The following is a 115343-nucleotide window of genomic DNA, read 5'->3' on the forward strand; positions in this document are numbered from 1 at the left end:
TCCGGGACGGCCTCATCAGGGCCCAGACGGTGCGTTATGAGCTGGCGTCGAACGCCCTGTGACGTGACGGACCCATGCTTCAGGCCGTAGATGCAGGGGGCTCTGCTGGCCGGAGGTGACGCTGGCGTGCCCCGCACGCGAGGGTCCGGACGGCCTCCCGCTATTGCGGTGCGATGGCTTTGAGCCAGTCCTCGACGGCGACGACATCTGCCCACTGCGGGAACAGCTTCTCGGTGAGGAACCGGTGCACCTCGGGGTCGGTGTCGAGGCAGCCATCCGCCAGGACCGTGAGGCCGAAGTCCAGGTCGATGGCGCTCCACAGAGTGGACAGCACTACCGCGCTGGTGGCGATGCCGGTGAGAACCAGGCTGTCGATATCGCGAGCCCTGAGCACCAGGTCGAGGTCGCTGCCCGAGAACGCGCTCCCCCGCCTCTTGGTGACCACCACGTCGTCCTGCTGAGGCGCAACGGCGTCATGAATCGCGGTGCCAGGGGCGCCCTCGGTGAACAGGCCTGACCGCACGGCGTTTGTCATCACCCTGTTGCGCGGGCTGACTTCCGGATCGCCCGGCCGTAACCCGATCACCACGTAGATCACGGGGATGCCGGCGGCCCGGGCACCGTCGATCGCTCTGCGCAAGCGCGGCAGGTATCCGGAACCGTCGTCGGCGATGGCCACGATGTCCCGTTGGACGTCCATCACCAGAAGTGCGCTGTTCGCCACGCTTGCCGTCCCTTCTCTGTTGGGAAAGGGGAAACAAGAGCAAGTCTGGTGGCTCAACCGAACCGCGGTGGGGGATTCGGAGATCCTCATCAGCGTCGACATTTTCCTGCCCTGCGATCACCAAGCGCTGTCCAAACTCGGTGATACGAAGCCAATGCCGGTGAGGTGTTCATCGTGATGCGCCGCCACGAGCCACCGCTTTCGCGGACTCCGCGTCCGGTGTCACGGTCAAGCCGGTGGTCGTCTTCTGACCTGGTGACCAAGGCGGTTCAGGAAGCCCTCGGTGCCGGCGCAGGGTTCATCTTGTCCCGGCGGCCGCCCGCGCACGTCATGGCCGCCGGGGCAGCCCGGACGCCGCCTCCCGGACGTGGTCCAGTGCGGTGTCCAGCGCGTCCAGGTCCTGCGGGGTGAAGCCGTCGAACACTTTTCGCAGGTTGCGGGCGTGTACGACGGCCGCTCGGTCGAGCATGTCGCGCCCGGTGGCGGTGATGCCCGCGTAGGAGACGCGCCGGTCCGTGGGGCACGGGCGCCGCTCGACGTATCCCGCCACCTGCATGCGGTCCACCAGTCGAGTCACGCCGCTGGTGGTGAGGGCGATCTGGTCGGCCAGGGAGCTCATGGTCAGCTGTTCCCCCTCCGAGCGGGCCAGCCGGATGAGCACCTCGAACCAGACGTGTGGCAGCCCGGCCTCGGACTCCATGGCGGACCCGAGCCACTGCTCCAGCCGGCTGTACGCCTCGGCCAGGCGGCCGAACGTGGTGATCAGAGGGTCGTCAATGGGGGTCGCGGAAGGCATGTTGACAATCCTACCCGCTAAAAGGTTGCTGAGTCAGATATTGCGCCATCAGGCATCGATAGTTACTGTGTCAATATCTGACTAGTCAAGGAACTGGAGGCTGTCATGCATGTCGCGATCATCGGAGCGGGCAACGTGGGCTCCGCTCTCAGCAAGGCCGCAGTCGCCGCCGGACATACCGTGTCCGTGTCGGCGACCAGCCCGGAGAAGGCCGCCGCGGCAGCGGTCGAAACGGGAGCGCGTCCCGCGGCGAACAACGTGGACGCCGTGACCGGCGCCGACCTCGTGGTGCTGGCCGTACCCGGCAGTGCGGTGACCTCCGTCGCGGACGAACTGGCGCCGGCGGTAAGCGGGAAGGTCGTCGTGGACGCCACCAACCCACTGAACGCGACCTTTACCGACCTCGACATCGAGGAGACCACAGCCGCGCAGACCCTCCAGCGGCACCTGCCGAACACACCCGTGGTCAAGGCCTTCAACACCGTCTTCGCCGGACGCCTCGGCAACCCCGTCGAGCAGGGCATCCCGTTGCACCTCTTCTACGCAGGCGACGATGCCGACGCGAAGAAGAACGTCGCGGAGTTCGCGTACTCGCTCGGCTTCGAGCCGATCGACGCGGGTGGGCTGCGCATGGCCCGCGCCCTGGAGGAGATGGCCTTTCTGAACATCTCCCTCAACGCGACCCAGGGCTGGGCATGGCAGTCCGGGTGGGCACTCCTCGGCCCGACAGGCTGAGGGGAACCCATCATGTCCATCGACGACGACATGGCGAACTCCCCGTTCGGGGCGCCGGTCGCGGTGACCCGAGGCGACGCGGTGGCTCCGCTCGTCGTCCTGCTGCACGGCCGCGGCTCGTACGAGACCGAGATCATGGCGCTCGCCGACGCGCTGCCACCGGAGCTCTCGTACGCCGCCGTACGCGCACCCCTCGCAGAGGGGCCCGGGTTCGCCTGGTTCGCCAACCGCGGTATCGGCCGCCCGGTCCCGGAGTCCCTGCGGGCGGCCATGCACTGGTTCAACGCCTGGCTCGACAAGATCGCCCCACCCGGTCGCCCCGTTCTGCTCGTCGGCTTCAGCGGCGGCGCCGCGTTCGCGGGCGGCCTCGTGCTGGACAACCCCGAACGCTTCGCCGGAGCCGCGATCCTCTACGGCACCCTGCCCTTCGACGCAGGCGTGCCCACGGTGACCGCGCGACTGGCCGGGGTGCCGGTGTTCGTCGCCCAGGGCGAGCACGACCAGGTCATACCGCGGGAACTCCTCGACCGCACCTGGCAATACCTGACCGAGGAGTCCGGGGCCCCGACGGTCGCCCGGCGGGATCCCGTGGGGCACGCCATAGCCCCCGGTGCGCTGGCCGGCCTCGCCGGCTGGCTCGCGGAGCGGGCCGACCACATTGCCCGTCATGGATTTCCCGGCAGGAAGGCGGCGCGCTGGGCGACTCTCTCCGAGGATCTTCCCGACCGCGCCGGACCGCGTCCGCGCGTCAGCGTGACGATTCCCCAGCAGCAGCTGACCGACAACTCACCACCTGAGCTGCAGGAGAAGTTGTTCACCCGGCTGAGCGCGCTCGTCGGCGTCGACACCGGCCAGTCGGTGATCTCCGTGCCGGGTGCGCGAGGCTTCATGCTCACGCAGGCCTCCACTACCGGTCCTGAGCAGGCATTCCTCGTGCCAAGGGCCAGGGAGTTCGCTCACCTGCACCCCGGACAGGACGGCTCGCTCCACGTGGCGTTGCCGGTCGGTCTGGCCGCCGACGCCATCCGGCACGGCTGGGCTGTGGCCCATCCCCTCGCCGGCATCAGGCTTGCTCCGGGCATGGTCCTGCTCTACGGACCTCGTGACGAGCATGAACTCGACATCGTCACAGCGATCGTGATCACCAGTCATGCCTGGGCCGCCGGTCTGTTCACCCCGGGCGTCGCGTAGCCCGATCGGCGCGGCTTCCCGTGCGCAGCCACTTTTCGACCGGGCCCGTACGGCCTGGGTTTCCAAGCCACGGATTCATCAGCAGCGCTCGCTGAGCGCCTTCACGAGAATCGAGTACGCACCATGGAGCGTCGTTCCCTGCTCAGAGGTGGAGCCGCCGCCGCGTTCGGCGCACTCGCCATCACCGCCGTCACGAGCGGAGACAGTCTGGCCGAGGCGGCCCAGCAATACCCGGGCCTGCTCCCGGACCCGGCCACCACGCCGGTGCCGAACCCTCCCTACCCGCAGAACCTGACCCGCACCGAGCGCAGGCACCTGGAGACCTTCGACGAACTGGACTTCGAGATCTTCACTCACGCCGACTGGGCGCGCCTGGGCGAGAGTCACGCGAAGAACGTGCGCGTGCACTGGCCCGACGGGCACTACACCGACGGCATCGAACAGCACGTCAAGGACCTCGCGGCCCTCTTCGTGTGGGCTCCCGACACGCGGATCCTGTCCCACCCGCTCCGGGTGGCGAAAGGCGAACTGACCGCGGTCACCGGCGTGATGCAGGGCACCTTCACCCGCCCCATGTCGGACGGGAACGGCGGCTTCATCCAGCCGACCGGCAAGAAGTACGCCATCAACATGGCCACGGTCGGCATCTGGAACCGCCGGGGCACCATGGACGAGGAGTTCCTGTTCTGGGACAACCAAACCTTCTACGGGCAGATCGGCCTCGGCTGAGCCGGTGAGCGTGAGTCGGCGCGGGCAACCACGGCAAGGGAGCAGATCATGACCACGGCCAGCATCTGAGCGGGCAACGTCGGAGCTCGGCCGGCGCGCCGGTCGTCATCCGATGCAGCAGCCTTGTCACCGGGTCTTTCGTCCTGTTGGCTTGCGGCGGAGTGTCGAGTGGCAGCTCAAAGGCGAGGCGTACGAGTGACAGTTCGGGGCGGCGCGCGCGTGGATGCGCAGTACGGTTTGCTGACGAGCATCGCCGGCGAGGCGGGAGTGTCGCTCAGCACCGTGTCGAAGGTCGTGCACCGGCGTGCCGATGTCGGAGCGGCGACGCGAGCCCGGGTCGAGGACCTGCTGGCACGCCACGGGTACGTCCGCCCGGGAGAACCCGATCCCGCGGCGTCGCGTCAGATCATCGCGGTGTTCCGTGACCTGTCGGGGCCGTACACGCTGGAAGTCGTCCGCGGGATCGTGGACGCGGCGGACGAACTGGGCCTGGACGTGGTGACCGGGACGACCGGTCACCGTTCGATCTCCCAGTGGCTTGAGGAGTGCGTGGCTCTCGACGCGGCGGGCCTGATCATCGTGATCTCCATGCTGGCCGAGGAAGACCAGCGCCGGATCGTCGAGCGGCGGCTTCCCGTGGTGCTGATCGACCCACTGAGCGCACCGACCCACGACATTCCGAGCATCGGGGTGACGAACTGGAGCGGGGCCAGGGAAGCGGTGCAACACCTGCTGGGCCTCGGGCACACCCGGATCGGCATGGTCGCGGGCCGTTCGCACTCGCTGGCCGGGGCGGCGCGGCTGCATGGCTACCGGGCCGCCCTGGAGGAGGCGGCGATCGCGTACGACCCGGCGATCGTGCGCTCGACCGACTTCGACTTCGAAGAAGGGCTGCTCGCCAGCCTGCAGATCCTGCGCTCAGGCAATCCACCCACCGCCGTCTTCGCGGCAAGCGACGCGCAGGCGCTCGGCGTCCTGGAAGCGGCCCGTCAGCACGGGCTCAGCGTTCCCGAGGACCTCGCGGTCATGTCCTTCGACGACACCCTCGTGGCGGCCATGGCCTGTCCGCCGCTGAGCGCGGTGCGCCAGCCGTTCGAGGAACTGGGCGCCGAGGCCACCAGGGTGCTCGTGCAACTCGCGGAGGGCCGCCCGCCCGCGTCGTCCCGGATCGAGCTGGCGACGGAACTCGTGCTGCGCACCTCGACGTCGGTGCGCAGTCGAGTCGACACACAGTGAGTGACCGCAGGGCGCACGCGTTGCACCGGTGCGGTTGCCCCGAGGGCGGGCGTCCCACGTCTGCCCGCCCCTGAGACCTCAGGCGAGCGGGACGGTCACCGTGGTGGGGACGTTCGGCAGCAGGTGTACGGTCTGCCGCCGGTCCGAGCCGGCACGGCACACGAGGACGATGTCCCGCTCAAGTGGCGAGGTGAGAACCACCTTCGCGAGGCCCTCGGACACATCCCACGTCAGCTCGTCGACGCCGACCCCGGCGCGCGTGGCGAGACCGCGCAGGCTGCCGGACCGCCACTCCGGGGGCCGGGCCGGCAGGAGCTCCACGATCCCGGGCCGGGAGTCGAGCAGCATCTCCACGACCACGGCCGGCAGACAGTGGGCGGCGTCCGCGTTGTAGATCTCCAGGTCGGGGTTGTGCGAGGTCATCAGCGACCGGAAGACCATGTTGTGGCCCACGATCTTGAGGACGTTCTCCTTCGCCGTCCCGCTGTCCTTCAGGCGTGCGGCGACCAGGGCGCGGTGCAGGCTGCCGTGCGCGGAGAGGTTCTCGTCACCCCGTCGCAGCAGGGCTTCGCGGGCGGCGGCGGCCAGGTCGGGGGTGTCGTCCGGGGTGATGTCGTGCAGCGGCCACACCGGGTAGAGGTGGCTGATGTGCCGGTGGTCGTCGGCGGTCTCCAGTCCCGGCCACGCCCACTCGGCGAGCGCTCCCTGCCCGTCGACGCGGTAGGGCGGCAGCCGCCCCGCCAGCGCGCGCCAGCGGCCGACCGCGGCCTGCTCGATGCCGAGGCGGGTGCAGACGTCGGCGGCGGTGGTGAGGGCGTGCCGGGCCGCGGCCAGGTCCATGGTGGCGTTCACCCCGGACATGCCACGCCCGTCGCGAGGGCCGACCTCGGGGGAGTAGGAGGGGACCAGGACGACGTGTCCTTCGTCGTCCTCGCGGGTGAGGAAGTCCTCGAAGAAGGTGGCGGCCTCGACGAGCCAGGGGGCGAGGGTGCGGGCGAGGAAGCCGTCGTCGCCGGTCGCCTGCCAGTACTCGTACAGCGGGAACAGCAGCCAGTCCGCGCCCGCCAGCCACATGGTCCAGGGCCAGTCGTCGTCCAGGTGGAAGAGCAGCCCGTGTTCGCCGTCCGTCCGGCTGGGAGCCAGGATCCCGCGGGTGCCGTAGATCGTGCGGGCGTTGGTGCGCCAGTCGTCGATCTGACCGTCGATCAAGTCGGCGTACGGCGCGATGAGTTCGGGCATGCCGGTGAGGACCGCCCCGGCCATCTGGAGGTTGATGTTGGCGTCGGTGGTGTAGTCGCCGGACCAGGCGGCACCCCATTCGCCCAGCCACAGGCCGGTCAGCCGGGGCGGCAGTACCCCGCTGGAGCTGAGCAGCAGGTAGCGGCCGGAGTGGAACAGCGCCTCGATCAGCGCGCCGTCCAGCGTCTTGGTGTCGGCACGGGCGATCAACTCGCCCACGGGGAGGCCGCGGTCGCTGTCGGGCACACCCAGGTCGAGTTCGGCGCGGCCGTAGAGTTCGCCGTGGACGGGCGCATGCCGGGAGAGCAACTCGTCGTATTCGGCGGGCAGTTCAGCCAGGGCCGCGCGGAGCGCGTCGATGCGGGGGAGGGGCGTCGACCGGTCCATCCGGGTCAGCAGAACGACGCGCGTCGCTCCTTCGACATTGACCGTGTCTCCTTCCGCCGCGACTCGGCCGCCCGTGACGACGACCCGGGTCACGCCGGTGAATCCGGCCGCGCCGGGACCGGGCGGATACTCGCCCACGACGGCGAGTGACGCCTCGCTGTCCCCGCTGACCTCGGCGGACGTCGTGAAAGTGACCTCGGCGGGGCGGCCCGACAGGTCTCCGGACAGTCGTAGGGCCAGGTCGAGCCGCGGACCGGTGATCTCGACGACCGCGACGGCGTCGGTGCGCGACACGAACGCACGCCGGACCCACTCCCGTTCCCCGTCGGACCAGGTGACCCGCACCTCGCCCGTGGCGAAGTCGGTGACCCGGCGGTAGTGCTCGACAGGGCCGTCCCCGGCGGTCGTGTCCACATGGAGCATGTGCCCCGGGTGGAAGGACTGTGTCCAGGTCATCCCCCTGCCGTCGGAGAACTCGCGCTGTGCTCGCTCCCGTTCCCCGGCGAGGGCCAGGTCGCGAACCAGTTCAAGACGGTCGGCGACGGCCGGCGGCCGCATCCCGAGGGACTCGTTGGGCAGCACGTAACGGTGGTGGTTGTGGACGATCCGCTCCCGGTGAGGATGCCCGAACACCATGATTCCGTACTCGCCGTTGCCGGAGAGGAAAGCGTCCTCCCAGCGGTCGGCGGGTTGCGTGTCGTGGATGCTGTGCACCGGCATTCCCGGCCTCCCGGAAGTAACGTGCCTGCGCGGCTCGAACAGGCTGCGGGGGAGCCTACAAGAGGCGGCCGATCGGGTCGCGAAAGACTTTCGCAGCCCTTGAGTTCCCACGTTTCCGCAGGTGTACGCGGCTTTCGGCACTCTTTCCCGGCCTGCCGTGATCGAACCGGCGTGTACGTTCACTCAGCGTGCGATCAGAACAGGCCAACGGACGGGGTACGGGAGGTCCACACCGCAGTGACGGGCCCAACCAGCTCCCGCCGGAACGCCCAGTACGGGCTTCTCGCCTCGATAGCCGACGAGGTCGGCGTCTCGCCGGCGACCGTGTCCAAGGTCGTCCACAGGCGGCGTGACGTGTCCGCGGCGACACGCGCCCGCATCGAGGCGCTGCTGGCCGAACGTGGGTTTGTCCGTACGTGGGAGGCCGAAGCCCGTCGGCGACGGCAGATCCTCGCGGTGTTCCGGGACCTGGCGGGACCGTACACCCTCGAAGTTGTCCGCGGCATCGTGGAGTCGGCGGCCGAAATCGGGGTCCACACGACCGTCGGCACGACGAGCCGGCGCTCCATCGCACAGTGGTTGGAGGAGTCTCAGAAGCTGGACGCCCTCGGGGTCGTGATCGTCATCTCCACTCTCGTCGAGCGGGACGAGCGCCGGATCCTGGAGCAGCGGATTCCGGTAGTGCTCGTCGATCCCCTGAACGCGCCGTCCGCGGACATCCCCAGTGTCGGGGTGGCGAACTGGCACGGCGCGACGACCGCTGTCCAGCACCTGATCGACCTCGGGCACCGCCGCATCGGCATGCTGGCCGGCCGGTCGCACTCCCTGGCCGGGTCCGCGCGCCTGCACGGCTACCGGGCCGCCCTGGCGGAGGCAGGGATCCCTTACGACGCCACGCTCGTGCGCTCGACGGACTTCGACTACGGCGAGGCACTGCGCGCCGCCCGCAGTGTGCTGGAGCGGGACGAGAGACCGACGGCTCTGTTCGCCGCCAGTGACGTCCAGGCGCTCGGCGCGATGGAGGCCGCCCGGCAACTGGGTATCGCTGTACCGCGCCGGCTGTCGGTGATGTCGTTCGACGACACCCTCGTGGCCGCCATGGCCTCGCCGCCGCTGAGTGCGGTGAGGCAGCCGTTCAGGGAGCTGGGCCAGGAGGCCACGCGTGTCCTGCTGAACCTCGCCGAGGGCCGGCTTCCCGCGACGACGCGCAGGGAGCTCGCGACGGAACTGATCGTGCGCATGTCCACGGCGCCGCCCGAAACCGGGAAATAGGGACGAACCCGAGCCGGTTTCGCAAGCCCTCGGACTGCGAAAGTCTTTCGGAAGTGATTTCGCTCCGATATTGCCGCGGCCGAATTCCGCCGCTTAACGTGACCGACGCCAGCTCAACCGCAGGAGCAACGGAACCGCAACACTTGCGCAACAGCGCCTGACGGTCATGGCCATCGACCCAGATCCCTCAGTGCGGGCAGGCCCGGGACGGCCTGCCGGGTGCAGTGCACCCGCGAAGGGGATCCTGCCGACTCGAAAGGTGTTCAACGATGAACAGTGTGTCCCGGAGATGGTTCCTCAGCGCTACGGCGGCGACCACGCTGAGCGTCACCGTGGCCGGCTGTGGTTCGTCCGGCAGCTCCACGTCCTCGCCCACGGGCAACGTCGACTTCTGGACGCTGCAGGACCCGACCAACTCGGTCCAGAAGACGGCGGTGGACACCTTCAACTCCGTCGGCAAGGGCAAGGTCAGCATGACCGTGATCGCCACCGACGGGTACAAGGACAAGCTGCGGACCGCGATGGGCTCGGCCAGGATGCCCGGGGTGTTCTTCAGCTGGGGCGGCGGCAGCCTGAACGACTACGTCACGGCCGGGAAGCTGGTCACGCTGGACACGGCCCTGGAGTCGCACTTCCTGCCGTCCGCCCTCGCCGCGGGCAAGGTCGGCGGCAAGCTGGTCGCCATCCCCTGCCGGGGCACCCAGCCGGTGTTCCTCTTCTACAACAAGAAGCTCTTCGCCGACGCGGGCGTTCAGCCGCCGACGACCTACGCCAAGCTGCAGAACCTGGTCAAGGTATTCAAGGGCAAGGGGATCACGCCCTTCGCGCTGGCCGGCAACGCCAGCTCCTCGTGGACCGAGCTGATGTGGGTCGAGTACCTCGTCGACCGCCTCGCGGGGCCGACGCTGTTCGACAAGATCCAGGGCGGCGACTGGTCGCAGTGGAAGGACCCCGCCGTCCTCAAGACCGCGCAGATGATCAAGGAGCTGGTGGACAGCGGCGCGTTCGGCAAGAAGTTCGGATCGGTCAACTACGGCCCCGGCGGCACCACCACCCTGCTCAACAAGGGCAAGGCGGCCATGGTGCTGATGGGCTCGTGGGAGTACGCCCAGCAACAGAGTGAGGCCCCCGACTTCGCGAAGAACGGCCTGGGATACGTGGCCTTCCCCTCCGTGGAGGGAGGCAAGGGCGATGCCGGCAACGTGGTCGGCAACCCCACGAACTACCTCTCGGTGACCACCTCCGCCGCCAAGGAGACCGCGACGGAGTTCCTGAAGACCACCTACAGCGACAGCTACGTGCAGGGACTGGTCGCCAAGGGCGAGGTGCCGATCACGTCAAACGCCGCGCAGTACCTCACCAAGGCAGCCGACCCGGCGTACGCCAAGTTCCAGTACGACCTGGTGCAGAAGGCACCCTCCTTCACCCAGTCCTGGGACCAGGCGCTCGGCCTCACCCTCGGCACGCCGCTGCTGACCGAGATCCAGAAGCTGTTCAACGGCCAGAGTTCGCCGGAGCAGTTCGTCAGCGCGGTTCTGGCGATCAAGAAGTAGGAAGGCGCGTCCACGTGGTCTCCGCAACGACTTCGCGGCCCGTGCACCAGCAACGGGTTCGTGACCGGGCCGCTCCGCCCACCCTGGAGCGGCCCGGCGTGGCCTGGGCGGTTCCCGGGCTGCTGTTCTTCCTCGTCTTCGCCGTCGCGCCGATGGTGGGCGTGCTCTACCTCTCCTTCACGCACTGGGACGGCCTGAACGCACCGCAGTTCACCGGCACGGAGAACTGGTCGCGGTTCTTCGGTGACAGCCAGGTCTGGCAGTCCACCCTGGTCACAGGGGCCCTGCTGATCGGGAACATCGTGGTACAGGCGCCGGTCAGCATCCTGCTGGGCGTCTGGGCGGCCGGTCCCCAGCGCAACCGGGCGATCCTGTCGGCGCTGTTCTTCCTGCCGCTGCTGCTGTCCACAGCGGCGACGGCCGTCATGTGGCGCCAGCTGCTGGACCCGAACTTCGGTCTGCCGTCCAAGGTCGAGTGGCTGTTCGGTGCCAATCCGATGGGCACCCAGCAGGGCGCGATCGCCTGCCTGGTCCTCGTGACCACCTGGCAGTTCGTCCCCTTCCACAGCCTGCTCTACCAGGGCGCCGCCCGGGCCATCCCGCACACGCTCTACCAGGCGGCGGCGATCGACGGCGCGGGTCGGGTCCGGCAGTTCGTCCACATCACGCTGCCACAGCTGCGCAACACGATGATCACTTCGACCATCTTCATGGTCGTCGGCGGTCTCACGGCCTTCGACATCGTCCTGCTGCTGACCAACGGCGGCCCCGGCACCGACACGGCGATCCTGCCGTTCTCCATGTACCAGACGGCCTTCCGGACATACGACTACGGCTACGCGAGCGCCATCGCCAGCTTCCTGCTGCTGCTCGCCACCGCCGCCTCCGTCATCCTCACGAAGCTCAGTGGATACGACAAAATGACGAGCACGATGGAGGGGCTGTGAGGACGCGCCCGAACTACCTCGCCGGCGCCGCCGCCCTCGTCTGGCTGCTGATCATCGGCGTTCCGCTGTACGCGCTGGTGAGCACGGCGGTACAGCCCCAGACGACGTACACCGACAAGGGTCCCGTCTCGATCCCCGACACCGTGACCCTGGACAACTTCCGCACGGTCCTGGACAGCGGCTTCCTGCAGTACATCTGGAACACCCTGGTCGTCGCCGTGGCCACGGTCGCCATCGTGCTGGCGCTCGCGGTCCCGATCAGCTACGCCGTGGTGCGCGGCCGGGGCTGGATGACCAAGGGTGTGTTCCGCCTGTTCCTTCTGGGCCTGGCGATTCCCTCGCAGGCGGTGATCATCCCGCTCTTCCTGATCATCAACGATCTCGGCTTCTACGACACCCTGTGGGGCATCATCCTGCCCACCGCCGCGTTCGCGCTGCCGGTGAGCGTGCTGGTCCTCAGCGGCGGGATGCGGGACATCTCCAACGAGCTGTACGAGGCCATGGCACTGGACGGCGCAAGTCCGGCGCGGACCCTGCTGACGCTGGTCGTCCCGATGTCGAAGTCGGCCATCGCGACCACGTGCGTCTTCACGGCCCTGCAGGCGTGGAACGGCTTCCTCTTCCCGCTGATCATGACCCAGTCGAACGACAACAAGCTGGTGACGCTGGGCCTGTACAACTTCGTCTCCGAGTACGGATCGAACGTGCCGGCCCTGCTGGCCGCGGTGCTGATGTCCGCGGTTCCCATCCTCGTCGTCTACCTCTTCGCCCGCCGCGCCCTCGTCGCGGGTCTGATGGGAGCCGGCGGCAAGTAACGGTGCCGCGTCCCGCCGGATTCCCCGAACCGGGACGCCACCCCGTTCGGGGCCCGGACGCCGAAAGGCGCCGACTTCCCCGTGCGACGCGGTCCGGCGTGTCTGCCTCCCCATGACCGCCGGACCGGCGTCCGGGCCCACTCCCTTACCGGTCGGCGGTGCCTCCTCGACGACCTCTTGGACCACTCGCGCGCTCTCGCGCACCCCCGCAACAGAACGGATGAGACCTTGACGATCAGCGACGAACGCCCGACGACCGGGCTGTGGAACGATCCCGCCCTGCCGGCGTCCGTTCGCGCGCGGGCCCTCCTCGACACCATGACCAGGGCCGAGAAGGTCGCACAGCTCGGCAGCACCTGGCCCGGCCACGACGAGTCCGGCGACGTGGCCCCGATGCAGGACACCTTCCGCGGCGCCGAGAGCTTCGAAGAAGCGATCGTCGACGGTCTCGGTCATCTGACCCGGGTGTTCGGTACGGCGCCGGTCGACCCGGAGGCGGGCCGCAAGCGCCTCGCGGAGTTCCAGGAGCGGGTGACGGCGGCGAACCGTTTCGGTATCCCGGCCATCGCCCACGAGGAGTGCCTCACCGGGTTGACCACCTGGCAGGCCACGGTCTACCCCACACCGCTCGCCTGGGCGGCCACCTTCAACCCCGCTCTCGTCCACCGTATGGCGGCGGCCATCGGCTCGGACATGGCGGCCGTCGGCATCCACCAGGGGCTGTCACCCGTCGTGGACGTCGTACGCGACTACCGCTGGGGCCGGGTGGAGGAGACCCTCGGCGAGGACCCCTACCTGGTTTCGGAACTCGGCCTGTCCTACGTGCAGGGGCTGCAGTCGGCCGGCGTCGTCGCCACGCTGAAGCACTTCGCCGGCTACTCCGCGTCGAGGGCCGCCCGCAACCACGCCCCCGCCGCCGTCGGTCCCCGCGAACTCGCCGACCTGATCCTCGTGCCGTTCGAGAAGGCCGTGGTGAAGGGCCGGGTCGGATCGGTCATGAACGCCTACAACGACATAGACGGCGTGCCCTGTGGCGCCAGCGAGGAACTCCTGACCCGGCTGCTGCGCGAGAGCTGGGGCTTCGAGGGCACGGTGGTGTCCGACTACTGGGCGATCGCGTTCCTCGCCTCCCTGCACCACGTGGCGGCCGACATCCCGGGCGCGGCACGCGCCGCGCTCCGGGCCGGGATCGACGTCGAACTGCCCCACACCACCGCGTACGGCGAGCCGCTCCTGGACGACGGCATATCGGCGGAGCTCGTCGACCGCGCCGTGCTGCGGGTCCTGACCCAGAAGGCGGAACTCGGCCTGCTCGATCCCGACTGGAAGCCCGGGCAGTACACCGCTCCCGCGGACTTCGACTCGGCCCGAAACCGCTCCGTCGCCCGCGAGTTGGCCGAGGAGTCCGTCGTCCTGCTCGACAACTCCTCGGACCTGCTGCCGCTCGCCGGGGCGCGCTCCGTCGCCGTCATCGGTCCCGCGGCCGACGACGTCCGGTGCCTGTTCGGCTGCTACTCGTTCCCCAACCACGTCCTGCCCCACCACCCCGACACCCCTCTGGGCGTCGAGGCGCCCACGGTGCTCGACGCCTTCCGGAGCGAGTTCCCCGACGCCGAGGTCCGCCACGAGGCCGGTTGCCAGGTCATCGGGGACGACCGCAGTGGTATCGCCGCCGCGGTGGCTGCCGCTGCCGCGGCCGACGTGACGGTCCTCGTAGTCGGTGACCGCTCCGGGATGTTTGGACAAGGTTCCTCCGGCGAGGGTTGCGACGTCAGCGTGCTGACACTCCCCGGAGTCCAGGACGAGCTGGTGGAGGCCGTCCTCGACGCCGCGAACCAAGTCGTCCTCGTCGTCCTCTCGGGCCGTCCGTACGCCATCGGCCGGCACGCCCGGCGGGCGGGCGCCACCGTCCAGGCGTTCTTCCCCGGCGAGGAAGGGGCGGCGGCGATCGCCGGTGTCCTCTCGGGCCGGATCAACCCCTCCGGTCGCCTTCCGGTCCAGATCCCGGGCGACGAGGCGGGCCAGCCGGGCACCTACCTGGCGCCTCCGCTCGCCCTCAAGAGCGACGGCGTGAGCAACATCGACCCCACACCCGCGTTCCCGTTCGGGCACGGTCTGTCGTACACGACCTTCGAGATCGAGAGCGCGTCCGTCGACGAAGCCGTGGTGTCCGTCGACGCGACGATCACGTTGCGGGCCAGGGTCGCCAACACCGGTGAACGCGCGGGCACTTGCGTCCCCCAGCTCTACCTCACCGACCCGGTCGCCTCGGTCACCCGTCCGGTCCGCCAGCTCATCGCGTTCACCCGCGTCGACCTCGCCGCCGGTGAGACCCGTGTCGTCGAGTTCGAGGTCCACACCGACATGGCCGGCTTCACCGGGACAGACCTTCGCCGACGCGTCGAACCCGGCGACCTCACGCTCACCGTCGCCCGGTCGGCGGGCGACCGCGGAATTCCCGTCCAGGTGACCCTGCAAGGAGACGAGCGCATTGTCGACAGCACCCGCACCATGACCACGCCCGTCAGGGTGCTCCCGGCCTGACCTCAGGTACTCCGCAGGCCAGGAGGCTCCCCGTGTCAGGTGCGGGGAGCCTCCTTTGCGTGCCATCTTCAGCTCCTGCCGTACTCGGTCGGCGCCCATGCCCGACTGAGTGGCCCGTTCCTCGTGCTGTCCTTCGCCGTGCCCGACGACAGCGGAGTGGTGTGGCTGGAGAACCTGTCAAGCCTTCATCTCCAGCCTCAAGGCAGGCGAGTTCCACCAGTAGCTTCATCATCACGAGAGCCCGACCGGCACGCAGGCTGGTCGGGCTCTCGTGATGTCGGGTCAGGAGTAGACAGCGGCCCTTTTCCGCCAGCGGGGGAGCAGGACGATTGATCGTGCTGTTCCAGAAGGATCTTCTCGGCCCGCACTTTCGCAGCCCTACGCGCAGAATGGCGTCTTGGGTGGCCGCCCGGGGGTCCTGCACGCTCCGGGGCGCAGCCCATGGTGGCGATTCTTGGAAAATGACCAGCGTTGCCCCTCGCCTCACCTGATCTGGTTATCAACGGCTGGGGATGACTCGCATGCGTGATGCTGACGGCGATCCGGTTTGCCTGGTCGGTCAGGTGCGGGGGTGCGTCCCGGCCCTGCTCAAGGCTGTTCGGTGCTCGTTCGGGGCAGTCTTACGCCTCCGCGGGGGTGGTCGGTCGTGTCGCGTATCGGTGGCGCATGGCGTCGCTGGCCGCAGGACCTGCGGTGAAGACGTAGTGGTCGCTGTCGTCGAGTCGGCGGCCGGTCTTGGCGTCGACGACGACGGGCTCGACTTCCTCGCCGCTGTGGGCGTCGATGAGGATCATGCTGCGCTCGGCCGGTGTGAGGCGGGAGTTGCCCCACGCGGCCAGGGCGACGACCACCGGTCGCAGGGAGCGCCCGAGTTCGGTGAGGACGTACTCGTGGCGTACGGGGTTGGTCTGGTAGGGCCGGCGCTCCAGCAGTCCGTCGGCGACGAGGGTCTTCAGCCGGGTGGTGAGCATGCTGGAGGAGATACCCAGACTCTCCTGGAACTGGTCGAAGCGCGTGTAGCCGTCGAAAGCGTCGTGGAGGATCAGCAGCGTCCACCACTCGCCCACGTGTTCCACCGTCGTGGACAGTGGGCACTCCCGGTCCTCCAGCCTGATCCGGCTTGCCACGGCGACCATCCCCTCAGTTACTGCTAAAGTCGAAGTTAGTAGCTTCTATTTTAGCAGTAATGACGGGGGTGGCGCCTTCCGCGTCCGCACCCGGGAACGGAGCACACCGTGACCACACCCCTCAGTGAATCCCTCGAAGGCCGACGTGCTCTGGTCACCGGCGGTACCAAGGGCACCGGAGCCGCCATCGCCCGACGTCTTGCCCAGGTCGGCGCAACCGTACTGGTCACCGCCCGCAGCCTCCCCGACGACGTCGAAGAGAAGACGTTCATCACCGCTGACCTGTCCACGGCCCAGGGCGCAGCCCACGTCGCCGCCGAGGTGGACGCCCGCGTGGGAGGCGTCGACATCCTGGTCAATACCCTCGGCGGGTCCGAGGCGCCGGCCGGAGGGTTCGCGGCGCTCGGCGAGGACGACTGGGCCAGGGAGCTGAACACCAACCTGCTGGCCGCCGTCCGCCTGGACCGCGCACTCCTGCCGCACATGATCGCCACGGGCAAGGGCGTGATCGTGCATGTCACCTCGATCCAGCGCCGCATGCCACTGTGGAACGGAACCCTGGCCTACGCAGCCGCCAAGGCCGCCCTGACCACCTACAGCAAGGGCCTGGCCAACGAGGTCGCCCCGCACGGCGTCCGTATCAACACCGTCTCGCCCGGTTTTGTGCAGACCTCGGCCGCCGACAAGCTTGTCGCCCGGATCGCCCACGACGCGGACATCACCCAGGAAGCGGCGCTGGGCCGGCTCATGGACTCCCTGGGCGGCATCCCGCTCGGCCGTCCCAACCGGCCCGAGGAAGTGGCCGAACTCGTCGCCTTCCTCGTCTCCGACCGCGCCTCGGCCATCGTCGGCGCCGAACACGTCATCGACGGCGGCACCACCCCCACCGTCTGAACCCGCCATCACCCAAGGAGCGTCATGCACGACAACCAGCCCCGAACCAGCACCCCGGACACCCTGCCCGAGGTGATCACCCGCTACCTGACAGCGCACCGCGCCCACGACACCGCCACCGCGATCACGGCGTTCACCCGCGAAGCCACCGTGATCGACGACGGCAACACCTACGAGGGCACCGAGGCGATCAGGGAGTGGCTCGACCGATCCAGCACCGAATTCACCTACACCATCCACCTCACCGGCGCCCAGCAGACCGACGCAACCCGCTACATCGCCACCCACCACCTTGAGGGCGACTTCCCCGGCGGGACCGTCGATCTGCGTTACCAGTTCACACTCCGCGACGGCCTCATCGAACGCCTCGTCATCGAACCCTGAGTCCCCGTCCACGCCACCCGTTGCAGCCTCATGCGAGAAGCCCCGCTCGCCCCGCGATCTGGGTGACTCACCTTCCTGCGTCGTCGCCGAGCGAGTGGCAGCCGTGCAAATAGAACAGGTCCGGGAAGCAGTCAAGGACCTCCTCGATCCGGTCCAGCTTCGCTTCGCGGTCCAGGTCGGGGGACGGCCTCCCGCCCGCTCAGGGTCCAGGCGGGCCAGGCCGATGTCGTCGAGCCGGTGGATCACATCCCGGACGGCGCCCTCGTCGGCCTGCGCCATCTGGGCAATCATCGGCACCCGGTTCCCGCCGGCCGAGGCCGGCGGCATCATCGCGCACCGGTAGCGCACCGCGTTGGTGCTGCCGCGCCGCACAATCTGCCGCAGCTCAGGAGATCACGCTGTGCCGTGCCTTCAGAAGGGCTGAGAAGGCGGCCCGTGCCAGGGGTGTGATGGTTCCCGAGGGGACTGCCTTCCGGCATCTGCGCGACTTCATGGGCGCCGTCTTGAGGAGTTGTTCGGCATGCAGGGGTCGCTCGGTCTGCCGGAAGCAGCCCTGGTGGGGGGAGCGGATCATGATCACCAAAACAAGGCCCAGCTGCTGTGCCTCGATCGGACCTGCCCGCGTGGACGTGCGCGCGATGCGCCCCGGCGCTGGTCAGGCGGAGCGTCCAGGCAGGTCAGGTGTATCGGCGCCATTTCCCGCTGCTTTACAGCGTGCAGGGCCGTCAGCCGCTTGGCTGAATTACAGGCCGCATACACGCCCGCCGCGCGGTAATTTGTCCATGTTTTCCTGGCTCTCGTCTCCAGTCCTACAGGCTGTAGGGTGCCGGTAACCCTACAAAGTGTAGGGGGGAGGGTGGGTCATGTCCGGCAGCGCGTACGCCACACTCGCCGGGACGAGACGGCTCGGACCGCCGACCGAGTCCGGCCGCTCGGAGTACCCCCTCGCGGTGGTGGCGGGAGTCTTCATCCTGGCCCAACTGGTCCTCGTACGGCCCGGGTTGGGCCTCGGCTGGGACGAGACCGTGTACGTCAGCCAGATCAGCGCGCACGCTCCCGCGGCCTTCTTCAGCGCACCCCGGTCCCGCGGCATCTCCCTCCTGGTCGCACCCGTCACCTCCTGGTCCTCGTCCACCACCCTGCTCCGCGTCTACCTCGCCGCCCTCTCCGGCCTCGCCCTCTTCCTCGCGCTCCGCACCTGGCGCGGCCTGTTCCCCACCCGCGTCCTGGCCCTGGCAGGCGCCCTGTTCGCCTCCCTCTGGGTGACCCTCCTCTACGGCCCGCAGGCCATGCCCAACTACTGGGTCGCCGTAGGTGCCCTGGCCGCGGCGGGCTGCTTCCTGCGCGCCCGGGCCGACCGTTCCGACCGGGTCGCACTGTGGGGCCTGGCGGCGAGCGCGTCCCTGATGGCGTGGATGCGGCCGACCGACGCGGTCTGGGCGACACTGCCGATGCTGGCCCTCATCGTGGCCGGCCGCCACTGGCGCCTGCTCGTCCCCCTCCTCGCCGGGCTCGCGTCCGGCGCCGCGGAATGGGTGATCGAGGCGTACGTGAGTTACGGCGGCCTGACGCAGCGGCTGCACGCCGCCTCGGCCATCGAGGGCGGACTGGGCTGGCACATCGCGATCGTCGACCAACTCCGCAGCCAGGGCGGACGTACGCTGTGCCGCCCGTGCACGGGGGCGATGCCCAACCCGGCGGTCGACGTCTGGTGGCTCGTGCTGCCCGTGCTCGCCGTCGTCGGACTGGTCGCCGCCGTCCGCGCACGGCGCACGGCGGCCACCCTCGTCCCGCTCGCCTGCGCCGCTACGGCCGCCTTCCCGTACCTGTTCATGATCGGATACGCGGCACCGCGCTTCCTGCTGCCCGCCTACGCACTCGTGGCGATTCCGGTCGCCGGCGGACTGGTCCACCTCGTCACCAAACCGAGCGGAGCCTGGCGGCGGGTCGCGGTGACCGTGCTCGCGGTGGGGCTCGCCGGACATCTGGCGGTCCAACTCACCGTCCTGGAACGCACGGTGAGCCGTACGAACGCCCAGCACCGCGACTGGTCCCGCACCGCCGCCGAACTCCACCGCCTCGGTGTCCGCAAGCCCTGCCTGCTCACCGGGCAGGACGCCATCCCGGTCGCCTTCTACACGGGCTGCGCCTCCGCCGCGACCCAGGGCCACAACGCCAACAGCACCCAGGCCGTCATCGCCCGGACCGCCCGCCACATGCCCGTCGCCGACGTCACACCGACCGGCAGCCGCCCACCCACCTACGCCCGCGACTGGCCCGTCCACCGCTACGGCACGCTGGACCTCCGCGTCGCCCCGAGCGGGGAGAGGGGCGGAGGCGCATGACAGCACCGCCCACCATCACCCCGACGACAACCACCACCCGCCGCCGACGTACCTACTGGCAGACCGCGTTGACGCTCGGTGTCCTGGTGGTCGTGGTCTTTCTGGTGCGGCGGCACTGGCCCGTTCTCGCGAGCGGGGCCGGGCAGTTGGCCGTCGCCGATCAGGGGTGGTTGCTGGTGGCCGGGACGGCCGCGCTCGGGACGTGGGTGTCCTCGGCGCTCGCCCAACAGGGCGCGGTGCCCCAACGGCTGCCCGGCGGACGGCTGGTGGCCGCGCAGCTCGCCGCGTCCGCCGCCAACCATGTACTGCCCGCCGGGCTCGGCGCCGGTGCCGTCAACCTGCGCTTCCTGATGCGCTGTGGGCTGCCGGTCGGCCGCTCGGCCAGCGCCCTCGCCGTGAAGGCCACCGCCGGTGTGGCCGTTCGGGTCGTGCTCATCGGCGTCCTCGCCGCGGTCTGCCCGGGTGTACTGCGCGTCCCGGACATCTCCCTGGGTGTGGTGGGTGTCGTCCTCGCGGTCGCCGTGCTCGTCGCCGTGTTGCTCAACTGCCCTTTGTGGCCCCGGTGTCGGCGGGCTCTCGGCGCGGTGCTGACCGACATCCGGGCCGTGCACGCCCGGCCGCAGCGGGCGGCTGCCCTGTGGGGTGGCTCGCTGGCCTTCGCTGCGCTGAACTGCCTGGTGCTGATCTGTGTCACCCAGGCCGTGGAACTGCCGCTGTCCCCGGCCCGGGTGGCGTTGCTGTACCTCGCCGCCAGCAGCGCCGCCGCCCTGTTGCCCACGCCCGGCGGTATCGGCTCCCTCGACGCCGCCCTGGTCTTCGCCCTCACCGCCTCGGGAACCACGGCGTCGGCCGCCGCTTCCGTCGTTCTCGGCTACCGACTGCTGACCGTGTGGCTGCCGCTGATCCCCGGCCTGTTGGTGCTCGGGGTACTGGTCCGGCGCAAGGCACTCTGACCCCAACTGTGTTTCCCGTCCGGCCGGTTCAGGTAGTAGTCCGATATCGGTCCGCGGACGAGGGGGAGTGGCATGGAACGGAACGAGACCGGTGGTGGCCGGTTGGCGGACGAGTTCTTCACTCCCGGGACCTCGTCCTTCAACGAGTTCCTGGCAGCGCACCGGCCCGCACTGCTGCCCACCCGCCGTCCCTTCCCGGAGGGCGTCCGCGCCGCCGACGAGCAATTCCCGCACGGCACCACGGTGTTGGCCCTCTCCTACCGCGACGGCGTGCTGATCGCCGGCGACCGCAGGGCCACGATGGGCAACGTCATCGCGCAACGGGACCTGGAGAAGGTGCATCCCGCGGACGACTACACCGCGGTCGCCTTCGCCGGTACGGTCGGGCTCGCCGTCGACATGGTGAAGCTGTACCAGGTCGAGCTGACGCACTTCGAGAAGATCGAGGGCGTCCCGATGACCCTCAACGCGAAGGCCACCCGCCTCGCCGGCCTGATCCGCCAGAACCTAGGCCAGGCCATGCAGGGACTGGCTGTCGTACCACTGCTCGTCGGCTACGACCCCGCAGCCCCCGAGGGCGCCAAGGGCCGTATCTTCACCTTCGACGTCGTCGGCGGCACCTACGAGAAGCAGGACTTCCACGCCGAGGGCTCCGGCTCCCCGTACGCCAGAGGTTCCCTCAAGAAGCTGTTCCAGAAGGGCATGTCCCGGCGCGACGCGGCCCTTGCGGCACTTCAGGCCCTGTACGACGCGGCCGACGACGACTCGGCCACCGGCGGCCCCGACATCAACCGCCGTATCTTCCCCATCGTTTCGGTCATCACCGAGGACGGCTTCGAGCGGCTGCCCGAGCCGGAGACCGAGGCCCTGACCCGCGAGATGGTCGAACAACGCCACAACCACCCGGACGGACCGACCGTCGCGCCCTGAGCGACCAGGGTGGCTGTGGCATCAGGTCAGACGGCGGGAGCGGGAGTGGGGTTGCCGTAGTAGGCGTCGAGCCCGTGTTTACGGGTGTAGTGGCGGGCCAGCAGGTGCGGGGGCGGTGGGGCCGTGGGGGACAGTGCCAGGGTGTTGATGGCCATTTCCGCTACGGCCTCGCAGATGATCGCGTGTTCCAGGGACTTGCGGGCGGTGGCACCCCAGGTGAAGGGACCGTGGTTGGCGACGAGGGCGGCCGGGACCTCGGCCGCCCGCTGGTCGTCGCTCTCCAGCAGGTCGACGATCACGCGGCCGGTGTTGTACTCGTAGTCCTTCGCGCACTGGTCGGCCGTGAGGTCGGGGGTGCAGGGGACGGGCCCGTTGAAGGTGTCGGCGTGGGTGGTGCCCAGCACCGGTATGTCGCGGCGGGCCTGCGCGAAGGCCACCGCGTGGGTGGAGTGGGTGTGGGTGACGCCGCCGATGGACGGGAACGCCAGGTAGAGGCAGCGGTGGGTCTCGGTGTCGGTGGAGGGGCGCAGGTCGCCGTCGACGACCTTGCCGTCGGACAGCCGGACGGTCACCAGGTGGTCGAGGGCGAGGTCGGCGTAGGGGATCCCTGAGGGCTTGATGACGAAGAGCCCCGCCTCGCGGTCGACACCGCTCACATTGCCCCAGGTCAGCGTGGCCAGGCCGACCTGGGGGATGGTCAGGTTGGCGTCCAGTACCTCGTGCCGCAGGCCGTCACGGACTCGCGCGGTCATCGGGCGTCTCCTTACGTATGGATCAGGAACATGGGCGTCAGAGGGCCTGGGCGAGCCGGTGGTAGGCGGCGTTCCAGCGGATCTCCTTGGTGAACTGGCCCGTGCTGGTGGTCTCGTCGATGGTCAGCAGTTCTACGCCGGCCATGGCGGCGTAGTCGGTCAGGGTCTCGGTGTCGACGGCCGAGCTGAGCACGGTGTGGTGCGGGGCGCCCGCGAGGAGCCAGCTCTCCGCGGACTCCGCGAGCGAGGGGCGCGGCTTCCATACGGCGCGGGCCACCGGCAGCCGGTGCAGGGGCTCGCTCGGGGTGACGACGTCGACCGTGTTGGCGGTCAGCCGGAAGCGGTCGCCGAGGTCGGACAGGCCGACGACCACGGCGGGGCCGGGGGCCGCGTTGAAGACCAGGCGGACCGGGTCCTCGCGGTCGCCGATGGACAGGGGGTGGATCTCGCAGCTGGGGCGGTCGGCCGCGATCGAGGGGCAGACCTCCAGCATGTGGGCGCCGAGGATGCGCGGGGTGCCCGGGCCGAGGTGGTAGGTGTAGTCCTCCATGAAGGAGGTGCCGCCGGGCCGTCCCGCACCCATGACCTTCATCGTGCGCAGCAGTGCCGAGGTCTTCCAGTCGCCCTCGCCGCCGAAGCCGTACCCGTCGGCCATCAGGCGCTGGACGGCGAGACCGGGCAACTGGCGCAGCCCGCCCAGGTCTTCGAAGTTGGTGGTGAACGCGGTGAAGCCGCCCTCGGTGAGGAAGGTGCGCAGGCCGATCTCCTGACGGGCCGCGTAGAGCAGCGAGTCGTGGCGGATGCCGCCGGGGCGCAGCGCCGGGACGACGTCGTACAACTCGACGTATTCGGCGGCGAGTTCGGCGGCCTCCTTGTCCTCGACGTCGTCCACGACGGCCACCAGGTCGTTGACCGCGTAGGTGTTCACCGAGTAGCCGAACCGCAGTTGGGCCTCCACCTTGTCGCCCTCGGTCACGGCGACGTCCCGCATGTTGTCGCCGAAGCGGGCCAGCCGCAGGGTGCGCGAGGCGTGCCGGCCGACGGCGGCCCGCGCCCAGGCCGCCACGCGCCGGACGACCCTCGGGTCGGTGGCGTGACCGGCGACGATCTTGCGGTCGATGCCGAGCCGGGACTCGATGTGCCCGAACTCCCGGTCGCCGTGGGCCGCTTGGTTGAGGTTCATGAAGTCCATGTCGATGCTGGGCCAGGGCAGCGACAGGTTGTACTGGGTGTGCAGGTGCAGCAACGGCCGGTCCAGGGCGCTGAGTCCGGCGATCCACATCTTGGCCGGGGAGAACGTGTGCATCCACACGATCACGCCCACACAGGTGTCGGAGGCGCTCGCCTCCTGGCAGAGTCGGCGGATCGCGTCGGCGTCGGTGAGCACCGGCTTCCACACGATCTTGACCGGGATCTTCCCGGGGCCACTGAGGATCTCGGAGATGCTCCGGGACTGTTCGGCGACCTGGTGCAGGATGTCGTCGCCGTACAGGCCCTGGCTGCCGGTGAGAAACCAGATCTCCTGGTCGGGGTAGGGCGTGGCGTTGGTGTCCATGAGGGGGCCTTTCAAAGGGAGTTGACCGCCGGGCGGGGGAGGGGTGCCGCTCAGGCGGAGGCCTCGGCGCGGAGGTGGCGCAGTCGGTGCATGACCTCGTTGGCGCCGCGGCCGAAGTAGTCGTGCAGGAGCCGGTATTCGGCGTAGAGGCGGTCGTAGGCGGCGGCCCGCTCGGGGTCCGGCTGGTAGACGGCCGGGCGGGCCTTGGCCATGGCGTGGGCGGCGGCCCGGATGTCGGGGTACACGCCGGCCGCGACCGCCGCGTGCATCGCCGCGCCGAGGGCCGGGCCCTGTGCCGAGTCGATGACGCCGAGGGGGAGTCGGGTGACGTCGGCGTAGATCTGCATGAGCAGCGGGTTCTTCATCAGGCCGCCCGCGATGATCAGTTCGCGGACCGGGACGCCGGACGTCTCGAAGGCCTCGATGATGGTGCGGGTGCCGAAGGCGGTGGCCTCCAGCAGAGCGCGGTAGACGTCCTCGGGGCGGGTGGACAGGGTCAGGCCCACCACGACACCGCTGAGGTCGTGGTCGACGAGCACGGAACGGTTGCCGCTCTGCCAGTCCAGGGCGATCAACCCGTGCTCGCCCACCCGCTGTTGAGCGGCGAGCGCGGTGAGGTGTTCGTGCGGGTCACGGCCGAGCGCGGTGGCCTCCTCGGCGTACGACGCGGGGAACCCGGTGCGCACGAACCAGCCGAAGATGTCGCCGACGCCGCTCTGTCCGGCCTCGTATCCCCACAGTCCCGGCAGGATGCCGCCCTCAACCACCCCGCACATGCCCGGCACTTCGGCCCACTGGTCGCTGCTCATGACATGGCAGGTGGAGGTGCCCATGATGGCGACCATGCGGCCGGGTTCGACGGCGGTGGCCGCGGGGGCGGTGACGTGGGCGTCGACGTTCCCGACGCACACGGCGATGCCCTCGGGCAGGCCCGTCCACGCGGCCGCCTCTGCCGTCAACCCGCCTGCGCGGTCGCCGAGTTGGCCGATCGGCTGGTCCAGCTTGGCGGTCACGAAGCCGGCGAAACCGGGGTTGAGTGCGGCCAGGTAGTCACTGGAGGGGTAACTGCCGTCCTGGAGCTGGCCCTTGTACCCGGCGGTGCACGCGTTGCGGACGTAGGTGCCGCTGAGACGCCAGACGATCCAGTCGGCGGCCTCGATCCAGCGGTCGGTCAACTCGTAGAGCTCGGGGTCCTCTTCGAGCAGTTGCAGGGCCTTGGCGAACTCCCACTCCGAGGAGATCTTCCCGCCGTACCGCTGGAGCCAGGGCTCCTTGCGGGCCTCGGCCAGGGCGGTGATGCGGTCGGCCTGGGCCTGCGCGGCGTGGTGGCGCCAGAGCTTGACGTAGGCGTGCGGTCGGCTGGTGAGGTCCGGGAGTTCGCACAGAGGCGTGCCGTCGGCGAGGACCGGGAGGACCGTGCACGCGGTGAAGTCGGTGCCGATACCGACGACTTGGTCCGGTCGGACGCCGGAGCGGGCCAGTGCCTCGGGTACGGCGATGCGCAGGACGTCGATGTAGTCGGAGGGGACCTGGAGGGCCCAGTCGGGCGGCAGCGGGGTGCCGTCGGGGAGGGCGCGGTCGAGGACGGCGTGGGTGTACGGGTGCTCGGCGGCGGCCAGTTCGGCGCCGTCGGCGACACGGATCACCACGGCGCGCCCGGACAGCGTCCCGTAGTCGACTCCGATGACGTAGGTGTCGGGATGGGTGTGTTCGCTGTTCTCGGCGTTCACCACCGGGCCGCCCTTCTGTTCGATATTTCAGTCGTTGTTCGAAGTGTCGAATGGAGTGGAGAATAAATCTCTGGGATGGAACCCCCGGCCGGGGCCCGGCACAAGTACCCGGGCCCCGAGCGGAGTTGGTTGTCAGCCGGAGACCGGCGCGACGGTTATACGGTCGATGTTGGGTGCGTAGGCGCTCGCATTGGCGAAGCTGATCGTGTTGGTGCCGGCCGTCAGGGTGACCGGGACGGGCAGGTCCCAGTAGCTGGACCAGCTGTAGTTGTTGCGGAACATGACCGTCTGTGCGGTGCCGCCGTTGACGGAGATCTGGGCCGCCCGGGAGACGACGTTGGTGTTGTAGTTCCCGGAGCCGGAGACCTGGTCGTTGGCGTAGCGGACGTTCATGACGTACCGCCCGGCGCTGGCCGCGGTCACCTGGAAGGTGAGCGTGTTGGCCGAGCCGTTGCCGACATAGCCGACGTACTTGCCGCCCGAGGCCCAGCTGTCCGAGGTGGCGACGGCGGTTCCCGCGAGGGTCGCGCTCTCGGCCTCGTACGCGGAGACGCCCGTGGTGTCGCCGCTCGCGGCCACGCGCAGATCGCGCACGGTCAGCGTGGTCGAGCCCGAAGTGGCCGCCGTGATGCGGTTGTTGCCCGCCGACAGGTACAGCCGCGAACTCTTGTCGGTCAGCGTGCCGCTCGTGGAGGCCAGCGTGACGGCGGTCGCGCCGTCCAGGGTGAGCGTGCCTGAGCCGTTGGAGGAGTAGTCGGTGTGCACGGTGTAGTAGCCGTCGGTCGGCGCGTAGACGTCGAAGGCGGCCGAGGCGCCCGAGGTCAGGGCCAGCGCACCGGCACCCGTCGTACCGGACGCGGTGTAGGTGTACGTCGGCGAGCCGGTGATGTCCGCGTACGTGGCCGGGTACGAAGTGTCCGCCGTGGACGCGGCGGTGAGGTCGATCTTGTCGAGGGTGACCTCGTTGGTGCCCTTGGCCAGGGTGATCGTGTGCGTGCCCGCCGTCAGGGAGACGGAGGCGCCGGCCGTGGAGCGGTAGGTCCAGTTCAGGGTCGGCGTGTAGGTGACCGTCTGGGAGGAGCCGCCGTCGACCGTGAGGGTTTGTGTGGCGGGGCCGCCGGACTGGTTGCCGTAGAAGACGTTCAGGTTGTACGTGCCCGTGGTCGGGGCCGTGACGGTGAAGGCGACCTTGCTGTCCGACTGGTTCAGGCTGCCGACGTCCTTCGTGCCCGAAGTGGCGTACCCGTAGGCGTTGGTGACGCTGCCCTGGGTGTAGACGGTGCCGTCGGTGATGGTCGCGTTCTCGGCCTCGTACGACGCCGTCGCCGGGGTGCTCGCGGCGGTGGGCGTGCCGGTGCCGGCCGGGTTGACGACGATGCGGTACGCCGACATCGGGTCGAGGCTGGTCAGCGGGACGGTGATGCTGCCGTCGGAGGCGACCGTGTAGGTGCTGCGGGCCAGCACGGTCGGCGCCGGGCCCGCACCCTCGTAGCCGCTCCAAGCAGTGCGCTCCACCGAGACGTTGACGGTGCTGCCGAACGACGACGGTATGTTCTTGATGACCGTGTTCGCCGAGCCGGAGGTGCCGCCGCCGAGGAGGACCTGGGCCTGCTTGCGGCCGGTGTCGAGGGACGCGATGGCCTGGAGCGTGTCGATGACGTTGGACTGCGGCGGGGTCACCTTGGCGGTCTGGCCGGTGAGGCCCGCGTACCAACGCAGCAGCCACCAGTCGCCGTTGGGGATGTTGGTCTGGCTGACGTTGCCGTCCAGGTTCCCCGCGATGTCCCAGTACGCCTGGTCGGCGTAGACCTTGTTCCGCTCGAACATCGACATCCACTGGATCATCTGACCCGGCACGGAGAGGTCGCGGCGGTCGCCGTACTCGTTGATGTTGACCGGGCGGGCGCTGATGCCCGCGTTGGTCTCGATGGTGCGGTAGGCGGCGAGGTTGCTCTCGAAGTTGGAGAGGGAGGTCGGGTCCAGCTCGTGCCAAGTGGTCATGTCCGGGAGGACGTTGTTGGCCTTGGCCCACGGGTAGAAGTCGCCCATGAAACGGGCGTCGTAGTGCGTCTCGTTGGGGCCGGCGATCCGCGCGTTCGGGATGATCGAGCGGATCTTGTTGTAGACCGTCGTCCAGTCGCTCTCGAAGCTCGCGAGCGCGCTGTTGTACGTCGACGTGGTCGAACTGCCAAGCCCGGTGTACCAGTTGCCGTCCGGCTCGTTGAACGGGACCCACACGAACGTGCTCGCGTCGGAGCGGGCCGCGACCTTGGTGACCATCGTGGTGACCTTGGACAGGTAGTCCGTCAGGCCGAGGTTCTCGTACGGCCACGAGGCGTAGATGTCCTGCATGTAGATGAGGTTGTCGCCGCCGCCACCGCGGGCGAACTCCGGCTGCACGACCAGCGCGTCACCGTTCGGGTGCTGGGTGCCGTCTGGTGCCTTCTGGGCGATGGACGTCATGTGCAGGGGCGTGACGAGGTTGTCGCCGGGGACTCCGTCGTCGCTGAGGCCGTACAGGGCGCCGTTGGCTCCGTGCATGACCGCGCCGGTGGTGGTGCCGAGGTCGACGCTCAGCGTCGGGGTGGCCGCCTGTGCGGCGGGGACGGTCAGCGCCGTGCCCAGGAGGGCGGCGGTCACCATGGTCACGCCCATGAGGGCGCGAACGGAACGGGATCTACGGGGTGTTCGAGGCATGGCTGTCCTCCTCCTCCCGCGGCGTTGCGGGAGGCTGTCGGGTACTTCGGGGGGACCGGGGCGGCTCAACTGGCCCAGGTCCTGTCGTCACATTCCCGTCGTCCGCCCGGAGGGCGGGCCCCGCGGCGTCAGGTGCGTGCTCTCGGTGTGCCGGGCGTGGACCCTCGTACTGGACGTACTTGGGTCTGCGCCCGGTGCGGCGGGAGTGCGTGCATGGCGTCGCGGGGCAGGCGGGAATGTGACGACAGGGCCTGACCCCGGGGCTACTTGACGGCGCCGCTCGTGATGCCGGAGACGATGCGGCGCTGCGCTATGACGAAGACGAGGACCATGGGGAGGCTCATCATCACGACGTAGGCGAAGATCAGGTGCCAGTTGTTGAGGTACAGCTGGGCGTTGGCGACCTGGTAGAGGTTGAGCGGCAGGGTGGCCTTGTCGCCTCCGCCGAGGACGAAGAAGGCGTAGAAGATGTCGCTCCAGGCGTAGAGCATCACCATGATCGTGGCCGTGGCGATGACCGGGCGGAGCAGCGGCAGGATGATGCGGAAGAAGACGCGGATCGGGCCCGCGCCGTCCATGCGGGCGGCCTCCTCCAGTTCCTCGGGGAGGGCGCGGATGAAGCCCGTCATGAAGAAGATCGACGTGGAGAGGTACATCCCGGCGTAGACGCCGATCATGCCGGGTCGGGTGCCGGCCAGGCCGAGTTGGCGCAGTTCCATGACGATGGTGATGACCGCGGGCGGGAGCAGCAGGCCGCTGATGCTCAGCGCGTACAGGGTGTTGACCAGGCGGCCCTTGCGGCGGGCGAACACCCAGGCGGCGCCCGCTCCGAGGAGCAGCACGAGGACGACGGACGGGGCGACGACCAGGAGGCTGTTGACGAAGCCCTGGACGATCTTGCCCTCGTCGAAGCTCTGCTTGTAGTTCGCGGCGGCCTGGACGTGGTGGGGCAGGGACAGGTTGGGCTTGATCGCCTCGGCCTGGGGCTTGAAGGAGGTGACCGCTACCAGCCAGAGCGGGATGCCGATGGTGACGCCGGCGACGATCAGGACGACGAGCGGCTGGACCCAGCGCAGCGGGCGCCGGTGCGCGGGGGCGAACGCGGTAACGGTGGTCACTGGTTGTTCTCCCTGCGGCGCAGGCCGACGATGACGGGCACGGCGAGGACGACGACGATGAGGAAGAGCACCAGGCTCATCGCGGACGCCTGCGCGTACAGGCCCTGGCCGAAGATGCGGAACATGTAGATGTTGAAGACCTCGGTCTCGCTGCCGGGACCGCCTCCGGTGGTCGCCTGCACGATGTCGAAGGTGTTCATGGAGCCGATCAGCGCGGTCGTCACATTGAACGTGACGGCGGGCGCGAGCAGCGGGAACCTCACCGACCAGAAGGTGCGCCACCAGCCGGCCCCGTCGATCCGGGCCGCCTCCAGCACATCACCCGGCATGCTCTTCAGGCCTGCCAGGTAGATGAGCATGGCCAGGCCCATCCACTTCCAGCCATGGATGAGGGTCACCACCACCAGCGTCCAGGTGGTGGAGCCGAGCCAGGGGGTGTCGACGTGGTGTCCGGCGAGCGAGGACAGCACGCTGTTGAGCGCGCCGTCCTGGGCGAGCAGGGCGCGGAAGATGTAGCCGACGGCGAGCGCGGAGATCAGTACCGGGAGGAAGAAGACCGCGCGGAAGAAGCGGTTGAAGCGGGTGTCGCGCTCCAGCAGCAGGGCCAGGGCGAGCCCGAAGCCGTTCTGGAAGACGGCCACGAGGACCGCGTACTCCAGGGTGATGCGGATGTCACGGGCCATCGACCCGTCGTGCAGGATGGTGCTGAAGTTCGACAGTCCCACGAAGCCGATCTGCGAGTGGAACGCCGACCAGTCGGTGAACGGGTAGACGAAGTTCAGCAGGTTCGGCAGCAGGAAGAACACGCCGAACACGGCGAGGGCGGGCAGAGCGAACCACCACGGCTGGTTGGCCTTGCTGCGGAGCCTGTTGCGCCGGGACGGCCGGTCCTGGATGTCGTCCCGGTCTCGGTCCTTCGCGCGCGTGGCGTCGAGAGCGTCCATCGTGGCGGTGTCCACCACTTTCTTACCTCCGGTACGGCCCCGGGCACGCCGCCGACGGGCGGCCCGGGGGAGGGCTGGCGACGAGGCGCCGGTCAGTGGGTCAGAAACCGGTGACGCCGCGCGCCTTCAGGACCTGCTTGAACTGGTCCTCGGCAGCCTGGGCGACCTGGAGCGGGGTCTTCTTGCCGTAGATCATGTCGGCGAGCGCGAGGTGCATGTCCGGGGCGGTGAGCGCCTTGACCTGGAAGACGCCCTGGGCGCTGGACAGGGCCTTGGCCTGGGCGATCGCGGTCTGCGGCAGGCCGTCGGGGTTGGCCACCGAAGGCTCCACGGAGACGAGCTTGTTGGCCTTGATGTAGGCCGGGTAGTCCGGGCCGAGCCAGAAGGACATGAACTGCCGGGCCGCGTTCTGCCGCTTGGTGTCACCCGTGTTGAAGGCGACGACGCCGTTCGTCTGGTCCGGGGAGTACTCGGCCTTGGCGGAGCTGTTGGCGATGGGGAACCAGCCGAGCTTCTTGTCGATCTCAGCGGTGGTGGAGGTGGCCTGGATCTCGGACTGGAGCGCGGTGACGTTGACGGCCATCGCGGCGCTGCCGTCCATGATCGCCTTGCCCTGGTCGACGAAGGTCGCCGTCTTGTAGTTCTTCTGCGCCAGGCCGCCGTCGAGGACCTTCGACTTGTACTTGGTGATCGCGTCGACGATGGTCTTGTTGGTCCAACTGTCCTTGTTCTTGTTGAGGTTGTCCCAGAACGACTGCGGCAGATCTGTCATCTGGGCCTGCACCTGCCACTGCAGCGGCCACTTGTCGCCGCCGACCTCGAAGAACGGCGCCACGCCCGAGACCTTCGACTTGATCTTCGCGGCGTCGGCGAGCAGTTCGTCGTAGCTGGCCGGCATGGTGGCGATGCCGGCCTTCGCGAAGACGTCCTTGTTGTAGTAGACGCCGAGGACCGCGGGGCTGGTGACGATGGCCGCGTAGCGGTGACCGTCGACCTGGCCGAGGGTCTTCTCCGTGGTGCCGAGCTTGGAGACCCAGTCCTCGTTGTCCAGGGTCAGCAGGTTCTTGGCCGGCTGGACGAACGGCAGGGTGCTGCCCGTGGGCTGCCAGAACATCAGGTCCGGCTTGACACCCGAGGCGAGCTTGGTCGGGACGTTCGACTCGTACGGGTCGGGTATGACCTCGGTGGAGATCTTGGCGCCGGTGGCCTTCTCGAACGCCTCGATGGCCTGCTTGGGCTCCGAGACGCTGTTCTGGGCGACCCACATGGTGAGCTTGACGCCCTTGAGGGAGGCGGTCGGGTCGACCGAGCTCTCGGGTGCGGCGGTCGTGGCGCCACCGGTGCTGTCACTGCACGCGGTGGCGGTCAGCCCGAGGACACAGGCGGTGGCAAGGACGGAGACGGCTCTTCTCATGGCGGATCCTTGTTCGTACGCGGAAGGGAAGAAGGCAGGGCGGTGCTGCGGAGTTGTGCGACGGCTGCGGGGAGGGCGGCTGACGGATACGGCGAGCGCGGCGGACGTAAGGGATGGGGCGATGGCGGACGTCCGGTCCGGCTCACGCGTTCCGTGGCCCCGAGCTCTCCCGGAGGATGAGGGTGGGTTCGGCCGGTACCGGCGCGGATTCCTGCTGATCGGTGTCGAGTTGGGCGCGCAGCAGCCCGAACGCGGCGCGGCCGAGACCGTGGAAGTCCATCCGGACGGTGGTGAGGGACGGGGTGACGAAAGCGGAGTGCGGGGCGTCGTCGAAGCCGATGACGCTGACGTCCTCCGGCACCCGTCGGCCCGCGTGGTGCAGGGCCCGCAGCACACCCAGCGCCAGGTCGTCGTTGCCGCACAGGATCGCGGTGACGTCCTTGTTCCGGGCGAGCTTCTTCCCGGCCTCGTAGCCGGCCTGGGCGTCCCAGCCCTTGCCGGACGGCGGAGGCGGGGTGATGCCGGCCGCTTCGAGAGCCTGGCGCCAGCCCTCGGCTCGCGGTCCCGCCAGGCGCCGGGTTCCGGTCGAGGCGGGGATGGCGACGTAGTGGACGTTCGCGTGCCCGAGCGACAGCAGGTGCTCGGTGGCGGCGCGGGCCGCCTCACGGTCGTCGGCCCACACCGCCGGACGGCCGGGTGTCCGGCCCGGCGGTGGCGCTTCCACCAGCGCCGCGCACGGTACATGGGCGGGTACGCGGTCCAGGGCGGCGGCACCGATGCGGTCGTAGCCGATGACCACCACGCCGCCACCGGTGTCGGCGGCCGAGGCGATCGTCCGGTCGAGGTCGTCCTCGGGGGTCACGACCCGCACGCCGAGCGCGTATCCGGCGGCGCGGGACGCCTCCTCCAGACCCTGCAGGGTGGCTGCGTAGCCGTAGAGGACGGTGTTCGACGTGATGACCGTGACCGATCGGGTGACCCCGCTGGCCAGGGCGAACGCGGTGGCGTTGCGCCGGAAGCCGAGGGTCTGGATGGCGGCGTCGACGCGCTTTCGGGTCTCCTCCTTGACGTTCGGGTGGCCGTTGATGACCCGCGAAACCGTCTGGTAGGAGACGCCTGCGGCAGCCGCGACGTCGCGGATACTGGCGGCTTTCTGCGGCCCCTGAGGGGGGTCGCCGTGGCCGCCGAAGCTTGTGTGACCGGTCACATCCATGCGAGGATTGTGAGCGGTCACAACGTGGGCGTCAAGAGACCGTAACTGGGGATTTACCTTTCGAACACACCGGCCGGAGCGGCGAGTTCCCGCCTGGCGGGTGAGAAGCCCCAGTTCAGCGCCTGTACGAGAGCCGCAGGACCGAACTGTCCCAGAAGGGGAAATTGTGTTGACCGGTGTCGTCGAAACAGCCGAGAGGTCCCGTATCTGGTCGCACCCGGAGCTCGGGTTGCACGCCGTCCTGGACGCCGACGGGTCGGTGAGACTGGGGAATCCCGGCCAGGACTGGGACCGCCTGGTCCCCCTCGTCGAGGTCACCGCGACCGGTCACGGGCGCCTGTGGTCGGGGGAGCGCTTCATCGAGACGGCCATCGGCGAGCGCCTGGCCTACCGCAGCCATGACACACAGACACTGCGGGACGGCGGCCTGGAGCGTACGACGATCCGGCTCGTGGACCCGGTGACCGGACTGGCCGCCGAGGTCACCCTGGAGGCGAGCCCCGGTGCGACCTTCCTGCGCTCGCGGGTACGGCTGGTCAACGAGGGTGTCGAGCCGCTCCGGTTGGAGAGCGTGACGACCCTGACGCTCGGCGGGATCACTTCCTCTGTTGCTGAATCCGCAGTCGCCGAGTCCGCCGTCGCCGCATCCTCTGCTGTCGAAGACGGCCTTCACGGACTGACCCTGCACTGGGCGGACAACGACTGGCTCGCCGAATGCCGTTGGCACCGGGCCGAACTCCGCGACGAGGTCGTGCCGTTGAGCCGGTTCGCCCACGGGCGCGAGGGGCGCGGCTGCTTCGAGCGCTACTCGCAGGGGAGTTGGTCCACCGGCCGGCACCTCCCGGTCGCCGCCCTCACCGACCGGGACGGCAACGCCTGGCTGTGGCAGATCGAGTCCAGCGCGGGTTGGCGCTTCGAGACCGGTGAACGCGAGGGCGCGGCCTACGTCGCCCTGTTCGGCCCCGACGACGCCCACCACCAGTGGCACCAACTCCTGGCACCCGGCGAGGAGTTCCACACCGTCCCCGCCGTCCTCGTCCGCGCGGAGACCGGCGGTCTGGACGCGGCCTTCGGGACCCTCACGGACTACCGTCGGGGCATCCGCCGCGACCACCCCGACCACCGCAACCTCCCGGTGATCTACAACGACTACATGAACACCCTGAACGGCGACCCCACCACCGAACGGCTCCTGCCGCTCATCGAGTCGGCGGCGGACGCGGGCGCCGAGGTCTTCGTCATCGACGCGGGGTGGTACGACGACGACGCCCAGGGCTGGTGGGACTCCGTCGGCGCGTGGGAGCCCGCGCCCAACCGCTTCCCGGGCGGCATACAGGAAGTCCTGGACGCCATCACGAAGCGCGGCATGACCCCGGGCCTCTGGCTCGAACCCGAAGTCGTGGGCGTGCGCAGCCCGTTGGCCCGGACCCTGCCGCCCGAGGCGTTCTTCCGGCGCGGCGGTCTGCGCGTCACGGAACACGGCCGGCACCATCTCGACCTGCGCCACCCGGCCGCCCGCGCCCACCTCGACGAGGTGGTGGACCGGCTGGTGGGGGAGTGGGGCGTCGGCTATCTGAAGCTCGACTACAACATCAACGTCGGCCCGGGTACCGAGAACGGGACCGAGAGCGCGGGCGCCGGACTGCTCGGGCATCACCGCGCCCACCTCGACTGGATGGCCGGACTCCTCGACCGCCATCCTCAACTCGTCCTGGAGAACTGCGGATCGGGCGGTCTGCGCATGGACTACGCCCAACTGGCCGTCGCCCAGCTCCAGTCCACCAGCGACCAGCAGGACCCGCTGCGCTACCCGCCCATCACCGCGGCGGCAGCCACCGCCGCGACACCCGAACAGGCCGCGGTGTGGGCGTACCCCCAGCCGGACCAGACCTTCGACGAGATCGCCTTCACCCTCACCGGCCCGCTCCTGGGCCGTATCCACCTCTCCGGCTTCATCAACCACATGAACGAGGAGCAGTTCGAGCTCGTCCGCTCGGCGGTCTCCGTCTACAAGGAGGTCCGGGGGGAGATCGGCACGGCGCATCCGTTCTGGCCGCTGGGGCTTCCCGGGTGGGAGGACGGGTGGCTCGCTCATGGGCTGCGGGGGGCGGACGCGACGTACGTGGTGGTTTGGCGGCGCGAGTCGGGTGACGGCACCGAGCGCACCTTCACGGTCCCGCACCTGCTCGGAGCGCCTGCGCGGCCCACGGTGCTGTATCCGGCGACGGCGGATGCGGGTGCCCAATGGGACGCTGCCGAGGGGCAGTTGACGGTGTCGCTGCCTCGGGTCAACACCGCTGTTCTGGTGCGGCTGAACGCCGGCTGAGGCGCGTGGTGATCAGTTGTCCGACTCGGCGATCCTGGCCTTGATCCTCGGGTCGGCGGCCAGCGCGGGCGGCAGGGCGGTATCGGAGTCGAGCCTGGCGGTGAGCAACTGGCCGGCCGTCACGTGCGTGGGGTTCTTGGACGTCCGTCCTACCGTCTTGCCGTTCACCGTCTTCTTCGCGACGCTCCGCAGATCGGCCCCGCGCAGGTCCGCGTCCTTGAGATCGGCTCCGGTGAGATCGGCGCCGCGCAGGTCGGCGTTCCGCAGATCCGCCCGGGACAGGGACGCCTCGACGAGGCCGGCGTCCACGAGGCTTGCCGCGTCCAACCGGGCTCCGTCGAGCACGGCGTGGGCCAGGTCGGCGGTGTCCAGCCAGTCCTGCCGCAGGTCCGTGTCGGTCAGCGCGGCTCCGCTCAGGTCCGTGTGCACCAGATACGCGCCGCGCAGGTCCGATCCCGGGAGGTTGGCCTTGTTGAGCTGTGCTCCGCTCAGGTTGGAGTTCTGAAGGTGCGCGGGATCCACACCGGTGAGGTCCTCCTCGATGGTTCCGGTGCGGTCGGCGCTGCGTACGGCGATGTGCTCCAGTGAGGCCTCACGCAGATCCACCTCGGAGCTGCCGTCGTGGGCCGGATTGCGCCGCGCCAGGACCTCGAAGGCGGCCTGGACATCGGCCTCGGGACGTCCGGTGTACCCCGCGCTCTCCTTCCCGAGAGGTCGGGAGTGGGCGCGGATATAGGCGGACAGGACGTCCACGATGGACGCCTGGTCGCGGGACGAGTCCTTCATGATGCGCTGGAGAGCGTAGATGCCGCCCAGGCGCACGTCCGCGGAGGAGTTGCCCAGGTTGTCGATGGCGGCCGTGTAGCGGTCGGTGATCTGACCTTCCCTGGTCGTTGTCGTGTCGTTCTGGTTCAGCACCACGCTGATGAGTACGGCCGCGATGGCGGCGATCGCCGTCAGCGTGCTGCCGATCGCGGTGCTGAGCACTTCGATGTGGCGGGTCCAGTGCCGCGCCGTTCCCGCGGGGGTGTCGGTGTCGTCCGGGCGGGGTGCCGTGTCGTCGGGGACGGGCGGAGTCGGCGGCTGCGGGGGCCGAGGGGCGTCGGGCGTTGTGCCCTGCTGTCCCGCCGTAGGGCGAACTGCCGTGCGGCGTTGGGCGGTTCGGCGAAGTTGCCGGGACGGGGTGCGGGGTGAGCGGCCGGTCGTCCGGCGCGGGCCGCCGGGGTCAGTGGTCATCGGGGCTCGCCTGCGGGTCGTGGCGGAGTTCGGTCGGTGTGCGTCCGAATTCGGCTTTCAGGGCGCGGCTGAGGTGGGTGGTGGTGGGGTGGGTGCGCATGGTGAGGTCGACCCCCGTTCGGCTTGGTCACCACAGCGTCGGACGGTAGGCCACGGCGGCCGTCCGGGTACAGGCGATCCCGCGCCAAATCCGGCCCCCCGGGCACGAACGCGGGTTGAGCCGAGAGCACGAGCAGCGGAGTACCTGACCAACTGAATACTGGAACTACCTGAATACCGGAGCCCTCCCGTCCGCTGGACGGGAGGGCTCCGCCGCTGTCCTTGCACGGCCGATCCACAGCTGATCGTCATGGGACAGACTCTGCGCATATTCCGTCAGAAATGCGCCTTCGATCGGCAATGCCCGAGCTGGACGCGCTTCGTCCGCGTCCCGCCCCTAGAGTTCTTGGCATCCATGCGCGGCGAGGCCATGGCGGGCACCGGGCGTACCACTGTCGGAGGCGGGACCGATTGTGCAGGTATCCGTGACAAGGGGAATCATCGGCCCACCTGTCAGGATGTCGAGTTTCGTCGGTCGGCGTCAGGAGGCCGCGGAAGTCAAGCGGCTCGTGGCCGCCCACCGGCTGGTGAGCCTGACCGGAACCGGCGGTGTCGGCAAGACCAGGCTGGTCCTGCACGCCGTGCCCCGGTTGGCGCGGGCGTTCGCCGACGGGGTGCACATCGTCCAGCTGGCGGGTGTGCGGGACGTGTCGCTGGTGCCGCTCGCGCTGATCGAGGCGCTCAACATCCGTGACGTGTCGGGTCGTTCGCCCGTACGGGTCCTCATCGACCAGCTCCAGGACCGCGAGTTGCTCCTCGTCCTGGACAACTGCGAACACCTGGCGGACGCGTGCGCACGGCTCGTCGAGACGCTGCTCGCGGAGACCGCGGGGGTGCGCGTGCTGGCCACCAGCAGACATCCGCTGGACGTGCCCGCCCAACACGTCCTGGAGGTGCAGCCGTTGGCGACTCCCACGCCGGGCGAGCCGTTGCCTCCCAGGCCCGCGCTGGAGTACCCGGCACTGGCTCTGTTCGCCGACCGGGCAGCGGCCGTACTGCCCGGCTTCTCCCTCACCGCGTCCAACCAGGAGGCGGTGGCCGCCCTGTGCCGCAGACTGGACGGGCTGCCGCTCGCCATCGAACTGGCGGCGGTACGGATGCGGGCCCTCGGAGTGCAGCAGTTGCTCGAACGCCTCGACCGCCGCTACCGGTTGCTGGCCGACCGGGCGGACAGCGCAGACAGCGAGGAGACCCTGCCCCGGCACCGCACCCTGCGCGCGGCTGTCGACTGGAGCCACGACCTGTGCACCCCCGAGGAACAGACGGTGTGGTCGCGCGCCTCGGTCTTCGCCGGGAGCTTCGACCTGGGCGCGGCCGAGGAGGTCTGCGCCGGGCCCGGCCTCGATCGTGACGAGCTGGTGGACGCCGTAGCCGGTCTGGTCGAGAAGTCGCTGCTGGTCCGGGACGGCGACGCCGTCCATGCCCGGTACCGGATGCTGGAGTCGATCCGGCAGTACGGCATCGACCGGCTCCGCGAGGACGGCGCCGACGCGGAGGAGGCGGCCCGGCGCCGGGTGCGGGACTGGTGCCTGGACTTCGTCGAGGAGTGCGAGCGACGCTGGTTCGGCCCCGAACAGCCGGAACTGGTACGGCGGTTGCACGCGGAGTCGGACACCGTCCGGTCGGCGCTGGAGTTCTGTCTGACCACACCGGGCGAGCTGCAGGCCGGACTGAAGCTGGCCGGACACCTGTGGTTCTTCTGGTTCGCGACCGGCGCCCTGGTGGAGGGCAGGTACTGGCTGGAGCGGCTGCTCGCCACCGCCGCCGAGCCGACCGTCGTACGGGCACGGGCCCTGTGGTCCCTGGCTCTGATGCTGCTCAGCCAGGGCAACGCCGGCAGAGCCGCACCCCTCGTCGAGGAGGCACGCGAGCTGGCCCTGCGACGGGGCGACGAGGCCGAGCTGGCGCACACCTTCTTCGGCCGGGGCGGCGCCTACCTGATCAGCGGCGACTACGAGCGGGCGCGGGGCGTCTACGAGGAGGCACTCTCCCGGCCGCCGCGGGAGGGCGAGTCGATGAGCCTGGTCGGCTTCAAGTACGTCGAACTGGCCCATGTCCTCGCCATCCAGGGCGAGTACGACCGTGCCATGGCCCTGTGCGAGGAGTTCCGGCAGATCTGCCTGAGCCACGGCGAACAGTGGGTCCACTCCTACCTCCTGCGCATCCTCGCCTTCGCCGAGTGGGCCAAGGGGGACCAGACGGCGGCCGGGGCTCACGCCCGCGAGTGCCTGCGGCTCAAGCGGGTGGTCGGCGACGTGTTCGGCACCGGCATGACGCTGGAACTGCTCGCCGCGGTCCACGCGCGCGACGGCGAGGGCCGGCCCGCCGCGGTTCTGCTGGGCGCCACCAAGCGGATCTGGCAGGACGCCCACGTCGCCCTGGACCGCACCCCGTCCCACGGCCCGGTACGCACCGAGGCCGAGGAAGGCGCCCGCGCGCTGCTGGGCGGCGAGTTCAGGAGCGCCTACCGCGAAGGCCTCGAACTCACCCTGGACCACGCGGTGGCCTACGCGCTGGGCGAGCGGGAGTCCGCTGCCCGGCCGGTGCTCGACAGCCCCCTCACCCGCCGGGAGACGGAGGTCGCCGAGCTGATCGCGGAGGGACTGACCAACCAGCAGATCGCCGACCGGCTGGTGGTCGCACTGCGGACGGCGGAGGGCCATGTGGAGCGCATCCTCAGCAAGTTGGGCTTCACCTCCCGCAGCCAGGTCGCCGTCTGGGCCGAGGCACGCCGGGCCGTACGCCCCTGACGACGTACGGCCGTGAACCGAGGTACGGCCGTGAAGCGAGCGAAAGGAAGGCAGACCGATGGCACACGGAGAAGCCGCCACACCCATTCCCCCCGTCAAGCATCACGCCGGCATCCACTCGTCCGACGAGGAGTTCCTGGCGGTGGTGGTGTCGTTCCTCAGGGAGGGCATCGTCGCCGAGGACGAACCGGACCCGGTGGTGATCACCACCACGCGCAAGCTGGACCTGCTGCGGGACGCGCTCGGCCCGGACGCCCGCCATGTGGACTTCCGCGACTCCGCGCAGTGGTACCGCGGAAGTCCCGCGAACAGCATGGCCACCGCCCTCGACTACTACGTCACGCACGCGAGCCCCGAGGGCCGTCTCCACATGACGGGCGAGCCGGTCTGGGACGGCCGTTCGCCACGCCAGATCCCCGAGTGGAAGCGGTACGAGGCCCTGGCCACCGAGCTCTTCACGGGCGCCCCGCCCGACCTGATGTGCCTGTACGACACCCGTACCGCACCGCCCGACGTCGTCGACGCCGCCCGGCACACTCACCCGACGGAACTGAACAGGCACGGCGTCCGGCCCAGCCCGCTGTTCACCGAACCCGCCGTGTACGCGACCCAGGGACTCGGCCCGTTCCCCGCGCCGCCGGAGGACGCGGTCGGGGTCGGCCTCGACGGGGACCTGACCGCCGGGCACCGGTTCGCGGCGGACCAGGCACGGGCCCGCGGCATGGCGCCCGATGCGGCGGCCCGTTTCGGGCAGGCCGTGTCCGGCGCCACGGGGTACGCGGCAGCCCAGGGGTGCGACCGCGCGCACCTGCGGTTGTGGTCGACCCGGCAGCGGATCATCTGTGAACTGCGCACTCCGCGCGGCCGTATCACCGACCCGTTCCTCGGCTTCAGGCCGCCGGGTCCGGAGGCGCGGCCGGAGGACGGGCTCTGGCAGACCCGCCAGGTCTGTGAGTTCGTGGACATGCGGTCCGGTGACGAGGCGCAGGACGGGTGGACGATCCGTATGGAGACGGCCCTGCGTCGTCGGGTTGACGAACCGGCGCGCGGATTCGGGTAGTTCCCCCCGCGACCCGAAGGGCGCGACGGACGCATGGTGGATACGAGGCCGGGTCCCGTGACGGACCCGGCCTCGCACCACACGCGCCGAACGTCCCAGGGGCCGAAGGGAAACGACCATGCCGAACGACCGTCCGCGCGGCCTGCCGACCGTGGGTGATGGTTGCACCACGATTCTGGGTCCGGGAAAGTCCTCGGTCCGCCAGGCCAGGGAAGCCGTCCGCAAGTGGCTGGCCGAGTACGGTCTCCAGGGCCTGGTGGACATCGCCGAACTGCTGGTCAGCGAGCTCGCCACCAACGCGGTCGTGCACGCCGGCGGCCGCTATCGGCTCACCCTGTCCCTGGGCGTCGGCACGCTGCGCTGCGAGGTGGCGGACGAGCGGCGGAACCTTCCCCGGCCGCCGCACCGGCGGGCCGAGAACGAGGAGAACCCCCACGTCGACCCCGACAGCGAGAACGGCCGCGGTCTCCTCCTGGTCGACGCGCTCGCCCACCGCTGGGGCAGCCGCCTCGTCGAGGAGGGCAAGGAGGTCTGGTTCGAGCTGCAACTCGACGCAGCGGACAGCACGGTCGACGCGGGAGAAGCGGACGTGCACCACTCGGCGCGGCCCCGGCTGCGACCGGAGACGTCGACCGACTGCGCCGAGCGGCACCACGAGCGTACGGACCACCACTTCGGTCCCGACGACGACTGCTCGGAAGACCTTGGCGTGTCACCGGTCGGTGGGCACGCCTACAGGCGGGTCCCTTCCCGCGAGGGTTCCGCCCCGTCCGCGACCAGTAGTCGCGTCGGCAGCCACCAGGCCGCCGCGCACAGGCACACGCCGAGCCAGCCCACGGCGAACAGCCAGCCGCCGACCACATCGGTGAACCAGTGCACGCCCAGATACACGCGGGTCAGTCCGACCAGCACACCCCAGCAGCCGACGGCCAGGCAGAGCGAGGTCCGTCCGTGCGGGGAGCGCACGCATATCGCGAGGATCACCAGTCCGGCGGTGACCGCCGCCGTGGTGGTGTGACCGGAGGGGAACGACCAGCCCGAGGCATGTCCGGCCCAGTCGACCTGCGCCGGGCGGTGACGTGCGATCAGCGACATCACGCCGTAGCGCAGGCCCTGGCCGGAGGCGAGGCAGGCCGGGGCCAGGGTCGCGGCCAGCAGGCGTTGGCGTGTGGTGCGGCCGGTGAGGAGTCCGGCCAGGACGACGAGGGCGTACGGGATGACGCCCGTGCCGGTCGCGGTCAGGCCGCGGGCGACGGCCAGCGCCACGTCCGGGCGGTGGGCGACGGACCAGGACAGCACGTCCTCGTCCGTGAACAGCGGAGCGCCGTCGTGCCCGATCACGACCATGCTCAGCACGCCGAACGCGGTCCAGGCGCCCACGCCCAGGCTGCCCGCCAGCTCGGCGATGTCCTTGCGGTTCATGACGCCAGCAGCGGTCGCAGCCGGGTGGCCGTGAGCCGCCGTGCCAGGGGTTCCGGCCATCGCTTCAGCAGGATCATCGCGCCGAGTGCGAGGAGCGTGCCGACCAGGACGCCCGCCACGACGTCGTGCGGATAGTGGACCCCGACCCACACCCGGGACACCGCCATCGCGAGCGCGGCCACGGCCGCTACGGCGCCGAGCCGGCGGGAGACGAAGAACAGGGCGGCCGCGGCCGCCGCGGCGATGGTCGCGTGGTTGCTGGGGAAGGACCAGTCGCCCGGCGCCGGACAGGCCTCCAGCGTGACCACGTGCAGGCTCTGACAGGGGCGGTTCTCCCGCACCGCCGTCTTGAGCAGGGAGTCGATCCCGTACGCGGCCACCACGACCACCGGCACGGCCAGCGCCGTCACCGCTGCCTCGGCACCGACCCGGCGCGCCCGCCACCAGCCCACGAGCATCAGCACGGCGAACACCGCGAGCCCGTACGTCGACCACGCCGACACCACGTCGTCCAGCCAACCGGGCGCGTGCTGCGCGGAGTTGACGACATCCTTGTAGGCTCCGCCGTCGATCGACGACCCCTGGAAAGCGACGAGGATCATCCGCGCGCCTCCCCGGCCTTCGCCGCCCGGCTGGCCTTGCGGGAGCGGTACACCTCGGCGGCGAGGGGGAGCAGGGACACGACCACGATCAGGGCGACCATGGGCAGCAGGTACTTGTCGACGTTCGGGATCGAGGATCCGAGCGCGTACCCGGCGAGCGTCAGGCCCAGGCTCCACACCAGACCGCCGGCCATCTGCCACACGGTGAACGTCCGGACGGGCACCCCGAGAGCGCCCGCCATCGGGTTCAGGACCGTCCGCACCACGGGCACGAAGCGGGCCAGGACGATCGCCTTCGCGTGGCCGTACCGGTCCAACAACTCCTCGGCCCGCTGGGCGCCCTCGTGCAGTCGGGCCGAGCCGCTGCGGGCGAGCAGCGCGCCGCCCGCCTTCCGGCCGAGCAGATAGCCGCACTGCGCTCCGGCCAGCGCGCCCACCGCCGCCGCGACCAGCAGGGGCGGCAGCGACAGCTTCACGGCTCTGTCGGCGCCGCCGGTGCACAGCAGGCCCGCCGTGAACAGCAGGGAGTCGCCGGGCAGGAAGAACCCGATCAGCAACCCCGTCTCGGCGAACATCACCACGCCGACGCCCAGCACACCGAAGGCGGCCAGCAGTGACTTGGCGTCCAGCACGTTGACGGCGAGCTGGGACGCCAGGTCCAAGGGTGTGGTCATCGTGGCGAGCCCCTTCGCTGTTCTGACTACAAATCTGTAGACGGTCTACTCAACTGTAGACGACTCCGCAGGGTGAGAAGTTCCGCTCTTTTGCCTGGCCGTTGCCGCTTCATGACCGACTGACTACATGCATGTAGTCATGATGGTCCGCGAAGTAAGGCATGCCTTCACTAACTCAGGAGGGGTCGCACCCTATGTGGGACGACGCGTTTCCGAGCTTTCTGATCGGACTGCGGGAGGGGCTGGAGGCGGGACTCATCGTCTCGATCCTGGTCGCGACCCTCGTCAGGGCCGACGCCAGGTCCCGGCTGCCGCAGGTGTGGACCGGCGTACTGGCCGCCATCGCCCTCGCGATGAGCTTCGGCGCGGTGCTCACGTTCACCGCGGCGAACCTCTCCGCTACCGCCCAGGAAGCCTTCGGCGGTGTCCTCAGCGTGATCGCCGTCGCGTTCGTCACCGCGATGGTGTTCTGGATGCGCCGCTCGGCCCGCACCTTCTCCGGCGAGATCAGGGAGAAGGTGGCCGGTGCGCTAGGCATGGGTGCGGGCGTGCTGATGCTCACCTCGTTCCTCGCGGTGGGCCGCGAGGGTCTGGAGACGGCCCTGTTCCTGTGGACCACGGCCCGCGCGGCCGGCGAGTCCGCAGGTCCCCTGACGGGCGCCGGTATCGGTCTCGTCCTCGCGGCGGCCCTGTGCTGGGGCCTGTACCGCCGGGTCCTCAGGATCAACCTGACGAAGTTCTTCACCGCCACCGGTGTCGTCCTCGTCGTCATCGCGGCGGGCGTCCTCGGCTACGGCCTGCGCGACCTCCAGGAGGGCGGCGTCCTCCCGGGCCTGACCACCTACGCCTTCGACCTCAGTGGCAGCGTCGACGCGGGCTCCTGGTACAGCACCCTCATCCAGGGTGTGTTCAACCTGATGCCGACGATGACATGGCTCCAAGTGGTGGGCTACGTCGGCTACTTGGCGGTGGTGATGCCCCTGTTCGTGCGTGGGGTGAAGAAGGAAACGCCCAAACCGACGCCCGCGACCGCCGAGTTGAGCGAATCACCCCCGTCGCCGCGTCGCCGCCCTGCCTGGGTCGTCCCGGTCGCCGTCGTGACCGTACCCGCGGTCGTCGCCGGTCTCGTCGTCGCCTTCGCCCGCCCCAAGCCCGCGAGTTCGGAGACCGTGGCCGTCTCCGAGACGGAGTGCGGCAAGGGCTTCACCGCGCCCGACACCGGACGCCAGACCTTCCAGATGCACAACACCGGCGACAAGACCGCCGAGGTGTATCTCATCGACCCCGCCACCGACGCGGTCTACGGCGAGGTCGAGGGCCTGGCCCCCGGCACCACCCGGGACCTGGTCGCCACCGTCGGGGGCGGCTCGTACGCCTGGCGCTGCGTGCCCACCGGCGCGAAGGCCGTCACCTCCGCCACGGTCCACGTCAGCGGCGGGGGAGGGGCGGTGAAGGCGGTCGTCCCCGTCTCCGAGAGCGACCTCGCCGCGCCCCTCAAGGCCTACAAGGTGTACGTCGACCAGGGCCTGGCCACCCTCGAAACCCAGACCCGGCAGCTCAGCGCCGACATCGCCGGCAATCACCTCGACAGGGCGCGCACCGACTGGCTGACCGCGCACCGCACTTACTCCTCGCTCGGTGCCGCCTACGGAACCTTCGAGGACTTCGACAAGAAGATCAACGGCCGGGCCGACGGGCTGGCCGGGGGAGTCGACGACAAGGACTTCGCGGGCTTCCACCGGATCGAGTACGGGCTGTGGCACGGGCAGTCGGCGGGCGAGTTGAAGGTGCCCGCGCAGCAACTCGTCGCCGCGGTAGTGGGGTTGCGGAAGGCGTTCCCCACCCAGGACTTCGACCCGGGCGACCTGCCGCTGCGGGCCCACGAAATCCTGGAGAACGCCCTGCAGTTCGAGCTGACCGGCGACACCGACGAGGGCAGCGGCACCAACCTCGCGACCGTCGACAGCAACCTCGCCGGCACCCGCGAACTGCTCACCGTACTCAAGCCGCTGCTGACCAAGGAGTCCCCGAAGCTGCTCCCCGGTGTCGACGCCGACATCGCGCGGGTGCAGAAGCTGCTCGACTCGGCGCACCAGGGCGGCAGTTGGACGCCCGTCGAGCAGCTGGACCAGGCGAGCAGGGTCCGACTCGACGGTGCCACCGGCCAGTTGCTGGAGGACCTGGCACCGGTGCCGGACCTGCTGGAGATCAGGAAGTCCGCCTGATGAGCGCCGAGAACACCGGCGGTACCGAGAACACCCGTAGCACCGAGAACATCCGTAGTGAGGGGAACCGTCCGATGCCGTCTGCTGAAACCCCGGGCTGCCCGGCCGGAGCCGGCCGCCGCTCCTTCGTCCGGACGGCGCTCGGCGCCGGGGCCGCCGGAGCGGTGCTGGCCGGTGGGGCGTTCGCGCTCGCCGAGACCGGAGGCAGCGCCCAGGCGCAGGCCGCGGACACCACGAACGCCGCCAAGGTGCCCTTCCACGGCACTCACCAGGCGGGCATCCTCACCCCCGCACCGGCCGCGGCGACCTTCGTCTCCCTCGACGTCATCGCCGACAACCGCGCCGAACTGACCGAACTGCTGCGCACGATCACCGAACGCGCCCGCTTCCTCACCGCCGGCGGCACCCCCGCCGACCTCGGCGTCGGCGCACCGCCCGCCGACAACGGCATCCTCGGACCGGACGTACCCGCCGACGCCCTCACGGTCACCGTCGGCGTGGGCGCCTCCCTCTTCGACGACCGCTACGGACTCGCCAAGGCCAAGCCGCGCCGGCTGACCCCGATGAAGACGTTCCCGAACGACAACCTGCGCGCCGCGGAGTGCCACGGCGACTTGTCGCTCCAGGTGTGCGCTGCCCGCCAGGACACGGTGCTGCACGCGCTGCGCGACATCGCCCGGCACACCCGAGGCGGCATGCAGATCAAGTGGCGCATCGACGGCTTCCAGAACACCCCGCGCCCCACCGGCGCCCAGCGCAACCTGCTCGGCTTCAAGGACGGCATAGCCAACCCGGACGTGAAGTCCGCCCGTGAGACCGACCGGCTGATCTGGGTCGGGGACGCACAGGGCGAGCCCGCCTGGGCGAGCGGCGGCAGCTACCAGGTGATCCGCATCATCCGCATGCTGGTCGAGTTCTGGGACCGCGTCTCGCTCAGCGAGCAGGAGCTTATGTTCGGCCGCCGCAAGGACACCGGTGCTCCGCTGGACGGCGCCAAGGAGACCGACATCCCGCACTACGCCAAGGACCCCAAGGGCACGGCGATCCCGCTCGACGCCCACATCCGCCTCGCCAACCCGCGCACCGCGGCCACCGACACCTCGCGCATCCTGCGCCGCGGCTACAACTACGACCGGGGTATCGACGACGTCGGCAACCTCGACATGGGCCTGGCCTTCTGCTGCTACCAGCAGGACGTCCAGCGGCAGTTCGAGGCGACGCAGACCCGGCTGATCGACGAACCCCTCGTCGACTACATCTCCCCGACGGGCGGCGGCTACTTCTACGCGCTGCCCGGTGTGCGGAATGCCAAAGACTGGCTCGGGCGGGGTTTGATGGCGGCCTGACCTGGTATTTTTCCTTCCCTTGAGCAAGACCTTCCGTGGGCTTTGCCGACCGTTACTGCGAATGGGTTGCAGGTACGGGAGGATGGCACGAGGTTGCAGTCCGCGACCGCGTACCCGGAAGAAAGACCCCCTTGATGACGGCCGCCCCCGAGTCCGACCCGACCCTCCCCGTCACGGCCGCGACTTCGCGGCCGTCGGTCTGGTACCGCGTCCGTACGTCCATGACGCGGCAGGAGTGGACCAGGGTCGGCGGGATGGCCGGCTTCATCCTGGCGCTGCACGTGATCGGCTGGTTCACGCTCGTGTGGATCGTCGCGCCCGGGCACTACAGCGTCGGCGAGAAGTCCTTCGGCATCGGCATGGGCGTGACCGCGTACACGCTCGGCATGCGGCACGCGTTCGACGCGGACCACATCGCGGCCATCGACAACACGACCCGCAAGCTGATGAGCGAGGGGAAGCGGCCCCTGTCGGTGGGCTTCTGGTTCTCGCTCGGCCACTCCAGCATCGTCTTCGGCCTGACCCTCCTGCTCTCCCTCGGCGTCAAGGCCCTGGCGGGCCCGGTCCGCGACGACAACTCCCAACTCCACGACGTCACCGGCCTGATCGGTACGACCGTCTCGGGCACGTTCCTCTACGTCATCGCCGGCATCAACCTCGTCATCCTGGCCGGCATCTGGAAGGTGTTCCGCCAGATGCGCTCGGGCGACTTCGACGAGGTCGCGCTGGAGGAGCACCTGAACAACCGGGGCTTCATGAACCGCATCCTCGGCCGCTTCATGAAGTCGATCACCAAGTCCTGGCAGATGTACCCGCTGGGCCTGCTGTTCGGCCTCGGCTTCGACACGGCCACCGAGATCGCGCTGCTGGTGCTCGCCGGCTCGGGCGCCGCGTCCGGCCTGCCCTGGTACGCGATCCTGTGCCTGCCGGTCCTGTTCGCCGCCGGCATGTCGCTGCTCGACACGATCGACGGCACGTTCATGAACTTCGCCTACGGCTGGGCCTTCTCCAAGCCGGTCCGCAAGGTCTACTACAACCTCACGATCACCGGCCTCTCCGTCGCCGTCGCCCTGATCATCGGGACAGTCGAACTCCTGGGCCTGTTCGCCGAGAAGCTCGACCTCCACGGCTTCTTCTGGGACTGGGTCGCGGGCCTCGACCTCAACGTCATCGGCTTCCTCATCGTCGGCCTGTTCTTCGCGACCTGGATCGTGGCCCTGCTGGTGTGGAAGTTCGGCCGTATCGAGGACAAGTGGACGGCGGGCCTGGCCCGGCCGGCGGAGCAGCCCGCCGAATAGGCTCAGGGCCGAACGCCCAACTCCTGCCGCCACTTCACGATCTGCTTCTCCGGGTCCCCGGTGTACGACCAGGGAGTCGGCGTCGCCCGGCGGCCCAGCATCGTCAGCACGGGCGCCGAGACATCCGTCGTCCCCGCGTAACAGGCCGCGTGCGCAAGGTAGTTGAGGTCACGGAGTTCGCCGGGCGGGACGGCGCCCTCCTCGCGGGCGGCGATCCAGCGCTGCCAGGTGCGGCGTACGTCACTGACGGCGCCGTCGTGGCTCCAGTGCTGGCCGAGGCCCACCGCGGCCTGCCGGCCCTTCGCGGTGTCGAGGACGTAGCGGTACTCCTCGACGCGCGCGTACTGCACCAGCACCGGCAGCGGGCAGCCGGGCGGTGCCACGCCCGCCGCGTCGCGCGCGAAGTCGTACATGAGGCCGTGGCTGCCGTGCCAGCGGGAGGAGTAGTAGTGGAGGACCTGGAGGTGGCCCTCGACGCTGTAGGGGTCGCGCCGGTGCAACTCGTCCCACCAGCGGGCGAGTTCCTGCCGGCGTACCCCCGACGGATAGAGGCGGGCGACGGAGATCAGGGTGATCCACGGCGTGGGGTCGTCCGGATACGACTCCGTGGCCTGGAGGCAGGCCATGACGGCGGCGTCGATGCGGTTCCGGTCGATCGGCACGCCCCGGCCCGCCGCGATGGCCATGTTGAAGGCCCGGGCCGTCTCCGTCGCCGCCCGCAGGGTGAGTGCGTCGCCGCTGTGGGGTTCGGCGGCCAGCCACGACTCCACCGTCGAACTGCCCGCGCAGGCCTGTGCGAGCGTCCGGACCCGGTGGCCACGGCTGAGCCAGTGCGCGCCGGTGTCCCGCAGCAGGTCCCGCAGGCCCTGCCAGCGGCCGATGACGATGTCGTGGCGGGCGGAACTGAGGGGTACGTCCCCGCAGTAGGGGTCGAAGTCGGGGGTGTAGCGGTCACGCGCCATCGGGTGCCCCTCAGAAGTCGGTCGGGAGACCCTGATGGACCCTGGACTGTTCGGGCAGGAAGTCGTCGGGGACGTAGTCCGTCTCGACGGTGTGCGTGGCGTCGAGCCGCGAGGGCCGGTAGTAGTCGCTGCCCTGCCGCCAGTACCAGAGCATCGGAACCAGACCCACGGCCAGCCCGCCGATGCCGATACCGATGGCCGCGCTGCTCAGGTCGCCGAGCGACTCGACGAAGATCCAGAACATGAACAGGGCGCCGAACAGCGGCCACAGCCCGCCGAAGAGGAAGTTCGCCGCCGACTTGAACAGCATCTTGCGGTAGGCGACGACCACCGCCAGGCCCGCCAGGCCGTAGTACACGGCGATCTGCAGACCGATCGCCGAGATCGCGTCGACGAGGATCTCGCCCACCGAGCCGAGCGCGTTGGAGGCGATGAACATCACCAGCGCCACCCCGCCGACCACGGTGATCGCCACCCAGGGCGTGTTCCAGGTGCGGTGCACCTTGCCCAGCGCGGCCGGCATCGTACGATCGCGGCCCATCGCGAACAGTGATCGCGTGACCTGGATGAGGGTGGTCTCCAGGGTGGCGATGGTCGACAGCATCACCGACACGATGAGCAACTTGCCACCCCAGCCCGGCCACAACTCGTCGCCGAGCACGGCCAGCACGTTGGCGTCGTTGCTCTCGATCTGCCGCGAGGTCAGGATGATGTTCACCGCGATGGTGAACACCTCGAAGAGCAGGAAGACGATGCCGACGCCGATCAGGCCCGCGAGTCCGGTCGTACGACGGCTGTTGCGGGTCTCCTCGCTGAGGTTGCTGGTGACGTCCCAACCCCAGTAGTAGAACGCGGCGATGAGCGCGCCCGACGCGAAGCCGGACACCCCGTCGAAGTGGCTGAAGCCCAGCCAGGACCAGTCGAAGGCGCGGGCGTTGTCGCTGTGGACGACGGCGAACACCGCGAACAGCGCCAGTATCCCCAACTCGACACCGGACATGAGGAGTTGGGCCCGGACCGTGAGCCGGGCCCCGCCGAGCACCACGAGCAGCATGATCACGAACCACGCGGCACCGACCACCGTCGACAACGCCGTGTTGTCCGCGAGGCTTTGATCGAAGAGGGACAGCGTCATCGACCCGGCGGGCAGTGACCCGGCCACCATGAAGATGGTCGCGGAGACCACCAGGGCCCAGCCGCTGATGAAACCGAGAAAGGGGTGGAGGGTGCGGCCCACCCAGGAGTAACTGGCCCCCGCGTTCACGTCGATACGGCCGAGATAGCTGAACGCCAGCGCGATGCCCAGCATCGGTATCGCGCAGTAGAGAAGGGCTGCAGGGCTGGCCAGGCCGACCGCGCCGACCAGGACCGCGGTCGTCGCCGCCAGCGAGTACGCCGGGGCGCTGCCCGCCACGGCCATCACCACGGTGTCGAACGTACCGAGGGCGTTGGCCTGCAGCCCTCTGCCCCTGTTGTTGCTCATGGATGCGCTGCTTTCCGTCTTGCACGACGTGGGGGGTTGCGCGAACCGGCCCCGGACCCGGAGATGGGGTGGCCTCGGGTCAGTGGCCGGTCGGAACAACAAATCGGGGGTGGTGGATACCCGTTGAACCGCTGCGTCGGCGGACGGTCACACCGTGTGTGGGTGTGATGATAGCCGTACCTCTTGACCTTTCAAGATTGACCAGCGAGTAATCTCCTGTGAACGGTCAGTCGCCGAGTCGGTCGATCTGCCGCAGTTTGTTCGTCGCGTCGAGGGCGGCGACCTTGTAGGACTCGGCGAGCGTCGGGTAGTTGAAGACCGCGTCCACGAGATAGTCGACCGTGCCGCCGCAGCCCATCACCGACTGGCCGATGTGAATGAGTTCCGTGGCGCCGGTACCGAAGCAGTGCACGCCGAGCAGGGTGCGGTCCGTGGGGGAGACCAGCAGCTTGAGCATGCCGTGCGAGTCGCCGATGATCTGGCCGCGCGCGAGTTCGCGGTAGCGGGAGATGCCGACCTCGAACGGCACGCACTCCTCGGTGAGTTGGTCCTCGGTCTTCCCGATGAAACTGATCTCCGGGATGGTGTAGATGCCGATCGGCTGCCGGTCGTCGATCCGGTGCACCGGCTCACCACAGGCGTGGTACGCGGCCGTACGGCCCTGCTCCATCGAGGTCGCCGCCAGGGCCGGGAAGCCGATGACGTCGCCGACCGCGTAGATGTGCGGCACCGCGGTGCGGAAGTTCTCGTCGACGTCGATCCGGCCGCGCCGGTCGGCGGACAACCCGGCCTTGTCCAGGTCGAGTTCGTCGGTGAGGCCCTGCCGTCCCGCGGAGTACATCACGGCGTCGGCCGGGATCTTCTTGCCGCTCTCCAGGACGGTCAGTGTGCCGTTGGTGTGCCGCTCGACGGCGGCGACGGTCTCCCCGAAGCGGAAGGTGACGGCGAGGTCCCGCAGGTGGTACTTGAGCGACTCGATGACCTCCAGGTCGCAGAAGTCGAGCATCCCGGCGCGCTTCTCCACCACGGTGATCTTGCTGCCGAGCGCGGCGAACATCGAGGCGTACTCCATGCCGATGACGCCCGCGCCCACGATGACCATGGACCGTGGGACCTTGGGCAGGTCGAGGACGTTGTCCGAGTCCATGATGGTCCGCCCGTCGAACTCGACGGTGTCCGGCCGCGCGGGGCGGGTACCGGTGGCGATGACGATGTGCTCCGCGGTCAACAGCCGTTCGTGGCCGGTGATTTCGGTGAGCGCGACGGTGTGCGGGTCGACGAAGCGGCCCGTGCCGGCGAACAGGGAGACCTGGTTGCGGGACAACTGGTTGCGGATGACGTCCACTTCACGACTGACCACGTGCTGAGTGCGCGCGGTCAGGTCGCCGACGGTGATGTCGTCCTTCAGGCGATAGCTCTGCCCGTACAGATCGCGCTGGGTGAGGCCGGTGAGATAGAGCACCGCCTCGCGCAGCGTCTTGGAGGGAATGGTCCCGGTGTGGATGGAGACCCCACCGACCATGTCGGGGCGGTCGACGACGGCGACCCGGCGGCCGAGCTTGGCCGCGGCGATGGCGGCCTTCTGGCCACCCGGTCCTGAACCGATGACAAGCATGTCGAAGTCGGGCACCTCCGGAGTCTGTCAGCCGGAGCGCCTCCTCCGAAAGGGCGAACCGGTAACCGGGTGCCCACAAGGTGGCTAGGGGAGCAGTTTGTCCAGGGCAGCCGCCCCCTCTGCCTCGATCTTCCGCCGGGCCCACTCCAGACTCTCCGGGGTGACGTCCCGCCCGGCCGCCAGGACCACGTCCTCCGGGGCCACCTCGGTACCGGTGCGGGCGTGCAGCAGGGCGTCCGGTGTGACGCGGTCCTCGGGCTGTGCTGTCGACATGGCGCTTCCTCCCTGAGACCGGGCACGTGCCGTGGGTCCCACTCCCACGATTCCGTGCCCGTCCCCAGTGTGCATCCGGAAGAGTGGCCGACGGAGAACCTGAACCTAAGCTTGGAACCGGCCCCCGCGGGCCCGAACCAGGGAGGCTGCCGCGATGGTCGAGACCCCGCCCCAGCAGGACACCCCCACCGGACCCGGATATCTGCCCATCGCCGAGCACGGACTGATCGGCGATCTGCGGAGCGTGGCCCTGGTGGGGACCAACGGCACGATCGACTGGTACTGCTGCCCGTCCTTCGACGCTCCCAGCGTCTTCGCCGCCATCCTGGACGCGGAGCGCGGCGGCTCCTTCGAGCTCGCCGCCTCCGTCCCCGCCCGCACCAAGCAGTTCTACTTCCCCGACACCAACGTCCTGATCACCCGGTTCTTCACCGAGGACGGCGTCGGTGAGGTCCAGGACTTCATGCCGGTGACCGGGGAGACGGACGAGTCCGCCAGGCACCGCCTGATCCGGCGTGTGCTGTGCGTGCGCGGCTCGGTCCCGTTCCGGACCAAGGTCGCCCCGAGGTTCGACTACGGTGCCAGCCCGCACACCGCGCGGATGGTCGGCGATGTCGCCCTCTTCGAGTCCGCCGAGAAGTCCCTCGCCCTGACCGCCACCGTGCCGCTGGAGTGTGACGGCGTCGACGTGTGGGCCGACTTCAAGCTCGACGAGGGCGAGTCCGAGGTGTTCGCCCTCGACCAGGTCGACGGCGAGGTGACCTCCCGTCCCTGCGCACGGCAGGAGGCCGAGGACGAGTTCGCCTCGACGGTCGCCTACTGGCGGCGCTGGCTGTCCCAGTCCCGCTACCGGGGCCGCTGGCGCGAGATGGTGCACCGCTCGGCCCTCACCCTCAAGCTGCTGACCTACGCCCCCACCGGCGCGATTGTCGCCGCCCCCACCACCAGCCTCCCCGAACAGCTCGGCGGCGAGCGCAACTGGGACTACCGCTACGTCTGGATCCGCGACGCCGCCTTCTGCGTCTACGCGCTCCTGCGCCTCGGCTTCACCGGCGAGGCCAAGGCGTTCATGCAGTTCGTGACCCGCTACATCAGCCCCGGCGACGGCAACCCGTCGGGCCCGCTCCAGATCATGTACGGCATCGACGGCCGCACCGAACTCACCGAACACGAACTCCCGCACCTCGAAGGCCACCAGAAATCCGCCCCGGTCCGCGTCGGCAACGCCGCGGCCGACCAGCTCCAACTCGACATCTACGGCGCCCTGATCGACTCCATCTACCTCTACGACAAGTGGGCCGAGCCCATCTCCAGCGCCCAGTGGGACGACGTGTGCGCCCTGGTCGAGTGGGTCTGCGAGAACTGGGACCAGCCGGACGAGGGCGTCTGGGAGACCCGCGGCGGCCGCAAGAACTTCCTCTACTCACGGCTGATGTGCTGGGTTGCGATCGAACGCGCGATCCGCCTCGCCAACCGCCGCGGCCTGCCCGCCAACCTGCCGTACTGGGGCCAGTGCCGCGACACCATCTACCGCCGCATCATGGACCGCGGCTGGTCGACCAAACGCCAGGCCTTCGTCCAGTACGAGGGCAGCGACGTGCTCGACGCCGCGCTGCTGATGATGCCGCTGGCGAAGTTCATCGCGCCCACCGACCCCAAGTGGCTGTCCACCCTGGACGCGTTGACCGAGGAACTCGTCTCCGACTCGCTCGTCTACCGCTACAACCCGCAGGCCAGCCCCGACGGCCTGCGCGGCGACGAGGGCACGTTCTCGATCTGCTCCTTCTGGTACGTCGAGGCCATGGTCCGCGCCGGCCGCGTCGACGAAGCCCGCCTCGCCTTCGAGAAGATGCTCACCTACGCCAACCATCTCGGCCTGTACGCCGAGGAGATCGGCCGCACCGGCGAGCAACAGGGCAACTTCCCGCAGGCGTTCACCCATCTCGCCCTGATCAGCGCCGCGTTCAACCTGGACCGGGCCCTGGGCTGATCCGGCTCCGCTCGTCCGCGTCGCGCAACAAGTGTCACTGAGGTGTCACAGCCCTCCGTGACGCCACAACTACCGTGGCATGTCTCGTGTCGAACCCGTTGACCGCAACACATTTGATCCACGGGGGAACACATCATGACGAACGTGTCACGCAAGAAGGTCTCCGCCACCGTCGCGTCCGCGACCTTCCTGCTCCTGGCCGGCGCCGGCATCGTCGCCGCACCGGCCAGCTACGCGGGCGTCCCCGGCGGCACCAGCGCCGTCGACCGCAACAGCGACTTCAACGGGGACGGCTACGACGACGTCCTGATCGGCGCTCCGGACGGCACCGTCGACGGCAAGGCGGGCGCCGGTTACGTCACCGTCCAGTACGGCGCCCCGAACGGCATCGCCACCAACAACACCGTCCCCAAGGGCCGTACGGCCGTCATCAGCCAGTCCACGCCCGGCGTCCCCGGCACCTCGGAGACCTACGACTCCTTCGGCCAGGCGATCGCCACCGGCGACGTGGACGGCGACGGCTACGACGACGCGATCATCGGCGCGCCCGGCGAGGACGAGGGCAGCCTTGAGAACGCCGGCCGTGTCACCGTCCTGTATGGCTCCAAGGCCGGCCTGGGCGCCGAGGCGAACGCCTCCTTCACCTCCACCAAGCCCGCCGCGGGCGCGCGGTTCGGGCAGTCCGTGGCGGCGGCCCGCTTCACCGGGGCGACCGACGCCGACGAGATGGCCGTACTGGACGACAACGGCGCCCAGATCTTCACCTACCACACCGGCATCCTGCACTCGATGGGCGCCCTGAACACGACCACCGCCCCCGGCGGCCACCGCATCCAGCCCGCCTACCTCACCACCGGCGACTACGACCGCAACGGCTTCGCCGACCTGGTCGTCTCCGGGTACAGCCCCGACGACGACTACCAGCAGGGCTGGTCGGCCCTCTACGCGGGCGGCGAGACCTCGCTGACGTACCGTCAGGACCTGAACGGCGGCCTCGGCACCGCCTCCGGCGACATCAACGGCGACGGTTACGACGACCTCGTCCTCGGCCAGCTCAGCAGCGCCGATGACAGGGCGGAGGGCGACGACGGCGGCAAGATCGCTGTCTATCTCGGCAGCTCGGAGGGTGTCGGCGGTGAGGAGGGTCCCGGCATCCCCGCGCAGTGGTGGTCGCAGAACTCCCCGGGCGTGCCCGGCACTTCGGAGCACGGCGACGGCTGGGGCAACGACCTGTCCGTCGGCGACGTCGACGGCGACGGCTACGCGGACGTGGCCGTCGGCGCGCCCGGCGAGGACATCGGCACCGTCCAGGACGCGGGCGCCGTATGGCTGTTGCGCGGTTCGCGCGACGGCGTGACCGCGACCGGCGCCCAGTCCTTCGACCAGAACACCGCCGGGATTCCGGGCACCGCCGAGGCGGACGACATCTGGGGCTCCCAGGTCCGGCTGGCGGACACGAACCGCGACGGCCGCGCCGAACTCGTCGCCTCCGCCCCGGGTGAGAACTCCGGTGATGGCTATGTGTGGTTGCTCCCCGCGGGCCCGAACGGCCTGCTCGCCGACGGTTCTTCGCTGTACAGCGCGGCGGACCTCGGCGGCGCCGCGAAGGCGGCCCACTTCGGGGCGGCGATCGACGAGTAGGGGCGCGAAGTGCCGGGCCCGGGGCGGATGTTCACCCCGGGCCCGGACTCACAGCGCCTGTTCGGCCCAGATGACCTTGCCCGCCGGTGTGTACCGGGTGCCCCAGCGCTCGGAGAGCTGGGCCACCAGGAACAGACCCCGGCCGCCCTCGTCCGTCATCGCCGCGTACCGCAGATGCGGCGAGGTGGTGCTGCCGTCGTAGACCTCGCAGATCAGGGTGCGGTCGCGCAACAAGCGTACGCGGACGGGGTCGTTGCCGTAGCGGATCGCGTTGGTGACCAGTTCGCTGAGGATCAGTTCGGTGGTGAACGTCAGCTCGTCCAGGCCCCAGTGCGTGAGTTGGCGGGTGACCGAGGCGCGCATGTCGGAGACGGCCGCCGGGTCGGACGGGACGCGCCACTCGGCGATCCGGTCGGCGCCCAGCGCGCGGGTGCGGGCGACGATCAGGGCGATGTCGTCGCTCGGTCGCACCGACAACTCCGAGTCGAGTACGGCCCGGCAGGTGTCCTCGGGCGAGTCGCCGGAGTGGGTGAGCGCGGTGCGCAGCATCTCCAGGCCGACGTCGATGTCCCGTTCCCGGTCCTCGACCAGACCGTCCGTGTAGAGGACCAGCCGGCTGCCCTCGGCCAGCTCCAACTCGGCCGTCTCGAAGGGGAGTCCGCCGAGGCCCAGCGGGGGTCCTGCGGGGACGTCGGGGAACTCGACGGTGCCGTCCGGGAGGATCAGCGCCGGTGGTGGGTGACCGGCGCGGGCGACGGTGCAGCGCAGGGTCACCGGGTCGTAGATCGCGTACAGGCAGGTCGCGCCGGTGACCGGGGCGTTGCTGTCCTCGGTCGTCTCGTCCTGGTCGATCCGGCCGACCAACTCGTCCAGCAGGCCCAGGAGTTCGTCCGGTGGAAGGTCCAGCGCGGAGAAGTTGTGGACCGCCGTGCGCAGTCGGCCCATGGTGGCTGCCGCGTGCAGGCCGTGTCCTACGACATCGCCGACGACCAGGGCGACCCGGGCGCCGGACAACGGCAGGACGTCGAACCAGTCCCCGCCGACCCCGGCCTTCGCGGGCAGATAGCGGTAGGCGACGTCGAGCGCGCTCTGCTCGGGTAGGCGGCGGGGCAGCAGGCTGCGCTGGAGTGTCACCGCCATGCCGTGTTCGCGGGTGTAGCGGCGGGAGTTGTCGATGGAGACGGCGGCGCGGGCGACGAGTTCCTCGGCGAGGGCCAACTCCTCCACGTCGAAGGGGTCCGGCTTGTCGGAGCGCCAGAAGTTGACCACGCCGAGGATGAGGGCCCCGGCCCGCAGCGGCACGGTGATCAGGGAGTGGATGCCGTACTCGACGACCTGCGCGGTGCGCTCCGGGTCCTGGGTGAGCCAGCCGGGGGCGTCGCTGAGCCGGGCTTCGACGACGGCCTCCCCGGTGTCGAGGCTGCGTGCCTGCGGGGAGGACGCCACGAACTGGATCTGTTTGCCGACCGGGTAGAGCGGGGCGTCGTCCCGGACCCCGCTGTACGCCGTGCGGCGCAGCTCGGTGCCGGGCTGCGGCTCCTCGCCGCTCAGTACGGCGTCGTAGAGGTCGACCGTGACGAAGTCCGCGAAGCGGGGGACTGCCAGTTCGGCGAGTTCCTCGGCGGTGCGGGTGACGTCCAGGCTGGTGCCGATGCCCACTCCGGCGTCGTAGAGCATGTTGAGGCGTTCGCGGGCGACCTCGGCGCGGCCGGAGAGGGCGCGCAGTTCCGTGGAGTCGCGGAGCGTGGTGACGCTGCCGGGCGGGCCGCCCTCCAGGTCGGTGGGGCGTTGGTTGACGGCGAGCAGTCGGCCGCCGACCCGGTGCACCTCGTCCGTCGCGACCCGCGCCGAGGCCAGCAGGGCGGTCATGTCGGTGTCGAGTCCGAGGTCGAGGACCAGGCGTCCCTCGCCGTTCTCGGGCAGGTCGAGCAGCTGGCGGGCCTCGTCGTTGGCGAGGAGCAGCCGGCCCTCGCCGCTGACGATGATTACGCCCTCCCGTACGGCGTGCAGCACCGCGTCGTGGTGCTCGTACATCCGGGTCATCTCGTGCGGGCCCAGGCCGTGGGTCTGGTGCTGGAGGCGTCTGGTGACGAGGGCCGTACCGCCGAGGGCGAGGGCGAGTGCCACGCCCGCGGCGGTCAGCAGGAGCGGCAGCTGCTGGTCGGCGGCGCCGCCCACGTTCGCCTTCGTCACCCCGGCCGAGACCAGGCCGACGACGGTGCCGCCGGCGCCGCGGACCGGGACCACGGCCTGCACCAGCGGTCCGATGGTGCCGGTGATCTCCTCGGTGACGACGTGCCCGGCCAGCGCGGGGGCGATGTCCCCGACGAACTTCTTGCCGATGCGGTCCGGTTTGGGGTGGGTGTAGCGGATCCCGTCGGTGTTCATCACGACGATGAAGTCGACCTTGGACGTCTTGCGGGCGGCCTCGGCACGCGGCTGGAGGATCGCCGTGGGGTTCGCGCTGTGCAGGGCCGCGACCGTGCCCGGCGCGTTGGCGAAGGTCTCGGCGACGGCCACCGACCGGTTGCGGGCCTCCTGCGTACTGTCGTGCCGCACCTGAAGGACCTGCGCCACCACGGCCGACACGACCAGCAGCAGCACGATCACCACCTGCAGCATGAACACCTGCCCGGCGACGCTACGGCCGCCGAGACCGGTCCGCCGGTGCCGGTGTTCGCGCGCCCGACGGGCACGGTCGTACGGGCGCTGCGCGCGCAGACCGTCGGGGCGGTGGGTCGACCGGGCCCCGGGCCGACCCGTCAGGCGGACCATGTGCCCATGTCTACACTGCCTGACCTCAGGAGGCGAGGGGCGTCACAGGCGGTGACAGGCCGTGGTCGGCCGGGGGTCACGGGTGCCGTCCGGGCTTGGCGCGGCGGGCCGCGAGCAGCAGCGCGATGTCGTCGGGGCGGTCGGCCGCGTGCCGGGCCGTCGCGGTGAGCCGGTCGGCGACACCGGCCAGGGAACGGCCGCCGGGTCGTGCGGCGGGCCCGCCCGCCCTGGCGAGGGCGACGCGCAGGGCGGCGATCCCGTCGTCGATGTCGACGCCGGGCCGCTCGACCAGGCCGTCGGTGTAGAGCGCCAGGATGGAGTCGGGCTCCAGTCGTAGCTCTGTCACCGGGTACTGGGCGTGCGGGTCCACCCCGAGCACGACGCCCCCGGGTATGTCCCAGACGCGGGTGCGGCCGTCCGGGGTACGTATCAGCGGTGGCGGATGCCCGGCCCGGGCGACCTGGACCAGCCCGCTCGCCGGGTCCAGCCGGAGGTAGCAGCAGCTCGCGAACTGGCCGGGGTCGAGGTCGATGAGGAGATGGTTGGTGCCGCTCATCACCTCGTCGGGCGGGCGGTCGCCGAGCGCGAACGCCCGTACCGCGCTGCGGAGTTGGCCCATGGTGGCGGCTGCCTGGACGCCGTGCCCCTGCACGTCGCCGATGACGAGGGCGAGACCGTCACCGGACTCGACGACGTCGTACCAGTCGCCGCCCACCTCCATGCCCTGGGTGCCCGGCAGATAGCGCCCGGCGGTCTCCACCTGCGGGTGGGCCGACAGGCGGCGGGGGAGAAGGGCCTGCTGGAGGCCGCGGGCGAGGGCGGCCTCGGAGTCGTAGCGCTGGGCCTTCTCCATCGCGTGGGCGATCAGGCCGGCGAGGGCGGTGAGTACCGCGCGCTCCTCGGTGCTGAAGCTGCGGGACCGGTCGAAGCCCAGGATGGCCGAGCCGACCGGGCGCCCGGACGCGATCAGCGGCAGGAACGCGCGGGCCCCCACCTCCGCGTCCAGGGGGATGCCCGGGTAGGCGTCGGAGAGCTGTTGCATGGAGTCGAAGAAGAGCGGGCGTCCGCTGGTGAGGGTCTCGACACCGGGCAGCTTCACGTCGAGTCCGACCCCGTCGAAGGGGGCGAGGAAGCCCTGCGGGAAGCCGGTCTCCCAGGCCAGGTACAGATGGCGTTCCTGCAACAGGTAGATCGCGAGCCGTCGGCCGCCGAACGCGGGCAGCAGTTCCTTCATGACGACCGCGGACACCTGGCGGGCGGTGACCGCCTCCGTCAGCGCGATGGCGAGCACGATCGGCCGGTACAGCGGGGCCAGCGAGGTGACGCCGTTCTCCGCGGCTTCGGCGCCGTCGGCGTGCACGGGCACCAGCGGGAGCAGCGGGCCCGCCACGCGGGCCGACGGGGCGACCGTGCAGGTCAGGTGGTTCTGGCCGGGATGGACGGCCATCGCGAGCCAGTCGCCCTCGTACGGCTCCTGCTTCTCCTGTCCGTCCGGACGCCGGACGTGGAAGTGCACCGGCCCCAGCGACAGCAGGGCGCCGCGCAGCTGGTCCTCGCAGCCGATCTGGTTCAGCCAGGGCACGCCCTCCCACAGCGGGCGGCCCAGCAGCTCCTCGCGCGGCCGGCCCAGCAACTGGGCGGCGCGGGGGTTGGCGTAGGTGACCAGGCCCAGCCGGTCCAGGCAGAACACGCCGTCCGGGAGCAGATCGGCCGCGCTGTCGGCCATCGGAGCCCGGCCCGGGTCGAGGACGACGCCGCTGACCGGATGCCCGCCGCCCGGCGGGACGGGTCCCGCGTCGCGCGTCCACAGGTCCAGCAGCCGGGTCGTACCGTCCGCGGCCCGTACGTGCAGCGGGAGCGGCGGGGGTTTCCCGGCTGCTGTGGCCCGCAGCGCCGCCATGACCTGGTGCGCGTCGGCCGGGGCCACGGCGTCCGCGATGGCCTGCGCGGTGCCGGAGAACTCCGCGGGCTCCACCCCCAGCAGGGCGTGCAGGGAACCGTCCCCGGTCACGACGGCCGTCGCCGGATCCCAGACGAACCGTGCCATACGGCCCTCGGGGCGGTGCGTGGCCGCCGGGTGGACGCACACGGGCTCGCCGTCCCAGGCGACACACGGCCCGTCCTCGTCCTTGTGCTCGTCCTCCAGCTCCCGCAGCGCGTGCCCCAGCTCCTCGGCCAGCCGTGTCATACGGTCCAGGCCGGTCAGTACCTCGGTGGCGTCCGACGCCGAGGGGCGCAGCACGGTCAGCACGCCGTACGTCGTCGACCTGCTGATGACCGGCACGTACAGGGACCCGAACTGGAAGGGCAGACTGGCCGCGAACTGGGGGTAGCGGCGCATGGTCTCGGTGGCGTTCGGCAGGACCACCTGGACGCCGAGTCGGTAGGCGTCAGCGACGGGGAACTTGCTGTCGACGTGCAGCCGGCTCCAGGGGCGGAACAGCGGCCCGGGCAGCCCCGCGAGCACGGCGAGGCGCAGCAGTCCGGACGTGCTCGACCGCAGATAGACGCCCCCCGAGTGGCCGCCGGCCGCGTCGACGGCCTCCGTCGAGGCGTCGATCAGCAGCTCGGCCAACCGTCCGGGCGTCCCCTTCTCGCGCTCGGCACTCCCAGTCATTGGGGCTCTACCTCGTCCCTGTGGCGCCGGGTGGGTGACACAGCAAGAATGCGCCAGGACGCGGCCGGGGTCACCTGGGCGGACGGGACGGGCTGGAGAGGCACGGGTATCGCCGGTCTGCCGGTGTCTGATGAAGTGATCAAGAGTGACTCAAGTGTCGGTGTCGGGTGCTGGGTACGGTGCGGTGTCGTCGGTCCATGACGAAGGCCCCTCGGCGCGGGTGCCGAGAGGCTTCAGGTCTATCGGGCGACGACGGTGAGCAGGCTGCCGCGGACGCGGGGTCCACCGAGGGAGACCTTGCCGGTGCGGCCGAGGTGGTCAAGTTTGACCAGGGCGGCTTCGGCGAGGTTCGTTCCCGCCGTGCAGGTGACGTGGCGCTGCTTGGTGCCGGGGCCGGACTTCGCCGCGCCGGTCGGCCGCGTGCGACCGCCCCGGGGCTTGCCGGTCGCCGAGTCGCGGTCGTGCGTCGTCCAGCCGGAGTGCTGGTGCACCGTGAGGCCTTCGGCCTTCGGTGCGGCAAGGGTACTCGCGGCGGACAGGGGTGCGGCCATGGAGCTGTGCCTTTCGGATCAGCGCGTTAAGTGTGCAGTCGGGACAAGGGAGTTGAGGCCCGACGTGCTTCTGTGACCGGGTCCGCGTCTCATGGCGTTCAGGATGGCGCAAACTATGCCTCGCGTGGGGCGAATTCGATCTGTTGCCCTCGTCGGTAGTGACCGGCGGGGCGGTGGGTCGCCAGCCGCACTCCGCGGACCAGCGCCCACAGCAGCAGCCCGGCCAGCACCGGAGCGCCGAACAGGATCGTCAGACCGGCCCCGATGTTGGCGCCGAGCACCCCGGCCGTCAGCACCCGCCAGCCCACTCCGACGATCACTCCGGCGAGCATCAGCGGCGCCAGCACCTCCCACCAGCGCCGGTCCAGCTCCCCGCGCCGCGAGGCCCGCACGAGCAGCGTGACGCCGACTCCCGCCAGCAGCAGGGCGACCACTCCGATCACGGCGGCCGTGCCGTCCGGAATGTCCGACGGCCGGTAGGCGTAGTCGAGTTCGGAGGCCGGGAAACCTTCGGTGTCCTGCCGGCCCAGCAGGCCCCAGGCGGCTGTCGGTACGGCGGCGACCAGTGCGACGGCGGCCGACAGTTGTGTTGTTCGTGGTGTCATGCGTCGATCGTCGTATCGCCGGATGGCGGAGGGCATGAGCTCGGGTACTCAGGCCGGGCGCGGACGGGGGCGGTGCGTACTCAGGCCCGAGCGCACGGATGCCGCTGCCGTCTACGGGACGGCGGCCCCCACGCGGGAACGGCCGCGCCCCGATTGTTAGCCTCGGTCATGGCCAGTTTCCCTTTGCCCCGACACGGATCGCGATGAGTACGGTCGCCGCCGCCTTCCCGCTCGGCGCCGAGACCACGCTCGCCGAACTCGCCGGGGACCCGCATCCGCGGCTGGCGCGACTCCGCGAGCGTGAACCCGTGTCCTGGCTGCCCGAGTTGGACGGCTGGCTGGTGACCCGGCGCGACCTCGCCCTGAGCGTGATGCGGGACGCGGCCACGTTCACCGTGGACGACCCCCGCTTCTCCACCGCCCAGGTCGTCGGCCCGAGCATGCTGTCCCTCGACGGAGAACGGCACGCCCGCCACCGCGAACCCTTCACCGCGCCCTTCCGCCCCCGCGAAGTACGGGACGGCTTCGCCTCGTTCATCGAGCGGGAGACCGACCGGCTCGTCACCGCACTGCGCCCGACGGGCACCGGCGAACTGCGGCGCGCCTTCGCGGGCCCGCTCGCGGTCGCCGTCGTGACCGAGGCACTCGGGCTGACCGGCACCACCCCGTCCACCGTGCTCTCCTGGTACGACGCCATCGTGCAGTCGGTCTCGGACATCACCGCCGGGCACGAGGCGGGCTCCGCCGGCACCAAGGCGTACGCGGAACTGCGCGCGTCCGTCGAAGCCACCGTCGCTGACCGGGGCGGTGCCTCACTCCTCGTCTCCGCCGCCGGGCGGCTCTCGGTGCCCGAAGTGGCCTCCAACGCCGCGGTGTTGATGTTCGGCGGCATCGAGACCACCGAAGCGATGATCACCAACGCACTGCTGCATCTGCTCCGGCACCCCGACCAACTCGCCCTCGTCCGGGCCGACATGGGCCTGCTGGACGGCGCGATCGAGGAATCGCTGCGCCTCGAACCGGGCGCGGCCGTCGTGGACCGCTACGCCACCCGCGACACCGTCCTCGGCCCGGCCACGATCCGCGAGGGCGACCTGGTCACCGTCTCCCTGACCGGCGCCAACCGCGACCCGGCCGTCTTCCCCGACCCCGACCGCTTCGACGTCCGCCGCGAGAACGCACGCCTCCAACTCGCCTTCGCCCACGGCCCGCACTACTGCCTCGCCGCACACCTCGCCCGCCTGGAGACCCGCATCGCCCTCCAGTCCCTCCTCGAACGCCTCCCCGCCCTGCGCCTCGACCCGGACCACCCCACCGCTCCACAAGGACTGGTCTTCCGCAAGCCGCCGACGCTCCACGTGCGGTGGGACGCCACGACCTGACACGGCGAGCCGCGGCGATGACGATCCGTCAGAATCCCTTCACTCGCGGCCCACTTGCCGCTCCATGACCTCCACCAGACGTCCCAGCGCCTTCAGCACCTCACCCCGGTCATCGCCCAGCCCCGCCAACAGCCGCACTTCGGCGGCGAGTTGGCGGGGGAAAAGGTCGTCCACGGCCTTGGCTCCGGCCGGTGTGATGGTCACCAGGGCGGCACGCCGGTCGGCCGGATTCGGGGTACGGGCGATGAAGCCCCGCTTCTCCAGCTTGCCCAGGGCCTTGCTGACGCCCGCGCGGGACAGACCGAGCCACTCGGCGAGGCGCCGGGCGATCACCGGCTCCGTGGCGTGGCGCAGGGGGATCAGCATGTCGACCTCGGGGGCGGTGAGCGCGGCACCCGCGTAAAGGGGCTCCACCGCCCGGTTCAGGAGCCCGGTGGCGTGCTTGAGCAGGCCGATCAGCTCCATGGGGGAGGTGTCGAGGCCGGGATTGTGCTCGGTCCACCGGGCGCGGACATCTGCGGGGGAGGGTGACATGCGGCTCGTCTTCTCACTTCCGTCATTGTTCACCGGTGAACCATCGGTTACCGTTATGGTCATGGTATCGCCGTCCCCCTCAAATTCCGCCGCCGCGGCGCGCGCCGCCGCACCGGCCGACTCCACCGATCCCTCCCGGCGCGCCGCCGTCGCCCTGGTCGCCGTCCTCGCCGCGCTGACCGCGGTCGCCCCGCTCGCGACCGACATGTACGTCCCCGGTTTCCCCGCCATGGGGGACACGCTCGGCGCGAGCAGCTCGGCCGTACAGCTGACGATGACCGCGTTCCTGGCCGGACTCGTCGTCGGCCAGCTGTTGATCGGTCCGCTCAGCGACAGCCTCGGCCGCCGCGGGCTGCTGCTGTCCGGGACGGCCGCGTTCACGTTCTTCTCCGTGGCGTGCGCCCTCGCCCCCGACATCGGGATGCTCACCGGCGCCCGGTTCCTCCAGGGCGTCTCGGGCGCGGCCGGCATGGTGCTGGCCCGCGCCGTGCTCACCGACCGCTTCCAAGGCGCCGAACTACCGCGCTACTTCGCGGTGCTCTCGCAGATCATGGGCGTCGCGCCGGTCGCCGCGCCCGTGCTCGGCGGGGCGATCCTGGCCGTGTCGACCTGGCGCGCGGTGTTCGTCGTACTGACCGTGATGGGCGGTCTGTTGCTGCTGGGCGTACTCCGCAAGGTCCCGGAGACCCTCCCGCCGGAGCGACGGCACGCCGGCGGGATCACGAACACCTTCCGCGCGATGGGAGCATTGCTCGGCCAACGCACGTTCATGGGGTACGTCCTGGTCCTCGCGTTCATCTCGGCCGCGCTGTTCGCCTACATCAGCGGCTCCAGCTTCGTCTTCGAGAACCTGCACGGAGTGTCGGCCACGACGTACTCCCTCATCTTCGCGAGCAACGCCGTCGCCATGCTGATCGCCGGCGCCACCTTCTCCCAACTCGCCGGACGGGTACGGCTGAACAGCCTCCTCGTGGCGGCGGTCGGCGTCGCGACGGTCGGCGCACTGGCCCAGGTCCTGCTGGTGCTCACCGTGGGGGAGACCCTCGCCGGCACCTGGATCACCCTGTTCGTCACGGCCGGCGGCATCGGCATGGTCTTCCCGTCGACCCTGAGCATCGGCCAGGCCCTCGGCCGCAACGCCCCGGGCGCGGCCTCCGCCCTCCTCGGCGGCCTGCAGTTCCTGTTCGGCGCACTCGCCGCGCCCCTGGTCGGGCTGTTCGGGGAGGACAGTTCGCTGCCGATGGCGGTGATCATGCTGATCGCCGTGGCGGCGGCGGGAGTTGCGCTGGTGGGGCTGGCCAGGCCTTGGGAGGGACGAGGGGAGCCGACGGCGACGTAGTGACGTAGGACCCGTCCGGAGTTCCCTCGCACTCCCGTGTGCGGTGTGACCCAGGGTGCTTGGCGCTTGGGGCGTCCCGCCAGGTCACCCGCCGGGCCGCCCCGCTCCCTCGACTGCAGGCTCTAGGTGTGGCCGCCGCCACTGGGCCCGTTCAGGGTGATGTCGTCGGCGTAGTACCTGCCCTGTGCGTACCAGCCGTGCACGTAGATGGTCGCCTTGGTCTGGGATGCGCCTGTGGTGAAGGAGACGGTCAGTGGGCTGTAGTCGGAGGGGGAAGTGGTCCAGGTGGAGGTTCCGCCGTCCACGCCCAGGTAGACGTAGGAGCCGCGGACCCAGCCGCTGAGGGAGTAGGTGGTGTTCGGCCGTACCGCGACGGTCTGGTCGCATTGCGCGGTGTCGCTCGAACTCACCGTCCCCTGGAGGGCTTTGGAGCCCGTGTGGACGGGGGAGGTGACGACGGAGGCCGGGGTGCCGGTGCAGTTCCACGGCGAGACACTGCCCGCCTCGAAGCCGGGGTTGGTCAGGACGTCGGCGTCCTCGGCCGCGCTCGGGGCCACCGACGTCGGGGCGGCCGACGCGCTCGCCGGGGGTGCGGCCGGGGTGGCCTCGGTAGGGCCGGGGATCAGCAGCGAGCAGCCGAAGCCGGCGACGGCCGCCGCGACGAGGGCGATCACCACGGCCGCCCGGCGCTGTCCGGGCCCCAGGCGCGGGCGGTCTACGGGGCGCGGCGAGCGGGCGTTGCCGTCGGGTACGGGGAGTCTCTCCGTCCTGCCCCCGGGGACGGGCGGGAGTTCCTCCGTCTCGCCGTCGGCCGGGGCGCGGGGGCCGGGTGCGGTCACGGTTGCGTGGCCGCGGTAGTCCTTGTCCTGGCGTATCTCATCGAGGAGTTGGGCCAGCGCGTCGGTGCGGCGCAGGCGCAGCACGCGGATGGGCTCCAGCGCGGTGCGGTTGTCCGGTGCGTCGGAGGCAGGCGGTGTGGGCACGGTGCTCTCCTTCCGTCCCGTGGCAGAGACAGGGGCTGTCCCTGCGGAATTCATACGCAGGGACAGCCCCGGAGGTTCAGCCGGCGGCGCGCCCGGGGAAGCCGCGTTCGACGCCCACGAGGTCAAGGACAGCCGTACGTCGACCGGGCGTTGACGCGGGCCGGTCTGAAGTCCTCGGCCTCCATCGACGCCTCGTCGGTACCGCGACGGCCGTAGGCCAGACCTCCTTCCTCCACAGCTCCACCGCCTCCTCGCCGCGCTCGATCGCCCGACGGGCGCGCAGCCGGCACGACCACCCGTGCCGCTCCGCCGACCGCTCACTCACCCGCAGCGCGGCAGCGATACCCGATCAAGTTCAGACAGCGATCCTGGTCACCCTCGGGACGTAGGACGCCGGCAAGTTGACCCAGTGGTTGCGAGAGCGAAGGACCCGTTTGGGGCTTCCATGACGGGGCGTTGAATCTGCTGTGCTGTCCTTTTTTCGGCAACTTTCCGGGGGAGGACAGCACGTGATCGTGACCATGCGCAGTGAGGATCTGCCGGCCGCCGACCGGTTTCCGTGGTGGTGCGAGCAGGTGGCCCAGGACATCGTGCCGTCGATGGTCAGCAGCCCGCACGCCGACGACTTCCGGTCCGTGGTGACGGTGGCGGATCTGGGCCCGGTCCTGCTGACGGCGCTGGACTACCCGGAGATGCGGTCCGTACGCTCGTCGGCCCTGGTGCGCCGCTCGGACCCCGAGCGGTACGGGCTCAGCGTCGTCCTGGCCAACGAGCTGTGCTTCGCCCAGGGGGACAACGAATCCCGGCTGACCCCGGGCCAGTTGCTGCTCCACGACACCTCCCAGCCGTTCGAGACCCGCGCCCTGCCCGGGGCCGGCCGGGGGGAGATGGTGATGCTCCAACTACCCAGGACCGCACTGCCGTTACGCCCTGAGCGGCTGAACCCACTGCTCGCGCGGGGCATGTCCGCCGCCACCGGGATCAGCGCCGTCTTCGCCCACTACCTCGTCGGCGTCGCCGGGGCCGTCGGGCGGCGAGAGGTCGGCGAGCGCGAGGTCCGACGGCTGGGCGAGGTGGCCCTCGACCTGGCCTCCGCGACCCTGGCCTCGTACATCGACGCCGAGGACCGACTGCCCCCGGAGACCCGACGCCAGGCGCTACTCGCCCGGATCGAGGCGTTCGTCGAACACAACCTCGCGGACCCGGAGTTGACGCCCGCCGCGGTGGCCGCTCATCACCACATATCCCTCGGCTATCTGCACCGGCTTTTCCAGCACCGCGAACTCACCGTCGCGGCCTGGATACGCCACCTGCGCCTGGAGCATGCCCGGGCCGACCTCGCCGACCCACGGCTGCGTCACCACCCGGTCCACGCCGTAGGCGCACGCTGGGGCTTCCACCATGCCGCCGACTTCAGCCGCGCCTTCCGTACCGTGCACGGCGTGCCCCCGGGCGACTACCGCCGTCAGGCCCTGCAGGCGGGCGGTACGGCAGTGGACGCAGCGTCAATGAACAGGTGACGCTGGGCCAACGACGTCACCCCCTGCGCACTGACACCGTGTCCAACAGGTTCACGAACAGGAGTGCAGGATGAGTACTACCGCTCAGGCAACCACGGCACAGGTCCGGCAGGCGATGGTGAGCAACTGTCTCTGGGGGGTCCAGCACGACGCAGACATCCACTACTCGCAGGCCCGGCCGATGCCCATCGGTATAGCCGTGCACGCGCTTCCCTTCTCGACCGACTGCTCGGGATTCGCCACACTCATGGCGAAGTGGAGCGGGGCCGGGGACCCGAACGGCTCCGGGTTCAACGGGCAGGGCTACACCGGCACGATGCTCGGCCACTGCGAGCACATCACCGCAGCCGAGACCCAGCCCGGCGACTTCGTGGTCTTCGGCGCGGGCACCGGTACGCACGTCGTCATCCTCGTCGAGAGTGCGGCCAAGGGCCTCGGGGCACTGTGCGTGTCCCACGGCCAGGAGGCCGACCCGATCCGCACCACCCTGGCGGACGAGGCGAACTCGCACCGGGGCGAGCCCCTCACCTATCTCCGGCTGCCCGGCGGCGGCACCGGCTCGCCGACTCCGCCGCCCTCGAACCACAACCCGTACTGCCCGCTCACCGTGGACGGCGGGTTCGGGCCGCTGACCACGAAAGCACTCCAGTGGGTGCTGGGTGTGACCCCCGACGGTCAGTTCGGACCGAACACCAAGAAGGCGCTCCAGAGCCACCTCCATGTGCCCGTCGACGGCCAGATCGGTCCACAGACGATCAAGGCCCTCCAGGCACACGTAGGAGTCACCCAGGACGGGCAGTGGGGGAAGCAGACCACGGAGGGGCTGCAGAAGGCACTCAACGCAGGCCGCTTCTGAGAACCCCGGGGGCAGTCCAGCCCAGGGCTCGGATCAGGGAGGGCGCTCGCTCGTGCAGGCGGGTGGGCGCAGTCGCGAATGCGAGCCAGAGCGAACAGGCCTTCGTTCAGATAGAGGACTGCAACAGCGGGTACAACCAGCAGTGGATCAAGGGGACGATCACTGTCGCCGGCTCCACGCAGCTCGTCGCCCGGCACAGCGGCAAGTGCCTGAGTCCCATTGACCTCGGCTCGGTCGACCGCACCCGGGAGGTGCAGTACTCCTGTTCCTTCTCCGGATCTGAGCAGTGGAGCCCGTCCTGACCCCGGCGAGAACGGACGCCCCTGTCCGCGGCGAGAGTTCCACGATGTCCACCCCGACCGACAACGGCCAATGACGACCTCACCTGCGCAGCTCGCCGGTGAGGTGCGGAACGACACCGCACCCCACTGGAGGGCGGTTCAATCCCGCTGTTGGCGATGCCGACACTGCAGCGGCCGTCCGGAGCCGGGCGGGATCGTTCACGCCGATCACGGAACCCGGTTCACCTCCTGGGTCTTCGGTGAGCGAGTTCGAACACGGCCGCTGTGCCCGCTGGTCGTGGCAGGGGTTGCCGGGCAGCACTGTGTCCTTGGCGGCGGATGCGGCGGCGCCCCGGGCCGGAACGGCGGTCGATCGGCCCGTTACTCGTACCGGTACTTCAGCGAGTCCGCCTCCGCCTGTTCGATGTCGGCGATCGTCAGCTCCGGCATCCGCAGCTGGGCCAGCGTGACCTCGGCCGAGGTCGGCTGGGCGTCCGCCGTCAGCCACTGCTCCGGCTTCCAGGCCCCGCTGCGCAACAGCGACTTGGGGCAGTGCGGGTAGACCTCCTCGATCCCCACGACCAGCGCACTGGCCGGCGGCTTGCCCACGGCGGTCAGCTGCGACAGCAGCTCCGGGCGGGTGGAGACACAGGCCCGACCGTTCACCCTGAGCGTCGTGGTGCGCCCCGGGATGAGGAACAGCAGCCCGGCCCGCCCGGTGGCCACGACGTTCTGCAGGGTGTCCAGACGCTTGTTGCCGGTCGCGTCCGGTATCGCCACCGTCCGCGCGTCCAGGACGGCGACGAACCCGGCGGGGCCGCCGCGCGGAGAGACGTCACAGTTGCCCTCGGCGTCCGCGCTGGCGACCAGGACGAGCGATGAGCAGCCGATCAACCGCCGGGTCTGCTCGGTGAGTTCGGTCATCTGCTTGCGTACGGCCGTGGCGTTGGGGAGTTCGTAGGTCCGGCGCAGCGCCTCCTGGTCGCGCACGGCGTCGAGACGGAGCGAGTCGAAGGCACTGCCGGCAAGGGGTGACGTCATGCCTCCGACCCTAGTCGGCGGGCCTACGATCGATCTTGCTGATCCTGTGTTCGCCCCGTGCGGCGGCCCAGGTCGGCACCTTGCCGATCAAGGAGATGGGGACCCGGCTGGGCAGGCGGACCGCACCGGCGACTGGACCGCTGTTGTGGCGATCACGGGACGCGCCCGTCGCTCAACTGCCGTTCCTCCACCTTGAGTTGACTGCACGAACGGCGCCCGACGCTGAGCCGCACCTGCGTGAGGCTCTCCTCAACCAGCCGTTCTGATCGGTCGGTTGGGGGTGGGTGGGCGCGAACCCCGGTGAGCGGACCGGACCGGACCGCCGGTCGGTGACTGACACCGCTCATCGGTCGGAGTCGAACCCCTGCCAGCCGTTTTCGAGCAGGTCGAAGGCGCGGGTCACGGCCCGGCGTGGGTCGTCGTGGCCGCGGGCCGCGCGAGGCGCTTCGAGGGCGAAGTGGGCCAGGGCGGCGCAGGTGGGATCGTCAGCCGGCAGGCCGCTGTCCTCGGCGATGGTTCGGGCCAGGGCGTTGGCGTGGCGCAGCCACATGGTCTGGACGTAGTCACGCAGTGCCGGGGTGCTGTTGACCAGGTCGAAGAACGCGGTGAAGCGGGGGTCGCCGACCGTCGCGGCCATGCGGTAGCGCAGTGCGTGCTCGCGCAGTGCCGCGGGGATCGACCGGCCCTGAGGGCGTTCGCGCACCGCGGCGAGCAGGCGTGCCTCCTGGTCGGCGTCCTCGTCGAACACGAGGGCTTCCTTGACCGGGAAGTGCTTGAACAGGGTGGTGGTGGACACGTCGGCCGCGTCCGCGATCTCGCGGATGCCCACCTCGTCGTAGCCGCGTTCCAGGAACAGACGCAGGGCGGCGTCGGCGATGGCCTGGCGGGTGGCGGCCTTCTTTCGCTCGCGGCGCCCCAGCGGCGCCGCCGAGGCGGGGGTGGTGTCTGTGTCGGGCATACCCGGGAGCCTATCTCTTGGTTGACTGGATGCGAAAGTGCAACCGTTGCACTTATTGAGTCGGTGTGCTTTTCTGGAGTGGCGGCTCGCGGATCACCGCCCCGCCTCCTTCCTCTTCTCCCTGCCGTCCCTTCCTGCCTGAAAGGAGTGGATCAGCCATGTCCGCGACTGCTTCTCTCCCCGCCGCCGAGCCGGCCGTACCGAAGAACGTGCGCTGGGTACTGCTCGGCGTCATGCTCGCGATGCTGCTGTCGATGCTCGACAACATGGTCGTCAGCACCGCGATGCCCACGATCGTCGGCGACCTGGGAGGCCTGGAGCACATCTCCTGGGTCGTGACCGCCTACACGCTCGTCACCGCCGTGACCACCCCGGTGTGGGGCAAGCTCGGCGATCTGGTCGGCCGCAAGAGCATGTACCTGGCGTCGATCGCCGTGTTCGTCGTCGGCTCCGCCCTGTGCGGGGCGGCCCAGTCCATGGGCGAGCTGATCGCCTTCCGCATCGTGCAGGGCATCGGCGCCGGCGGCATCGGGGCGGGCGCCTTCGCCCTGATCGGCGCCCTCGTGCCGCCGCGTGAGCGTGGCAAGTACCAGGGCATGACCGCCTCCGTCATGGCGATCGGCACCATCGGCGGCCCGCTGCTCGGCGGGTTCATCACCGGCCACTGGGACTGGCGTTGGGCCTTCTACATCAACCTGCCCCTCGGTCTGGTCTCCCTGGTGTGGCTGGCGCTGCTGCTGCGCGCACCCGCCCAGCGCATCAAGGCGAAGATCGACTGGCTCGGTATCAGCCTGCTGACCATCACCATCACCGCCGTCGTCCTGGCAGCCACCTGGGCGGGCACCACCTACGCGTGGGGTTCCTGGCAGATCCTGTCCCTCGGCGCCGTGGCCGTGACCGGGCTGGTCCTGTTCGTACGGGTGGAGCAGCGGGTCGGTGAACCGCTGCTCCCGCTCAGCGTGTTCACCAACCACCGCAACTACCCCCTCGCCATGGTCCTGCTCCTGGTCTCCGGCGTGGTCATGTTCGGCGGCGGCCTGTACCTGCCGTTGTTCCAGCAGATCGTGCAGGGTGCGTCGGCCACCAACTCCGGGCTGCTGATGCTGCCGATGATGATCCCCGTCGTGATCGTGTCCACCCTCGCGGGCAAGGCCATGTCCGCCACCGGCAGGTACCGGATCTTCCCCGTCGTCGGCACCGCGTTCCTGACCGTCGGCCTCGGGCTGCTGGCCACCATGGACACCGGCACCTCGCGCCTGCTGACCGGCCTGTACATGGTGTTCGTCGGCATCGGCCTGGGCTTCACCCTGCAGATGGCCTCCACGATCGCGCAGAACAGCGTCGCGCTGCGGGACATGGGCGCGGCCATGAGCTCGGTCAACCTCTTCCGCACCCTGGGCGGATCGCTCGGCGTCGCCGTCTTCGGCTCGCTGTTCACCCGCGCCACCCAGTCACACCTGCCGGGCACCGGCGGCACCGACGCCGACGCGAGCGCCCTGCGGAAGCTTCCCGCGGGCGCCAAGGACGCCTACCTCGACGCGGTTTCCGTCGGCACCAGCCACATCTTCCTCACCGGCGCGATCCTCTGCGCCCTCGGCTTCCTCGCCGCGCTCCGCGTCATCGAAGTCCCGCTGAAGAAGGCCGGCCTGCCCGCACCCGCCGACACCACCGAGAACACCCCGGTCGGCACCGCCGGCTGACACAACTCCCGCGCACGGCAACACAGTTCGCGCCACATGAACGGAGCACCACCATGAACACCACTCCCACCCCCCGCATCGCTATCATCGGCGCCGGGCCCGGCGGTCTGACCTGCGCCCGGATCCTCCAGCGGCACGGCATCACCGCCACTGTGTACGACCACGAGACCGGCCCCGACGTCCGGAACCAGGGCGGAACCCTCGACCTGCACGAGGACAACGGCCAGATCGCCCTGCGCGAAGCCGGCCTGCTGGAGGAGTTCTTCCGACTGTCCCGCGCCGAGGGCCAGGAGTCCCGCCAGATGGACTCGGCAGGCACGATGCTCTTCCATCACACCCCCGACGAAGACGACATGTTCAAGCCGGAGATCGACCGCGGCCAGCTGCGCGACCTCCTCCTCGACTCGCTCCAGCCCGGCACCGTGCGCTGGGGACACACCCTTCGGGCCGTCGACGGCCCCGCGGAAGGCCCCCGGCAACTGCACTTCACCGACGGCACCACCATCGAGGCCGACCTCGTCATCGGCGCCGACGGCGCCTGGTCCAAGGTCCGACGCGCCATCTCCCCGGCCACCCCCCGGTACACCGGCGTCAGCTTCCTCGAAGCCTGGTTCGACGACGTCGAGAACCGGCACGCCGACATCGCCGAACTCGTCGGCCAGGGCAGCGCCGCCGCGGCCGACGGCGACCGCGGCCTGTTCGCCCAGCGCAGCAGCGGCGACCACATCCGCGTCTACGTCATCCAGCGCGTCCCCGTCGACTGGATCGCCGCCCAGGGTCTGACCGTCCAGGACACCGACGGCATCCGCGCGTTCCTCCTCGACCAGTTCCGCGACTGGTCACCCCGCCTGCGCCGACTGATCACCGACAACGACGGCCGCTACGTCGACCGCCCCATCCACGCCCTTCCCGTCCCGCACGCCTGGGAGCACAACCCCACGATCACCCTGCTCGGCGACGCCGCCCACCTCATGCCCCCGCTCGGCGTCGGCGTCAACCTCGCCATGCTCGACGCCTGCGAACTCGCCCTCGCCCTCGCGAACCACCACACCGTCGACGACGCCATCGACGCCTACGAGAAGACCATGCTGCCCCGCTCCCACGAGATGCAGCGGCTCCTCGACAACGGCGCCGAGGGGCTGCTGTCCACCGAACTGCCCGACTTCGTCACCGATACCGCTGAAACCGAGGTGCCTCGACCGACATCGGTCGAGCAGCGCGCGGGCCGTGTCGAGTCCTGAGTCGGACACGGTGGGGGCTTTCGGTCACGCCGTCCGGCTGGCCGACCCTGGCCGTGCCGGCCGACAAGCCGGTCGCTCTGCTCGCCCTCGTGTTCGTACAGGGCGCACTGTCGTTCGCGCTGGGCAGCACCCTGATCACCCAGGTCCTCTACGAGGCGGCAGGAGCTCCCACCATGGCCGGCTCCTACGCGACCGCGGCACTCAACACGGCACGTCTGCAATCCGGTATCGCCCCCTGTCACGAGGAAGGGAGCTGTTCGCGCACCCATTCAGGATCGGGGTTGACGTGCGGTCGGCCCGCCACGACGACAGTCGGCACGGTCTCATTGCCGTGGTTGGCCGCCCTCACCGCTGTCGCTCCAGCTGGGTCACGCCAGATGTCGACCCAATGCAACTGGCGGGCACTATGGCCCAATCGGATGCGCAGTCGCAGACAGTACTTACAGCCCGGCCGCCAGAAGACGACCGGCCGGCCGTCGACCGCGCTGCGGCGTTGTGCCTCCAGTGCACCGATCGACCTCGGGAAGACCAGCGGCGAGTGCAGGCCTGCAAGCAGCACGAACACCAGCAGGAGTACTGCGGCTGCGCCGGGTTTCTCCCTGAAGATCAGCCCCGTGGCGACGACTGAGCCGCAGAGCACAAGCAGCATTGGCAAGATCCAAGCGCGCATCATGGTGGTGCAGGCTATCGGCGAGTCGAAAAGCTGGCGTTGTCAGTACGGCGCCCGAGTCGACGTTCCTTGGTTTCGTCACGGTCGGACCGCCGGCCCGCAGGGTCGCAGTTGCACCGCTGGTGCTGGTGCTGGTGCTGGTGCTGGACGCGATGGCAGACCGTTGCCCCACGGGCATCTACGGTGCACCGCGCACCGGGTCGTTCATCTCACAGCGAAGGATCACAGGACGAGGTGGCCCACGCCGTCCCTGATGGCGATCTCCGTGCCGAACGGTTCGGAGAGCCGTTGCAGCCGCGACAGGATCCGCTCCGCGGTGGGCGGATCGGCCGGCCGGGGGATGCCTCGGTCGGCGTCGCGGGGGCTGTCCCAGTGCAGTTCGATCGGATGCAGTTCTACGGCTCGGAGGGTGCCGGGGGAGTCGAAGCGGCTGACGGCGACCACCGACTCGTACCAGATCTGTTCGCCGAAGACTCCGTGGACCCGCTTGCGTTCGAGGAACTCGGCCTCGGTCTCGTGCTCGTGGCCGCCGTCCTTGTCGTAGGCGCCCCGAGTCAGTGGCTGCTGGGTGTTCTCCATGAAGAAGAAGTTGCCGAGGGAGTAGAAGATCGGGCGGCCCCGGTACACCTCGATACCGCGGAGCTGGTGGGGGCCGTGGCCGAGGAACGCGTCGGCGCCGTTGTCGATCGCCTCGCGGGCGAGGGGAGGGAGGAAGTCGGGGGGTTCCTGGCTGTAGTTGCCGGGCTCGTGGGTGTGCATCGTGGCGATCGTGAAGTCGGAGGTCTGTTTGGCCTGCCGGACGGCGTGCAGCACCTCGCGGCGGTCCGACTCGTGGACGGAGAAGTGGAATTCGACCGTGTCGGTGTGTGGCTCGGGGCCGGGCTTGGCCGCGTAGCGGGTGCCGAAGAGCGTGACCGTGTCGTCCCTGCGGTCCGCCGCGAGGACGGAGGCGCGGACCGATCCGGGCGGCAACGCGTCGCGGATCAGGGCGAGTTCGCGCAGCCGCTGGGCCGGGACGAGCACATGCCGCGTGGTGCGCAGGGCGTTGACGCCGGGGCGGCCCGGGACGCGGCCGAGAGGGTCGGCGGCGCGGGACATGGGCTCGAAGCGGGAGGCGACCGAGACCAGGGAGACACGGCCCGCGGGGGTGGTGAGGAAGCGCGGGGAGCGGGCGTCGGCGAGAGTGTCGCCGGTGCCGGCGTGGACGATGCCCGCCTCGGTGAGCAGCCGGTCGGTGGAGCGCATGCCGGCCACGCCCCAGTCGGTGGTGTGGTTGTTGGCCCTGGCCACCAGGTCGAACCCCAACCGGCTTAGATCCGCAGGTACTTGAGCGGTGCTGATCAGCCATGACCCGCCGGACTCGGCCTCGGGCCAGCCGTCGAAGGCCGCCAGGTCGAGTGCCGTGCTCTCGAAGTTGCCGAAGGTCACGTCGGCCGACCGCAGCAGGTCGGGCAAGCGGGGCGAGCGGGCCTCCAGGAGCGGGGCGAGCGCGTCGTCGAGGATCAGGTCGCCGACCGCGGCGAGGGTGAAGCCGTCGCGCACATTGGCGTGCCGCCAGGCGGGCGACAGCGCTCCGTCAGTCATCCGGGGTGTCCTTGGTCCGGAGCACGGAGAGCGTCAGCCACGAACGGCCGCCCGTGTGGACCCTGTTGGTGGCGACGACCTTGCGCCGGTCGCCGACCTCCGTGCCACCGGTGTTGGAATTGACGTCGAAGCGGGGGAAGTTGCTGGAACTGACGTCGAGCCGCAGCCGGTGGCCGGCCAGGAACAGGTTCGCCGTGTCGGGCGCCTCCACGGTGATCTCGTACAGCTCTCCCGGTGTCATCAGCTCCGGATCGCTGAAGGAGTCGCGGTAGCGGCAGCGCAGGATGCCGTCGGTGAGGTTCATCGCGAAACCCTGAGGATGGTCCGTGCTCGGCGGGTGGACGTCGACGAGCTTGACCGTGAAGTCGGTGTCACGGGCCGTGGACGACACGGTGAGATGCACGGTGACCGGTCCGGCGACCGCCAAGTCCTCGGTGAGCGGCGGGGTTTGGAAGACCAGTACGTCCGGCCGGCTGTCGAGGGGCAGATGGGGCTCGGTCACGCCGAAGAACCGGTCGTCGGGGTGCTGGTGGAAGGCGCCCCCGCTCATCACCGGTTCGCCGGAGGTGACCTGGCCACCCAGGGTGGGTACGGGGTCGCGGGGGTCGAAGTCGTACTCCAGGAAGGAGTCCTGGGTGTCGGTCGTGTCGGACGCGGTCGTGAGTGTTCCCGAACTGCCCAGGACGAGCGTGAGGTCGACGCTCTCCTCGGGCGGCCAGGAGGTGGCGGTGCACCAGCGTCCGCCGTGGTCGAGCCGTCCCTCGGCGGTGCGCCGCCCGGAGCCGCCGCCCATGAGGAAGTACCGCACCGGAGGCGGCGGGTCGGCCATGCCCTCCGGTCCGAGGTGCGCGTCGAACCAGCTCAGCCGCATCGCGGCGTAGTGCTCGGCGAGACTGCCCTCCAGCCGCGCCTGCGGGCCGAAGTCGACGTCTCCCGCGAAGCTCCGGCTGCGCGCACCGTGCGTCCACGGGCCGAGCACCAGATACGCCGGGCTGTGCTTCTTGCGCCCGAGCTCACGGAAGTTCTCGGTGGCGGTGCGGATGTAGGGGTCGTACCAGCTGGACATGTGCAGGCTCGGCACGTCGGGGAAGTCGTCGTAGAAGCCGCGGGCGTAGATGCCCGGCTGTTCCCAGTACGGGCCGAAGGCGCCGTTCTCCCACTGTTCGAGGAGGTAGTCCTCGTACTCCGGGACGAACCGCAGCGGGCTCGCGCCGCGCCGCCAGGGCATGCGGGTGAACCAGGCACTGAGGTCCTCCGCCTCCAGTGCGGCGCGCAGGGTCGGATCGGTGCGTACCGTCTCGCTCACCTTGGCGCGGTGGAACGCCCAGGTGGCCTGCTTGAGTTCGAAGGCGCCGCCCATCCGGGTGCCCGCCTCGTAGGCACTGGCGAAGCCGCCGGAGTCGAGGAACATCGCGGCCAGATGGGGTGCGCCCAGCGAGGCGAGGGCGGCCTGCGTGTGCGCGGAGTAGGAGACGCCCATGGTCGCGACCCGGCCGTCGCACCAGGGCTGGGCGGCGATCCACTCGACGGTGTCGTAGCCGTCGGTTGCCTCGTTCAGGTACTTGACGAAGGTGCCCTCGGAGTCGCCGCGGCCCCGGCAGTCCTGCCGTACGATCCGGTACCCGCCCCGGGTGAACACCTCGGCCGCGGTCTCGGGCGCGGGCGGGTTCTCGGCGCCGAGGGCACCGTCGGAGGCGCGCGGGGCCCGACGGCCGTAGGGGGTGCGCTCCAGGATGACCGGTCCCGGTCCCGGGTCGGGCCGGTCGGCGTAGACGTCGGCGACGAGTCGTACACCGTCCCTGACCGTCGTCCGCAGCACCCGCCGCCAGCAGGTCCGCCCGCCGGGCAGTGGCACCCGCTGCCACGTGTCCTCGTCGGCCGCCATCACTTGGCGCCGGGGAACTGCGACTTCAACGCGGGCCAGGCGGTGAGGAGTTCGGGCTCCGGCCGGGTGGTGAAGTACTTGCGGTACAGCTTGGCGTAGCTGCCGTCCGCGACCATGGCGGCGAACTGCTGGTCGAGGGCCTTGAGGAAGGCGGAGTGGTGCTTGGGCACCGCCATCGAGGTCGGGTGGTCGACCGGGGCGGACACCGCCTGCCGCAGACCGGGGTACTGCTTGGCGAACTCCGTCGCGTCCGGACCGCCCACCATGAAGGCGTCGATGCTGCCGTTGAGGAGTTGGCTCACCGCCGCGTTCGGGGTCTGGAACTGCACCGGGTCCGCTTTCGGTATCCGCGTGGGCAGTTGGGCCTCCTGCGACGATCCGGTCACCACTCCGACCCGTTTGCCGTTGAAGCCGTCGAAGGTGGAGATCCTGCTCTTCGAGGTCGTCAGGACGGTCACCGTGCTCCAGAACAGCGGCTTGGTGAAGTCGACACTCTTGGCCCGCTCCTCGGTGACCCCGAGGCCGGACGAGGCCAGGTCGTACTGGCCGGCGGTCAGTCCGGCCAGTGACGCGGTGACCGACGTCGACTTGTAATCGACCTTCAGCCCAAGGCGTTTGGCCGCCGCGTCCGTCAAGTCCACGATGAATCCGGTCGGTTGACCCGAGTCCTTGGCGTAGGCGAAGGGTGGCTGGCCGGTCTGGGTGGCGGATCTGATGGTTCCGGCCTCGATCAGGCCGTACGGATTGGCGTCGGACGTCTTGGCGGTGTCCGAACCGCTGCCGCAGGCGGCAAGCGGGAGGACGAGGCCGGACAGGGCGAGGAGCGTGAGGAGCGGGCGACGACGCCCGGGAAGATTACGGGATGTTACGGACACGGGTGGTTCTCCTTGGGTAAGCAGGGGGTGGTGGGGTGGGAGGAGTGCTTCAGAGAACGCGGGCGAGGAACTCGCGCAGGCGTGTCGTCCCGGGGTTCTCCAGCGTCGGGCGGGCCGGGCCCGACTCGGCGATGACGCCCTCGTCCATGAAGATCACCCGGTCCGCGACCTCGCGGGCGAAGCCGATCTCGTGCGTGACGGCGATCATCGTCATGCCCGAGTCGGCGAGCAGCCGCATCACGTCGAGGACGTCCTTCACCAGCTCTGGGTCCAGCGCCGACGTGGCCTCGTCGAACAGCATGACCTCGGGTTCCATGGCCAACGCGCGGGCGATGGCGACCCGTTGCTGCTGACCGCCCGACAGCCGGCCCGGCCGGGAGTGGGCGAGCGCCGCGAGGCCGAGCCGCTCCAGTTGAGCCATGGCGGCGGTCTCGGCGGCCCGCCTGTCCATCTTGCGGACCTTGCGCAGGGCCACGGTCACGTTGTGCAGGACGCTCAGGTGCGGGAACAGGTTGAAGTGCTGGAAGACCATGCCCACCCGGGTGCGGACCGCGTCGACGTCCACGCCGGGGCCGGTGATCAGGTCGCCGCCGAGGCGGATCTCGCCCGCGGTCGGCTGCTCCAGCAGGTTCACGCACTTCAGGAGCGTGGACTTGCCCGAACCCGACCGGCCGATCACACAGACCGTCTCGCCCGCCGCGACCTCCAGATCCACGCCCCGCAGGACGTCGACCTCGCCGTAGCGCTTGTGCAGGTCACGCACGCCGACCGCCACGGCGGCGGCCGTCCCCGTCCCGTCGGCGCGGGGGTTCTTCTCGGACAGCGTTCCGGTCATGGCTCAGACCTCCAGTACGGACGGAGTGGACGGCGGGACGGGGCTCGGCGCGACCGTCGCTCTGCTCTGTCTGCGTCCGCCGTCGCGCAGCCGCAGGTCGAGCCGGTTGACCAGGAAGGTGAGCGGGACGGTGAGCAGCAGGTAGCAGGCACCCGCGGCCACCAGCGCCGAGGAGTTGTACGTGGCCGCCTGCCGCTCCTGCGCGATGAAGTAGAGCTCGCGCTGCCCGAGGCCGAGCCCGAGGAGATACACCAGCGCGCTCTCCTTGATGTCGATGATGAACTGGCCGGCCAGCGCGGGCAGTACGTTCCGAACGCCCTGCGGTACGACGATCACCCGCATCGCCGTCGGATAGGACATGCCGAGGCTGCGCGCGGCGCTCAACTGCCCGGCCGGGACGGCCTGGATGCCCGAGCGGAAGATCTCCGCGAGATAGGCCGCGGATATGAGGCCGATGGCGAGGACGGCGTACCCGAGCGGATCCCTGCCGAACGGCCGGATCCCGGCCGAGGGCAGGCCCAGGCCCACCAGGCTGACGGTCACGATCGCGGGCAGACCGCGGAACACGTCGACGTAGATCCGAGCGGGCAACCGCACCAACCGGCGGTGCGACAGCAGCAGCATCGCGAGGAGCACGCCGAGCACGACGCCGAAGACGATCGCGAGGCCGGCGATCAGCAGGGTGTTGCGCAGGCCCTCGGTCAGCAGGACGGGGAACGCTTTCAGGAGTTCGTCGGGGTTGAAGAACGTCTGCAGAAACAGGTGCATCGGCCGGAGCCTCTCGCTGCGCGGACTGCTCTGAGCGGACGCGACGACTGCTCAAAGCGGCGGAATTGGACGCAGCCTAGGTCTGCCGGTCGGCGGTGGCGGCGATGCTTACCGCAGGTGCGGTAAGCATCGGCTGTACGCTGCGCCGCATGACCGTCGTCATCAACCTGCAAGGCGCTGTTCCGGCGGATGTGGCGGTCGGCCTCTCCCCGCTCGCGGAACTGATGGCGTGCCTCCACTCCATCGCCGAGCCCGAGCACCACCTCGCCGTACGCCCATGGCTGGAACGCATACGCGCCGACCTGTCGCCGGAGTCCCAGAGCCTGATCGCGGTCTACGCGCCCCTCTGGACCCGGCGGCGCTGCCGCCTGCTGATGCCGCTGGAACCGCCGCTGGGCAGAACACTGGAACAGGAGCTCGCCCGGCTGGAGGCGCTGTCGCTCGACGACTTCGTCATGGGCGCCGCGCCGACCGTGCACGGCGGCGTCTTCGACACCGCCGACCTGCTCACCGACCAGGCGGTGCGCGACGCCTACACGGTGTCCAGCGAACGGCGCTCCTTCAGCCGCGGCGAGCTGGCCCGCAGCCTGCTCCAGACCCCGGAGCGGACACGGACCGGGCTGCTGGAACTGCTCCGGCGCTGCGCGGCCGAGTTCTTCGACACCGAATGGGCGCGGGTACGGCACCGGTTGGAGAACGAATGCACCCGGGTCCGGGCCCGGGTGCAGGCACTGCCCCTGCCCGAGGCGCTCGCCTCGCTCAGCCCCAACGCCACCGTCGGACACAACCCGCCGTCGGTCGCCTTCGACAAACTCCAGTCGCTCAGAGCCGATCTGCGCGGTCGCCGCTGTCTGCTCGTACCGTCCGCGCACGCCCGGCCGCATCTGATCGTCAAGGACGATCCGCCGTACCCGCTCGTCGTCCACTTCCCCGTCGAGAACACGGGCCAGCAGCCGGAACGGGCCACGCTGGCACAGGTACGGCTCCGGCTGTCGATCCTGTCCGATCCCGCACGGCTGTCCCTCTGCCGCCACCTGGTGAACGAGCCGATCACCACGTCCGACCTCGCCGTACGGACGGGCATGACCCTTCCCCAGGTCTCCCGTCACCTCGGCCGACTGCGCGAGGCGGGCCTGCTGAACTCCCGCCGGGACGGTCGGCAGATCCACCACCGGCTGGACACGGACTGCCTGATGCGGCTGGGCGTCGACGTACTGACCTCGATCATCCGCTGACGGCCGGGGCGGCGGGGCGGGGTCCGGGAGCGGGTTGGGCCGATTCCCGTTCGTCGATCTCGACGCGTGGGCGGAGCTGTCTCCGGAGCCTCCCGCTCACCAGGCGGTGAACCCGGCGGGACGACCTCGGAGATTTCAACGGGTGGTGACTGTCCGTCAGGAGCGGATGCGCGGGCGGACGCGCACGAAGTCCGGCGGGAGCTCGTCCAACTCAGGTGGAAACGGGCGGAACAGCACTCCGAGCGCGACCCGATCCGCCGGACCGGCCCTACGAAAAGTACAGCGCCGCCTTCTCCAGGACGTGCCCCGTGAACATCCCGCCGTACATGCTCCCGCCCCGGTACATGGTGACCCGGGTGACTCCCGTACCCGACGTCTCCACCGTTATAGGGCGTCCGATCAGGGACGTTCCGAGGAGTCGGCCGTCCTGGGCGGCCCACTTCCGCGCGGCCGGCTGGGCGTTGGCGGTGACCAGCGCGGGCAGGACCATCGTTGCGTTGCGGGCGCCGGCCAGCCCGCTCCGCAGGTTCTTCGCGTACTCCAGGGCCCACCCGGTGTACGCGACCAGCAAAGCCTGGTCGACCTCGGGGACCGCGGCGGCGAAGACGAACAGCTCGGCCTTGGTGCCGAACCAGCGTGCCTTGCGGTCCGCCCGGCTGCCGATCATCACAGGGCGCTCGCGCCAGGTGGTCGCGGTCACCACCGACCCGTCGGCGGCAAGCCGTTCACGGAGTCCCGCCAGATAGGCGTCGGCCGCGCCGGTCGTCGGCGCCGGGTCGCCTTGATGTTGAGTCATGTGGTGGTCTTCCGTCCTGTGAAGGCCAAGGCACGGGTAAATCCTCGATTGCGGTCACTGCCCGGCCCGCAGCCGCCGCGGCGTCGGGGGCGTCGGGAGCGGAGCGACCCTCGGTGTGAGTCACCACGCTGCCAACGCCCCCTTCATTCGGGCGAGTTCGTACCGGTGCCCGTTTGGCCTACCTGACGTCGACGAAGTCGCCGGGCGCTGTGGCCGCGGCGGTGGTGGTCGTGCCCGCGAAGACGTAGCGGAAGTAACCGTCGACCGTGGCCGTGGTGGTGGTCTTCAGGACGCCGGTGCTGTTGGTCTTGACCGTCTTGAGGGTGGTGTAGGTGCTGCTGCCCTTCTTGCGGAACTGAAGCTTCGCGGGCTGGGACACGTAGCCCGCGTACTTGCCCGTCGACCAGTTCGCGCGGGCGAGCTTGCCCGTGACCGTGATGGTCTTGCCCTTCTTGACCGGCTCGGGCGTGGCGTCGGCGGTCAGCGTGGAGGCCTTCTTGATCGCGGTGGTGGCGACGTCGTCGTTGTAACTGGCGTTCGCGTACAGGTCCCAGGCGCCCAGGAACAGCTTCCAGGTCCCGGCCACGCCGTTGTCCTTCATGTCGGTGGCGGGCTTGATGTTGAAGACGGCCTTGCAGGTGTAGGTGCCCTGGGTCGCCGTCTCCGTGCAGTTGGGGTCGTCGTCCGTGCCCAGGCCGCCGGTGATGCCGTCCGTGGTCGAACTGTCGGTGCCCTGCCACAGGAAGGCCTCGGTGAGGGCGACGCCGTTCGCGTCCTTGGCGGTGTACGTGACGGTGACGGACTTCGTGCCGGTGGTGCCGAGGACGATGTCCTTGCCACCGTTGACGACCGCGTTCGAGAACTTGGTGTTGCCCAACGAGTCTCTGGGCTGAACGGCCTTCGCGGAGAAGGCCCCGAGCTTCGTCGACGCGCTGGGTCCCTCCGACGCCTGAGCGGCCGGAAGCGCGAGCGTGGACAGGACGACGGCACCGGAAAAGACAGCGGTCGCGGCGCGCATGCGCATATGAATCCCCCCATGAGAACTGATCGGCTGATCGGCTTTCGCGTCGAACGCCGCTCCTTCCAGGGGCCCGGGACCCTCGCCGAAGGGCGGCACCGAGGAAGGCTCTCATCAGGCATCACCGGCGCGCTTCGGTGAAACTACGCAATTGCGCGGTCAGGTCTGCTGTCGAAGGCGGGGAAGTTCGCGACGTGACGTACGGATTCCGTGCATTTGCACGCATCAACAGCTGCGCTGTCCAGGGGCGTTGTGGCCCAGGCGGAACAGCAGCCGGATGCCGAGTACCGACAGGAGACCCATGGCCCGTTGATGTGGCGGGAGCCGTCATGATCGCCGCCGCACTCGCCCGGCATGCTGCGGACGCAGACCCCTGTCCGGGATGGCGAGGTGGCCGGCACTGTCAGTGCGATGTTGTACGAATGGTCTGTGTGGACAACAGAAGTGCGTGTTCCGCCCGGTAGGGGTGGTACTCGGACACATCACGCCACGGTGGCACGACCGGGTTGCCATGCCGGAGAAGGGATCGCTGTGGACGAGGGGTTCGGCTTGGCGGGGGAGCAGGCGGGCAGGGCGGCGTTCGTTGGCCGAGGTGACGAACTCGCCCGCCTGGATGCGGTGTTGGACGGACTGGGGCGGGGTGAGTCTGCCGTCGTCGAAGTCACGGGTGAGGCGGGGATCGGCAAGGGCCGACTGGTGGCGGAGCTCGCGTCCCGGGCCCGTGCACGAGGGATGACAGTGCTGCGCGGCCGGGCCGCGGAATACGAACGGCACAGCCCGCTCCGGCCGTTCTCCGACGCGTTCGCGGATCTCGACGCGTCGACGAGGCAACGCCTCCCCGTGCTTGCGGAGTTGTCGTCGGTGCTGAGCGGTGTCGGCGAAGTGCCGTCCGAAGGGGATGCCGCCGGCCGGTTCGGGCTGTACCAGGACACGGCGGCCGTGCTGGGCCGGGTCGGCGGGGCAGGACTCGTCATGATGCTGGAGGACATGCACTGGGCCGACCCGGCGTCGCTCGAACTGGTGGACCACCTCGTTCGACACCCCGTACCGGCTCCGGTCCTCCTCGTCGTCTCCCACCGGGACCGGCAGGCTCCGCCGTCCCTCAGCGCCACGCTCACCCGCGGAGTCGACGACGGGACCGTGCTGCGGCTCGCCCTGGGGCCGCTGTCCGAGCGCGACTGTGTCGAGACGCTGGCCGGTGACCTTCCGCCGTCAGTGGCGGCCGGCTTCTACGAGGCGAGCAACGGCAACCCGCTGTACTTCCTCGCCCTCCTCAAGGCCCACCGCGAGACCCGCCCGATCTCGGTCTCCCCCTCGGCGGTACCCGGTGGACGGGACGGTCTGTCCGCCGGGCTGGGCGCGCTGCTGCTCGACGAACTCGCGCCCCTGAGCCCGCTGGAACGCCGGATCGTGGAGGCCGCAGCCGTCCTCGGGGACCACACCACCACCACGACGCTCTGCTCCCTCACCGACTGCGGTTCCCAGACCGTCATCGAGGCGCTGAGCGGTCTGATACGGCGCGACGTGATACGCCGGGAGCACGGCGGGCGGCGACTGGTACTGCGGCATCCGCTGGTCCGGGCGCTGGTCCACGAGGCCATCGACCCCTGGCGACGCGAGGAACTGCATCGCCGGGCAGCGGGCGCACTCGCCGTGGCCGGCGCCTCCGTCATGGAGCAGGCACACCATGTCGAACAGTCGCTGAGCGGCTGGGACCAGCAGGCCGCCGACATCCTCGTCGCCGCAGCCCGGCAGAGTGCCGCGACCGCCCCGGCGACCTCCGCGCACTGGCTCGGAGTCGTACTGCGACTCCTCCCTGACGACCCCGAACACGCCTCCATGCAAGGCGAGTTGACCCTGCTGCGAGCCCGCGCTCTCGCCGTGAGCGGCAGGCTGAAGGAGAGCCGGGACCTGCTGCACCAGGTCATGGACGGCACGGACGGGAGCGGCTACGACGACCTCCGCACCTCCGCGGTCACCTTCTGCGTCCGGGTCGAACGCAAGCTGGGACGCCACCCGGAGGCCCAGGCGCTGCTGCGCCGTGAGCTGGCCCGAAGACCCGGACCGACACCTTTGGGGACCGTCAGACTCGGCCTGGAACTGTGTTCCTGCGCGATTGCCGCCGCCCGTTTCCCGGAGGTCCGGGCGGACATCGCCGAGGTGCTGCGGACCGCGCGTTCGCTCGGTGACGAGATCGGCGAGGTGGCTGCCCTGACCCTGTTCGCCCTGGGAGAGGTGTACGAGGGCGAGACGGCCGCGGCCCGCGCCCTCGCCAGATCCGCGGCCGAACTGGTGGACGCGATGACCGACAACGGCCTCGCCGAGTTGGCCGAGTACCTGTGCGTACTCGGCTGGACCGAGATGTTCCTGCAGCACCACAAAGAGGCCGAACGGCACCTGGACCGAGGCCTGGAGATCATCCGGCGCACCGGACAGGTCTATCTCATGCCGCACTTCCTGACGGTGCGGGCGCACATCCACCTCGACACCTGCCGGATCACCACGGCACTGGAACTCGCCGAGGAGTCCGCGGAGATCGCACGATCCCTGGACTGCGGCGACCTGCTGGCTTTCACCCTCGCCTTCAAGGCCCACGTCCTGCTCCAGGCCCGGCCCGCGGGCAGTCCGGACGCGCTGTCCGTGGCCGAAGAAGCGGTCGCGGCCTGCAACAGCGACACCTGGTGGGCAGACCTGGCGGCCTGCGCGCTCGCCCATGCGGCATTCGACTCCGGCGATCCGCACCGGGCGATGGACACCCTTCTGGGCAGAGGAGGCGACGACGAGCTGCGCCACCTGCAGGCCACGGTGCGCCCCGGCCATCTGGAGCTGCTCGTCAACGCCGCCCTCGCCACCGGCAGACCCGAGGACGCCGCAGACTGGGCCGAGCGCGCCTGCAAGGAAGCGGACCAACTGGGCCTGCCCGCCCAGCGCGCGGCGGCACTGAGCAGCCTCGCCCAGGTCGCCGCCCACCACGGGGACTCGGCCGAGGCCGGCAGACTGTTCGCCGAAGCCGCGGAGCTGAGCGCCCGGTCGGGGGCGACACTGCGGGAGGCACAGTGCCTGCTCCTCGCGGCCCCGCACAGGCGAGCCACCGGAGACGCCGCCGACGCGGCGGCGAAATGGCACCGGGGACATCACCTGGCCGTGGAAGGCGGTGCACACCTGCTCGTCGGCGTGGCCGAACGAATACGCCCGGCGGTCTTCGGCGCCCTGGTGGAACCGGCCGACGAACTCGCCGCGCTGACCGGACGCGAACGAGAGATCGCCGACCTGGTCGCGGAAGGCCTCAGCAGCCGGGCGATCGCCGACCGGCTCTACCTCAGCCCGCGCACCGTCGAGTCACACATCGCCAGGATCTACCGCAAGACCGGAGTGTCCTCCCGCGCCGCCCTGGCGTCCGTCGTGACCCGCTGCCGCACTGCGCGACAACGCTCCGACACCGGTCACCCGGCGAACGACCGCGCCTCCTACGTCAGTTGGGGTGGTCACCTGAAGTAGTGGCCCTGTTCTGTTCAAGCCGGCCGTACCAACCCGGCGTCGTAGGCGAAGATCACCGCCTGGACCCGGTCCCGGGCGCCGATCTTGGCGAGGATGCGGCTGACGTGGGACTTGACGGTGGACTCGGCGAGGCAGAGGCGTTCGGCGATCTCGGTGTTGCTCCAGCCCGAGGCCATGACGGTGAGCACTTCGCGCTCGCGGTCGGTGAGGGTGTCGAGGCGGCGGTCCTGCTCGGCGGTGCGGCCGGGCATCCGGTCGCCGAAGGCGTCGATGAGTTTGCGGGTCAGGCCGGGGGAGATGACGGCGTCCCCGGCGGCCACCGCGCGGATGCCCGCGACGAGTTCCTCGGGCAGCGCGTCCTTGAGGAGGAAGCCGCTGGCCCCGGCGCGCAGCGCCGCGTACGCGTACTCGTCGAGGTCGAAGGTGGTCAGCACCAGGACGCGGGAGCGTCCGCCGGACTGCACGATCCGGCGGGTGGCCTCGATGCCGTCCATGCCGGGCATACGGACGTCCATCAGGACGACGTCCGGGCGCAGTTCGGCCGTCAGCCGGACCGCCTCGACGCCGTGCGTGGCCTCGCCGACGGTGCTCAGGTCGGGGTACTGCTCGATGAGCATGCTGAAGCCGAGGCGTTGCAGTGCCTGGTCGTCGACGATGAGGACGGTGGTCATGCCGAGTGCTTCTCCGTGAGGTCGGGGGCGGGCGAGATGGGGACGAGGAGGGCGTGCACGGTCCAGCCGCCACGGGAGTTGGGGCCCGCGGTGACCTGTCCGCCGTAGAGCGCGGCCCGTTCGCGCATGCCGACCAGGCCCTTGCCGTGCTCGTCGGTGCCGGATGCCTTAAGCGGGCCGGTGTCCTCGACGGTGACACTCACCGCCTCCGGGCCGGCCGTGACCGTGACGTCGACCGTCGTGTGCGGTGCCGCGTGCTTCAGCGTGTTGGTGAGGGCTTCCTGCACGATGCGGTACACGGCGAGCTGAAGTCCCTGGGCGAGACCGGTCAGCTCGCCCTTGAGGTGCAGGGTGACGGCGGGACCCGCGGCCCTCACCCGCTCCATCAGGGCGCCCAGATCGGCCAGTCCGGGCTGGGGCGCGAGCGGAGTGTCGTCGGGCTCGTCGTCGTGGATGACGGCGAGCAGCCGGCGCAGCTCGGCGAGCGCGCCGCGCCCGCTCTCGGCGATGATCCGCAGCGTGTCCGCGCCCCGCTTCGGCTTCGTCTCGGCGAGCCCGGCGGCGCCGCCCGCGAGGCCGACGATCACGGCGAGGGTGTGGCCGAGGATGTCGTGCATCTCCCGTGCCACGCGGGCGCGTTCGGTGGCCGCGGCGAGCCGGGCTCGCTGGTCGCGCTCCCTCTCCAGACGTACGGCGTGTTCCTGGAGGGCCTCGATGTAGGCGTTCACCAGTTTCCCGGCCAGCCCCAGCGCGGCCATCGACAGGATGGCGACCACGGCCAGGAACGCCAGCACCGGGGTACTGGCCGCTTGGCTCGACTCCTTGAGGCCGTTGAAGAAGACGATCGACACGAAAGTCTGCACGAGGTTGTACACCACGCCGACGGCCAGCTGGCCGGGCGACCCGAAGCGCCCCAGGTTGAGCAGCGCCACCAGCTGGGTGGCGCTCGAACCCGAGTCCACGCCGAGGAACAGGGACACCTCGGACAGGACGACCAGGAAGGCGAAGACCAGCACGGGCCGCTGCCTCCGCCACAGCAACGGCACGGTGTACCCCGCCGTGACCGCCAGCGTCAGCACGAAGGCGGGGCCGGAGTCCTGTGCCGCAAGTACCAGGGCCGGAATGCCGCCGAGGGCGTAGAAGGCGGGCACCCCCCACAGCCTGACCCGCGGATGCGCCACGTCGGCTGCCCGCACCCGCCCCAGCCAGGTGAGCAGCCGGACGACCGACCGGTACTCGGAGTCGCCCAGCCGGGTCCGTCCGATCAGGCTCTCGGGCTTGAGAGGCCGGTCCGTCGTCGGTGCTGCGGTCACGGGAGACACCCTCCATGGTGCAGGCGGGCCGCCCGCCGGTCCCGGGGGGGAGGGGACCGGCGGGCGGGGACGGTGTGGTCGACAGGGGGCCGTACGTCCGGAATCGGCGTCCTGGTGTGGATCGTACGGCCGCTGCCTCAGCTCTTGCCGGTGGCGCCGGACGACACGGGCGCCTTGTCCGGGTCGGCGGAGCCGTCGTCCGGGGTCTCGGCCAGCAGGTGGTGCAGCCGTTCGCCCTCGACGTCGACGTTGGGCAGCGCCCGGTCCAGCCAGCCGGGCAGCGCCCAGGCGCGGCGGCCGAGCAGGGTCATCACCGCCGGCACGAGCGTCATGCGGACGACGAACGCGTCGAAGAGGACGGCGGAGGCGAGGCCCAGGCCGATCGACTTGATCAGCGCCACGTCGTCCAGCAGGAACCCGGCGAACACGGAGATCATGATGACCGCGGCGGCCGTGACCACCCGGGCGCTGTACCGGAAGCCCGCGATCACCGCCTCCGTGGGCTCGGCTCCGTGGACGTACGCCTCACGCATCCGGGTCACCAGGAACACCTCGTAGTCCATGGCGAGCCCGAACACCACGCCGATCATGAAGATCGGCAGGACGCTCACGATCGGCGAGGTCCCGTCGACGCCGAACAGGTCCGCCAGCCAGCCCCACTGGAACACGGCGACCACGACACCGAGTGTGGCGAGCACGCTGAGCAGGAAGCCGAGGGCCGCCTTGAGCGGGACCAGGATCGAGCGGAACACCAGGAGGAGCAGGACCAGGGCCAGGCCGACGACCACACCCAGGTAGGGGATGAGGGCGCCGCTCAGCTTGTGGGACACGTCGATGTTCAGCGCGGTCGTGCCGGTCACCATCAGCTCCGCGCCGGTGTCCGACTTCAGCGCCGGGCCCCGGTCGCGGATCTCGGAGACCAGGTCGACGGTGGCCTGACTGCTGGGCGAGCTCTTCGGTACGACGGAGATGAGGGCCACGTCGCCGTTCTGGTTGAACACGGCGGGGCGTACGGCGGCGATGTCGGACAGTTTGCCTAGCTGGGCGACCGCGTCCTGTGCGGCCGTCTTGGCGTCGCTGCTGCCCCGGCCGTCGACGACCACGGTCAGCGGGCCGTTGTAGCCGTCGCCGAAGCCCTTCGTGATCGTGTCGTAGGCGATGCGCTCGCTGGTGCCCGGCGCGGACATGCTGTCGTCCGGCAGGGACAGGCGCATCGACAGGGCGGGGATGGCCAGGACGCCGAGCCCGACGACGGAGACGACCAGCATCTTCAGCGGGTTGCGGGTGACGAACCGGGCCCAGCGCACGCCCGTCGTCTCACCCTTGCCGCCGTCTTGCAGGGCGCGCATCCGGCGGCTGGTGAACCGGCTGCCCATGATCCGCATCCCGGCGAAGCCCAGCATCGCGGGCAGCAGGGTCAGCGCGATCAGTACGGCGACGACGACCGCGAAGGCGGCGCCCAGGCCCATGGTGGTCAGCATGCTGATGCCGATGATGCTCAGGCCGGCCAGGGCGATGACGACGGTGAGACCGGCGAACACCACCGCGGAACCGGCGGTGCCCAGCGCGCGGCCCGCGGCCTCCTCCGGTTCGTGGCCGTCCCGGATCTCGCTGCGGTACCGGGAGACGATGAACAGGGCGTAGTCGATGGACACCGCCAGGCCCAGCATCAGCGCCAGCGTCGAGGCGGCCGAGCTGAGGTCGAAGAACGCGCTCGCGACCGTGATGGCGGCGACCGCCGTCCCGACCCCGAAGATCGCCGTCAGCAGCGGCAGCCCGGCCGCGAGCAGCGACCCGAAGGTGATGACCAGCGCCACGGCCGCGATCAGCAGACCGATCAGCTCGGTACTGCTGCTGCCCGCCTTCTCCTGTACGGCGTTGCCGCCCAGGCTGACCGAGAGGCCCGCCTTCTCGCCCTGGTCGGCCACGGAGTGCAGCGCGTTGCGCGCGGCGTCGGTGACGTCGGCCTGGGCGACCTTGTAGGTGACCTGGGCGTAGGTGATGGTGCCGGACTTGCTGATCAGGCCGCTCTGGTACGGGTCGGAGACGTTCGCGACCTGGGGGGCCTTCTTGAGGTCGGCGATCAGCGACTGGACCTCGGTCCTGTCGGCGCCGGAGGCCAGTGTGTGCCCCTTGGGCGCTTCGAACACCACGCGGGCGGTGGCGCCGGAGGCCGACGCCTGCGGGAACTCCTTCCCCAGCAGGTCGATCGCCTTCTGCGACTGCGTGCCGGGGAGGGTGAAGCTGTCGGACGTGCTCGTCGAGACGTTCATGGCACCGATGCCGACGACCGCCAGGGCGGCGATCCACAGCATCAGGACGAGCCGTCGGCGCCGGAACGAGAACCGGCCCAGCCGGTAGAGGAAGGTGGCCACGGGAGTACTCCCACCAGGTTCGATAGAAAGAGGAGGGCCTGCGCGACCCACGCCTTCACGCTAAGAGCGCCTTTTCCGGCATCCGCGGCACCGGGGAAGTGAAAACGGCGGGGGCGACTAGTACCGGGGTACTAGGCCCTCTCCACCCTCCAGTCGAGGTGGCCGGCCCTCCCGCCCGGGCCGTCGCAGTGATCCGCCCCACACGATCCGGGACAAGAGCCGGTTATGGTGATCAGGCGAATCGAACATGGACAGAACCGGCGGAGGACACCGTGTCGGACGAAGGGCGTCGCATCGCCGGGCGCTACCGGCTGACCGAGCAGATCGGCCGGGGCGGCATGGGCACCGTCTGGCGGGCCGACGACGAGGTGCTCGGCCGCCAGGTCGCGATCAAGCGGCTCCACGCCCGCCCGGAACTCTCCGCCGACGAACTCGCCACCCGCTACGAGCGCACCCGCCGCGAGGCCCGCAGCGCCGCCCGCATCGCGCACCCGAACGTGATCGTCGTCCATGACGTCGTGGACGACGACGGACACCCCTGCATCGTCATGGAGTACGTCCCGGGCACCACGCTCGCCGACCTCCTCAAGGACGGCCGGACCCTCCCGCACCAGGAGGCGGCCCGGATCGGCCTCGACATGGTCGCCGCCCTGCGCGCGGCCCACGCCGCCGGTGTGCTGCACCGCGACGTCAAGCCCGGCAACGTCCTGCTCGGCGCCGGCGACCGGATCGTCCTCACCGACTTCGGCATCGCCATGACGGAAGGGACGTCGACGCTGACCAAGACCGGCGAGATGGTCGGCTCCATCCACTACATGGCCCCGGAGCGGATCCGCGGCCTCACCCCCGGAACCGCCTCCGACCTGTGGGCCCTGGGCGCCACGCTCTACCAGGCCGTCGAGGGGCGGCCACCGTTCAGCCGGGTCACCGCGATGGAGACCGCGTACGCCATCGCCGTGGACCCGCTGGAACCCATGAAGCAGGCCGGACCGCTGGAGCCGCTCATCGAAGCGCTGCTGTTCAAGGAGCCCGACGAGCGGCCGACGGCGGAACAGGCGGAGCGGGCCCTGCAGACCGCGTGGTGGGGGGAGTCGACGGCCGAACTGCCCCCGGACACCGCCGACTTGACCGTCGTAGGAACGGACCCGAAGCCTGTGGGGGAGCCAGGCCGTGGGCGGCGGCGGAGTCGGAAACGGCTTGTGCTCGGTGGGATCGCCATCGCTGTGGCCGCTGCTGTGGCGGCCACAGCGTTCGTGCTGCACACGACGTCGAAGTCCGTACCCGGGCACGCGACGGGCAGTCCCAGCACCACGGCCTCCGCATCGCCCGTGCCGGTGGGCTATCACCTCGTCCGGGACCGCCAACTCGGCGTCTCCTTCCCGGTTCCGGACGGCTGGAAGGCCGGCAAGCGGACGGCGGAGGGGGTCACCTACACCGACGGGACGGGCCTGGCCGGACTCACCATCGGGATCGTGGACCCGGCGGGCCCCAATCCGAGCACGCATTTCGCGGACATCGAGGCCAACACCAAGGTCAACTACCCCACGTACCGCAGGCTCCGCATGCAGCAGACCACCTTCCAGCAACAGCCCGCCGCGATCTGGGAGTTCACCTTCCAGGGCCGGGCCCGCATGTTCCGCGCCATCGACCTCGGCTTCGGCCGGGAGGGCGACCGCGAGTACGACATCTACCTCTCCGCCCCGGACGCGAAATGGGACACCTACCGTCCCGTCTTCGACACGGCCAGGGACGGCTTCGTGACGAACGCGTCGTAACTCACCGGCTCACGCCGGGTGTTCGGCGCACAGACAGCCGACCCCCTTCTCGATCCAGTCCCGCTCGGTCCACTCCGGATGCCGCTCGACCATGAGCGCCCTGACCTCCTCCACGATCGTCTCCTCGCCCATCGCCGAGTCGCGGCGCACCCATGTCTCGTCCCGCAGCAGCCGCAGATAGTCACGGACGTCCGCGAGCAACTCCGGCCCCCCGACGTCCCCGTGGCCGGGCACCACGACCCGGGCCCCCTCACCCGCGAGCCGCTCCATGACCCCGACCCAGCGCGTGCCCGAGACGTCGATGTCGTACGGCGGGAACCACGGGAAGATGGCGAACTGCCCGGCCTCCACCAGATCCCCCGTGAACAGCACGCCCGCGTCCGGCACCCGCACCACCTGGTCGCCCCTGGTGTGCGCCCGGCCGGTGGCCCGCAACTGCACGACCCGGCCGCCCAGTTCGAGGTCGTACGCCTCGTCGTAGACCAGGTCGGGCTCCGGCAGCACGACATCTTCGAGGTGCCGGGCGGCCCGCTCGCCGAGCCCCCGGAACATGTCGAGATAGCCCGGCCCCTTCACCTTCAGGTCCTCGGCCTGCGCCCGGTTGAGGAGGAACGTCGCCTCGCCCGCGAACACCTGCGCCCCGAAGGCGTGTTCCGGGTGGAAGTGGGTCGTCGTGAGGTACAACCTGCGTCCCCTGGCGTACTCGGACGCGAACTCCAGCACCCGCTCGGCGTTCCGCGGCCCCAGCCCCGTCTCCACGACGAGCACCGCGTCCCGGCCGCCGATGACACCGATGTTGGGCACCAACTGCACCCGCCGGTCGGGTACGACCACCACGTCACGGCCCAGCTCCCGCACGTCCGTGATGTGTACGACGGGGTCGGACAACACATGGTCGGCCATGGCAGCTCCTCAGCAGTACGACGATCTCGTCCACTCACCACTCCACCGCGGGACACCTGGAGACGTCCAAGACCGATCCTGCGCGGCCGATACCTCGTCGGTATCATCGCCGGTCATGGAGCTACGCACGCTGCGCTACTTCGTGGCGGTCGCCGAGGAACTCCACTTCGGCCGGGCCGCCGCGCGCCTGCGGATGACCCAGCCGCCGCTGAGCCGGGCGATCAAACAGCTGGAGGCCGAGCTCGGCTGCGCCCTCCTGCTGCGCTCGCCCACAGGCGTGGCCCTGACCCCGGCCGGTGTCCTGCTCCACGAGGAGGCGCGCGCCCTGCTCGCACAGGCCGACCGGGTGCGGGCCCGCGTGACCGCCCTGGCCGGACCGGTCACCCTGACGGTGGGCACGCTCGCGGACAGCGTGGTGCAGTTCGGCACCCGACTCGCCGCCGCCTACCGGGAGCAGCACCCCGCCGCCCGCATCCTCGTCCGCGAGTCGGACCTGACCGATCCGACCGCGGGACTACGGGTCGGGCTCGTCGACGTGGCGCTGACCAGGACACCGTTCGACGACACCGGCATCGCCACCCGGACCCTGCGCTCGGAGCAGGTCGGTGTGGTCCTGCGTACGGACGACCCGCTCGCCCGCAGCGCGGGCCTGCGCCTGGCCGACCTCGCCGAGCGCCGCTGGTTCCGCTTCCCGGACGGCACGGACCCGGTCTGGGAGGCGTACTGGACCGGGTCGGCGGTCGAGGGCCGGCGCAGTGACGGGCCTGTTGTACGGACGGCTCGTGAGTGCCTGCAGTCCGTTCTGTGGAACAGCACCGTGGGCCTGATGCCGCTCGGGCACGACCTGCCGGAGGGGCTGACGGTGGTGCCGTTGACCGACATGCCGCCGAGCAGGCTCGTCATCGCCTGGCGCGCCGCCGACACCACGCCACTGATCCGCTCCTTCGTGCGGATCGCCGAGGCCGTCCATCGCACCACTGATCCGGCTCGCGTGGAATGAGGACCGCGCGTTCCCCGCAGGTCGAACCGTGTGAGAGGGACGTGCACCGGTCTTGCCTCCGCGGCCCCCGCCCCGTTACGTTGCGGCAAAGTTACTGGCCAGGTACGCGATGCGGTCCGGCGCATCGGTGTTCGGCGAGCGGAACGGGCGTCGGGTGACAGGTCGCGACAAGGGACAACTTGAGGCGCAGTACGGCCTCCTGACGAGCATCGCCACGGAGGCGGGGGTCTCGCTCAGCACGGTGTCCAAAGTGGTGCACCGGCGCCGGGACGTCGGCGCGCGGACACGCGAGCGGGTCGAGGAACTCCTCGCCCGGCACGGCTTCGTCCGCCCGTGGGAGCGCGATCCCACGACACCCCGGCAGATCATCGCCGTGTTCCGGGACCTGTCCGGGCCGTACACGCTGGAGGTGGTCCGCGGCATCGTGGACGCGGCCGGCGCGCTCGGCATCGACGTGGTCACCGGCACGACGAGCCGGCGGTCGATCTCCGGCTGGCTGGAGCAGTGCGTCGCGCTCGGCGCGGCCGGGATCGTCATCGTGATCTCGATGCTGTCCGAGGAGGACCAGCGCCGCATCGTCGAGCAACGCCTCCCGGTGGTGCTGATCGACCCGCTCAGCGCCCCCTCGGAGGACATCCCCAGCATCGGCGTCACCAACTGGAGCGGCGCCCGCGACGCCGTACAGCACCTGCTGGACCTCGGGCACACCCGGATCGGCATGGTCGCGGGCCGCTCCCACTCCCTGGCCGGGGCGGCCCGCGTGCACGGCTACCGGGCCGCGCTGGAGGAGGCCGGGATCGCCTACGATCCGGCGATCGTCCGCTCGACCGACTTCGACTACGCCGAGGCGCTCGCCACCGCCGGCCAGATCCTGCGGGCCGACGACCCGCCCACGGCCGTCTTCGCGGCCAGCGACGCGCAGGCGCTCGGCGTGCTGGAGGCGGCCCGGCAGCAGGGCCTCGCCGTACCGGACGACCTGGCGGTCATGTCCTTCGACGACACACTCGTCGCGGCGATGGCCTGCCCACCGCTGAGCGCGGTACGCCAGCCCTTCGAGGAGTTGGGCCGCGAGGCGACCCGGGTACTCCTGGAACTGGCCCGGGGCAGGCAGCCGGTCTCCCCGCGCATCGAGCTGGCCACGGAACTCGTCCTGCGGACCTCGACCTCCGTGCGCCGCCGGACCGAGCACGTCAATACCGCGTAACTCGCAATCCTGCGAAACACTTTCGACACCTGCCGGTGACATCGCGGTGTCGCATCCGAATACTGGCTTCCTGCTCCGCACCCCCATTCCATCCCCCTGGGACCTCCGGAAACTCCGGCACCCCTGGAACGTGGTGCGCGCCTTCCCCCCGGTGAAAGGAACGCTGTTGACCAGATCTTGGGCGCGAAAGGTTTTCGCTGCGGCGACCGCCTTCGGCATGGGCGTGGCATTCGCCATCGCCTCCACGACGAGCGCGTCGGCCTATCAGCCGAGTCCCGCGAATCTGTATACGGCGACCAACACCGCCGCGTGCAGCAAGAGCCCGTGTGTTCTCTACCCGAAGTCGGCCCAGTTGGCGGACGGCCGGATCGTGGCCACTTTCGAGAACGACCAGACCGCTCCGGTGGGCCAGACACTGCCCGTGTACAAGAGCGACGACGACGGCACGACATGGGCGAAACTGTCCGACGTCAAGGCACCCGCCTATCTCTCCAGCGACTCCAAGTACGCCAAATACACAAGCAATTGGACCAACCCGTATCTCTACGTCCTCCCGCAGAACGTCGGCGGCCTGAGCGCCGGCACCCTGCTGCTCGCGAGCATCGTCTCCGGCGACGACTACTACTACCAGGAGCAGAAGGCCGCCAACTCCAGCTGGACGCCCACCAGTGACGGCGACCGCAAGGACGTGGCGCTCGCCCTGTACTCCAGCACGGACGACGGCGCGACCTGGAGCATCCAGAACATCATCGCGGCCGGCGGCTGGCAGGGCGGCAGCGCGGGCAGCGTCGGCCGGGTCTCGACCGCCAACACCTACGCCCAGGTCGACCCCGTCTGGGAACCCCATCTCCTCGCCCACAACGGCACGTTGATCGCCTACTACTCCGACGAGGACGACTACACCGGCTACAACACCACCACCGGTGCCCCGACCCTCGACCCGGACAACGACACGGCGACGGACTCCGGCGGCCAGGTCCTCCTGCACCGCACCTGGGACGGGAGCAGCACAACTGCCTGGAGTTCCCCGGTAGTCGACGTCCCGGGCTCCACGGTGACCATGAGCGGCGGCAAGACCGAGATCGGCGGCGGCCGGCCCGGCATGACGACCATCGCCCCGACGACCGACGGCAAGTGGCTTCTGACGTACGAGTACTGGGGCGGCGGCACCAACGTCCGCTACCGGATATCCGACGACCCGACGAAGTTCTTCTCGGCCACGGACGCCGCGATCACCTCACTGCCCGTGCCCTCGGGCGGGGCGACTCTCTCCACCGGCGGCAGCCCGGTCCTGCTCCCGATGCCGGACGGCCGGATCGTCTACAACGCCTCCGGCAGCGGCGACGTCTGGGTGAACGAGTCCGGGCTGTCCACCGGCACCTGGAAGGAGTACAAGACGTCGATCGCCGCCGGCTACAGCCGCATGCTCCAGTACGTCGACGGCACCGGACGCGTCCTCGTCCTCCAGGCCTCGTGGAGCGGTACCAGCGTGGGCCCCGTGAAGTACGCCGAGGTCGACCTCGGCCGCTCCGACGGCGCCTACTACAGCCTCGTCAACCGGCTCACCGGCCAGGTGCTGAGCACCGCGTCCGGGAAGACACAGGACGCGAACCTCACCGGGAACACCCCCGACCTCGTCCTGGCGGCGGACACCGCGGCCACCACCCAGCGCTGGCACCTCACCGCCAAGGGCAGCAACATCACGCTGCTCAACAAGGCCGGCGGACGCTCGGCCGCCATCTGGACCGGCACGGCGACGGCCGGGCAGAAACTGGCCCAGTGGGTCGACGACGGAGCCACCGACAAACAGTGGACCGAGGTCGCGTCCTCGACGAGTGGCTACTACAAGCTCCGCTCGGTCCTCAACACCGGCCTCTACATGACCGGTTCGACCGCGGGCGGCTCCGTCACCGTGGCGGCGGCCACCACCGACGGCTCACAGGACTGGCAGTTGGTCCAGGACCCGCTCCCCACCGCTTCGACCTTCACGCTGAAGGGCACCTACTCCAGCCGCTGCCTCGACGTCCCGAACGGTGCGACGGGCGTCCAGGTCCAGATCTACGACTGCTCGGGCAACGCCAACCAGACCATCACGCAGACCACGGCCGGCGAACTCCGCGTCAACGGCAGCTGCCTGGCCGCGAACGGTGACGGCACCACCGCGGGCACCACGCTCATCCTCTGGGCCTGCAACGGAAAGAACAGCCAGAAGTGGGCCTTCCGCGTGGACGGCACCATCGTCAACCGCTCCAACGGCCTCGTCATCGACGTGACCAACTGGGGTACGGCCAACGGCTCGAAGGTCGAGCTGTGGACCGGGCTGGGCAACGCGACCCAGCAATGGAGCCGCGCCTAGGCACACGACAGAAGCGGCGCCACCGTCGGATACGGTGGCGCCGCTTCGCGTACGTCCAGGCGCGACCTACTCCCGCTCGACGCTCACCGGAACTCGTGCACCACGCGGATCTCGCCGACGATGTGGGCGTTGAACTCGTCCAACTCCTCGGCCGGCACCCACAGCTCCAGAATCGTCCGGCCGCCCGCCTGCTGGACCGGATACCGGGTCAGGAACTCCGACTCCACCTCGAACCGCGTCACGAACCCGGCGCCGTCGTGCTTCACGTTCCAGTCCCTCGCGATCCGGATCGCGTAGTCCTCGTTCAGGACCGGATAGAAGATCGGCTGCTCGGGCAGCCGGGGCGGCCAGGCACGCCGGCCGAGCGCCCGGACCAGGTCCAGCTCCTTGGGGCCGGTGGGGCGCCAGAGGGTGGTCGTCGGCTGCCGGGTCGTCATCGGGGTCGCTCTCTGCGCAGGGGATCAAGGGATCGGATCGGACGCTATCGGCGGTACGGGGGCCGCAGCCACGGAGTTTCGCCTCCGGCGGCCACCCCCTCGCCCGACCCGATGCCACCGCACCACGGGTCGCTACCGCCCGAACGCCCGCGCGGGTGTTGGGATGGGGGCGGCAGAAAGGGACGGTCTTGGACGACGACGGGGTTACCCGGTCAGAGGCGGGTTCGACGGATCGGTTCGCGCTCGCGCAGCGGGCCGTCTCCGCCATCGGGTCGACGCTCGACGAGCGCAGGACCGCGGCGGAGTGCGCGAGGTTCCTGGTCGACGAGTTGTGCGACGCCGCGGCCGTGGACCTGTTCGCGCAGGACGAGGCCCGCCCGGCGCCGCACGGCATGCTGCACCCGATGGCGGCGGCGGGCCGCACCGCCCTGCTCGCCAGCCTGCGGACCGCGCCACGCGAGGACGTCATGGTCCGGGCCCTGGACGCGGGCCACCCGATCACCACGTCCTTCACCACCAACGACCACGGCGTACTGGCCGCCCTGTCCGTGCCGTTGACGGCCTGGGGCCGGGCCTACGGCGCGCTCCTCACGATCCGTGCGGGGCAGCCGTTCGGTGACGACGAGGCCGCCGCCGTGCACTACGCGGCCCGGCTCACCGCGGCCCATCTGCACCACGCCGTCGAACACCACCGTCTGCGCACCACCGCCCTGAACCTGCAACAGGTCCTCCTCACCGAACCCAGCCGCCCCCACCCCAACGTCGAGATGGCCACCCGCTACCTGCCCGCGGGCAGCGGCACCCTCGTCGGCGGCGACTGGTTCGAGGCCGTACGACTGCACTACGGCCGCACCCTCCTCGTCATCGGCGACGTCATGGGGCACGGCCTGGACGCGGCCGTCGACATGAACGCCTACCGCTCGATGCTGCGCTACGTCGCCTCCACCGACCTGCCGCCCCATCGCATCCTGCGCCAGATGGACACGGCCATGTCCGAGGAGCACAACCGCAGACCCGCGACCTGCCTGCTCGCCCTCCTGGACCCGGCTCGGGGCACGGCCGCCTTCGCCAGCGCGGGCCATCTGTCACCCGCCGTCTTCCACCGCGACGGCGCCGGCGAACTGATCCCCGTCCCCGTCGGCCCACCCCTCGGCACCGGCCTCGCCGACTACGAGATGACCACGCTCACCCTCACCCCCGAGGACACCCTGGTCATGTTCACCGACGGGCTGGTCGAGCGGCGCGGCGAGGACATCGACGTCTCGCTCTCCCGGCTGGCCCGACTGCGCCTGCAACCCGGCCAGGGCGTCTCCCGCCTCCTCGACGACATCGTGCTCCGCCTGCACGTCCAGGAGGCGGAGGACGACGTCGCCGCGATTGCCGCCCGGCTGAGACCCAGAAGTCTGACTTAGGTATTTGTTCCCTTGTGGCACTGGTGCACAGCTCCACCGTGCTGCCGCGCAGCTTTCCGGCCACCTTCGAGCAGGCCGTCCTCCTGGAGGAACCGCTGCTGCTCGTCCTGCACCCCGGCGCTGCAGTTCCTGGAGCGGTTCACTGGAGAAGGCGAAGGAGGAAGTGGCAACGTTGCCGAAGCCCACGCTGCCGGGCGTGGACCAGAAGTTCCCGCACCAGGAGCGGGGCCGTCGCCCGCACGTCTGACCGGGACCGTCGTGACCGGCGGCCCCGGCCGGTGTCATCCGGCCAGGGCCGCCCGTGCCACCGACAGCGCCTGCTCGGCATAGCCGCGTCCGAACAGCACCACGTGCACGAGCAGCGGAAACAGCTGGTGCAGCCCGATGCGGTCGGTCCAGCCGGGGGCGAGCGGCGCCAACTCCCCGTAGCCGTCCAGTACTTCGGGCAGGTTCGGGCAGCCGAAGAGGTGCAGCATGGCCAGGTCGGTCTCCCGGTGTCCGCCGTGCGCGGCCGGGTCGATCAGCCAGACGTGTCCGTCGGCGCCCCACAGCACGTTGCCGTTCCACAGATCGCCGTGCAGTCGGGCGGGCGGTTCGGCGGGACCGGCCAGTTCGGGCAGCCGCTCGCAGACGCGTTCCACCACTGTCGCCTCGTCGGCGCGCACGGTGCCCGCGTCGACCGCGCGCCGCAGATACGGCAACACCCGTTGCCCGGCATACCAGTTGGGCCAGTCGGCGCCGGGCACGTTGCGCATCGGGGCGAGCCCGATGTACGCGTCTGTGGGACCGTCGGGCGGCGGGGCGCCGAACGTCGGTGCGCCGGAGGCGTGCAGGGCGGCCAGGTCACGGCCGAACCGGACGGCGGCTCGCGCACTCGGCGGGCCGGTGCGGACGCGGTCGGTGACCAGCCAGCGCTCGTCCGACCCGCGCACGGCGGGCACGCGAACCGTACCGGCGTCGGCCAGCCAACGCAGCCCCGCCGCCTCGGCCCGCACCGCACCGGGAGCCGTATCGCCCTTGATGATCACCAACTGCCCGGTGCCGAGCGCGACTTCGGTGACCGTGCCGGACAGCGGCCGCTCACCGGTCACCGCGCATCCGGTGAGCCGGGCCGCCGCCGCACCCGGAGTCTCGCTCTCGATCACGGCAACAGCGTACGACCGGTCAACGAGCCCCCGACCGGAGGACATCGCACAGGCCGGACTCGCGCAGCACCCGCTCGACCGTCTCCTCCAGCGGGCTCGCCGCCGGGATCACCGTCTCGACACCGCCGGGCAGCACGTCCAACGGCCGGTACCACTCCCGGAGTTGGTGTTCGGTCACCTCGTCCGCGATGGGCTTCGTGGCATGCCGGGCCAGGGTCTCCTCGAACGGCACGTCGAGGTAGTAGCAGTGCGTGCGGCCGGGGAAGTCGGCGAGCAGACCGGCCAGCATCTCGCCGTAATGGGCGACATAGAGGAGACCTTCGAGCACGGTGTGGAAGCCGTGCGTCAAGGCGTGCCGCACGGTGAGGTCGATCAGGCCGATGTTCGCGCCGCCGGGGATGTCGCGCTCGCGCAGCACCTCGCGGCGCAGGACGTCCTGGCGGACCAGAGCGATACTGCGGCCGTAGCGTTCGCGCAGACCGGTGGCCACCGAGCTCTTGCCGGAGGCGCTGTTGCCGCGCAGGACGATGAGCCGGGTGGGGGAGGAGGGTGTTGTCATCCGGGGCACCCTATCCACCGTGTGTCACTGAGTGACCGAGTGAACGCAAAGTGCCCCCTGAGCCACACCAGGTCTGCTTATATCGTGGGAAAATGGTGTGATAGCGGCGATTGGTGGCAGGGCCATGACGGACGCGGCGATCGACTACGCGACGGTGTTCCAGGGGCTGCCCGGAATGGTGGCGCTGCTGACGCCCGACCTGGTGTACGCGGACGCCAACGAGGAATTCCTGCGCATGTCCGGCCGCACCCGCGAGCAGGTCGTCGGCCGCTTCCTCTTCGACGTCTTCCCCGACAACCCGAACGACCCCGCCGCCACCGGCATGCGCAACCTGGAGACCTCGCTGCGCCGCGTCCTGTCCACCGGCGAACGCGACACCATGGCCCTCCAGCGCTACGACGTCGAGTCGACGGCCTGCCCCGGACAGTGGGAGCAGCGCTACTGGAGCCCGGTCAACGCCCCCGTGCTCGACCCGGACGGCAAGGTCGTCCTCCTCGTCCACCGGGTCGAGGAGGTCACCGAGCTGATCCGGGCCCGCGGCGCCGCCGGCGGCAGCCGCACCCGGGTACTGGAGGCCGAGCTGTACACCCGCGCCCGCGAACTGCAGGAGGTCAACGAACGCCTGCGCAGCGCCCACGCCCGCGAACGCGAGGTCGCCCTGGCGTTGCAGGAGGCGATGCTGCCCACCCGCCGCCAGGGCGCTAGCCACCAGATCGCCGTGCGCTACCGGCCCGCGGTCGGCTCCCTGAACGTCTGCGGCGACTGGTACGACGTCGTCGACCTGGTCGGCGGAAACCGGATCGGCGTGTCCGTCGGGGACGTCGTCGGCCACGGCCTGGCCGCCGCCGGCGTCATGGGCCAGCTGCGCAGCGCCCTGAGCGCCACCTCCCGCGTCGCGGACGGCCCCGCCCAGGCCCTGGACGTCCTGGGGCGCTACGCCAACGTCGTCGACGGCGCCGAATCCGCCACCGTGGTCACGACCTTCGTCGACTTCGACCACCACACCATCACCTACAGCAGCGCCGGACACCCACCGCCCGCCCTGGTCCACCCCGACGGCCGCGTGGAGTTCCTGGACCGGGCCACCGACCCGCCCCTCGACGCCCGTCCCGACCCGGTACCCCGACCACAGGCCACCACGACGTTCTCCCGCGGCTCCACCCTGGTCCTCTACACCGACGGCCTGATCGAGCGCCGCAGCGAGGACATCGACAAAGGCCTGGCCCGCCTCGCCGACTCCCTGGCCCGCCACCGGAACACCGACCCCGAAGCCCTCGCGGACGCCGTACTCCTCGAACTCCTCCCGCACGGCGGCGCCACCGACGACACGGCCCTGATCATCGTGCGGCTCTGACTCGGCGCAGGCCGATTCGGGTCATACGACGATGGAGGTCATCGCCGCCCACAGCAGCGGCGAGTGCTCGATCCGGCCCTCGGCGCGCCAGCGGTCGAGCCGGTGCACGGGGTCCTCGTCCTCGTGAGCCGTGTCGACCGCGATGACCGCCTCCGACAACGGACGTACGGACTCGGGCAGTTGGGCCAACCGGTGGAAGGCGAAGCTGGTCGGCAGCACCCAGCGGGTGGCGGTCACCAGCCCGGCACCGTTGTGGAGCATCGCCGTCGCCAGCCCGAACGACTCGGCGAACCGCAGATCGCCGCCGCTCTCGCAGCCGATGAGGGCGACCCGGGTCGGCGCGGGCCAGATGCGCGCGCCCGGCTCGCCGTCCGCCCGCAGGGGGAGCGTGCCCAGCAGAAGGTCCTTGGCCGACAGCGGACGGTGGCTGCGGAGCGGCCAGGCCAGGCCAGGCCGACGGTTCCCGTGTCGCAGCACAGGTGCAGAGTGCCGTCCTCGCTCTGGCCGCCCTCGACCGGTGCGCCGCTCACATGCCCGACGTACAGCAGTCGACGGGCGCCCTTGCAGAGCACGCCGCTGAGCCAGTCCCGGTCCAGGTCCGTGCGGCGGAAGGCCTCCGGGGATGGCGCTGGGCACCCCCGAGGCATCCTGTGCGGCGAACCGTAAGAGGCGATCGCGCAGGGAAGCGGACGTTGGCAGCGCCGGCCGGTTGAACGCGCCGACCGGACTTCGCCTGACGGATCGACAGATGCCGCTACGGACAGGACTCCCCGAACTTCACCGCGGCGAACTCCACCGGTTGCCCGCTGAGTTTCGTCCCGGCCGGTGGCTTCTGTGAGCACACCTGCCAGTTCGACTCGATCAGGACGTAACGTCCTTTGCCGGACGCGTCGTTGACGGTGACGGACGTGCCGGAGTCGAGTGCGTGGCGCGCGGTGTTCACCGACTCTCCCTTGAAGTTCGGCATCGTCCCGTGGGCCTTCGCGGGTGCGGACCGGTCCTTTGCCGGGCAGGTCTCGTCGACCTTCACCGCGCCGAAGTCGAGTCGGGTGGCCGTGGACGCGGTGGTCCCGGCCTTCACGTTCTGGGAGCAGACCTTCCAGTCGCGGTCGAGGATCTGGTGGCGGTCGCGGCCGAGTGAGTCGTGCGACTTGAGGCTGTAGAAGCCTTGCTTCTGGGCAGCGTCCTGGGCGGATTGGAGGCCCATGCCGATGAAGCGGGGGACGGTCTTGGTTGTGCCGCCCGTCTTGGCGTTGCCGCTTGCGCTTCCGCCGCCGGTGGTGTTGACGGCACAAGCGGTTCCGAGGCCGCCGATGACGAGGATGGCCGTGGTGACGCCGCCGACGCGTTTCCAAGTGCGCTTCCTCTTCGGCGCTGCTCCGGCGGCCCGGGACCGCTGACCTGGCGGCGTACATGCGGAGTTGGACACGGTACGCCCCCTGGTGCGTGGATTGAGGGACACTGTGTCAGATATGGCCGCCCGGCCGCACGGTGCGTGACGAACCGTGACGGTTTTCGGGACGGCGTCCGACCACTGCAGACTGGCCGGATGGACGCAGGACTTGCCGCGCTGCTGGGTGCCGCCGTCGGCTCCGTCGCCACTCTGGGTGCCGCCATCGTGGGCGGTCGGGCGCAGACATGGGCACAGCACGATCAGTGGCGCCGTCAGCATCGCCGCGACGCGTACGCCAGTTACCTCGGCGCGCTCCACGACCGCGACATCGCCATGGACGCCGTACTCGACGCGCTGCGTTCGGACGAGCCCGAACTGGCCTATGTCGATGAGGAGATACGTCGCTTCATCGCCCTTGCCCGCGAGGTCCACCGCGCTGCCGAAGTCGTGATCCTCGAAGGGCCGGCTTCACTCGTGGCAGTCACCGAGCGGGTCGCCGACGCCTCCAGAGAACTCTCCCAGGTCATGCGCCGGATGGCCGACGACGCTCACGCGGGGGACAGCACCCGTAAGGCCGAGGACTCCGCCCTTGCCGCCGAACGGGAGCGAATCCTCTACCGGGAAGTGAGGGCCTTCCGGCTCGCCGCCCGTGGTGTCATCGGCAACGTCGCCTGACTCTCGGCTACTTGAGGTGCTGACCCAGGAAGTCGACGATGTGCCCCAGCGTCTCCTGCGTGGACCAGGGCTGGGCGGCCGAGGTGTCGCCGGTGAAGGACAGATCGCCGTGGCCGGCGCCGGTGAGCACGTAGCGGGTGCTCTCGATCCCCTTGGCGCGCAGCGCCGTGTGCAGGTTCAGGGTCTCGCTGGGCGAGACCAGGTTGTCGGCGCTGCCGTGGAACAGGACGAAGGGTGCCGTCCTGGAGTTGATGTGCGTGGCCGGGTCGGCGGCGGCGACCTCACTGGTGCGGTCCGCGACCGACTTCTTGGTGCCGGGGCCGTAGACCCACTGGGCGGCGCTGTTGCCCGGCGCGTAGTTGGCCTTCTGCGCCGCCGTGTCGTAGTCGGCCGCCAGCTCGGACAGGTCGGCCGGGCCGAACTCGTCGACGACGCCCTGCACTTCACTGCTCTGGGCGAGGTTGCTGCCGACGTCGAAGGACTTCTCCCCGTTGGTGGCGCCGGTCATCGCGGCCAGGTAGCCGCCCGCGGACTGTCCCCACACGGCGACCTGGCCGGCGTCGATGGAGTACTTGTCCGCGTTGGCGCGGAGGTATCGGATCGCGGACTTCACATCGGCGACGGCGTCCTTGTACGTGGCGCCGTCCTTGGTGGTGCGGTACTGGATGCTGGCCACGACATAGCCCTGGTCGGCCACATAGGTGCGCTGATTCAAGTTGGCGGTGCGGTCCGCCATGACGAAGCCACCGCCGGTCAGATAGATGACCAGTGGCTTCTTGCCCGATGTGGACGTGGGCACCTGGACGTCCAGCTTGAGGTCGCTCTTCTTGCCGTTGGTGGTCGGCGAGGAGTACGTGATGTCCTTCGTGGTGGTGATTCCTGAGGTGGCGCACCGGATCTGCGCGCCCTTGGGATTGATCACGATGCTGGTGCTGGTGTCCGTCTTCTTGATGGTCTTGGCCACGGGGAGGCCGCCCGCGTTGCCCGACGGCATTGCGGTGGGCGTTCCGGCACCGGCCGCGGCCGTGCTCGTGGGGCAGGCGGCCGTCTTCGCGCCGGCGCTGGGGCTGGACGTACCGCTGGCCGAGCTGTTGCCGCCCGAGGAGCAGGCGACCAGAGCCAACCCCGCCGCGAGGGAGATCGTGACGGCAGCGCCGCCCCTCCGTCGGCCTGCCCGTGCCTTCCCTCGGGATATCGCGTTCTCTGCGTGCATGTCTTCTTCTCCCACTGCTGCGAGGCGCCAAACGGAGATGTGATCTCCGTTTCATACTGCCACCGTAACATGAAACGGAGAAGCTATCTCCGTTTAGGTTCAGTGGGGGCGCCGCACCGGATCGAGCCTGATCAAGGGGTGCGCAGCTGGCGGCAGTACGATGAGCTGCACGATTCGGCATCATCCGGAAGGCGAGACGACTGGCATGGCGGAACTCGCTGAACCCGGCAGGCCGCCGCTACGGCGCGATGCCGAGCTGAACCGCCGTCGTTTGATGGTCGCCGCCCGTGAGGTGTTCCGCGAGCGAGGTCTGGCCGCGACCCTCGACGATGTCGCCCGTCATGCCGGACTCGGTGTGGGGACGGCTTATCGGCACTTCGCCAACAAGGAAGAGTTGGTCGACGCGGTCTTCGAGGACATGATCGACCGTGTCGAGGCGTCCGCTCGGGAAGCCGCCGCCGATCTCGACCCGTGGCACGGGCTGGCGTCCAGCCTGGAGAAGGTGTGCGAACTCCAGGCGCACGACCGGGGGTTGCGCGAAGTCATGCTCGGCACCGGCAAGGCCGCTCAGCGACACGCACTCGTAGAACGGCGGATCAAGCCGCTGGTCGATCCGCTGATCGCCCGCGCCAAGGAGCAGGGCGCGCTGCGGGCGGACATGGAGCCCTTGGACCTGCCGATGATCCAGCTGATGGTGGCCGCGGTCACCGACCAGACCGGCGAGCCCGACCTGTGGCGGCGCTACCTGCGGCTGCTGCTCGACGGAATGCGTACCCAGCCGGGCGGGACGGAGCCGCTGCCCCCGGCCCCCGAATACCACGGCATCGGACCACGCTAGACCGAGACCGCACACATTTTTCCAGACGTCAGAAACTCGCAATAGATGTGATGCATTTCTTACGTCCCCTTGGCAACCGGGCCGCTTCGTGCTTTCCGTGGGTAGGTTGTTCTCGTCGGCGGCGGCCCGTTCCTATTGCCGCCGATTCCAGTGGAATCAAGAAGAGGAAAATTGGCATGCGGAAAATCGGGTTTGCCGGCGTGGCTCTCGTTGCGATTTCCTTCACGCTCACGGCGTGCGGCGGGTCTGACAACAGCGACTCGACCTCGAAGGCGGCGGCCTCCGTGTCGGCCTCGCAGCCGGCGATGCACTCGGCGGACAAGCAGGGCATGTTCGCGGGCCTCAACGGCAAGAAGGTGTCCGGCACCGCGCAGGTGAGCGGTTCGGGTGTCATGCTGTCGGGCTTCTCGTCCGACGAGGGCCCGGACCTGCATGTCTACCTGACAAACGGCACGGATGAAGCTGCCGTGTCGGCGGGCAAGCAGCTCGGAGCCGTCAAGTACGACGCGAAGTCCCAGACCTTCGCACTCAACGGCGTCGACGCGTCCATGTACACCACCGTGGTCATCCACTGTGACAAGGCGAAGGCGGTATTCGGCGCCGCGAAACTGTCATGAAGACGCCGATCGCTCGCCCGACCCTGATCGCGGCGGCCCTCGCCGGCGCGGTCAGGGTCACCCTCGGTGTCCTGTGGCTCCATGAGGGGACGCTGAAATACCGGGCGCACTTCGGCGCGGCGGACATCCTGCTGGTGGCGAACAGTGCGAAGTCGAACAGCAGGGTTCCGGGATTCTTCAAGAGTTTCTCGGATGTCACCCTCGCGGAATGGCCACATTTCTTCGGCTTCGCGATGCCCCTTCTGGAAACATCCCTGGGAGTCGTTCTCGTCCTGGGAGTTTTCTCGCTGCCCGCGTCTCTGGCGTCCGTTTTCACGCTGCTGATGTACTGGAGTGCGGATCAGCTCATCACGGAGTACCCGATCATGGCCGCCCTGTCGACAGTCGTCATCGCGTGGCCGCTCCTGGCCGCACATTTCTCCGTGACGACCCTCGCGGAAAAGGCCGTGGGCCGGAAACGCCCGAACATGGTGGTGTTCCAGGAGCCGTTCCGCCGCTGGCTCTGACGCTCGACCGAACAGCCCCAGCTGAAGACTCGGCGCGCTGTAATAACCCACCAGGGTGGACAGTTCGAACAGCGCGCGCTCGCCCGACGCCGTGCGCGCGCTGTCGTACTGGTGCTCATTGAGGGCGCCGATGCCCGTCGGCATCGGCGAGGTCGAAGTGGCGCGGACCCGAGGTACGCGGGCCACCGGTGAGCTCCGCGTACAACTCCCTCTGCTCGGCGTCCAGTTGGCCCTGCTCGACCTGGCCTCGGTCCTGCCCGACACTCTCCTGAGAGGGTTACGCCGCGGCTGGGTGTACGGACATCAGGTCCGCGAGGTCGACGCGGGTCAGGAAGTCGCGGCGGATGCGGTCCGCGACGACGGAGACTGCCTCGGAGCCGTCGTCGGACGGGTCGATGTGCACCCGGTACGGGCGCTGCCCGGCGGGGAGAGCGACGATGCGGGCGATCTCGTCGGAGACCAGCGAGACGTTCGCGCCCTCGGGCACCAACGCGGCCAGCTTGTCCGCGACTTGGGTCATCAGGCCCGCGTACCGCGTCTCGTACTCCGCCTCGACGGCGCCGTCCGCCGGGTGACCGGAATGGGCGAAGTGGTTCGTACCGCTGGTGAACGCGCCGGGCACCACGATGGAGGTCTCCACGCCCCAGCGGGCCAGCTCGGCCGCGTAACTGACGGCAAGTGAGTCCATCGCGGCCTTGGCGGCGAAGTACGGGGCCAGATACGGCGGGGTGCCGCCCTTGACGCTCGAACTCGACACCCAGATCACCAGACCCCGGCCGGCGCTGCGCAGATGGGGCAGCGCGGCACGGTTGACGCGCTGGGTGGAGACCACGTTGACGTCGTACAACTCGGCGAGTTGCTCGGGCGTGAAGGCCTCGGCCGGTCCGGTGACCATGTGGCCGGCGTTGTGGATCAGGACGTCGATGCGGCCGTGTTCGGAGATGACCTGGTCGACTGCCGCGTCGACGGAGTCCTGCGCGTTCACGTCGAGTTCTATGGAGCGCAGGTCGACGCCGTGCTCCTTGGCGTAGTCGGCCGCGGCCCGGACCTGAGGTGCGTTGCGGGTGCCGGTCTGTCGCATGCCCGCGTAGACGGTGTTGCCCTTGTCCGCGAGGGCGCGGGCGGTGAGCGCGCCGAAGCCGCTGGAGGCGCCGGTGATCACGACGATGTTGTTCATGGGGTTCACTCCTTGAGTGGGGAGGGGGCTCAGGCCAGTCCGCCGTTGGCGTACAGCACCTGTCCGTTGATCCAGCGGGCCGGTCCGGCGAGGAACGCGACCGACTCGGCGATGTCGTCCGGGGCGCCGAGGCGCTCCAGCGGGGCGGCCTTGGCGAGGTTCTGGACCGTCTCCTCGTCCTTGCCGTCCAGGAAGAGGGGGGTGGCGGTGGGGCCGGGGGCGACCGTGTTGACGGTGATGTCCTTGCCGCGCAGTTCGCGGGCCAGTACCAGGGTCATCGCCTCGACCGCGGCCTTGCTCGCCACGTAGGCGCCGTACGTCGGGAACTTGGTGCGGGTGACGGAGGTCGAGAAGTTGATGATCGTGCCGCCCGCGCGCACCCGGCGGGCAGCCTGCTGGGAGACGACGAACGTGCCGCGGATGTTGGTGCGGTGCATGCGGTCGAGGTCGTCGAGGTTCAGGGTCGCGATGGGCGAAAGGACCATGATTCCGGCGGTGTTGACGACCACGTCGAGTCCGCCGAATTCCGCCTCGACCGCGTCGAAGGCTGCCGCCATCTCCTGCTCGTCGGCCACGTCGCCGCCGACCGGGATCGCCCGACCGCCGGCCGCGGTGATCGCTGCGACCGTCTCGTCGGCGCGGGCCTTGTTGCCTGCGTAGTGCACGCCGACCGCGATGCCGTCCTTGGCCAGCCGCTCGGCGACCGCGCGGCCGATGCCGCCGGAACCGCCGGTGACCAGGGCGACGCGGGCGGTGGTGTCGGTGTCAGTCATGGTGAGGGTCCTTCTGTGAGGTGGGGATCTGCGTGAGCCACTGCCCGAGCAGGGCCGACTCCGCGGGGGTGAACGGTTCGGGGGTGAGGTCGTCGAGGGACGAGAGCAGCGTGGTCGCGGCTACGGCGCGGGCGTCCGCGGCCGTGGTGTCCGCCGCCGGGTCGAGCAGGATCGCCTGGTGGATCGCGTCCCGGACCAGCCTCGACAGGCCGGAGTCCGGGTACAGCGTGGGACGGGTGATCAGCGCCAGGGACACCCCGGTGTTGGCCGACATGACCATGCGTGCCGCGATCTCCGGTGCGATACGGAGACGGCCCTGTGCGGCGAGCCGCTCCAGGTCCCCGCGGAGGATGCGCATCGCCTCCGCCGCCGCCTCGGGCACGGAACGCAGCGCCGGGGCGAACATCAGCTTGTAGGCGTTGGGGTGCGCCAGCGCGAACGCTGTGTGACTGTCCCAGCCGGCCCGGAGATCCCGCAGTGGGTCTTCGGACTTCTCGGCGGCGCGCTTCGTCTCCAGGTACTGGTCCCAGACGTGGTCGACCGTGGCCGCCAGCAGTCCGTCCTTGTCGCCGAACAGTCGGTACAGCACCGGCTGTTGCACACCGGCCGCCTCGCACACCGCGCGAGTGGACACGTCACCACTGGGTGACTGGGCGATCAGCTCGGCCGCCGCTTCGATTATCAGCGATCTCGTGTTCATGTAATCGACGATAACAGCGATCTGTAGCGATGACAACAGTCTGCTGTTATCGGCGAAAACAAGGGCGCCTCCCACCGCGTCAGTGCGGTGGGAGGCGCCCTTGGGGTGCCGTGCGGTGGCTCAGGACTGCACGGCGAGTTGGAAGGCCTGCGCGGTGGAGCCGTCGCAGGTCCGTTGGGTGAGCTGGACACTGTTCGTCGCCGCGGTGGGGGCGGTGAGGCACTTGCCGCTGTGCCGGGCGACGAAGTGATAGCGCCCGCTCGACTCCTTCACGGGCTGCCACTGCTGGTTCGTGCCGCCGGAGTAGGCCCACAGCTGCAACGGCGCGTTGTCGGCCGTCGAGCGGTCGGTCACGTCGATGGCCTGTGCCGGGTTGCCGCGCGCGGTGATCTCCATGTACCCGCTGTCGGTGGAACGGAACTGGTACTGCTGCGCCGTCGTGCCGTTGCAGGCGTACTGCTGGATCGCCGTACCGTTGGCCGTGGCCGCCGAACGGGCGTCGACGCACGTGCCGTTGCCGCCGTTCTGCACCGAGTACCAGGACGTCTCCGAGATCGGGGTGTCCGTCGGCGGCGTCGAAGTGTCGCCCCCGCCGAGCCACTTGAGCCCGTTCAGCAGGAACTGGTTCTGGGTGGCGCTCGCGAACGTCGACGACAGGCGCGTGTTGGTCGTGTAGTTCATCGCGTTGTGGCCGAAGTTCGCGTACAGCATCTTGTACTTCGTGTTGGTCCAGATGATCGGGTAATACCCGCTGTACCAGGACTGGTTGGGATCGGTGCCGACCGGGAAGCTGCTCGGGTCGATCGACGCCAGGATCTTGATGTCCGGGTTCTGCCGCAGATCGTTGGACCAGCTGTACCACTCGCTGACCGACGAGGTGAACGTGGCCGGCAGGTTGGCGGTGGGCGGGATCGAGTGGTCCTCCACCTTCAGGGTCACCGCTGTCGGACCCCAGGTGTTGGACACGAAGTTCCCCGAGCCGAGGAACGTGTTGTGGTACCACGACCAGCTCGCCGCGTCCGTCGTGAAGGCGGAGACATGGAAGCCCATGAAGCCGCCGCCACCCCTCATGTACGCCTCGAAACCGGTGCGTTGGGCGGCCGTCTGCGGCAGGTCGTCAAGGAACAGGACGACTTGGTACGCGTTGACCCCGCCGTTGGCGAGCAGGTCCCAGTTGGTGCTGGCCGTGTAGGTGTAGCCGTTCGCCGCGGCCTGCTGCGGGAACCAGACGTTCGCCTCCTTCTCGAAGTCGATGTGCGCCGCGTCATATGTACCGCTGTAGAGGCCGAGGACCTTGAACGGCGTTGCCGTGGTGCTCGCGTGGGCGGCGGGCGGTGCCACCGCGAAGCCCAGCACCGTCGCCAGGAGGAGCAGGACCCGCAGGGCCGCGCGGGTGGAACCGGATCTGATGGTGTTCATCTTCTGATCGATCCTTTCCGTGCGGTCTACGGGTAGTTGGTCAGGTAGGCGACGTTGGTGCTGGAGTTGGACGGTCCGCCGGAGCTGTTGATGATGTGGCTGATCGTGCCGACACCGCCCAGCGAGACGGTCACCATGTCGTGGAACTTGACCCCGGACACGCTCGGCACCTCGAAGGCGTGATCGGCGACCACGCTGGAGTTGGAGCTGAAGTAGCAGTAGCTGCCAAGTCCCCACGCCTCATGGCTCGTTACGGAGGCGGCCACCTTGTAGGCCGGATAGCCCTTGCCGGTGCCGTTCATCCACGAGGCCTGGTTCGGCGGGTCGTAGGGCATCTCGTTCTGGAAGAAGTACGTTCTGCCGCCGTTGCCGTTCCAGAGGACCTGGGTCTTCTGGAAGTGCTCGACGAAGAGGCCGTACGCCGTCACGTTGGCGCCGTTGACGATCAGCCCGGTGTCGGCGGTGTTGGTGGTCCAGCCGACCGTGCCGGAGTTGCCGTGGTCGGCCCGCCAGATCCAGGTGTGGTCGATGATCGTGTTGGCGCTGTTGATCACCATCGAGTTTGTCGCCTTGCCGACGGTGGCGCCGCCGATGCGGACGAAGACATCGGACAACTGCGTCGGGTCGGAGGCGTGCGTGGCGGTCGAACCGGACGGGCCGATCTGCACCAGCGTCCCGGAGTTGGTGGTGCCCGCGTCGATCAGCAGGCCCGCCAGCTCGATGCCGTCCACGTCGGCCGTGGAGATCGCGGTGATCCCGCCGTCCGGCACGAAGGTGGCCAGGCCCATGCCCAGCACGACCGTGTCGGGGCGCGTGATGTTGAGCGTCTGGTTGAGGTGGTAGACGCCCGGGGTGACCAGCAGGTTCTTGCCGGCCGCGAGCGCGGTGTTCATGTCGGCCGCGGTGGCGCCGGGCTTGACGATGTAGAACTGGTCGATCGGCAGGGACTTGCCCGCCGGGGTCTTCCCGCTCCACGTCGTACCCGCGGCGTTGGACTGCAGCCCGGGCACGAACACCTGGTAGGCGCCCGCGCTGTCGACGTAGAGGAAGGGCTTCTCGCGGATCGTCGGGGAGCTGGCGACGTTGGTGTACGTCGGGAAGGACTGGGCGGGTGCGCCCTGGTCGCCGACGAAGACCATGTTCCAGTTGGACCCGGACCAACTGCCCATCGTGGAGTTGCGGGTGAGGAACTGCTGCTGGGTGCCGGACTGGATCTGGCCGTCGACCTTGGTGTCGGAGATGAAGCCACCGCTGGACCAACCGCCGTCGTCCAGCGCCAAGTTGCCGCGCACGTGCATGCGCCGGTAGGGGGCGGCCTGTGAGACGGCCCAACGGTCAGTGCCGCCAGTGGGGTTGACCGACAGGTTCTCGGCGTCGCGCCAGAAGTTCTGCGTCGCGTTGCCCTGGAACCAGTCGGCCTCCGCGTGCACCGCGCCGTTGATGGTCACGTCGTCCGGCGAGAAGCCCAGGCCGGCGACCTGTGTGTAGAAGCCCACGTTTGCGTTCGCGCTGTACGTACCCGGCTTGAACAGCAGGGCCTGGCGGGCCGAGCCGAACTGGTTGGTCTCCTGCTGGGAGAAGACCGAGTCCAGCTTGGACTGGATGCTGGACGCCGACATCGACGGGTCGAACACCGTCACGTTGGGACCGAAGTCCGGGGTGCCGGGCGGGTTGGTCGTGGCGCCGCTCAGGGTGAAGGACTGCGCGGCGGTGCCGTTGCAGGTGTACTGCGCCAACTGCACACTGTCGGCGGTCGACGCGCTCGGCACGTCGAGGCACTTGCCGCTGTTGCGGTTGACGAAGTGGTAGGCGCCGTCGGCCTCGGCGACCGGCAGCCACTGCTGGTTGGCGCCGCTGGAGTAGGTCCACAGCTGGACGAGAGCGGAGTCGGCGGTCGAGACGCCGGTGACGTCCCAGGCCTCGGCGGCGTTCAGGTTGCTGTTGACGCGGTAGTAGCCGCTGTCGGTGGCGACCAACTGCCAGTTCTGCGCGGTACTTCCGTTGCACGTGTACTGCTGGACGGCGGTGCCGTCGG

Annotated in this window: 93 protein-coding genes and 4 pseudogenes (2 of these 97 cut by a window edge); 44 read left to right on the forward strand and 53 right to left on the reverse strand. The window is 70.0% G+C overall.

All coding sequences use genetic code 11. The features are described 5' to 3' along the window. Positions 1-62, forward strand: partial view of a nuclear transport factor 2 family protein gene (locus tag AB0I69_RS03970; RefSeq protein WP_363093923.1) — the final stretch only. 307 nt of this gene lie to the left of the window's left edge; 62 of the gene's 369 nt are visible here — the last part of the coding sequence; its start codon lies beyond the left edge, outside the window; the stop codon is at positions 60-62. 98 nt (positions 63-160) lie between these two features. Here the strand turns inward: AB0I69_RS03970 and AB0I69_RS03975 are convergent, their stop codons facing one another. Together AB0I69_RS03975 and AB0I69_RS03980 are read right to left on the reverse strand one after the other, a co-directional pair. After that, on the reverse strand, positions 161-724 hold the full coding sequence (locus AB0I69_RS03975; RefSeq protein WP_363093924.1) for a cysteine hydrolase: 564 nt from the start codon (positions 722-724) through the stop codon (positions 161-163). 328 nt (positions 725-1052) lie between these two features. Then, complete coding sequence (locus AB0I69_RS03980; RefSeq protein WP_363093925.1) at positions 1053-1520, reverse strand: MarR family transcriptional regulator; 468 nt, start codon at positions 1518-1520, stop codon at positions 1053-1055. A 105-nt stretch (positions 1521-1625) separates the two neighbouring features. Here AB0I69_RS03980 and AB0I69_RS03985 point away from each other — a divergent pair, with 105 nt between their 5' ends. The 4 genes from AB0I69_RS03985 to AB0I69_RS04000 all read left to right on the forward strand — a co-directional run bounded on the left by AB0I69_RS03985 (position 1626) and on the right by AB0I69_RS04000 (position 5411). Further along, positions 1626-2255: an NADPH-dependent F420 reductase gene (locus tag AB0I69_RS03985; RefSeq protein ID WP_363093926.1), complete on the forward strand. Its 630-nt coding sequence runs from the start codon at positions 1626-1628 to the stop codon at positions 2253-2255. A 12-nt stretch (positions 2256-2267) separates the two neighbouring features. Then, positions 2268-3446, forward strand: coding sequence for a hypothetical protein (locus AB0I69_RS03990; RefSeq protein ID WP_363093927.1), 1179 nt, complete (start codon positions 2268-2270; stop codon positions 3444-3446). A gap of 123 nt (positions 3447-3569) precedes the next feature. Continuing rightward, positions 3570-4175, forward strand: coding sequence for an ester cyclase (locus AB0I69_RS03995; RefSeq protein WP_363093928.1), 606 nt, complete (start codon positions 3570-3572; stop codon positions 4173-4175). A gap of 219 nt (positions 4176-4394) precedes the next feature. Beyond that, positions 4395-5411 carry a LacI family DNA-binding transcriptional regulator gene (locus AB0I69_RS04000; RefSeq protein WP_363093929.1) on the forward strand — a complete coding sequence of 339 codons (1017 nt, stop codon included), beginning with the start codon at positions 4395-4397 and terminating at the stop codon, positions 5409-5411. Positions 5412-5489: 78 nt separating this feature from the next. Here the strand turns inward: AB0I69_RS04000 and AB0I69_RS04005 are convergent, their stop codons facing one another. Then, positions 5490-7757, reverse strand: coding sequence for a glycoside hydrolase N-terminal domain-containing protein (locus tag AB0I69_RS04005; protein WP_363093930.1), 2268 nt, complete (start codon positions 7755-7757; stop codon positions 5490-5492). A 237-nt stretch (positions 7758-7994) separates the two neighbouring features. Here AB0I69_RS04005 and AB0I69_RS04010 point away from each other — a divergent pair, with 237 nt between their 5' ends. From AB0I69_RS04010 to AB0I69_RS04030, 5 genes are all read left to right on the forward strand, one after another. Beyond that, positions 7995-9029 carry a LacI family DNA-binding transcriptional regulator gene (locus AB0I69_RS04010; RefSeq protein ID WP_363093931.1) on the forward strand — a complete coding sequence of 345 codons (1035 nt, stop codon included), beginning with the start codon at positions 7995-7997 and terminating at the stop codon, positions 9027-9029. Between the two features lie 269 nt (positions 9030-9298). Further along, entirely contained in the window at positions 9299-10582 is a 1284-nt protein-coding gene (locus tag AB0I69_RS04015) for an extracellular solute-binding protein (protein WP_363093932.1), read from the forward strand. Positions 10583-10665: 83 nt separating this feature from the next. Further along, positions 10666-11529: a sugar ABC transporter permease gene (locus AB0I69_RS04020; protein ID WP_363094165.1), complete on the forward strand. Its 864-nt coding sequence runs from the start codon at positions 10666-10668 to the stop codon at positions 11527-11529. Next, on the forward strand, positions 11526-12344 hold the full coding sequence (locus tag AB0I69_RS04025; RefSeq protein ID WP_363093933.1) for a carbohydrate ABC transporter permease: 819 nt from the start codon (positions 11526-11528) through the stop codon (positions 12342-12344). Before AB0I69_RS04020 ends, AB0I69_RS04025 begins: the two co-directional genes overlap by 4 nt. 228 nt (positions 12345-12572) lie before the next feature. Continuing rightward, on the forward strand, positions 12573-14888 hold the full coding sequence (locus AB0I69_RS04030; RefSeq protein WP_363093934.1) for a glycoside hydrolase family 3 N-terminal domain-containing protein: 2316 nt from the start codon (positions 12573-12575) through the stop codon (positions 14886-14888). A gap of 620 nt (positions 14889-15508) precedes the next feature. Here AB0I69_RS04030 and AB0I69_RS04035 read toward each other — a convergent pair. After that, on the reverse strand, positions 15509-16024 hold the full coding sequence (locus tag AB0I69_RS04035; protein ID WP_317882597.1) for a helix-turn-helix domain-containing protein: 516 nt from the start codon (positions 16022-16024) through the stop codon (positions 15509-15511). Between the two features lie 99 nt (positions 16025-16123). Between AB0I69_RS04035 and AB0I69_RS04040 the strand changes: the two genes are divergently transcribed. Both AB0I69_RS04040 and AB0I69_RS04045 read left to right on the forward strand, forming a co-directional pair. Further along, complete coding sequence (locus AB0I69_RS04040; RefSeq protein WP_363093935.1) at positions 16124-16909, forward strand: SDR family oxidoreductase; 786 nt, start codon at positions 16124-16126, stop codon at positions 16907-16909. A gap of 24 nt (positions 16910-16933) precedes the next feature. Next, positions 16934-17293, forward strand: coding sequence for a nuclear transport factor 2 family protein (locus tag AB0I69_RS04045; RefSeq protein ID WP_363093936.1), 360 nt, complete (start codon positions 16934-16936; stop codon positions 17291-17293). Between the two features lie 180 nt (positions 17294-17473). Here AB0I69_RS04045 and AB0I69_RS04050 read toward each other — a convergent pair. Continuing rightward, positions 17474-17623, reverse strand: a pseudogene (locus AB0I69_RS04050) (helix-turn-helix domain-containing protein); the annotation flags it as partial. A gap of 533 nt (positions 17624-18156) precedes the next feature. Here AB0I69_RS04050 and AB0I69_RS04055 point away from each other — a divergent pair. The 3 genes from AB0I69_RS04055 to prcB all read left to right on the forward strand — a co-directional run bounded on the left by AB0I69_RS04055 (position 18157) and on the right by prcB (position 21521). Continuing rightward, on the forward strand, positions 18157-19638 hold the full coding sequence (locus AB0I69_RS04055; protein WP_363093937.1) for a hypothetical protein: 1482 nt from the start codon (positions 18157-18159) through the stop codon (positions 19636-19638). Next, entirely contained in the window at positions 19635-20591 is a 957-nt protein-coding gene (locus AB0I69_RS04060) for a lysylphosphatidylglycerol synthase domain-containing protein (protein ID WP_363093938.1), read from the forward strand. The genes AB0I69_RS04055 and AB0I69_RS04060 overlap by 4 nt, the downstream gene beginning before the upstream one ends. Before the next feature lie 72 nt (positions 20592-20663). Then, a complete protein-coding gene (gene prcB / locus AB0I69_RS04065) occupies positions 20664-21521 on the forward strand; it encodes a proteasome subunit beta (RefSeq protein WP_363093940.1) in 858 nt (285 codons plus the stop codon). 26 nt (positions 21522-21547) lie between these two features. Here prcB and araD read toward each other — a convergent pair whose 3' ends face one another. The 8 genes from araD to AB0I69_RS04105 form a co-directional block, all read right to left on the reverse strand. After that, positions 21548-22273, reverse strand: coding sequence for an L-ribulose-5-phosphate 4-epimerase AraD (araD, locus tag AB0I69_RS04070; protein WP_363093941.1), 726 nt, complete (start codon positions 22271-22273; stop codon positions 21548-21550). A 37-nt stretch (positions 22274-22310) separates the two neighbouring features. Then, positions 22311-23828: an L-arabinose isomerase gene (araA, locus tag AB0I69_RS04075; protein ID WP_363093942.1), complete on the reverse strand. Its 1518-nt coding sequence runs from the start codon at positions 23826-23828 to the stop codon at positions 22311-22313. A gap of 50 nt (positions 23829-23878) precedes the next feature. Further along, positions 23879-25561 (reverse strand): ribulokinase, encoded by a 1683-nt coding sequence (gene araB, locus AB0I69_RS04080; protein ID WP_363093943.1) that lies wholly within the window; start codon positions 25559-25561, stop codon positions 23879-23881. A 129-nt stretch (positions 25562-25690) separates the two neighbouring features. Continuing rightward, positions 25691-28255, reverse strand: coding sequence for a CBM35 domain-containing protein (locus tag AB0I69_RS04085; RefSeq protein ID WP_363093944.1), 2565 nt, complete (start codon positions 28253-28255; stop codon positions 25691-25693). A 263-nt stretch (positions 28256-28518) separates the two neighbouring features. After that, a complete protein-coding gene (locus AB0I69_RS04090) occupies positions 28519-29373 on the reverse strand; it encodes a carbohydrate ABC transporter permease (protein WP_363093945.1) in 855 nt (284 codons plus the stop codon). Beyond that, positions 29370-30335, reverse strand: coding sequence for a sugar ABC transporter permease (locus AB0I69_RS04095; protein WP_363093946.1), 966 nt, complete (start codon positions 30333-30335; stop codon positions 29370-29372). Before AB0I69_RS04095 ends, AB0I69_RS04090 begins: the two co-directional genes overlap by 4 nt. Before the next feature lie 82 nt (positions 30336-30417). Further along, on the reverse strand, positions 30418-31731 hold the full coding sequence (locus tag AB0I69_RS04100; protein WP_363093947.1) for an extracellular solute-binding protein: 1314 nt from the start codon (positions 31729-31731) through the stop codon (positions 30418-30420). A 142-nt stretch (positions 31732-31873) separates the two neighbouring features. After that, positions 31874-32944: a LacI family DNA-binding transcriptional regulator gene (locus AB0I69_RS04105; protein WP_363093948.1), complete on the reverse strand. Its 1071-nt coding sequence runs from the start codon at positions 32942-32944 to the stop codon at positions 31874-31876. 169 nt (positions 32945-33113) lie between these two features. Here AB0I69_RS04105 and AB0I69_RS04110 point away from each other — a divergent pair, with 169 nt between their 5' ends. Next, positions 33114-35270 carry a glycoside hydrolase family 36 protein gene (locus tag AB0I69_RS04110; RefSeq protein ID WP_363093949.1) on the forward strand — a complete coding sequence of 719 codons (2157 nt, stop codon included), beginning with the start codon at positions 33114-33116 and terminating at the stop codon, positions 35268-35270. A gap of 12 nt (positions 35271-35282) precedes the next feature. Here AB0I69_RS04110 and AB0I69_RS04115 read toward each other — a convergent pair whose 3' ends face one another. Next, positions 35283-36506, reverse strand: coding sequence for a pentapeptide repeat-containing protein (locus AB0I69_RS04115; protein ID WP_363093950.1), 1224 nt, complete (start codon positions 36504-36506; stop codon positions 35283-35285). After that, positions 36496-36606: a helix-turn-helix transcriptional regulator gene (locus AB0I69_RS04120; RefSeq protein ID WP_363093951.1), complete on the reverse strand. Its 111-nt coding sequence runs from the start codon at positions 36604-36606 to the stop codon at positions 36496-36498. The genes AB0I69_RS04115 and AB0I69_RS04120 overlap by 11 nt, the downstream gene beginning before the upstream one ends. A gap of 457 nt (positions 36607-37063) precedes the next feature. Between AB0I69_RS04120 and AB0I69_RS04125 the strand changes: the two genes are divergently transcribed. The 3 genes and pseudogenes from AB0I69_RS04125 to AB0I69_RS04135 form a co-directional block, all read left to right on the forward strand. Beyond that, positions 37064-39355, forward strand: a complete 2292-nt coding sequence (locus AB0I69_RS04125; RefSeq protein ID WP_363093952.1) for a LuxR C-terminal-related transcriptional regulator — start codon at positions 37064-37066, stop codon at positions 39353-39355. Between the two features lie 58 nt (positions 39356-39413). Next, a complete protein-coding gene (locus AB0I69_RS04130; protein WP_363093953.1) occupies positions 39414-40415 on the forward strand; it encodes an MEDS domain-containing protein in 1002 nt (333 codons plus the stop codon). Positions 40416-40533: 118 nt separating this feature from the next. Continuing rightward, positions 40534-40941: pseudogene (locus AB0I69_RS04135) on the forward strand (ATP-binding protein); the annotation flags it as partial. A 206-nt stretch (positions 40942-41147) separates the two neighbouring features. Here the strand turns inward: AB0I69_RS04135 and AB0I69_RS04140 are convergent. From AB0I69_RS04140 to AB0I69_RS04150, 3 genes are read right to left on the reverse strand one after another with little or no spacing between them, the layout of a single operon-like run. After that, the gene (locus tag AB0I69_RS04140; RefSeq protein ID WP_363093954.1) at positions 41148-41837 is read right to left on the reverse strand and encodes a phosphatase PAP2 family protein; all 690 of its coding nucleotides are present in this window, start codon (positions 41835-41837) and stop codon (positions 41148-41150) included. Beyond that, positions 41834-42436 carry a phosphatase PAP2 family protein gene (locus AB0I69_RS04145; protein ID WP_363094166.1) on the reverse strand — a complete coding sequence of 201 codons (603 nt, stop codon included), beginning with the start codon at positions 42434-42436 and terminating at the stop codon, positions 41834-41836. Before AB0I69_RS04145 ends, AB0I69_RS04140 begins: the two co-directional genes overlap by 4 nt. Beyond that, positions 42436-43113, reverse strand: coding sequence for a DedA family protein (locus AB0I69_RS04150; protein WP_363093955.1), 678 nt, complete (start codon positions 43111-43113; stop codon positions 42436-42438). The genes AB0I69_RS04145 and AB0I69_RS04150 overlap by 1 nt, the downstream gene beginning before the upstream one ends. 194 nt (positions 43114-43307) lie before the next feature. Here AB0I69_RS04150 and efeU point away from each other — a divergent pair, with 194 nt between their 5' ends. The 3 genes from efeU to AB0I69_RS04165 all read left to right on the forward strand — a co-directional run bounded on the left by efeU (position 43308) and on the right by AB0I69_RS04165 (position 47982). Further along, positions 43308-45338 (forward strand): iron uptake transporter permease EfeU, encoded by a 2031-nt coding sequence (gene efeU / locus AB0I69_RS04155; RefSeq protein ID WP_363093956.1) that lies wholly within the window; start codon positions 43308-43310, stop codon positions 45336-45338. 74 nt (positions 45339-45412) lie between these two features. Then, positions 45413-46684: an iron uptake transporter deferrochelatase/peroxidase subunit gene (efeB, locus tag AB0I69_RS04160; protein ID WP_363094167.1), complete on the forward strand. Its 1272-nt coding sequence runs from the start codon at positions 45413-45415 to the stop codon at positions 46682-46684. Between the two features lie 221 nt (positions 46685-46905). Next, positions 46906-47982, forward strand: a complete 1077-nt coding sequence (locus AB0I69_RS04165) for a HoxN/HupN/NixA family nickel/cobalt transporter (RefSeq protein ID WP_363094168.1) — start codon at positions 46906-46908, stop codon at positions 47980-47982. 2 nt (positions 47983-47984) lie between these two features. Here the strand turns inward: AB0I69_RS04165 and AB0I69_RS04170 are convergent, their stop codons facing one another. The 4 genes from AB0I69_RS04170 to AB0I69_RS04185 all read right to left on the reverse strand — a co-directional run bounded on the left by AB0I69_RS04170 (position 47985) and on the right by AB0I69_RS04185 (position 52315). Further along, a complete protein-coding gene (locus tag AB0I69_RS04170) occupies positions 47985-48944 on the reverse strand; it encodes a hypothetical protein (protein ID WP_363093957.1) in 960 nt (319 codons plus the stop codon). A 10-nt stretch (positions 48945-48954) separates the two neighbouring features. Next, entirely contained in the window at positions 48955-50427 is a 1473-nt protein-coding gene (locus AB0I69_RS04175) for an APC family permease (RefSeq protein ID WP_363093958.1), read from the reverse strand. 226 nt (positions 50428-50653) lie between these two features. Continuing rightward, the gene (gene sthA, locus AB0I69_RS04180; RefSeq protein ID WP_328675653.1) at positions 50654-52057 is read right to left on the reverse strand and encodes a Si-specific NAD(P)(+) transhydrogenase; all 1404 of its coding nucleotides are present in this window, start codon (positions 52055-52057) and stop codon (positions 50654-50656) included. Between the two features lie 69 nt (positions 52058-52126). Continuing rightward, the gene (locus AB0I69_RS04185) at positions 52127-52315 is read right to left on the reverse strand and encodes a hypothetical protein (protein ID WP_363093959.1); all 189 of its coding nucleotides are present in this window, start codon (positions 52313-52315) and stop codon (positions 52127-52129) included. Between the two features lie 154 nt (positions 52316-52469). Between AB0I69_RS04185 and AB0I69_RS04190 the strand changes: the two genes are divergently transcribed. Together AB0I69_RS04190 and AB0I69_RS04195 are read left to right on the forward strand one after the other, a co-directional pair. Then, complete coding sequence (locus tag AB0I69_RS04190) at positions 52470-54305, forward strand: glycoside hydrolase family 15 protein (RefSeq protein WP_363093960.1); 1836 nt, start codon at positions 52470-52472, stop codon at positions 54303-54305. 135 nt (positions 54306-54440) lie between these two features. Beyond that, on the forward strand, positions 54441-55946 hold the full coding sequence (locus tag AB0I69_RS04195; protein ID WP_363093961.1) for an esterase: 1506 nt from the start codon (positions 54441-54443) through the stop codon (positions 55944-55946). A gap of 48 nt (positions 55947-55994) precedes the next feature. On the opposite strand, the gene AB0I69_RS04200 is transcribed toward AB0I69_RS04195, so the two are convergent. From AB0I69_RS04200 to AB0I69_RS04215, 4 genes are all read right to left on the reverse strand, one after another. Next, positions 55995-58721 carry a SpoIIE family protein phosphatase gene (locus AB0I69_RS04200; RefSeq protein WP_363093962.1) on the reverse strand — a complete coding sequence of 909 codons (2727 nt, stop codon included), beginning with the start codon at positions 58719-58721 and terminating at the stop codon, positions 55995-55997. Between the two features lie 76 nt (positions 58722-58797). After that, positions 58798-61338, reverse strand: a complete 2541-nt coding sequence (locus AB0I69_RS04205; RefSeq protein ID WP_363093963.1) for a SpoIIE family protein phosphatase — start codon at positions 61336-61338, stop codon at positions 58798-58800. A gap of 239 nt (positions 61339-61577) precedes the next feature. Beyond that, the gene (locus AB0I69_RS04210; RefSeq protein ID WP_363093964.1) at positions 61578-61889 is read right to left on the reverse strand and encodes a hypothetical protein; all 312 of its coding nucleotides are present in this window, start codon (positions 61887-61889) and stop codon (positions 61578-61580) included. 113 nt (positions 61890-62002) lie between these two features. Next, a complete protein-coding gene (locus AB0I69_RS04215; protein ID WP_363093965.1) occupies positions 62003-62494 on the reverse strand; it encodes a hypothetical protein in 492 nt (163 codons plus the stop codon). Between the two features lie 203 nt (positions 62495-62697). On the opposite strand from AB0I69_RS04215, the gene AB0I69_RS04220 reads away from it, so the two are divergent. Next, positions 62698-63876 (forward strand): cytochrome P450, encoded by a 1179-nt coding sequence (locus tag AB0I69_RS04220; RefSeq protein ID WP_363093966.1) that lies wholly within the window; start codon positions 62698-62700, stop codon positions 63874-63876. A 39-nt stretch (positions 63877-63915) separates the two neighbouring features. On the opposite strand, the gene AB0I69_RS04225 is transcribed toward AB0I69_RS04220, so the two are convergent. Next, complete coding sequence (locus AB0I69_RS04225; protein ID WP_363093967.1) at positions 63916-64410, reverse strand: MarR family transcriptional regulator; 495 nt, start codon at positions 64408-64410, stop codon at positions 63916-63918. A gap of 61 nt (positions 64411-64471) precedes the next feature. Between AB0I69_RS04225 and AB0I69_RS04230 the strand changes: the two genes are divergently transcribed. Next, a complete protein-coding gene (locus AB0I69_RS04230) occupies positions 64472-65749 on the forward strand; it encodes a multidrug effflux MFS transporter (protein ID WP_363093968.1) in 1278 nt (425 codons plus the stop codon). Between the two features lie 131 nt (positions 65750-65880). On the opposite strand, the pseudogene AB0I69_RS04235 reads toward AB0I69_RS04230, so the two are convergent. After that, positions 65881-66291, reverse strand: a pseudogene (locus tag AB0I69_RS04235) (carbohydrate binding domain-containing protein); the annotation flags it as partial. Between the two features lie 962 nt (positions 66292-67253). Here AB0I69_RS04235 and AB0I69_RS04240 point away from each other — a divergent pair. From AB0I69_RS04240 to AB0I69_RS04250, 3 genes are all read left to right on the forward strand, one after another. Further along, the gene (locus tag AB0I69_RS04240; RefSeq protein WP_363094169.1) at positions 67254-68252 is read left to right on the forward strand and encodes a helix-turn-helix domain-containing protein; all 999 of its coding nucleotides are present in this window, start codon (positions 67254-67256) and stop codon (positions 68250-68252) included. A gap of 70 nt (positions 68253-68322) precedes the next feature. Continuing rightward, positions 68323-69108: a peptidoglycan-binding domain-containing protein gene (locus tag AB0I69_RS04245; protein WP_363093969.1), complete on the forward strand. Its 786-nt coding sequence runs from the start codon at positions 68323-68325 to the stop codon at positions 69106-69108. Positions 69109-69170: 62 nt separating this feature from the next. After that, complete coding sequence (locus tag AB0I69_RS04250; RefSeq protein WP_363093970.1) at positions 69171-69410, forward strand: RICIN domain-containing protein; 240 nt, start codon at positions 69171-69173, stop codon at positions 69408-69410. 360 nt (positions 69411-69770) lie between these two features. Here the strand turns inward: AB0I69_RS04250 and AB0I69_RS04255 are convergent, their stop codons facing one another. After that, positions 69771-70430, reverse strand: a complete 660-nt coding sequence (locus AB0I69_RS04255) for an MSMEG_1061 family FMN-dependent PPOX-type flavoprotein (RefSeq protein WP_363093971.1) — start codon at positions 70428-70430, stop codon at positions 69771-69773. Positions 70431-70773: 343 nt separating this feature from the next. Continuing rightward, the gene (locus AB0I69_RS04260) at positions 70774-71388 is read right to left on the reverse strand and encodes a helix-turn-helix domain-containing protein (RefSeq protein WP_363093972.1); all 615 of its coding nucleotides are present in this window, start codon (positions 71386-71388) and stop codon (positions 70774-70776) included. Positions 71389-71546: 158 nt separating this feature from the next. On the opposite strand from AB0I69_RS04260, the gene AB0I69_RS04265 reads away from it, so the two are divergent. From AB0I69_RS04265 to AB0I69_RS04275, 3 genes and pseudogenes are all read left to right on the forward strand, one after another. Beyond that, positions 71547-73088 (forward strand): MDR family MFS transporter, encoded by a 1542-nt coding sequence (locus AB0I69_RS04265; RefSeq protein ID WP_363093973.1) that lies wholly within the window; start codon positions 71547-71549, stop codon positions 73086-73088. 53 nt (positions 73089-73141) lie between these two features. Further along, positions 73142-74329 carry an NAD(P)/FAD-dependent oxidoreductase gene (locus tag AB0I69_RS04270; RefSeq protein ID WP_363093974.1) on the forward strand — a complete coding sequence of 396 codons (1188 nt, stop codon included), beginning with the start codon at positions 73142-73144 and terminating at the stop codon, positions 74327-74329. 35 nt (positions 74330-74364) lie between these two features. Then, a pseudogene (locus AB0I69_RS04275) lies at positions 74365-74535 on the forward strand (chloramphenicol efflux MFS transporter); the annotation flags it as partial. A gap of 32 nt (positions 74536-74567) precedes the next feature. Here AB0I69_RS04275 and AB0I69_RS04280 read toward each other — a convergent pair. From AB0I69_RS04280 to AB0I69_RS04305, 6 genes are all read right to left on the reverse strand, one after another. Then, the gene (locus AB0I69_RS04280; RefSeq protein WP_363093975.1) at positions 74568-75002 is read right to left on the reverse strand and encodes a glutaredoxin domain-containing protein; all 435 of its coding nucleotides are present in this window, start codon (positions 75000-75002) and stop codon (positions 74568-74570) included. A 219-nt stretch (positions 75003-75221) separates the two neighbouring features. Continuing rightward, positions 75222-76583 (reverse strand): CapA family protein, encoded by a 1362-nt coding sequence (locus tag AB0I69_RS04285; RefSeq protein WP_363093976.1) that lies wholly within the window; start codon positions 76581-76583, stop codon positions 75222-75224. Further along, on the reverse strand, positions 76576-78468 hold the full coding sequence (locus AB0I69_RS04290; RefSeq protein WP_363093978.1) for a CocE/NonD family hydrolase: 1893 nt from the start codon (positions 78466-78468) through the stop codon (positions 76576-76578). The genes AB0I69_RS04285 and AB0I69_RS04290 overlap by 8 nt, the downstream gene beginning before the upstream one ends. Continuing rightward, entirely contained in the window at positions 78468-79343 is an 876-nt protein-coding gene (locus AB0I69_RS04295) for a transporter substrate-binding domain-containing protein (protein ID WP_363093979.1), read from the reverse strand. The genes AB0I69_RS04290 and AB0I69_RS04295 overlap by 1 nt, the downstream gene beginning before the upstream one ends. A gap of 49 nt (positions 79344-79392) precedes the next feature. Then, complete coding sequence (locus AB0I69_RS04300) at positions 79393-80178, reverse strand: amino acid ABC transporter ATP-binding protein (protein WP_363093980.1); 786 nt, start codon at positions 80176-80178, stop codon at positions 79393-79395. Between the two features lie 3 nt (positions 80179-80181). Continuing rightward, positions 80182-80946: an amino acid ABC transporter permease gene (locus tag AB0I69_RS04305; RefSeq protein WP_363093981.1), complete on the reverse strand. Its 765-nt coding sequence runs from the start codon at positions 80944-80946 to the stop codon at positions 80182-80184. Between the two features lie 149 nt (positions 80947-81095). Between AB0I69_RS04305 and AB0I69_RS04310 the strand changes: the two genes are divergently transcribed. Beyond that, positions 81096-82181, forward strand: coding sequence for a DUF5937 family protein (locus tag AB0I69_RS04310; RefSeq protein WP_363093982.1), 1086 nt, complete (start codon positions 81096-81098; stop codon positions 82179-82181). Positions 82182-82449: 268 nt separating this feature from the next. Here the strand turns inward: AB0I69_RS04310 and AB0I69_RS04315 are convergent, their stop codons facing one another. Beyond that, positions 82450-82977 carry a hypothetical protein gene (locus tag AB0I69_RS04315; protein ID WP_363093983.1) on the reverse strand — a complete coding sequence of 176 codons (528 nt, stop codon included), beginning with the start codon at positions 82975-82977 and terminating at the stop codon, positions 82450-82452. Between the two features lie 178 nt (positions 82978-83155). Next, positions 83156-84001: a hypothetical protein gene (locus tag AB0I69_RS04320; RefSeq protein WP_363093984.1), complete on the reverse strand. Its 846-nt coding sequence runs from the start codon at positions 83999-84001 to the stop codon at positions 83156-83158. Between the two features lie 525 nt (positions 84002-84526). Here AB0I69_RS04320 and AB0I69_RS04325 point away from each other — a divergent pair. Continuing rightward, positions 84527-87493, forward strand: a complete 2967-nt coding sequence (locus AB0I69_RS04325; RefSeq protein WP_363093985.1) for an AAA family ATPase — start codon at positions 84527-84529, stop codon at positions 87491-87493. A gap of 14 nt (positions 87494-87507) precedes the next feature. On the opposite strand, the gene AB0I69_RS04330 is transcribed toward AB0I69_RS04325, so the two are convergent. The 3 genes from AB0I69_RS04330 to AB0I69_RS04340 form a co-directional block, all read right to left on the reverse strand. Continuing rightward, entirely contained in the window at positions 87508-88164 is a 657-nt protein-coding gene (locus AB0I69_RS04330) for a response regulator transcription factor (RefSeq protein WP_363093986.1), read from the reverse strand. Further along, positions 88161-89477: a histidine kinase gene (locus AB0I69_RS04335; RefSeq protein ID WP_363093987.1), complete on the reverse strand. Its 1317-nt coding sequence runs from the start codon at positions 89475-89477 to the stop codon at positions 88161-88163. The genes AB0I69_RS04330 and AB0I69_RS04335 overlap by 4 nt, the downstream gene beginning before the upstream one ends. 137 nt (positions 89478-89614) lie before the next feature. Continuing rightward, positions 89615-91852: an MMPL family transporter gene (locus AB0I69_RS04340; RefSeq protein ID WP_363093988.1), complete on the reverse strand. Its 2238-nt coding sequence runs from the start codon at positions 91850-91852 to the stop codon at positions 89615-89617. Between the two features lie 272 nt (positions 91853-92124). Between AB0I69_RS04340 and AB0I69_RS04345 the strand changes: the two genes are divergently transcribed. Then, positions 92125-93627, forward strand: coding sequence for a serine/threonine-protein kinase (locus AB0I69_RS04345; protein WP_363093989.1), 1503 nt, complete (start codon positions 92125-92127; stop codon positions 93625-93627). A 9-nt stretch (positions 93628-93636) separates the two neighbouring features. On the opposite strand, the gene AB0I69_RS04350 is transcribed toward AB0I69_RS04345, so the two are convergent. After that, positions 93637-94530, reverse strand: coding sequence for an MBL fold metallo-hydrolase (locus AB0I69_RS04350; RefSeq protein WP_363093990.1), 894 nt, complete (start codon positions 94528-94530; stop codon positions 93637-93639). 115 nt (positions 94531-94645) lie between these two features. Between AB0I69_RS04350 and AB0I69_RS04355 the strand changes: the two genes are divergently transcribed. The 3 genes from AB0I69_RS04355 to AB0I69_RS04365 all read left to right on the forward strand — a co-directional run bounded on the left by AB0I69_RS04355 (position 94646) and on the right by AB0I69_RS04365 (position 99090). Further along, entirely contained in the window at positions 94646-95530 is an 885-nt protein-coding gene (locus tag AB0I69_RS04355) for a LysR substrate-binding domain-containing protein (RefSeq protein WP_363093991.1), read from the forward strand. Between the two features lie 154 nt (positions 95531-95684). Next, complete coding sequence (locus tag AB0I69_RS04360; protein ID WP_363093992.1) at positions 95685-96734, forward strand: substrate-binding domain-containing protein; 1050 nt, start codon at positions 95685-95687, stop codon at positions 96732-96734. 217 nt (positions 96735-96951) lie between these two features. Beyond that, positions 96952-99090 (forward strand): RICIN domain-containing protein, encoded by a 2139-nt coding sequence (locus AB0I69_RS04365; RefSeq protein WP_363094170.1) that lies wholly within the window; start codon positions 96952-96954, stop codon positions 99088-99090. A gap of 83 nt (positions 99091-99173) precedes the next feature. Here AB0I69_RS04365 and AB0I69_RS04370 read toward each other — a convergent pair whose 3' ends face one another. After that, positions 99174-99527: a hypothetical protein gene (locus AB0I69_RS04370; RefSeq protein WP_363093993.1), complete on the reverse strand. Its 354-nt coding sequence runs from the start codon at positions 99525-99527 to the stop codon at positions 99174-99176. Positions 99528-99715: 188 nt separating this feature from the next. Here AB0I69_RS04370 and AB0I69_RS04375 point away from each other — a divergent pair, with 188 nt between their 5' ends. Further along, complete coding sequence (locus AB0I69_RS04375; protein WP_363093994.1) at positions 99716-100939, forward strand: GAF domain-containing SpoIIE family protein phosphatase; 1224 nt, start codon at positions 99716-99718, stop codon at positions 100937-100939. A gap of 281 nt (positions 100940-101220) precedes the next feature. Here the strand turns inward: AB0I69_RS04375 and AB0I69_RS04380 are convergent, their stop codons facing one another. Beyond that, positions 101221-102129, reverse strand: coding sequence for a fructosamine kinase family protein (locus tag AB0I69_RS04380; RefSeq protein WP_363093995.1), 909 nt, complete (start codon positions 102127-102129; stop codon positions 101221-101223). Further along, positions 102104-102643 (reverse strand): AAA family ATPase, encoded by a 540-nt coding sequence (locus AB0I69_RS04385; RefSeq protein ID WP_363093996.1) that lies wholly within the window; start codon positions 102641-102643, stop codon positions 102104-102106. The genes AB0I69_RS04380 and AB0I69_RS04385 overlap by 26 nt, the downstream gene beginning before the upstream one ends. Positions 102644-102767: 124 nt before the next feature. On the opposite strand from AB0I69_RS04385, the gene AB0I69_RS04390 reads away from it, so the two are divergent. Further along, positions 102768-103997 (forward strand): SpoIIE family protein phosphatase, encoded by a 1230-nt coding sequence (locus AB0I69_RS04390; RefSeq protein WP_363093997.1) that lies wholly within the window; start codon positions 102768-102770, stop codon positions 103995-103997. Between the two features lie 21 nt (positions 103998-104018). Here the strand turns inward: AB0I69_RS04390 and AB0I69_RS04395 are convergent, their stop codons facing one another. Next, the gene (locus AB0I69_RS04395; protein ID WP_363093998.1) at positions 104019-104474 is read right to left on the reverse strand and encodes a hypothetical protein; all 456 of its coding nucleotides are present in this window, start codon (positions 104472-104474) and stop codon (positions 104019-104021) included. 277 nt (positions 104475-104751) lie between these two features. Continuing rightward, positions 104752-105321 (reverse strand): hypothetical protein, encoded by a 570-nt coding sequence (locus AB0I69_RS04400; RefSeq protein ID WP_363094171.1) that lies wholly within the window; start codon positions 105319-105321, stop codon positions 104752-104754. A 225-nt stretch (positions 105322-105546) separates the two neighbouring features. Between AB0I69_RS04400 and AB0I69_RS04405 the strand changes: the two genes are divergently transcribed. Next, positions 105547-106065 carry a proline dehydrogenase gene (locus AB0I69_RS04405; RefSeq protein WP_363094000.1) on the forward strand — a complete coding sequence of 173 codons (519 nt, stop codon included), beginning with the start codon at positions 105547-105549 and terminating at the stop codon, positions 106063-106065. A 7-nt stretch (positions 106066-106072) separates the two neighbouring features. Here AB0I69_RS04405 and AB0I69_RS04410 read toward each other — a convergent pair whose 3' ends face one another. After that, positions 106073-107278, reverse strand: coding sequence for an alpha/beta hydrolase (locus tag AB0I69_RS04410; protein WP_363094001.1), 1206 nt, complete (start codon positions 107276-107278; stop codon positions 106073-106075). 205 nt (positions 107279-107483) lie between these two features. On the opposite strand from AB0I69_RS04410, the gene AB0I69_RS04415 reads away from it, so the two are divergent. The 3 genes from AB0I69_RS04415 (at position 107484) to AB0I69_RS04425 (ending at position 109239) form a co-directional block, all read left to right on the forward strand. Then, positions 107484-108116, forward strand: coding sequence for a helix-turn-helix domain-containing protein (locus tag AB0I69_RS04415; protein ID WP_363094002.1), 633 nt, complete (start codon positions 107484-107486; stop codon positions 108114-108116). Positions 108117-108316: 200 nt separating this feature from the next. Next, positions 108317-108733: a DM13 domain-containing protein gene (locus AB0I69_RS04420; RefSeq protein ID WP_363094003.1), complete on the forward strand. Its 417-nt coding sequence runs from the start codon at positions 108317-108319 to the stop codon at positions 108731-108733. Beyond that, a complete protein-coding gene (locus tag AB0I69_RS04425) occupies positions 108730-109239 on the forward strand; it encodes a hypothetical protein (RefSeq protein ID WP_363094004.1) in 510 nt (169 codons plus the stop codon). Before AB0I69_RS04420 ends, AB0I69_RS04425 begins: the two co-directional genes overlap by 4 nt. 277 nt (positions 109240-109516) lie before the next feature. Here the strand turns inward: AB0I69_RS04425 and AB0I69_RS04430 are convergent, their stop codons facing one another. The 5 genes from AB0I69_RS04430 to AB0I69_RS04450 form a co-directional block, all read right to left on the reverse strand. Next, positions 109517-110416: an SDR family oxidoreductase gene (locus tag AB0I69_RS04430; protein ID WP_363094005.1), complete on the reverse strand. Its 900-nt coding sequence runs from the start codon at positions 110414-110416 to the stop codon at positions 109517-109519. 29 nt (positions 110417-110445) lie between these two features. Then, on the reverse strand, positions 110446-111189 hold the full coding sequence (locus AB0I69_RS04435; protein ID WP_363094006.1) for an SDR family oxidoreductase: 744 nt from the start codon (positions 111187-111189) through the stop codon (positions 110446-110448). Beyond that, positions 111182-111889: a TetR/AcrR family transcriptional regulator gene (locus AB0I69_RS04440; RefSeq protein ID WP_363094007.1), complete on the reverse strand. Its 708-nt coding sequence runs from the start codon at positions 111887-111889 to the stop codon at positions 111182-111184. Before AB0I69_RS04440 ends, AB0I69_RS04435 begins: the two co-directional genes overlap by 8 nt. 120 nt (positions 111890-112009) lie before the next feature. Then, positions 112010-113308 (reverse strand): ThuA domain-containing protein, encoded by a 1299-nt coding sequence (locus AB0I69_RS04445; protein WP_363094008.1) that lies wholly within the window; start codon positions 113306-113308, stop codon positions 112010-112012. Positions 113309-113334: 26 nt separating this feature from the next. Next, a protein-coding gene (locus AB0I69_RS04450; protein WP_363094172.1) for an RICIN domain-containing protein crosses the window boundary here: on the reverse strand, positions 113335-115343 show its 3' portion. The gene runs 136 nt beyond the window's last position; only the last 2009 of its 2145 coding nucleotides appear in the window; its start codon lies beyond the right edge, outside the window; its stop codon occupies positions 113335-113337.

This window comes from Streptomyces sp. NPDC050508 (assembly GCF_040655155.1).
Classification (GTDB): domain Bacteria; phylum Actinomycetota; class Actinomycetes; order Streptomycetales; family Streptomycetaceae; genus Streptomyces.

What these genes read in the sequence shown, in the direction of transcription:
- AB0I69_RS03980 (WP_363093925.1), bottom strand. Translation starts at nt 1,520, where the DNA reads ATGCCTTCCGCGACCCCCATTGACGACCCTCTGATCACCACGTTCGGC.
- AB0I69_RS03985 (WP_363093926.1), top strand. Translation starts at nt 1,626, where the DNA reads ATGCATGTCGCGATCATCGGAGCGGGCAACGTGGGCTCCGCTCTCAGC.
- AB0I69_RS03990 (WP_363093927.1), top strand. Translation starts at nt 2,268, where the DNA reads ATGTCCATCGACGACGACATGGCGAACTCCCCGTTCGGGGCGCCGGTC.
- AB0I69_RS03995 (WP_363093928.1), top strand. Translation starts at nt 3,570, where the DNA reads ATGGAGCGTCGTTCCCTGCTCAGAGGTGGAGCCGCCGCCGCGTTCGGC.
- AB0I69_RS04005 (WP_363093930.1), bottom strand. Translation starts at nt 7,757, where the DNA reads ATGCCGGTGCACAGCATCCACGACACGCAACCCGCCGACCGCTGGGAG.
- AB0I69_RS04015 (WP_363093932.1), top strand. Translation starts at nt 9,299, where the DNA reads ATGAACAGTGTGTCCCGGAGATGGTTCCTCAGCGCTACGGCGGCGACC.
- AB0I69_RS04035 (WP_317882597.1), bottom strand. Translation starts at nt 16,024, where the DNA reads ATGGTCGCCGTGGCAAGCCGGATCAGGCTGGAGGACCGGGAGTGCCCA.
- AB0I69_RS04045 (WP_363093936.1), top strand. Translation starts at nt 16,934, where the DNA reads ATGCACGACAACCAGCCCCGAACCAGCACCCCGGACACCCTGCCCGAG.
- AB0I69_RS04055 (WP_363093937.1), top strand. Translation starts at nt 18,157, where the DNA reads ATGTCCGGCAGCGCGTACGCCACACTCGCCGGGACGAGACGGCTCGGA.
- AB0I69_RS04060 (WP_363093938.1), top strand. Translation starts at nt 19,635, where the DNA reads ATGACAGCACCGCCCACCATCACCCCGACGACAACCACCACCCGCCGC.
- prcB (WP_363093940.1), top strand. Translation starts at nt 20,664, where the DNA reads ATGGAACGGAACGAGACCGGTGGTGGCCGGTTGGCGGACGAGTTCTTC.
- araD (WP_363093941.1), bottom strand. Translation starts at nt 22,273, where the DNA reads ATGACCGCGCGAGTCCGTGACGGCCTGCGGCACGAGGTACTGGACGCC.
- araA (WP_363093942.1), bottom strand. Translation starts at nt 23,828, where the DNA reads ATGGACACCAACGCCACGCCCTACCCCGACCAGGAGATCTGGTTTCTC.
- AB0I69_RS04085 (WP_363093944.1), bottom strand. Translation starts at nt 28,255, where the DNA reads ATGCCTCGAACACCCCGTAGATCCCGTTCCGTTCGCGCCCTCATGGGC.
- AB0I69_RS04100 (WP_363093947.1), bottom strand. Translation starts at nt 31,731, where the DNA reads ATGAGAAGAGCCGTCTCCGTCCTTGCCACCGCCTGTGTCCTCGGGCTG.
- AB0I69_RS04105 (WP_363093948.1), bottom strand. Translation starts at nt 32,944, where the DNA reads ATGGATGTGACCGGTCACACAAGCTTCGGCGGCCACGGCGACCCCCCT.
- AB0I69_RS04115 (WP_363093950.1), bottom strand. Translation starts at nt 36,506, where the DNA reads ATGACCACTGACCCCGGCGGCCCGCGCCGGACGACCGGCCGCTCACCC.
- AB0I69_RS04120 (WP_363093951.1), bottom strand. Translation starts at nt 36,606, where the DNA reads ATGCGCACCCACCCCACCACCACCCACCTCAGCCGCGCCCTGAAAGCC.
- AB0I69_RS04125 (WP_363093952.1), top strand. Translation starts at nt 37,064, where the DNA reads ATGTCGAGTTTCGTCGGTCGGCGTCAGGAGGCCGCGGAAGTCAAGCGG.
- AB0I69_RS04130 (WP_363093953.1), top strand. Translation starts at nt 39,414, where the DNA reads ATGGCACACGGAGAAGCCGCCACACCCATTCCCCCCGTCAAGCATCAC.
- AB0I69_RS04140 (WP_363093954.1), bottom strand. Translation starts at nt 41,837, where the DNA reads ATGAACCGCAAGGACATCGCCGAGCTGGCGGGCAGCCTGGGCGTGGGC.
- AB0I69_RS04150 (WP_363093955.1), bottom strand. Translation starts at nt 43,113, where the DNA reads ATGACCACACCCTTGGACCTGGCGTCCCAGCTCGCCGTCAACGTGCTG.
- efeU (WP_363093956.1), top strand. Translation starts at nt 43,308, where the DNA reads ATGTGGGACGACGCGTTTCCGAGCTTTCTGATCGGACTGCGGGAGGGG.
- efeB (WP_363094167.1), top strand. Translation starts at nt 45,413, where the DNA reads ATGCCGTCTGCTGAAACCCCGGGCTGCCCGGCCGGAGCCGGCCGCCGC.
- AB0I69_RS04165 (WP_363094168.1), top strand. Translation starts at nt 46,906, where the DNA reads ATGACGCGGCAGGAGTGGACCAGGGTCGGCGGGATGGCCGGCTTCATC.
- AB0I69_RS04170 (WP_363093957.1), bottom strand. Translation starts at nt 48,944, where the DNA reads ATGGCGCGTGACCGCTACACCCCCGACTTCGACCCCTACTGCGGGGAC.
- AB0I69_RS04175 (WP_363093958.1), bottom strand. Translation starts at nt 50,427, where the DNA reads ATGAGCAACAACAGGGGCAGAGGGCTGCAGGCCAACGCCCTCGGTACG.
- AB0I69_RS04185 (WP_363093959.1), bottom strand. Translation starts at nt 52,315, where the DNA reads ATGTCGACAGCACAGCCCGAGGACCGCGTCACACCGGACGCCCTGCTG.
- AB0I69_RS04190 (WP_363093960.1), top strand. Translation starts at nt 52,470, where the DNA reads ATGGTCGAGACCCCGCCCCAGCAGGACACCCCCACCGGACCCGGATAT.
- AB0I69_RS04195 (WP_363093961.1), top strand. Translation starts at nt 54,441, where the DNA reads ATGACGAACGTGTCACGCAAGAAGGTCTCCGCCACCGTCGCGTCCGCG.
- AB0I69_RS04200 (WP_363093962.1), bottom strand. Translation starts at nt 58,721, where the DNA reads ATGGTCCGCCTGACGGGTCGGCCCGGGGCCCGGTCGACCCACCGCCCC.
- AB0I69_RS04205 (WP_363093963.1), bottom strand. Translation starts at nt 61,338, where the DNA reads ATGACTGGGAGTGCCGAGCGCGAGAAGGGGACGCCCGGACGGTTGGCC.
- AB0I69_RS04210 (WP_363093964.1), bottom strand. Translation starts at nt 61,889, where the DNA reads ATGGCCGCACCCCTGTCCGCCGCGAGTACCCTTGCCGCACCGAAGGCC.
- AB0I69_RS04215 (WP_363093965.1), bottom strand. Translation starts at nt 62,494, where the DNA reads ATGACACCACGAACAACACAACTGTCGGCCGCCGTCGCACTGGTCGCC.
- AB0I69_RS04220 (WP_363093966.1), top strand. Translation starts at nt 62,698, where the DNA reads ATGAGTACGGTCGCCGCCGCCTTCCCGCTCGGCGCCGAGACCACGCTC.
- AB0I69_RS04225 (WP_363093967.1), bottom strand. Translation starts at nt 64,410, where the DNA reads ATGTCACCCTCCCCCGCAGATGTCCGCGCCCGGTGGACCGAGCACAAT.
- AB0I69_RS04230 (WP_363093968.1), top strand. Translation starts at nt 64,472, where the DNA reads ATGGTATCGCCGTCCCCCTCAAATTCCGCCGCCGCGGCGCGCGCCGCC.
- AB0I69_RS04240 (WP_363094169.1), top strand. Translation starts at nt 67,254, where the DNA reads ATGCGCAGTGAGGATCTGCCGGCCGCCGACCGGTTTCCGTGGTGGTGC.
- AB0I69_RS04245 (WP_363093969.1), top strand. Translation starts at nt 68,323, where the DNA reads ATGAGTACTACCGCTCAGGCAACCACGGCACAGGTCCGGCAGGCGATG.
- AB0I69_RS04255 (WP_363093971.1), bottom strand. Translation starts at nt 70,430, where the DNA reads ATGACGTCACCCCTTGCCGGCAGTGCCTTCGACTCGCTCCGTCTCGAC.
- AB0I69_RS04260 (WP_363093972.1), bottom strand. Translation starts at nt 71,388, where the DNA reads ATGCCCGACACAGACACCACCCCCGCCTCGGCGGCGCCGCTGGGGCGC.
- AB0I69_RS04265 (WP_363093973.1), top strand. Translation starts at nt 71,547, where the DNA reads ATGTCCGCGACTGCTTCTCTCCCCGCCGCCGAGCCGGCCGTACCGAAG.
- AB0I69_RS04270 (WP_363093974.1), top strand. Translation starts at nt 73,142, where the DNA reads ATGAACACCACTCCCACCCCCCGCATCGCTATCATCGGCGCCGGGCCC.
- AB0I69_RS04280 (WP_363093975.1), bottom strand. Translation starts at nt 75,002, where the DNA reads ATGATGCGCGCTTGGATCTTGCCAATGCTGCTTGTGCTCTGCGGCTCA.
- AB0I69_RS04285 (WP_363093976.1), bottom strand. Translation starts at nt 76,583, where the DNA reads ATGACTGACGGAGCGCTGTCGCCCGCCTGGCGGCACGCCAATGTGCGC.
- AB0I69_RS04290 (WP_363093978.1), bottom strand. Translation starts at nt 78,468, where the DNA reads ATGGCGGCCGACGAGGACACGTGGCAGCGGGTGCCACTGCCCGGCGGG.
- AB0I69_RS04300 (WP_363093980.1), bottom strand. Translation starts at nt 80,178, where the DNA reads ATGACCGGAACGCTGTCCGAGAAGAACCCCCGCGCCGACGGGACGGGG.
- AB0I69_RS04305 (WP_363093981.1), bottom strand. Translation starts at nt 80,946, where the DNA reads ATGCACCTGTTTCTGCAGACGTTCTTCAACCCCGACGAACTCCTGAAA.
- AB0I69_RS04310 (WP_363093982.1), top strand. Translation starts at nt 81,096, where the DNA reads ATGACCGTCGTCATCAACCTGCAAGGCGCTGTTCCGGCGGATGTGGCG.
- AB0I69_RS04315 (WP_363093983.1), bottom strand. Translation starts at nt 82,977, where the DNA reads ATGACTCAACATCAAGGCGACCCGGCGCCGACGACCGGCGCGGCCGAC.
- AB0I69_RS04320 (WP_363093984.1), bottom strand. Translation starts at nt 84,001, where the DNA reads ATGCGCATGCGCGCCGCGACCGCTGTCTTTTCCGGTGCCGTCGTCCTG.
- AB0I69_RS04330 (WP_363093986.1), bottom strand. Translation starts at nt 88,164, where the DNA reads ATGACCACCGTCCTCATCGTCGACGACCAGGCACTGCAACGCCTCGGC.
- AB0I69_RS04350 (WP_363093990.1), bottom strand. Translation starts at nt 94,530, where the DNA reads ATGGCCGACCATGTGTTGTCCGACCCCGTCGTACACATCACGGACGTG.
- AB0I69_RS04355 (WP_363093991.1), top strand. Translation starts at nt 94,646, where the DNA reads ATGGAGCTACGCACGCTGCGCTACTTCGTGGCGGTCGCCGAGGAACTC.
- AB0I69_RS04365 (WP_363094170.1), top strand. Translation starts at nt 96,952, where the DNA reads ATGGGCGTGGCATTCGCCATCGCCTCCACGACGAGCGCGTCGGCCTAT.
- AB0I69_RS04370 (WP_363093993.1), bottom strand. Translation starts at nt 99,527, where the DNA reads ATGACGACCCGGCAGCCGACGACCACCCTCTGGCGCCCCACCGGCCCC.
- AB0I69_RS04380 (WP_363093995.1), bottom strand. Translation starts at nt 102,129, where the DNA reads ATGTCCTCCGGTCGGGGGCTCGTTGACCGGTCGTACGCTGTTGCCGTG.
- AB0I69_RS04385 (WP_363093996.1), bottom strand. Translation starts at nt 102,643, where the DNA reads ATGACAACACCCTCCTCCCCCACCCGGCTCATCGTCCTGCGCGGCAAC.
- AB0I69_RS04390 (WP_363093997.1), top strand. Translation starts at nt 102,768, where the DNA reads ATGACGGACGCGGCGATCGACTACGCGACGGTGTTCCAGGGGCTGCCC.
- AB0I69_RS04405 (WP_363094000.1), top strand. Translation starts at nt 105,547, where the DNA reads ATGGACGCAGGACTTGCCGCGCTGCTGGGTGCCGCCGTCGGCTCCGTC.
- AB0I69_RS04410 (WP_363094001.1), bottom strand. Translation starts at nt 107,278, where the DNA reads ATGCACGCAGAGAACGCGATATCCCGAGGGAAGGCACGGGCAGGCCGA.
- AB0I69_RS04415 (WP_363094002.1), top strand. Translation starts at nt 107,484, where the DNA reads ATGGCGGAACTCGCTGAACCCGGCAGGCCGCCGCTACGGCGCGATGCC.
- AB0I69_RS04425 (WP_363094004.1), top strand. Translation starts at nt 108,730, where the DNA reads ATGAAGACGCCGATCGCTCGCCCGACCCTGATCGCGGCGGCCCTCGCC.
- AB0I69_RS04430 (WP_363094005.1), bottom strand. Translation starts at nt 110,416, where the DNA reads ATGAACAACATCGTCGTGATCACCGGCGCCTCCAGCGGCTTCGGCGCG.
- AB0I69_RS04435 (WP_363094006.1), bottom strand. Translation starts at nt 111,189, where the DNA reads ATGACTGACACCGACACCACCGCCCGCGTCGCCCTGGTCACCGGCGGT.
- AB0I69_RS04440 (WP_363094007.1), bottom strand. Translation starts at nt 111,889, where the DNA reads ATGAACACGAGATCGCTGATAATCGAAGCGGCGGCCGAGCTGATCGCC.
- AB0I69_RS04445 (WP_363094008.1), bottom strand. Translation starts at nt 113,308, where the DNA reads ATGAACACCATCAGATCCGGTTCCACCCGCGCGGCCCTGCGGGTCCTG.